The 115,343-nt window shown below is 55.8% G+C and carries 96 protein-coding genes, 2 tRNA genes, 3 other RNA genes and 1 pseudogene (2 of these 102 running past the window's edge); 63 read left to right on the top strand and 39 right to left on the bottom strand.

From position 1 onward, the window contains the following. From tssG to MT962_RS08685, 21 genes are all read left to right on the top strand, one after another. Positions 1-879, top strand: partial view of a type VI secretion system baseplate subunit TssG gene (gene tssG / locus MT962_RS08785; RefSeq protein WP_024561756.1) — the 3' portion only. Its footprint begins 165 nt before the window's first position; only the last 879 of its 1,044 coding nucleotides appear in the window; its start codon lies off the left edge, out of view; its stop codon occupies positions 877-879. An 85-nt stretch (positions 880-964) separates the two neighbouring features. After that, positions 965-3,580 (top strand): type VI secretion system ATPase TssH, encoded by a 2,616-nt coding sequence (gene tssH / locus MT962_RS08780; protein ID WP_247365412.1) that lies wholly within the window; start codon positions 965-967, stop codon positions 3,578-3,580. A 26-nt stretch (positions 3,581-3,606) separates the two neighbouring features. Beyond that, a complete protein-coding gene (locus MT962_RS08775) occupies positions 3,607-5,037 on the top strand; it encodes a serine/threonine-protein kinase (RefSeq protein WP_048888613.1) in 1,431 nt (476 codons plus the stop codon). A gap of 34 nt (positions 5,038-5,071) precedes the next feature. After that, positions 5,072-6,511: a hypothetical protein gene (locus tag MT962_RS08770; RefSeq protein ID WP_024557997.1), complete on the top strand. Its 1,440-nt coding sequence runs from the start codon at positions 5,072-5,074 to the stop codon at positions 6,509-6,511. Then, the gene (locus MT962_RS08765) at positions 6,508-7,269 is read left to right on the top strand and encodes an ankyrin repeat domain-containing protein (RefSeq protein ID WP_247365411.1); all 762 of its coding nucleotides are present in this window, start codon (positions 6,508-6,510) and stop codon (positions 7,267-7,269) included. The genes MT962_RS08770 and MT962_RS08765 overlap by 4 nt, the downstream gene beginning before the upstream one ends. Further along, positions 7,245-7,721 carry a hypothetical protein gene (locus tag MT962_RS08760; protein WP_024557999.1) on the top strand — a complete coding sequence of 159 codons (477 nt, stop codon included), beginning with the start codon at positions 7,245-7,247 and terminating at the stop codon, positions 7,719-7,721. The genes MT962_RS08765 and MT962_RS08760 overlap by 25 nt, the downstream gene beginning before the upstream one ends. 166 nt (positions 7,722-7,887) lie before the next feature. After that, positions 7,888-9,849, top strand: coding sequence for a type VI secretion system tip protein TssI/VgrG (gene tssI, locus MT962_RS08755; protein WP_247365409.1), 1,962 nt, complete (start codon positions 7,888-7,890; stop codon positions 9,847-9,849). 23 nt (positions 9,850-9,872) lie between these two features. Then, positions 9,873-10,925 carry a PAAR domain-containing protein gene (locus MT962_RS08750; RefSeq protein ID WP_024559473.1) on the top strand — a complete coding sequence of 351 codons (1,053 nt, stop codon included), beginning with the start codon at positions 9,873-9,875 and terminating at the stop codon, positions 10,923-10,925. A 24-nt stretch (positions 10,926-10,949) separates the two neighbouring features. Next, positions 10,950-11,384: a hypothetical protein gene (locus MT962_RS08745; protein WP_247365407.1), complete on the top strand. Its 435-nt coding sequence runs from the start codon at positions 10,950-10,952 to the stop codon at positions 11,382-11,384. A 57-nt stretch (positions 11,385-11,441) separates the two neighbouring features. After that, complete coding sequence (locus MT962_RS08740; RefSeq protein ID WP_247365405.1) at positions 11,442-12,479, top strand: hypothetical protein; 1,038 nt, start codon at positions 11,442-11,444, stop codon at positions 12,477-12,479. A 115-nt stretch (positions 12,480-12,594) separates the two neighbouring features. Then, entirely contained in the window at positions 12,595-15,150 is a 2,556-nt protein-coding gene (gene tssI, locus MT962_RS08735) for a type VI secretion system tip protein TssI/VgrG (RefSeq protein ID WP_247365403.1), read from the top strand. Further along, positions 15,147-15,845, top strand: coding sequence for a hypothetical protein (locus MT962_RS08730; protein ID WP_247365401.1), 699 nt, complete (start codon positions 15,147-15,149; stop codon positions 15,843-15,845). Before tssI (MT962_RS08735) ends, MT962_RS08730 begins: the two co-directional genes overlap by 4 nt. A 93-nt stretch (positions 15,846-15,938) precedes the next feature. Beyond that, entirely contained in the window at positions 15,939-16,853 is a 915-nt protein-coding gene (locus MT962_RS08725; RefSeq protein WP_247365399.1) for a hypothetical protein, read from the top strand. A gap of 234 nt (positions 16,854-17,087) precedes the next feature. Next, positions 17,088-17,513 (top strand): DcrB-related protein, encoded by a 426-nt coding sequence (locus MT962_RS08720; RefSeq protein ID WP_024560588.1) that lies wholly within the window; start codon positions 17,088-17,090, stop codon positions 17,511-17,513. A 13-nt stretch (positions 17,514-17,526) separates the two neighbouring features. Next, on the top strand, positions 17,527-21,954 hold the full coding sequence (locus MT962_RS08715; RefSeq protein WP_247365397.1) for an RHS repeat-associated core domain-containing protein: 4,428 nt from the start codon (positions 17,527-17,529) through the stop codon (positions 21,952-21,954). Next, on the top strand, positions 21,947-22,333 hold the full coding sequence (locus MT962_RS08710) for a hypothetical protein (RefSeq protein WP_024560586.1): 387 nt from the start codon (positions 21,947-21,949) through the stop codon (positions 22,331-22,333). Before MT962_RS08715 ends, MT962_RS08710 begins: the two co-directional genes overlap by 8 nt. 220 nt (positions 22,334-22,553) lie before the next feature. Continuing rightward, positions 22,554-22,913, top strand: coding sequence for a hypothetical protein (locus tag MT962_RS08705; protein WP_024560585.1), 360 nt, complete (start codon positions 22,554-22,556; stop codon positions 22,911-22,913). Positions 22,914-23,002: 89 nt separating this feature from the next. Then, positions 23,003-23,197, top strand: coding sequence for a hypothetical protein (locus tag MT962_RS08700; RefSeq protein WP_152526319.1), 195 nt, complete (start codon positions 23,003-23,005; stop codon positions 23,195-23,197). A 521-nt stretch (positions 23,198-23,718) separates the two neighbouring features. Further along, positions 23,719-24,231, top strand: coding sequence for a hypothetical protein (locus MT962_RS08695; RefSeq protein ID WP_247365395.1), 513 nt, complete (start codon positions 23,719-23,721; stop codon positions 24,229-24,231). A gap of 432 nt (positions 24,232-24,663) precedes the next feature. Then, positions 24,664-25,092, top strand: coding sequence for a hypothetical protein (locus MT962_RS08690; RefSeq protein ID WP_247365394.1), 429 nt, complete (start codon positions 24,664-24,666; stop codon positions 25,090-25,092). A gap of 286 nt (positions 25,093-25,378) precedes the next feature. After that, a complete protein-coding gene (locus MT962_RS08685) occupies positions 25,379-26,125 on the top strand; it encodes a 3-oxoacyl-ACP reductase family protein (RefSeq protein ID WP_200863335.1) in 747 nt (248 codons plus the stop codon). Positions 26,126-26,196: 71 nt separating this feature from the next. Here MT962_RS08685 and proP read toward each other — a convergent pair whose 3' ends face one another. Continuing rightward, positions 26,197-27,675, bottom strand: a complete 1,479-nt coding sequence (gene proP, locus MT962_RS08680) for a glycine betaine/L-proline transporter ProP (RefSeq protein WP_247365393.1) — start codon at positions 27,673-27,675, stop codon at positions 26,197-26,199. Between the two features lie 681 nt (positions 27,676-28,356). Between proP and MT962_RS08675 the strand changes: the two genes are divergently transcribed. Both MT962_RS08675 and MT962_RS08670 read left to right on the top strand, forming a co-directional pair. Then, positions 28,357-29,103 (top strand): phage antirepressor KilAC domain-containing protein, encoded by a 747-nt coding sequence (locus MT962_RS08675; protein ID WP_024558574.1) that lies wholly within the window; start codon positions 28,357-28,359, stop codon positions 29,101-29,103. A gap of 86 nt (positions 29,104-29,189) precedes the next feature. Beyond that, positions 29,190-29,987, top strand: a complete 798-nt coding sequence (locus MT962_RS08670; protein ID WP_024560578.1) for a DUF3750 domain-containing protein — start codon at positions 29,190-29,192, stop codon at positions 29,985-29,987. Positions 29,988-30,194: 207 nt separating this feature from the next. On the opposite strand, the gene MT962_RS08665 is transcribed toward MT962_RS08670, so the two are convergent. From MT962_RS08665 to pth, 3 genes are all read right to left on the bottom strand, one after another. Continuing rightward, complete coding sequence (locus MT962_RS08665; RefSeq protein ID WP_024558576.1) at positions 30,195-31,271, bottom strand: mechanosensitive ion channel family protein; 1,077 nt, start codon at positions 31,269-31,271, stop codon at positions 30,195-30,197. 617 nt (positions 31,272-31,888) lie between these two features. Beyond that, on the bottom strand, positions 31,889-32,980 hold the full coding sequence (ychF, locus tag MT962_RS08660; RefSeq protein WP_024558577.1) for a redox-regulated ATPase YchF: 1,092 nt from the start codon (positions 32,978-32,980) through the stop codon (positions 31,889-31,891). A gap of 139 nt (positions 32,981-33,119) precedes the next feature. Then, a complete protein-coding gene (gene pth / locus MT962_RS08655; protein ID WP_024560577.1) occupies positions 33,120-33,704 on the bottom strand; it encodes an aminoacyl-tRNA hydrolase in 585 nt (194 codons plus the stop codon). A gap of 273 nt (positions 33,705-33,977) precedes the next feature. Between pth and ychH the strand changes: the two genes are divergently transcribed. Together ychH and MT962_RS08645 are read left to right on the top strand one after the other, a co-directional pair. Next, entirely contained in the window at positions 33,978-34,247 is a 270-nt protein-coding gene (ychH, locus tag MT962_RS08650; protein WP_024558579.1) for a stress-induced protein YchH, read from the top strand. Between the two features lie 133 nt (positions 34,248-34,380). Further along, on the top strand, positions 34,381-35,421 hold the full coding sequence (locus MT962_RS08645; RefSeq protein WP_028019894.1) for a MerR family transcriptional regulator: 1,041 nt from the start codon (positions 34,381-34,383) through the stop codon (positions 35,419-35,421). A gap of 10 nt (positions 35,422-35,431) precedes the next feature. On the opposite strand, the gene dauA is transcribed toward MT962_RS08645, so the two are convergent. From dauA to lolB, 4 genes are all read right to left on the bottom strand, one after another. Beyond that, the gene (dauA, locus tag MT962_RS08640) at positions 35,432-37,111 is read right to left on the bottom strand and encodes a C4-dicarboxylic acid transporter DauA (protein WP_247365392.1); all 1,680 of its coding nucleotides are present in this window, start codon (positions 37,109-37,111) and stop codon (positions 35,432-35,434) included. Positions 37,112-37,231: 120 nt separating this feature from the next. Further along, the gene (prs, locus tag MT962_RS08635; protein WP_024553864.1) at positions 37,232-38,179 is read right to left on the bottom strand and encodes a ribose-phosphate diphosphokinase; all 948 of its coding nucleotides are present in this window, start codon (positions 38,177-38,179) and stop codon (positions 37,232-37,234) included. A gap of 115 nt (positions 38,180-38,294) precedes the next feature. Continuing rightward, complete coding sequence (gene ispE / locus MT962_RS08630) at positions 38,295-39,161, bottom strand: 4-(cytidine 5'-diphospho)-2-C-methyl-D-erythritol kinase (protein ID WP_247365490.1); 867 nt, start codon at positions 39,159-39,161, stop codon at positions 38,295-38,297. After that, a complete protein-coding gene (lolB, locus tag MT962_RS08625; RefSeq protein WP_024561734.1) occupies positions 39,161-39,784 on the bottom strand; it encodes a lipoprotein insertase outer membrane protein LolB in 624 nt (207 codons plus the stop codon). Before lolB ends, ispE begins: the two co-directional genes overlap by 1 nt. Positions 39,785-39,985: 201 nt before the next feature. On the opposite strand from lolB, the gene hemA reads away from it, so the two are divergent. Genes hemA through kdsA form a run of 6 tightly spaced genes read left to right on the top strand, consistent with a single transcriptional unit; the run spans position 39,986 to position 45,313 of the window. Next, positions 39,986-41,242 (top strand): glutamyl-tRNA reductase, encoded by a 1,257-nt coding sequence (gene hemA / locus MT962_RS08620; RefSeq protein ID WP_028019895.1) that lies wholly within the window; start codon positions 39,986-39,988, stop codon positions 41,240-41,242. A 39-nt stretch (positions 41,243-41,281) separates the two neighbouring features. Further along, a complete protein-coding gene (gene prfA, locus MT962_RS08615) occupies positions 41,282-42,364 on the top strand; it encodes a peptide chain release factor 1 (protein WP_247365391.1) in 1,083 nt (360 codons plus the stop codon). Continuing rightward, positions 42,364-43,206 (top strand): peptide chain release factor N(5)-glutamine methyltransferase, encoded by an 843-nt coding sequence (gene prmC, locus MT962_RS08610; protein ID WP_247365390.1) that lies wholly within the window; start codon positions 42,364-42,366, stop codon positions 43,204-43,206. The genes prfA and prmC overlap by 1 nt, the downstream gene beginning before the upstream one ends. 7 nt (positions 43,207-43,213) lie before the next feature. Beyond that, positions 43,214-43,609 carry a SirB2 family protein gene (locus tag MT962_RS08605; protein WP_024558587.1) on the top strand — a complete coding sequence of 132 codons (396 nt, stop codon included), beginning with the start codon at positions 43,214-43,216 and terminating at the stop codon, positions 43,607-43,609. After that, positions 43,606-44,415: an invasion regulator SirB1 gene (gene sirB1 / locus MT962_RS08600; protein WP_024558588.1), complete on the top strand. Its 810-nt coding sequence runs from the start codon at positions 43,606-43,608 to the stop codon at positions 44,413-44,415. The genes MT962_RS08605 and sirB1 overlap by 4 nt, the downstream gene beginning before the upstream one ends. 43 nt (positions 44,416-44,458) lie before the next feature. Continuing rightward, positions 44,459-45,313 carry a 3-deoxy-8-phosphooctulonate synthase gene (gene kdsA, locus MT962_RS08595; protein ID WP_024558589.1) on the top strand — a complete coding sequence of 285 codons (855 nt, stop codon included), beginning with the start codon at positions 44,459-44,461 and terminating at the stop codon, positions 45,311-45,313. Positions 45,314-45,425: 112 nt separating this feature from the next. On the opposite strand, the gene chaA is transcribed toward kdsA, so the two are convergent. Further along, complete coding sequence (chaA, locus tag MT962_RS08590; RefSeq protein WP_024561861.1) at positions 45,426-46,529, bottom strand: sodium-potassium/proton antiporter ChaA; 1,104 nt, start codon at positions 46,527-46,529, stop codon at positions 45,426-45,428. A 271-nt stretch (positions 46,530-46,800) separates the two neighbouring features. On the opposite strand from chaA, the gene chaB reads away from it, so the two are divergent. Then, entirely contained in the window at positions 46,801-47,031 is a 231-nt protein-coding gene (chaB, locus tag MT962_RS08585; RefSeq protein WP_024558598.1) for a putative cation transport regulator ChaB, read from the top strand. A 229-nt stretch (positions 47,032-47,260) separates the two neighbouring features. Then, the gene (locus tag MT962_RS08580) at positions 47,261-47,956 is read left to right on the top strand and encodes a gamma-glutamylcyclotransferase (protein ID WP_247365389.1); all 696 of its coding nucleotides are present in this window, start codon (positions 47,261-47,263) and stop codon (positions 47,954-47,956) included. Between the two features lie 29 nt (positions 47,957-47,985). Here MT962_RS08580 and MT962_RS08575 read toward each other — a convergent pair whose 3' ends face one another. The 3 genes from MT962_RS08575 to MT962_RS08565 all read right to left on the bottom strand — a co-directional run bounded on the left by MT962_RS08575 (position 47,986) and on the right by MT962_RS08565 (position 50,697). Next, positions 47,986-48,228 carry a DUF1883 domain-containing protein gene (locus MT962_RS08575; RefSeq protein WP_024558600.1) on the bottom strand — a complete coding sequence of 81 codons (243 nt, stop codon included), beginning with the start codon at positions 48,226-48,228 and terminating at the stop codon, positions 47,986-47,988. Between the two features lie 221 nt (positions 48,229-48,449). Continuing rightward, the gene (locus MT962_RS08570) at positions 48,450-50,237 is read right to left on the bottom strand and encodes a methyl-accepting chemotaxis protein (RefSeq protein ID WP_247365388.1); all 1,788 of its coding nucleotides are present in this window, start codon (positions 50,235-50,237) and stop codon (positions 48,450-48,452) included. Between the two features lie 106 nt (positions 50,238-50,343). Continuing rightward, positions 50,344-50,697 (bottom strand): DsrE/DsrF/TusD sulfur relay family protein, encoded by a 354-nt coding sequence (locus tag MT962_RS08565; protein ID WP_024558602.1) that lies wholly within the window; start codon positions 50,695-50,697, stop codon positions 50,344-50,346. Between the two features lie 75 nt (positions 50,698-50,772). Here MT962_RS08565 and MT962_RS08560 point away from each other — a divergent pair, with 75 nt between their 5' ends. The 6 genes from MT962_RS08560 (at position 50,773) to MT962_RS08535 (ending at position 63,103) form a co-directional block, all read left to right on the top strand. Further along, positions 50,773-51,987 carry a nitrate regulatory protein gene (locus tag MT962_RS08560; protein WP_247365387.1) on the top strand — a complete coding sequence of 405 codons (1,215 nt, stop codon included), beginning with the start codon at positions 50,773-50,775 and terminating at the stop codon, positions 51,985-51,987. Positions 51,988-53,448: 1,461 nt separating this feature from the next. After that, positions 53,449-54,705: a CmpA/NrtA family ABC transporter substrate-binding protein gene (locus MT962_RS08555; protein WP_024561850.1), complete on the top strand. Its 1,257-nt coding sequence runs from the start codon at positions 53,449-53,451 to the stop codon at positions 54,703-54,705. Positions 54,706-54,710: 5 nt separating this feature from the next. Then, entirely contained in the window at positions 54,711-55,595 is an 885-nt protein-coding gene (gene ntrB, locus MT962_RS08550; protein ID WP_028019900.1) for a nitrate ABC transporter permease, read from the top strand. Positions 55,596-55,604: 9 nt separating this feature from the next. Beyond that, a complete protein-coding gene (locus tag MT962_RS08545; RefSeq protein WP_247365385.1) occupies positions 55,605-56,393 on the top strand; it encodes an ABC transporter ATP-binding protein in 789 nt (262 codons plus the stop codon). A gap of 9 nt (positions 56,394-56,402) precedes the next feature. Beyond that, the gene (gene nirB / locus MT962_RS08540; RefSeq protein ID WP_247365382.1) at positions 56,403-60,467 is read left to right on the top strand and encodes a nitrite reductase large subunit NirB; all 4,065 of its coding nucleotides are present in this window, start codon (positions 56,403-56,405) and stop codon (positions 60,465-60,467) included. Next, on the top strand, positions 60,464-63,103 hold the full coding sequence (locus MT962_RS08535; RefSeq protein ID WP_247365379.1) for a nitrate reductase: 2,640 nt from the start codon (positions 60,464-60,466) through the stop codon (positions 63,101-63,103). Before nirB ends, MT962_RS08535 begins: the two co-directional genes overlap by 4 nt. On the opposite strand, the gene MT962_RS08530 is transcribed toward MT962_RS08535, so the two are convergent. After that, positions 63,041-63,592, bottom strand: coding sequence for a YbhB/YbcL family Raf kinase inhibitor-like protein (locus MT962_RS08530; protein ID WP_024556070.1), 552 nt, complete (start codon positions 63,590-63,592; stop codon positions 63,041-63,043). The genes MT962_RS08535 and MT962_RS08530 overlap by 63 nt on opposite strands. Positions 63,593-63,833: 241 nt before the next feature. On the opposite strand from MT962_RS08530, the gene MT962_RS08525 reads away from it, so the two are divergent. Further along, entirely contained in the window at positions 63,834-65,213 is a 1,380-nt protein-coding gene (locus MT962_RS08525) for a YchO/YchP family invasin (RefSeq protein ID WP_051390632.1), read from the top strand. Here MT962_RS08525 and narL read toward each other — a convergent pair. Both narL and narX read right to left on the bottom strand, forming a co-directional pair. Next, the gene (narL, locus tag MT962_RS08520; RefSeq protein ID WP_024559770.1) at positions 65,210-65,860 is read right to left on the bottom strand and encodes a two-component system response regulator NarL; all 651 of its coding nucleotides are present in this window, start codon (positions 65,858-65,860) and stop codon (positions 65,210-65,212) included. The two genes, MT962_RS08525 and narL, sit on opposite strands and share 4 nt — an antisense overlap. Next, the gene (gene narX / locus MT962_RS08515; RefSeq protein WP_048888834.1) at positions 65,853-67,646 is read right to left on the bottom strand and encodes a nitrate/nitrite two-component system sensor histidine kinase NarX; all 1,794 of its coding nucleotides are present in this window, start codon (positions 67,644-67,646) and stop codon (positions 65,853-65,855) included. The genes narL and narX overlap by 8 nt, the downstream gene beginning before the upstream one ends. A gap of 307 nt (positions 67,647-67,953) precedes the next feature. Here narX and MT962_RS08510 point away from each other — a divergent pair, with 307 nt between their 5' ends. Further along, positions 67,954-69,345, top strand: coding sequence for a NarK family nitrate/nitrite MFS transporter (locus tag MT962_RS08510; protein WP_247365377.1), 1,392 nt, complete (start codon positions 67,954-67,956; stop codon positions 69,343-69,345). 54 nt (positions 69,346-69,399) lie between these two features. Here the strand turns inward: MT962_RS08510 and MT962_RS08505 are convergent, their stop codons facing one another. Beyond that, positions 69,400-71,703 (bottom strand): patatin-like phospholipase family protein, encoded by a 2,304-nt coding sequence (locus MT962_RS08505; protein ID WP_247365375.1) that lies wholly within the window; start codon positions 71,701-71,703, stop codon positions 69,400-69,402. 363 nt (positions 71,704-72,066) lie between these two features. Between MT962_RS08505 and MT962_RS08500 the strand changes: the two genes are divergently transcribed. Genes MT962_RS08500 through narI form a run of 4 tightly spaced genes read left to right on the top strand, consistent with a single transcriptional unit; the run spans position 72,067 to position 78,726 of the window. Then, complete coding sequence (locus MT962_RS08500) at positions 72,067-75,813, top strand: nitrate reductase subunit alpha (RefSeq protein ID WP_024559773.1); 3,747 nt, start codon at positions 72,067-72,069, stop codon at positions 75,811-75,813. Continuing rightward, complete coding sequence (gene narH / locus MT962_RS08495) at positions 75,810-77,342, top strand: nitrate reductase subunit beta (protein WP_024559774.1); 1,533 nt, start codon at positions 75,810-75,812, stop codon at positions 77,340-77,342. The genes MT962_RS08500 and narH overlap by 4 nt, the downstream gene beginning before the upstream one ends. Further along, the gene (gene narJ, locus MT962_RS08490; RefSeq protein WP_188723627.1) at positions 77,339-78,049 is read left to right on the top strand and encodes a nitrate reductase molybdenum cofactor assembly chaperone; all 711 of its coding nucleotides are present in this window, start codon (positions 77,339-77,341) and stop codon (positions 78,047-78,049) included. The genes narH and narJ overlap by 4 nt, the downstream gene beginning before the upstream one ends. Continuing rightward, positions 78,049-78,726 carry a respiratory nitrate reductase subunit gamma gene (gene narI, locus MT962_RS08485; RefSeq protein WP_024556079.1) on the top strand — a complete coding sequence of 226 codons (678 nt, stop codon included), beginning with the start codon at positions 78,049-78,051 and terminating at the stop codon, positions 78,724-78,726. Before narJ ends, narI begins: the two co-directional genes overlap by 1 nt. A gap of 134 nt (positions 78,727-78,860) precedes the next feature. Here narI and MT962_RS08480 read toward each other — a convergent pair whose 3' ends face one another. After that, entirely contained in the window at positions 78,861-79,754 is an 894-nt protein-coding gene (locus tag MT962_RS08480) for a DMT family transporter (RefSeq protein ID WP_247365374.1), read from the bottom strand. Positions 79,755-79,857: 103 nt separating this feature from the next. Between MT962_RS08480 and MT962_RS08475 the strand changes: the two genes are divergently transcribed. Further along, positions 79,858-80,304: an Lrp/AsnC family transcriptional regulator gene (locus MT962_RS08475; RefSeq protein ID WP_024556081.1), complete on the top strand. Its 447-nt coding sequence runs from the start codon at positions 79,858-79,860 to the stop codon at positions 80,302-80,304. Between the two features lie 20 nt (positions 80,305-80,324). Here MT962_RS08475 and MT962_RS08470 read toward each other — a convergent pair. The 7 genes from MT962_RS08470 to MT962_RS08440 all read right to left on the bottom strand — a co-directional run bounded on the left by MT962_RS08470 (position 80,325) and on the right by MT962_RS08440 (position 82,598). After that, positions 80,325-80,445: non-coding RNA, RtT sRNA (locus MT962_RS08470), on the bottom strand. Positions 80,446-80,492: 47 nt separating this feature from the next. Next, positions 80,493-80,623: non-coding RNA, RtT sRNA (locus MT962_RS08465), on the bottom strand. Positions 80,624-80,669: 46 nt separating this feature from the next. Next, positions 80,670-80,800, bottom strand: a non-coding RNA gene (locus MT962_RS08460) — RtT sRNA. 47 nt (positions 80,801-80,847) lie between these two features. After that, positions 80,848-80,932: transfer RNA gene (locus MT962_RS08455), tRNA-Tyr, on the bottom strand. Between the two features lie 70 nt (positions 80,933-81,002). Further along, a tRNA-Tyr gene (locus MT962_RS08450) sits at positions 81,003-81,087 on the bottom strand. A 157-nt stretch (positions 81,088-81,244) separates the two neighbouring features. Beyond that, positions 81,245-82,087: a formyltetrahydrofolate deformylase gene (gene purU / locus MT962_RS08445; protein ID WP_024560937.1), complete on the bottom strand. Its 843-nt coding sequence runs from the start codon at positions 82,085-82,087 to the stop codon at positions 81,245-81,247. A gap of 52 nt (positions 82,088-82,139) precedes the next feature. Next, a complete protein-coding gene (locus MT962_RS08440) occupies positions 82,140-82,598 on the bottom strand; it encodes a YchJ family protein (RefSeq protein WP_188723625.1) in 459 nt (152 codons plus the stop codon). Between the two features lie 114 nt (positions 82,599-82,712). Here MT962_RS08440 and MT962_RS08435 point away from each other — a divergent pair, with 114 nt between their 5' ends. From MT962_RS08435 to MT962_RS08415, 5 genes are all read left to right on the top strand, one after another. Beyond that, on the top strand, positions 82,713-83,069 hold the full coding sequence (locus MT962_RS08435) for a hypothetical protein (protein WP_024556084.1): 357 nt from the start codon (positions 82,713-82,715) through the stop codon (positions 83,067-83,069). Next, positions 83,066-84,079 (top strand): two-component system response regulator RssB, encoded by a 1,014-nt coding sequence (gene rssB / locus MT962_RS08430; protein WP_024556085.1) that lies wholly within the window; start codon positions 83,066-83,068, stop codon positions 84,077-84,079. The genes MT962_RS08435 and rssB overlap by 4 nt, the downstream gene beginning before the upstream one ends. Positions 84,080-84,281: 202 nt before the next feature. Continuing rightward, a complete protein-coding gene (galU, locus tag MT962_RS08425) occupies positions 84,282-85,190 on the top strand; it encodes a UTP--glucose-1-phosphate uridylyltransferase GalU (RefSeq protein ID WP_024556086.1) in 909 nt (302 codons plus the stop codon). Positions 85,191-85,212: 22 nt separating this feature from the next. Then, positions 85,213-86,553, top strand: a complete 1,341-nt coding sequence (locus MT962_RS08420; RefSeq protein ID WP_048887441.1) for a UDP-glucose/GDP-mannose dehydrogenase family protein — start codon at positions 85,213-85,215, stop codon at positions 86,551-86,553. 14 nt (positions 86,554-86,567) lie between these two features. Beyond that, positions 86,568-87,581 carry an NAD-dependent epimerase gene (locus tag MT962_RS08415; RefSeq protein WP_024556088.1) on the top strand — a complete coding sequence of 338 codons (1,014 nt, stop codon included), beginning with the start codon at positions 86,568-86,570 and terminating at the stop codon, positions 87,579-87,581. Between the two features lie 61 nt (positions 87,582-87,642). Here MT962_RS08415 and hns read toward each other — a convergent pair whose 3' ends face one another. Further along, positions 87,643-88,053: a histone-like nucleoid-structuring protein H-NS gene (hns, locus tag MT962_RS08410; RefSeq protein ID WP_024553058.1), complete on the bottom strand. Its 411-nt coding sequence runs from the start codon at positions 88,051-88,053 to the stop codon at positions 87,643-87,645. Positions 88,054-88,608: 555 nt separating this feature from the next. On the opposite strand from hns, the gene tdk reads away from it, so the two are divergent. Then, positions 88,609-89,229 carry a thymidine kinase gene (gene tdk / locus MT962_RS08405; RefSeq protein WP_024560940.1) on the top strand — a complete coding sequence of 207 codons (621 nt, stop codon included), beginning with the start codon at positions 88,609-88,611 and terminating at the stop codon, positions 89,227-89,229. Positions 89,230-89,361: 132 nt separating this feature from the next. On the opposite strand, the gene adhE is transcribed toward tdk, so the two are convergent. Continuing rightward, positions 89,362-92,040 (bottom strand): bifunctional acetaldehyde-CoA/alcohol dehydrogenase, encoded by a 2,679-nt coding sequence (gene adhE, locus MT962_RS08400; protein WP_024560941.1) that lies wholly within the window; start codon positions 92,038-92,040, stop codon positions 89,362-89,364. A 470-nt stretch (positions 92,041-92,510) separates the two neighbouring features. Between adhE and MT962_RS08395 the strand changes: the two genes are divergently transcribed. From MT962_RS08395 to MT962_RS08365, 7 genes are all read left to right on the top strand, one after another. Continuing rightward, positions 92,511-93,158 carry a YchE family NAAT transporter gene (locus tag MT962_RS08395; protein ID WP_167541509.1) on the top strand — a complete coding sequence of 216 codons (648 nt, stop codon included), beginning with the start codon at positions 92,511-92,513 and terminating at the stop codon, positions 93,156-93,158. Positions 93,159-93,956: 798 nt separating this feature from the next. Further along, entirely contained in the window at positions 93,957-95,585 is a 1,629-nt protein-coding gene (gene oppA / locus MT962_RS08390; RefSeq protein ID WP_024556092.1) for an oligopeptide ABC transporter substrate-binding protein OppA, read from the top strand. A 196-nt stretch (positions 95,586-95,781) separates the two neighbouring features. After that, a complete protein-coding gene (oppB, locus tag MT962_RS08385; protein ID WP_247365373.1) occupies positions 95,782-96,702 on the top strand; it encodes an oligopeptide ABC transporter permease OppB in 921 nt (306 codons plus the stop codon). A gap of 13 nt (positions 96,703-96,715) precedes the next feature. Next, entirely contained in the window at positions 96,716-97,624 is a 909-nt protein-coding gene (oppC, locus tag MT962_RS08380; protein ID WP_024556094.1) for an oligopeptide ABC transporter permease OppC, read from the top strand. 11 nt (positions 97,625-97,635) lie between these two features. Then, on the top strand, positions 97,636-98,649 hold the full coding sequence (locus tag MT962_RS08375) for an ABC transporter ATP-binding protein (protein ID WP_024556095.1): 1,014 nt from the start codon (positions 97,636-97,638) through the stop codon (positions 98,647-98,649). Next, complete coding sequence (gene oppF / locus MT962_RS08370) at positions 98,646-99,650, top strand: murein tripeptide/oligopeptide ABC transporter ATP binding protein OppF (protein ID WP_024556096.1); 1,005 nt, start codon at positions 98,646-98,648, stop codon at positions 99,648-99,650. The genes MT962_RS08375 and oppF overlap by 4 nt, the downstream gene beginning before the upstream one ends. Before the next feature lie 49 nt (positions 99,651-99,699). Further along, positions 99,700-100,548 (top strand): ion transporter, encoded by an 849-nt coding sequence (locus MT962_RS08365; RefSeq protein ID WP_247365372.1) that lies wholly within the window; start codon positions 99,700-99,702, stop codon positions 100,546-100,548. A 19-nt stretch (positions 100,549-100,567) separates the two neighbouring features. Here MT962_RS08365 and MT962_RS08360 read toward each other — a convergent pair whose 3' ends face one another. Further along, positions 100,568-100,897, bottom strand: a complete 330-nt coding sequence (locus MT962_RS08360; RefSeq protein WP_024553069.1) for an HI1450 family dsDNA-mimic protein — start codon at positions 100,895-100,897, stop codon at positions 100,568-100,570. A 33-nt stretch (positions 100,898-100,930) separates the two neighbouring features. Beyond that, positions 100,931-102,391 carry a cardiolipin synthase gene (gene cls, locus MT962_RS08355; protein ID WP_024556098.1) on the bottom strand — a complete coding sequence of 487 codons (1,461 nt, stop codon included), beginning with the start codon at positions 102,389-102,391 and terminating at the stop codon, positions 100,931-100,933. A gap of 134 nt (positions 102,392-102,525) precedes the next feature. Here cls and MT962_RS08350 point away from each other — a divergent pair, with 134 nt between their 5' ends. Further along, a complete protein-coding gene (locus MT962_RS08350; RefSeq protein WP_125454196.1) occupies positions 102,526-102,699 on the top strand; it encodes a YciY family protein in 174 nt (57 codons plus the stop codon). Between the two features lie 688 nt (positions 102,700-103,387). On the opposite strand, the pseudogene MT962_RS08345 reads toward MT962_RS08350, so the two are convergent. The 4 genes and pseudogenes from MT962_RS08345 to MT962_RS08330 all read right to left on the bottom strand — a co-directional run. Further along, positions 103,388-104,022, bottom strand: a pseudogene (locus MT962_RS08345) (transposase); the annotation flags it as partial. A gap of 244 nt (positions 104,023-104,266) precedes the next feature. Further along, positions 104,267-105,739, bottom strand: coding sequence for a glucosyltransferase domain-containing protein (locus MT962_RS08340; RefSeq protein WP_247365371.1), 1,473 nt, complete (start codon positions 105,737-105,739; stop codon positions 104,267-104,269). Beyond that, positions 105,729-106,655 (bottom strand): glycosyltransferase family 2 protein, encoded by a 927-nt coding sequence (locus MT962_RS08335; RefSeq protein WP_247365370.1) that lies wholly within the window; start codon positions 106,653-106,655, stop codon positions 105,729-105,731. The genes MT962_RS08340 and MT962_RS08335 overlap by 11 nt, the downstream gene beginning before the upstream one ends. Beyond that, positions 106,652-107,014: a GtrA family protein gene (locus MT962_RS08330; protein ID WP_024560946.1), complete on the bottom strand. Its 363-nt coding sequence runs from the start codon at positions 107,012-107,014 to the stop codon at positions 106,652-106,654. Before MT962_RS08330 ends, MT962_RS08335 begins: the two co-directional genes overlap by 4 nt. Before the next feature lie 546 nt (positions 107,015-107,560). On the opposite strand from MT962_RS08330, the gene MT962_RS08325 reads away from it, so the two are divergent. Continuing rightward, a complete protein-coding gene (locus tag MT962_RS08325) occupies positions 107,561-108,673 on the top strand; it encodes an acyltransferase (RefSeq protein WP_048887445.1) in 1,113 nt (370 codons plus the stop codon). A gap of 182 nt (positions 108,674-108,855) precedes the next feature. Here the strand turns inward: MT962_RS08325 and MT962_RS08320 are convergent, their stop codons facing one another. Beyond that, positions 108,856-109,152 carry a YciI family protein gene (locus MT962_RS08320; protein WP_024556099.1) on the bottom strand — a complete coding sequence of 99 codons (297 nt, stop codon included), beginning with the start codon at positions 109,150-109,152 and terminating at the stop codon, positions 108,856-108,858. Between the two features lie 224 nt (positions 109,153-109,376). Between MT962_RS08320 and tonB the strand changes: the two genes are divergently transcribed. Next, positions 109,377-110,105: a TonB system transport protein TonB gene (gene tonB / locus MT962_RS08315; RefSeq protein ID WP_024560949.1), complete on the top strand. Its 729-nt coding sequence runs from the start codon at positions 109,377-109,379 to the stop codon at positions 110,103-110,105. Between the two features lie 32 nt (positions 110,106-110,137). On the opposite strand, the gene yciA is transcribed toward tonB, so the two are convergent. From yciA to MT962_RS08295, 4 genes are all read right to left on the bottom strand, one after another. Further along, the gene (gene yciA / locus MT962_RS08310; RefSeq protein WP_024556101.1) at positions 110,138-110,539 is read right to left on the bottom strand and encodes an acyl-CoA thioester hydrolase YciA; all 402 of its coding nucleotides are present in this window, start codon (positions 110,537-110,539) and stop codon (positions 110,138-110,140) included. Between the two features lie 613 nt (positions 110,540-111,152). Continuing rightward, positions 111,153-111,689, bottom strand: coding sequence for a septation protein A (locus MT962_RS08305; RefSeq protein WP_247365369.1), 537 nt, complete (start codon positions 111,687-111,689; stop codon positions 111,153-111,155). A gap of 60 nt (positions 111,690-111,749) precedes the next feature. Beyond that, positions 111,750-112,493 (bottom strand): YciC family protein, encoded by a 744-nt coding sequence (locus MT962_RS08300; RefSeq protein WP_029591523.1) that lies wholly within the window; start codon positions 112,491-112,493, stop codon positions 111,750-111,752. A gap of 25 nt (positions 112,494-112,518) precedes the next feature. Then, positions 112,519-112,926, bottom strand: coding sequence for a YkgJ family cysteine cluster protein (locus MT962_RS08295; protein WP_071788795.1), 408 nt, complete (start codon positions 112,924-112,926; stop codon positions 112,519-112,521). 281 nt (positions 112,927-113,207) lie between these two features. On the opposite strand from MT962_RS08295, the gene ompW reads away from it, so the two are divergent. Continuing rightward, entirely contained in the window at positions 113,208-113,840 is a 633-nt protein-coding gene (gene ompW / locus MT962_RS08290) for an outer membrane protein OmpW (RefSeq protein ID WP_247365368.1), read from the top strand. Between the two features lie 64 nt (positions 113,841-113,904). Here the strand turns inward: ompW and trpA are convergent, their stop codons facing one another. Further along, the gene (gene trpA, locus MT962_RS08285; protein ID WP_247365367.1) at positions 113,905-114,714 is read right to left on the bottom strand and encodes a tryptophan synthase subunit alpha; all 810 of its coding nucleotides are present in this window, start codon (positions 114,712-114,714) and stop codon (positions 113,905-113,907) included. Further along, positions 114,714-115,343 carry the 3' portion of a tryptophan synthase subunit beta gene (trpB, locus tag MT962_RS08280; RefSeq protein WP_247365366.1) on the bottom strand. 564 nt of this gene lie beyond the right edge of the window, so only the last 630 of its 1,194 coding nucleotides appear in the window; its start codon lies beyond the right edge, outside the window — the gene reads right to left on this strand; its stop codon occupies positions 114,714-114,716. The genes trpA and trpB overlap by 1 nt, the downstream gene beginning before the upstream one ends.

Here is a 115,343-nt window from a genome sequence, read left to right as displayed (position 1 = left end):
CTGCCGAAGTTCGAGCCCCTGCGCCTTGGCCAGCAGCCGTCGATGAGCTTTGCGCCGTCCACGGTGGCGGCGGTGAGCAAGCGCGAGCAGAGTGGCCTGCATGAAGTTTCTATTCTGAGCTTCGGCATGTTCGGCCCCAACGGCCCGCTGCCGGTGCACATGACGGAATATGCCCGCGAGCGTATTCATCATCATCAGGATCACAGCCTGACCGCGTTTGCCGACCTGTTTCATCACCGCCTGACGCTGCTTTTCTACCGCGCCTGGGCGGACGCGCAGCCCGCCGTTTCGCTCGACCGCGCCGACAACAAGCGCTTTAACGGCTATCTGGCCTCGCTTATCGGCATGGGGCAGCCGGCGCAGATGAGCAACGGCAGCCTCAGCCCGCACGCGCGCTTTACTCACAGCGGCCACCTGACGCGCCACAGTCGCGACCCGGAGGGGCTTGAGAAAATCCTGCGCAACTACTTCAAGGCGCCCGTGAAACTTGTCATGAACGTGCCGCAGTGGATGCCGCTCAGCGCCCGCGAGCAGGCGCAACTGGGCGCGGGAAGACGCCTGCCGCGCCTGGGGCAGTCCGCTTTTCTCGGCGTGGCGGTGCGCGACGTGCAGCATAAATTTCGCATCGAAATAGGCCCGCTCAGCGCAGAAGCGTATAGACGCTTTCTGCCGGGCGAGCCTTGGGTAACGGAGCTTCGCGACTGGGTGCGCCAGTACGCAGGGCTTGAATTTGAATGGGAAACGCGGGTTATCCTGCGCGCCGACGCCGTCCAGGGCGCAACGCTCGGTAGCGGCGGTCGGCTGGGTTACAACACCTGGCTGGGCCTTCAGCCTCAGCCAGTCCCACGTGGCGATCTGGTGTATCGCGCAGAGCGATAATTTTCCGTATACCGACTCCTTCAGGCTGCATTGAGGCGGCCTGAAGGATGAAGTGTATGCAACATTGTTATCAACGGAACCGAACATGTCTGAAATTAGCCGTGCCGTCCTTTTCGGCAAACTGGATACGCTGTTATTTACCTCGCTGGAAAGCGCCACCGCCTTTTGTAAGCTGCGCGGCAACCCCTATGTCGAGCTGGTGCACTGGCTGCACCAGCTGATGCAGCAGCAGGATGGCGACCTCCAGCAGGTCATCCGTCATTTCTCTCTCGACGAGCCGCAGCTGGCCCGGGATATTGTCGCCGCGCTGGATGCGCTGCCGCGTGGGGCGAGCTCGGTTTCCGATCTCTCTGAGCATATCGACAGCGCCGTCGAGCGCGCCTGGGTTTACGGCTCGCTGAAATTTGGCGTCAGCCGCATTCGCGGCGGCCACCTGTTAATCGGCCTGCTGAAAACCTGGAACCTGGCGAACGTGCTGAAGGGCATTTCCGCCCAGTTTGGCCGCATTAACGTTGAGGCGCTGCTGGAGCAGTTCGACGCCATCTGCGCCCAGAGCAAAGAGACGCAGCAGGCCGCGGCGGCGACGGATGCTTCCGCTGGCGCGGCGCCAGTCGTCCAGGGCACGCTTTCGCAGTATGGCCAGGATCTCACCGCGCGGGCGCGCGAAGGCAAAATCGACCCGGTAGTGGGACGCGATGAAGAGATCCGCCAGATGGTGGATATCCTGATGCGCCGGCGCCAGAACAACCCCTTGCTCACCGGCGAGGCGGGCGTGGGCAAAACGGCGGTCGTGGAGGGGCTGGCGCTGCGTATCGCCGAAGGCGACGTGCCGGAGCCGTTGCAGAACATTCAGCTGTGGCTGCTTGATATCGGCATGCTGCAGGCGGGCGCGGGCATGAAAGGCGAGTTCGAAGCGCGCCTTCAGGCGCTTATCAACGAGGTGCAGTCCAGCGCGACCCCCATCATCCTGTTTATTGATGAGATCCACACCCTGATTGGCGCAGGCGGCCAGCAGGGCACCGGCGACGCCGCCAACCTGCTGAAACCGGCGCTGGCGCGCGGCCAGCTGCGCACCATTGGCGCCACCACCTGGGCGGAATACAAAAAATACATTGAGAAAGATCCGGCGCTGACTCGCCGCTTCCAGACGGTGCAGGTGCATGAGCCAGACGAGGCCAAAGCCGTGCTGATGCTGCGCAGCACCGTTTCGCCGCTGGAAAAACATCACCAGGTGCTGCTGCTTGATGAGGCGGTGAGCGCGGCGGTGAAGCTTTCGCACCGCTATATTCCGGCACGCCAGCTGCCCGATAAAGCCGTGGCGCTGCTCGACACCGCCTGCGCTCGCGTGGCGGTCAGCCAGAGCGCGCCGCCGCCGCAGCTGGAAGACTGCCTGCGCCGCCTCGCCGCGCTGGAAGTGGAGATGGAGATTGCCGAACGCGAAGCGCGCGTGGGCGCGGGCGAGCGCGAGCGCGTTGTTGGGCTCAAAGCGGAGCGCGCAGAGGTTGAAGCGCAGCGCGACGCGCTGATGCAACGCTGGGAAGAAGAGCGCGGCCTGGTGCGCGAGATTATCCGCCTGCGCGCTGAGCTGTTTGCCGCCGGGGAAGAAGACCAGACTGACCTGCGCCGCCAGCTTGCCGAAAAACAGCAGGCGCTGACCGCGCTGCAGGGCGACGCGCCGCTGCTTTTCGCCGCCGTGGATGAAAACGTGGTGGCGGCGGTGGTTTCCGACTGGACCGGCATCCCGCTTGGCCGGATGGTGAAAAACGAAATCGACGCGGTGCTGAAGCTCGCCGACACGCTGAACCAGCGCGTTATCGGCCAGCGTCACGGCCTTGAGCTGATTGCCCGCCGCGTACAGACCTCGCGTGCGAAGCTCGACGACCCGAACAAACCCATCGGCGTCTTTATGCTCTGCGGCCCTTCCGGCGTTGGTAAAACCGAAACTGCGCTGGCATTGGCCGAGTCGCTTTATGGCGGCGAGCAGAACGTTATCACCATCAACATGAGCGAGTTCCAGGAAGCGCACACCGTTTCCACCCTCAAAGGCGCCCCCCCGGGCTACGTGGGCTATGGCGAGGGCGGCGTGCTGACCGAAGCGGTGCGCCGTCGTCCTTACAGCGTGGTGCTGCTGGATGAGATAGAGAAAGCGCACCCGGACGTGCATGAAATTTTCTTCCAGGTGTTCGATAAGGGCTGGATGGAGGATGGCGAAGGGCGGCATATCGATTTTCGCAACACCATTATCATCCTCACCTCTAACGTCGGCACCGATCTCATCAGCGCTATGTGCGCCGACCCTGAACTGATGCCGGAGCCAGAGGCGCTCGGCGGCGCGCTGCGCCAGCCGCTGCTGCAGGTCTTTCCGCCCGCGCTGCTGGGCCGTCTGCTGGTGGTGCCGTACTACCCGCTCAGCGATGAGATGCTGGGTGAAATTGTGCGCCTGCAGCTCAGGCGCATTCAGCGTCGCCTTGAAGAGAACCACAGCATCATTTCAGAGTTCGACGACAGCGTGGTGGAGCAGATTGTTCAGCGCTGCACTGAGGTGGAGTCGGGCGGGCGCATGGTGGACGCCATTCTCACCAATACGCTGCTTCCGCAGATGAGCCAGATTTTACTTACCGCCAGCCGCAGCGACGAGCAGTACCGACGCCTTCGCGTCACCTGCGAGCAGGGCGAGTTTCACTGTCAGTTTGCCGCGTAACGCAATCATCAAGAGAACTGTTTAACATGACGGATAATGATAACAATCGGACTGTCCCAAACGCGCTGCCGGTGGGGTACCGTTTCAACGAGTTTGAAATCAAAGAGGTGATTGGCGGCGGTGGATTCGGCATCGTTTATCGCGCCTGGGACCACCAGCTTGAGCGCACCATCGCCATCAAAGAGTTCATGCCGGGTTCCCTTGCCGTGCGCGGCGAAGACATGACGCTGGTGCTCAGAAGCGAGCGCTTCGGCAAGGCGTTTTCCGCCGGGCTGAACAGCTTTATCCAGGAGGCGCGTCTGCTGGCGCGCTTTAACCATCCGAACCTGCTGCACGTGCTGCGCTTCTGGGTGCAGAACGACACCGCCTATATGGGCACGCTGTTTTACAGCGGCACCACGCTGACGCGCCTGCGCGAGCAGAAGCCGGAGCTGATTGACGAAACCTGGATCCGCCGCGTGTTGCCGATGCTGTTTGGCGCTATCAAAACCATTCACGATGAAGGCTACCTGCACCGCGATATCTCGCTGGATAACATCCAGATTCAGGATAACGGCCTGCCGGTGCTGCTGGATTTCGGCTCGGCGCGCCGCACCATCGGCAACCTTTCCGATGAAACGGAAACCATGCTGCGCCCGGGCTACGCGCCTATCGAGCAGTACACCGACGACAACGAAAGCGAGCAGGGGCCGTGGACCGATATCTACGCCCTTGGCGCAGTGCTGCACACGTTAATCGTCGGCTCGCCGCCGCCGGTAAGCGTGGTGCGCTCCATTCAGGACACCTATAAACCCCTCACAGAGCTGCAGCCGGCGGGCTACTCGCTCTCCCTGCTGCAGGCGGTGGACCGGGCGCTGGCGCTGCGGATTGAAGATCGTCCGCAGTCGATTGATGCGTTTGCCGCGCTTATCGACATGCCAGTGGCTGGCATCAACGACGTGCTGAGCGTGAAAAAGCCGGGCACCATGCTGGTGCCGGTGGAAGAGCGCGAAGAACCTGCCGCCGCGCTGGACTGGAAGCGCTATAAAGCGCCGGCAATTGGCGCGGCGGGCATCCTTGTGGGGGTTATCGCGGGCGCGCTGCTCTTTAGCGGCGGCAGCGATGACGCGCCTGAGCAAACCGCCAGCACGAACACCGAGCAAGCGCGCCCGGCTGAAGAGCCTGCGCAAACGCCATCCACCGCGCCGGCGACGACAGAAACGGCGCAGGCGCCTGCCGCCGCGAGCGCCCAAGCGCCCGTCGCGGAAGAGCCCATCGTGCTGGTTTACGTTCGCATGCGCGAAGGCGAAACGCTGGAGGTCAACGGCGAGCCGAAATCGCTGCGTCCCGCTGCTAACGGCTACGCCTCCTTTAAGCTGGCCGCAGGCCGTTACAAGGTTTTACTGCAGGGTAATGGTGAAACGCGCACCCAGACGCTGGAGATTGCCAAACCCGGCACCTGGCTTGTGAACCCGTAAGCGGGTAGGGAAGCATCGTTACTGGATAGCGCGTATGTACAATATTAAAATTGTCTCCCTTTTTTATGAAAACCTGAACCCCGAGCTCTTCTCCATGATCATCCGCCCGGTTGTCGCCGGGACGATGGTTATGTCGGTGCCGGAGAGTACAGTGCGCTCGATGTTCACGCGTTACGATCTGCTGCATGCGGAAACCGGCGCCAACCCTTATCAGACCGGCCGTAATATACGCGATCTCATCACGCTTGCGCTGGATTACGGCAAGCTGGTGGCCATTGATAATAGCCATCGCAGCTGGTCGCCCGCGACCCACCTGTTTTATATCAATAATCAGGGCCAACTGAAGGGCGGTAAAGGCGCGGGCACTTTTTATCCGTTCAACAGCGTTATTGACAGATACGAAACGATGGTGCGGGTTTATGGCGCACGGCCCCCCGCTACGGTCATGCCGGTACAGGTGGTGAAAGCTAAAGCCGCGCAGGTTGCCGGGCAACCTACGCCCGGTAAAGACACGCAGCTGCTGGCCTCCGCCGCGCAGCTTAAAGAGATGGTCATGACCAAGGCGGAACGCTGGCAGGCGCGAAAAGACCTTATCAGCAAGGGCGGCAGCAGTGTTTTTCCGGATGCGCAACTCGCCGCGAAGCGCCTTGCGGCGAATAACATTGCGGTGGAGAAGGCAAAGCTTGCGGAAAATATCTACAAAACCACTAACCCCTTGCAGGCGACGCCGGATGTGCCCGAAGGCTGGTCGGATATTAGTAATGATGATGGGTTACTGAAAAAGTTTGGCCTGGAAAAGGAACTTTTATTTGATCGTAAAGACTCCCCTGATTTTCTGGCGCGTGTTTATCAACCTGATCCCAACGTGTTTGGGAGTGAAATGAACCCAACGTTAGTTTTCAGAGGATCGAGACCGCCTGAATTTGTTTCATTATCCGAACCGGTGAAGAATATAGCTGACTGGTCTAATAATGGTGCGCAAGGTTTAGGAATGGAGTCAGATTATTATAAAAGAGCCGTGCGTATGGGAGAACGCTTGTATAAATCGGGGCAAAAAATAGACATTGCTGGTCACTCTCTTGGTGGAGGGTTAGCTTCTGCGACATCTATGGCTAGCGGCAAGGCGGGATGGACGTTTAATGCTGCCGGGTTACATTCAAGCACTGTTGAGAAGTATGGAGGTAGTTTGCTGGGAAGCACGGATAATATTCAAGCTTATCGTGTTGAAGGCGAACTGCTGACAAAGATTCAGGAGGTTAATCTTTGGGAAGACTACAAAATGATGAAAGGACACGTGCCGGCACTGATTGCTAAAGAAGAATTATCTGCAATCATGCCTGACGCTGCCGGGATACCCCACAATCTTCCCGGTGGAACAGGAGGCGCATTTGATCGACATGGAATTGGACAAGCGATAAGTTGTATAGAGCAACAAAAGGATGAGGACATTTCCATTATCAGGAGCCGCCTGTGAAATCGCTTTTAATTGGCTGGATAGCGCTGGGTTTACTGTTCATGGTTCGGGGGTGTAAGCAAGATATGGATTTAAAGGCAGAGGATTACTTCAGCGGTCAGCAACTCACCCTGGCTCGTGCAATTGAACAGGGTAAAATGGATGAAGTCCTTAAATTAGCGTCAGAAACCGATTTAAAAACACCTGGCAAAGAAGACATGACGCTATTGTTCTGGGCCGTCATGAATGCCATAAATGATAAAAAAACACCGGAGCATTTAAAGGTTATTACCGTTCTGGTTAAGGCTGGCGCCGATCCCCTACAGCCGAGGCCGCAAGGTAAAAGTAGCCCAGCTGAATTTGTGTTATTGGCGGAGAGTGGGGCCTGGATAAAGGCAATGCTGGATGGTGGGTTATCGCCAGACGCGAAAGATAAAACGTTTGGAAAACCTATTATATTCCAGACGCTTGAGGCCAAAAATACCGGGACGTTGCAAACCATGCTGGATGCAGGCGCCAACATCAACATCACTGATTCATTGGGTAACACCTTGCTGATTGATGCCCTGGACTTCCATTCTTACGATCATGTTTTGCTGCTGCTTCAGCGTGGCGCTGACCCTGAGATCCGGGCTGACAACGGCTGGACGATGGGTAACCAGCTGGAGCGTTTCCTGAACAGAGCAAAAGCAGGCAGCGACGATTATAAAAAGCTTAACGAAATTAAAGACACGCTTATTCAGCACGGCGGTAAATGGCCGCCTGGGCCGGTGAAATAAGCGAATACGCTCTTATGATTGCTAAAGAAAAGGTTTTCTATTTTTGGGGCGCAATGGATCTTATCGGGATCGTATTTTATTCCATTGACGCCCTGCGATTACTGGTAAAGCTTTGGGAGTCCAGCGCGGGCAACCCGGCAGTTATTATTTTTATGATGATAGCTAACGGGATAAACGGCATTTTGACGGGCGTCTTTTATTTTGTTTATATCCTCACTCCGCTAACGTTGTTTGTTTCTGCTTGGCTGTTTTTCAAAAAAAGTCGCTATGCCGTCCGTTTTGCGATGGCTCAGGAAGTATTTCGTGTTCTCACCTTACAATGCTCGGTTACGCTTTTCCCTGTGGTAGTGGGAGCCTCAGGGATGACAGGGGCAACAGTTAATATTTCCAAGCTCTTACTTTCTGAAATACTCAAAGTCGGCTCACTTATTTATGTGCGTAAAAAGCAGTGAGCGACGTTTCATACACCTGAAAAAGCCTGTTCAGGGTGGCGGACTTTCGTTCATTACGCCTGGACTGAATTACCTGTCTGCCTGCAAAAATAAGTTCTTTCATGCATGCGCGGCTGATTAACGGCTGCGATCGCTTGCATTGCATAAACCATATGGATTAACGATTATGCTCAACCGCATCACCGTCCAGCTCCCCGTGGAGGGGCTGCTTTTCTGGAAACTCTCCGGCCGCGAGGCGATGTCGGAGTCGTTCGCCCTCACGCTGACGCTGCTCTCCACCGACGCCCGTATCGACCGCAGCGCCCTGCTGGGCCAGCCGGTGACCGTCACGCTGCCCACGCAGAGCCTGCTGAGCCCGCGCTTCATCAACGGCAAAATCACCCGCGCCGGGGTGAGTGCGGTGGAGCTCAGCGGCACGCGCTACGCGGTCTACACGCTGACGGTGGAGCCGGACCTGTGGCCGATGAAGCGGGACCGCAACCTGCGCATCTTCCAGGGGCAGACGGCGCCGCAGATAGTGAAGACGCTGCTTGGCGAGTACAAAGTGAACGTCGAGGACCGGCTCACCGGCAGTTACCGGGTGTGGGACTACTGCGTGCAGTACCAGGAGTCGAGCCTGGACTTCATCAGCCGGCTGATGGAGCTGGAGGGTATCGCCTACCACTTCCGCCACGAGGCGGACAAACACACGCTGGTGCTCACCGACGCGGCGACGCAGCACCAGCCGTTCAGCGGCTATGAGGTGATACCGTACCACCAGACGCCGTCGGGGGGCAGCACCAGCGGGGAGGGGGTGAGCCAGTGGGCGCTGGAGGACAGCGTGACGCCGGGTATCTACAGCCTCGACGACTACGACTTCCGCAAGCCCAACGCGTGGCTGTTCCAGGCGCAGCAGAACCCGGCGTCGCCGCAGCCGGGGAGCATCGACGTCTATGACTGGCCGGGCCGCTTTGTGGAGCACGGGCACGGGGAGTTCTACGCCCGCATCCGCCAGGAGCGCTGGCAGGTGGAGCACCGGCAGATACAGGCGACCGCCACGGCGCTGGGCATCGCGCCGGGGCACACCTTCATGCTGGCGAACGCGCCGTTCTTCAGCGACAACGGGGAGTACCTGGTGACGGCGGCCGCCTATCAGTACGAGGAGAACCGCTACGCCAGCGGGTCGGACGGGGCGACCATCCACCGCACGGACTTCACGGTTATCCCGTCGTCGGTGGTGTTCCGCCCGGCGCAGACAACGCCGTGGCCGCGGACCTACGGCCCGCAGACGGCGCGGGTGGTGGGGCCGCAGGGGGAGAGTATCTGGACGGATAAATACGGGCGGGTGAAGGTGAAGTTTCACTGGGACCGCCTGGCGAAGGGCGACGACACCAGTTCGTGCTGGGTGCGGGTGTCGAGCGCGTGGGCGGGCCAGGGTTACGGCGGGGTGCAGATACCGCGGGTGGGTGACGAGGTGGTGGTGGACTTCATCAACGGCGACCCGGACCGGCCGATAATCACCGGCCGGGTGTACAACGAGGCGAGCATGCCGCCGTGGGCGCTGCCGGCGGCGGCGACGCAGATGGGGTTCTACAGCCGCAGTAAGGACGGGCATAAAGATAACGCCAATATTCTTCGTTTCGAAGACAGAGCCGGTCATGAGCAAATCTGGATCCATGCCGAGAAAAACATGGATACAGAGGTTGAGCATTGTGAAACGCACGACGTGGGCGTTGATCGTAAAAAGAGCATCGGCCGCGATGAAAACATTACCATCAAGCGGAATTTAAAAGTCGATGTCGGCGTGAATGCCACCAATAATACGGGCGATAAGCACATTATTAATGTTGGCAAAAACCAGACCGTTTTAACCATGGATAAAGAGGGCAACGCCCTGCTTGAGGCCGCAACCAGTATTAAGCTCAAGGTCAATGACAACTTTATTTTAATTACCCCGACCTCCATTGAGATAAAAGTGTCTGAAGGCAACCTGAGCGCTGAAGCCGTAAAAGAGGCCTCCTTTAAAGGTGATGAGCTGACCCGCCTCGGCGACGGCATTAATACTGAAATGAAGGCCAACGATACCGTAAGCATAACCGGAACGAACCTTACGGATATTAAAGGCGCTATTGTGAAAATTAACAGCTAACCACACATTCAGGGATCGTTATTATGGGACAACCTGCTGCCAGAGCCAGAGTGGATACCAGCGCGCATACTGGCCCCATTCAGAGTGGAAGCCCGGATGTGATTATTGGCGGCTTTCCTGCCGCCAGAAAAAATGACCCGCTTTCCTGTTCTCAACACGGTCAGGGCGCCATCGTCGGCGGCTCGGCCACCGTCTTCGTTAATGGGCTGCCGCTGGCGCGCATGGGCGATAAAACGCTCTGTAATACGTCCGGCACGCCCGCCGCGCCGCAGGCAAAAGCGGCTCCGCCGCAATACTGGAGCTCAACGCTTGCAAAAAAAGCGGGCGAAGATGGCGCAATGCATGGCGATAATTACGATGCGCGGGTATTGGGCGCTTACGCAAGCATTGAGGATAAGGATGGAACAGGAAAACCGGAATCCGTGTCCGCAGGGTTTGCGCTTGAAGACATTACTGTCGGCAACATGAAAAGTCAGGACATGGTTAAAGGCGAATTGCGCACCAAAATTGCCGTCGCCAATGCCGGCGTTTCCATGATCGTTGAGAACCCTGACTATGCGACGATGAATGCCAGTGCGACGGCGACAGGCATGCAATATGGCGCCTCCGCCGAAGCCGGGAAAGAAGGGATGCTTTACGGCGGCGTCGGCGGCGATTTTACCGTGGGTACCGCCGAAGCCAAAGTGGTGAGCGAAGTCTATAAAGGCAACAAAGGGCGTTACGGATTTTCTGGCGAGGTAGGGGCGGAAGCCGCTGGCATCAAAGGGGAAGTCTCGGGTAAAAGCAACATCCTTGGCATTATCACCAGCGAAGGCAAAGTCAGCGGTACGGTTGGCGGGGTGGGCGCATCAACCGGCGGCGCGCTCATTGTCGATAAAACCGATTATTCTTTAACCGTAAAAGCCTCCGGGAAATTAGCTTTTGTGCTTGGCATTGGCGCGGATGTCAATATTAAAGTGGCGCTAAAACCTATACTTGACCTGCCTTTTAAATTATTTAAAAAAGCCATGCCAGCGCCTTCTTCAGGCGATGGCACTATTAAGACCGGGTGTGTTACAGTCCTGATTGGCGGTTAATGGCTTTGTATGGAGAATTATTTGATGAGTTGGCTCGGCTTTTTTCTTTTTGTTGTTCTTGCGCTGATCCTTATCTGGAACGGGAAAGATCGTTACGCTAAAAAGGACTGGCTGCGCTGTGGCGTAATGCTGGTTTGCGTCTTAGTCGGCACCCTAATCATAGGGTTTATTTTTAGATGGTTGTCGGAATCATGGTCGTTATTTTCTATTGAGAGAGCGCAACAGCTCGCCGCCGTCTGGTCCATGTCTTTCCTCTGTTTGTGGGGGGTCAAATTAGTTCTTACGCTGCTTGTCGCTATCTTTGGCAATATCATGAAATTCCATAAGACGCATAATGCTGAGAATTATCCTAAAATTGCTTCAACCACTGACAGGTTCGGTCCGCCACTTTTAGTCATAGCAAAAGTCTTTGTTTCGCTGGTGAGCGTGTTACTGTTTTATGGACTCTGGTTAGATTAAATCGCCACGCTGAGGTTTAAAATGAATTTAGATCCTGAATTTTCATTCCCCCTGGAGATGACTTATAAAAGTGAGGAGATCCGGGAAAAATTCTGGAAATGTCTCTATACCTCTACCGGGCAAGAAATGTTTCATTACTGGGTACTGCTTCCACAAGCGGTTAAGCCCGCAGAGGTTAAGCCTGTTCACTTTCCTGACGTGGGGCTGACGAACATCGGTCGCTACATTACCGAAGATACCTCGCCTTATATGGAAGTGTGGGCCGCGTACGAGCGCTGTCAGTGGGAGATGAACCCATCAGACTGGTTAGAGAACAAGCTTTCGCTGATGGGTGAAAAAATCCTTCATCAGCGTCTTATCAATCATCCCTCCGGCAGCGGGAAATTTGCCGATGTATTAACCATCAAGACGCTGGCATCGGGTGATGAGGTAGTATCGCGCTATACCGTTCAGAAAGATTATAATCCGGTCGACGGCGGCGGTAATTACTTTCTGATAAAAGCCTCCTGTGCTGCTGCTATCTATAATTCACTGGCGAATGATATCCACTTTATTGCCATTAACTGGGATTTGCAGCATCGCAGTAATATGATGCTTGCCGAGTTGTTGAAAACCGTTAGCCTGAGCAGTAAAAACAGCAGCGGGTTTAAAGTACCGGACTCCTGGCAGGTGAACGTCATTGCGGATAATCGTCTCGTTATCGAGCATACTTTTGACGGCGTTAATTACGGCGTTATTAATTTATGCTTCTACTCTCAGGAAAAGTATAAAACAGCCGAAGAGGTGTTTCAGCTTTCAACGTCCCGGTTCCATGAGCATGACAATGCTGTCTCGCTTACCGCATCCGCCATGGAAACCGTTCCGAATGATATCAACAGTGCTTTTACCGGCGATGTTTATACCTGCACCGGGGAAATAGTCAGCGCGGCTGATAAAGTCAGGGCGTTTTATCAGATGTATATCGTCAATGTAGAAGGTCTCTGGTGTTATGCGGAGTCGGTGGGTAAACATCGCAATCATCAGGATTACTACCATGAGGCCAACAAACGTTGCCTTGAGATAATTCTTTCAACGCTGCATATTGAAAATGCCTGAGTTAATTTTTCCCCGATAATATCCAGCCGCTTTTACTTCTTTCCCCAACCCGTCGCCTACAGTGACGGGTTTTTGTTTCCAGTCTTACTGCATAAACTATTACGGAATAAAGATTATGCTTAACCGCATCACTGTCCAGCTCCCCGTGGAGGGGCTGCTTTTCTGGAAACTCTCCGGCCGCGAGGCGATGTCGGAGTCGTTCGCCCTCACGCTGACGCTGCTCTCCACCGACGCCCGTATCGACCGCAGCGCCCTGCTGGGCCAGCCGGTGACCGTCACGCTGCCCACGCAGAGCCTGCTGAGCCCGCGCTTCATCAATGGCAAAATCACCCGCGCCGGGGTGAGTGCGGTGGAGCTCAGCGGCACGCGCTACGCGGTCTACACGCTGACGGTGGAGCCGGACCTGTGGCCGATGAAGCGCGACCGCAACCTGCGCATCTTCCAGGGGCAGACGGCGCCGCAGATAGTGAAGACGCTGCTTGGCGAGTACAAAGTGAACGTCGAGGACCGGCTCACCGGCAGTTACCGGGTGTGGGACTACTGCGTGCAGTACCAGGAGTCGAGCCTGGACTTCATCAGCCGGCTGATGGAGCTGGAGGGTATCGCCTACCACTTCCGCCACGAGGCGGACAAACACACGCTGGTGCTCACCGACGCGGCGACGCAGCACCAGCCGTTCAGCGGCTATGAGGTGATACCGTACCACCAGACGCCGTCGGGGGGCAGCACCAGCGGGGAGGGGGTGAGCCAGTGGGCGCTGGAGGACAGCGTGACGCCGGGTATCTACAGCCTCGACGACTACGACTTCCGCAAGCCCAACGCGTGGCTGTTCCAGGCGCAGCAGAACCCGGCGTCGCCGCAGCCGGGGAGCATCGACGTCTATGACTGGCCGGGCCGCTTTGTGGAGCACGGCCACGGGGAGTTCTACGCCCGCATCCGCCAGGAGCGCTGGCAGGTGGAGCACCGGCAGATACAGGCGACCGCCACGGCGCTGGGCATCGCGCCGGGGCACACCTTCATGCTGGCGAACGCGCCGTTCTTCAGCGACAACGGGGAGTACCTGACCACGGCGGCGGAGTACCGGTTCGAGGAGAACCGCTACGCCAGCGGGGCGGACGGGGCGACGGTGCACCGCACGGACTTCACGGTTATCCCGTCGTCGGTGGTGTTCCGCCCGGCGCAGGCGACGCCGTGGCCGCGGACCTACGGCCCGCAGACGGCGCGGGTGGTGGGGCCGCAGGGGGAGAGTATCTGGACGGATAAATACGGGCGGGTGAAGGTGAAGTTCCACTGGGACCGCCTGGCGAAGGGCGACGACACCAGTTCATGCTGGGTGCGGGTATCGAGCGCGTGGGCGGGCCAGGGATACGGCGGGGTGCAGATACCGCGGGTGGGTGACGAGGTGGTGGTGGACTTCATCAACGGCGACCCGGACCGGCCGATAATCACCGGCCGGGTGTATAACGAGGCGAGCATGCCGCCGTGGGCGCTGCCGGCGGCGGCGACGCAGATGGGGTTTTTAAGCCGGTCAAAGGATGGCTCGGTGGACAACGCCAACGCCCTGCGCTTTGAGGACAAGGCGGGGGAAGAGCAGGTGTGGATCCAGGCGGAGCGCAATCTGGATACGCATGTTAAGAATGATGAATCACATACCGTAAACGGCGCGCGCAGCCATTACGTGCGTAAAAACGAACTGCATCGCGTGGAAACGAACCAGATCCAGGCGGTTAAAGGCGGCACAGAGATCCTGACGGGTAAGGGCAAGCTCGATGCCGTGGTGGAACAATACATTCTCGCTTCCGGCACGAAGTTGCGCCTGGTATCGGGTGAAAGCGCCATTGAGCTCAATGCCAACGGCAAGATAAACCTGATTGGCAAAGAATTTAACTTCTTTGTCGAAGGCGATGGCTATATCACCACAGGCGGCAAGCTGCACCTTAATACAGCAGGTACAAAACCAGGCACCACCGCGCCGGGAAGTAACCATAAAAAAGATATTGATGCGGCCGTGCAGGCGAAGTTTTCACCGCAACAAAAAGGCAAAGGCGTGCCAGCACCCGCTGCGCGTAAAAAATCGGCGCCTGCGGCGCCAGCAACACCAGCCGCTCCTGCAAAGCCGAATCAGGATCAGGATAAATTTTCAAAAATTTCACCGGTTATTTTTAAAAACGAAGGCGGCTTTGTTAATGATCCTAACGATTCAGGCGGCGCGACCAACAAAGGCATCGCATGGAATACGTGGCAGAAATACGCAAAAGAAGATCTCGGCGTTGAACCGACGCTGGATAACCTGAAAAACATTACGACGGAACAAGCGGAAACCATCTATCGCAAGCGATACTGGGACCCTTCTGGTTTTAACAATCTCAGGGATCCGAAACTGGCCTTGATGTCCTATGACTGGACAATTACTTCAGGCGGGGCGGGTAAACAAATACAGAAATTACTTAATAACGAGTTTGGCCAGCAGTTAGTAACGGATGGAAAAATAGGACCGAAAACGATCGAGGCGATGAACAGCGTCAGCGACTCTGCTAAATTGACGTCCAGAATAGCAGATATACGCAAAGCATATTATGAAGATCTGGTAGTCAGTAACCCTAAAAACGCTAAGTTCTTAACAGGGTGGTTAAATCGGGTGGATAGATGTTCACAGGTGGTTTTAGAATGAAAACGAAAATAGCGGCATTTTTACTCGGCGCCGGCCCTGGTCTGTTTAGCTTACAGGCCATGGCTGCCGGTGAATTTACTGGCCAGTGGACTGGTGAGGAAAAAGACCAGTCAACGCTGACTCTGCAACTCAAACAGACTGACAATACGATAACAGGAAGCTATTGCTATATTACGCAAAACGGCAACCGTATCGATTGTCCGGCCGAGGGCGAGAATAACCTTAAAGGCACGGTGAATAACCACCGGGCGAGGGTTGAATTTACCTCTTCTTTCGGTGGAGCAGGATATGCAAACCTGGATGTCGACGGTGAAAACATGGTCTGGAATAAAGCACCCTCTTCCGGGCAAGGAAAATACTACGCTCCGCAACATTATACGCTCACAAAGAAACCACAGGCGACAGCCTCTGAGCGTCGTAAATTCGAAACGGATAAGTTTACCGTAACGCTTGCTAATAAATGTGGTGAGTTCAAAACTCCCTGCAACAATATGTTTTATCTTGGCGTGCGCAAAAGCGATAACAGCGTAATTACCTTGCAAGGAAAAACTGTGCTCAACGCTTCGGGTGACGTTGTTGGTTCAGAATATAAGAATGGCGATGTGACCTATAGAGTTGACTATGAACCGGTAAAATTAACGGTCAGCCAAAAAGAGAATGTGCTGATCGAACAGCCCGGCCAGTGGCTTAAATAATCGTTGCGGGACCCGCGCACAGGCCACCTTCCATGCCCGCGGTCCCTTCCTGCTGCGTTGGAACGTAGCGAACCCTCAGGGACGTACAGATTCATGTTTAAACGCCATTTCACCTCATCGCTGTTTTGCGCTGCGTTATCACTTTCAACCCTGGCTTCCGGTTCCGTGAATATTGCGCAATATCGCCAGCCAGGCCAGGTTTCCACCATTCTGAACGATCGTGAGGTTACTGCCGGGCTTCAGGCATTGCTGGGTGATGATTACGACGCATTTATCGGTAATTTCGATCTCTTTGGAGAACCACATCAAACAGCGGACGGTGGGCTTTTCGTTGAAGGGTGGTTAAAAGATTTATACCTTGAGAACGCCTCCGCTTTTGTTATTTACCCGGACGGTAAATTCTACGCCGCATGGGTAATGCCTGATGAGCAGTTTATTCATTACCAGCCTGACGCTAAAAACGGCGCAGAGATCCCCCCTGATATCAAAACCTGGGCTTCACGGTTCGAAAACGCCTCTTTTCCCACAATAAGCGCGGCGCCGGTTTCGCCCTTAGCCCGTGAGGATTTCTCCACGCAAATAAGTAATACGGTGCTTTCGTTAGGACAAAATTGGAACCCGCAGGTCAGTTCAGGCCTAGGCAAATCACTGCAGGATGACTTTGCAGGCGACGTACCTTTTGACGGCGCCAACTATAAGTTCTATCGCCATACCTACAACGGCTTTGATATTTACAGCGCCAATCTCTGGTGGGACAAAGCCGAAAGAGATGTTGATGACTACATTATTGCGCAAATAACCCTCCATACCCCGCAATACAAAACCCGGCGTGGTGTTAGCGTTGGTGCAACAGCCGATGAAATTGCGCGTCTTTATGGTCCCGGAAAACGCGTGGATGAAGACGGCGAACAATGGCTCTCTTACGCCATGGGGAAAAAGGTTATCTCGTTTGAGATAGACAAAGGGAAAGTCGTCTCCATTACTCTGAGCTACGATAACGGCGAATAAATAACCCTCAGTTGAAGCGATATTCAGCCGCGAAAGCGCCAGAGACTACCCCATTAAATAACGGATATAGAGGCGAGTGCGTACCGTAAGCGGCTTGCTTTTTATCTCTGATAAGCGCCTCAACTGGAATGAACCGCGCTTTCAGCGTTGCGGAAATAAAGCGCGTCTCAGTCAGAATGAACCCTTATTTCTTATCGCATTCTAGCTATTTATTCTTTCAACATGAGTTCACACATGAAATACACCCTTCAGGAAGGTTCGTTTTCCCTTTTCCCCGCCGCCTGGCAGGACACCAGCATGACGATGTTACGCGACGATGAGAGCGGGTTATCGTTAATTGTCAGCCGCGGCGCAATTCCGGATGACAGCGATTTCGAAAAAGAATTCCAACGCCAGTGGGAGGTGCTGCGCGCACAAATGGGTGAAATCCAACAGAGCGAATTCGCACGTATCCTGGTCGGGCAGCCTTCACACCGCGCCGTTGAAGTCGAAACGGCGTTTGTGCGGCAGGGGCAGCAGATCTGGCAGAAGCAGTTTGCTGTACAGGCGCCGGATGCTCCACGCCTTTTAATCTTCACCCTTTCCGCGCTGCGCCCCTTCACTGATGAAGATGCGGAACGCTGGAATACCATCAAACAAAGCCTGACGCTGCATAAATAATGGAATACATGGCATGAGCGACAAACATGCAGCCCGCCAGGGCGATAAGATTATTCACTCCAGTGTCTTTGCAGATATCACAAGCCTTGTAGCTGAAGGCATCGCGTATGCAGCCATTGGCTCAGCGGTGGCCTTTGCCGCAACGGCCGCCGCACCGCTTGTGGGTGCGGGCGCGGCGGCGGCTACCCTGACGGCGATAGGTTCCAGCTGTGCACTGAGCGGAATTATCGGTGGTATCCTGGCGAATGCCGCAGGCATCACGGATGACATCAGTAATATGGCGACGGGGATCGGCAATGCGATTTTCCCGCCATCACCGGCTGGTTTCATCGCCACCGGCTCAGCGAACGTGTTGACCAACAAGCTTCCAGCCGCCCGCGCGGCAGGCGAACTCACGTCGGGCGATACGCCGCCGCCTGAGCCGCAAAAGCCCGGCAGCTTCGCCGATTACGGCGGCATGTTGCTCTCCGCTGCGGCGCAGTTTGGCAGCGAGATGTGGCAGCCTACCGTCGCCACTGCCGCACCCGGTACGTCGTCGCTGGAACTGGATAAAGTCCTTTGCGATAAACATTCCGGCCCGCAATACCTGGCCGAAGGTTCAAAAAGTGTTTTTATCAACGGCCAGCCTGCGGTTCGCGCCAAAGACCGCACCACCTGCGAAGCCACTATTTCTGAAAATGTTTCGCCCAACGTCATCATCGGCGGGGAAACGCTGACCGTACGGGATATCAAAAGCGGGAAAACGCCAGGACTTGCCGTGGCGATGATTGCGCTTTCGCTTATTCGCGGCCGACCCGGTAAGGTCCTCAAAAACATGCCCTGCGCGCTGGTCTCGGCCGGTGCAGGCATGCTCGCAGATATGGCAATAAATGCCGTTTTCTCATCATCGCACCCGGTGCATGCCGCCACGGGTGTGAAAGTCCTGAACGACAATAATGAACTGGATTTTTCGCTGCCAGGCCGTTTTCCTTTGCGCTGGCAGCGCAGCTATAACAGCTTAACCACCCGCGAAGGATTATTTGGCCTTGGCTGGGCCACTGCGTTTGACAGCTACCTGACGCTGGATGACGGCGAGGCCACCTGGTTTGACGAGACCGGACGTGAGCTGCGCTTTACGCTGCCGCCGCTGAATCAGGCGCTTTACAGTATCAGCGAAGGGCTTATCGTTCGCTGCAATGAGAACGGCGATGTGGCGATCGCCGACGACGATGGCGCCGTCTGGCGTCTGTTCAAACCCACCCGCGCCAACCCTGCGGTGCTGCGTCTGGCGTCGCTGAGCGACGAATATGGCAATGCGCTGGAAACCGGCTGGGATGAACATGGCCGCCTGGTGCGCATCCATGACGCTCCCTGCGCCATAGATGTCACGCTGCACTATGAGGATGCGCGTTTTCCACAGCGTGTGACTTCAGCTGCACATTTTGACGGCGACAAAACGTGGCCGCTGGTGACTTATCGCTATGACGTACGCGGGCAACTGGCCGCAGTAACTGATGCAACCGGCATCACGACACGTGAATATCGCTATAACGATGCGGGTCTGATGATCTGGCACCGGTTACCCGGCGGCCTGGAAAGTGAATATCGCTGGGAGAAATTCGATCACTGGCGCGTGGTAGAGAACCGTACCAGTACCGGCGACGGTTGCCGTATCGCTTACGATCTGGCTGCGGGGCTGACCGCGGTTACGCAATACGATGGTCAGACGCGCCAGCATTACTGGAACGCGCAGGGGCTTATCACACGTTTTGTCGATGAGCGCGGCGAAACCTGGTGCTACGAGTGGAATGAACACGATCTGCTGACCCGCCGTGTCGATCCTTTAGGCAACGCGACGACATTCGTTTATGACGAGATGGGCAACCGTGTCCAGGAGGTGGATGCCGAGGGGAATACCCGCGCCACGCAGTGGCTGGAACATCGCGCATTGCCTGCGGCTATCACTGAGGCGGACGGCACCGCCACGCGCTTTTACTACGATGAACACCACGGGCTGGCGCGCATCGTCGATGCGCTCGGGCAAACCACACTATTGCGCCGCGACGAGTTTGGTCAGATTGTCGAGGAGACAGATGCCGCTGGTAACAGCCGCCGCCAGGAATACAACGACGCGGGGCAGGTTATTCGCGCGACAGACTGTTCCGGGCGCGTTACTCGTTACCGCTATCATCCGCTCGGTTGGTTAAGTACTGCTATTACGGCGGATGGCGAAGAGACCCGCTACCGCTACGACGCCGCAGGCCGTCCTATCCAGTTGGAGCGCCCGGAAGGCTGGGAAGAACGCCTGTTATGGAATACGCGCGGTCTGCCTGAAGCGCATGAAGGGGCCGATGGCAAGCGCAGCGAGTTTACTTATGATGCGGCGGGCCGTCTTATTGCGACGTCAAACCCGCAGGGTGAAGCAGTACGCCGCCGATGGGACAGCCGCGGCCGCCTGATTGCGCTCGAAAACGAAAAAGGCGAGGCATACCAGTTCCGCTGGGGCGAAAACTCTCTGCTGCTTGAGGAAGAAGGTTTAGACGGCGTGATTACCCGTTACGGGTATGACGCCTGTGGACGCACTATCGCACGCACTTTCGCTGCCGGGCATCCGCAGGCGATTACCCATACCTTTGCCTGGAGTGCGGCAGGGCAGCTTCTTGCGCGCACTACGCCGGAAGGCCAGACCCGCTACGACTACACGCCAGCGGGATTAATAAGCCGTATCGCACTGCACGCTGCGCTTGCGGAAAACGTCTGGAGCCGTGAGGCGGAACAGGAACTGCGCTTTGAGTATGACGCGCTGGGCCGCGTTACCGGCGAACAGGGTGAGAACGGCGCGCTGGGCTGGACCTATGATGCGCTCGGCAACCGTACGTCCGTGCAACTGCCTGACGGACGGACGCTCAAACATCATTTCTACGGCAGCGGGCATTTGCTCTCCATCGCACTGGATAACCTGCCGGTGACCGATTTTACGCGTGATGAACTGCACCGTGAGATAAGCCGTACACAGGGGCTGCTCACGACCCGCAGCGATTATGACCGGCTGGGCCGCCTGACGCGCCGCGATGTTTTCACCGGCGATGCGCAGCGCCCGGCGCCGCGCCGCTGGTCCCGCCGCTGGGATTACGACTACCGCAACAACCTCATCCGCGAGGAGCGCGACGACAATCCATTTAACTGGTATCGCTGGAAATATGACAGCGCAGGACGTCTGCTGACCCAGGACGGCACGCTGCCGGGCCAGGAGCAGTGGCAGTGGGACGCGGCGGGCAACCCGCTCGATAACAGTGCGACGCAGACGGTGCGCTTTAACCGCGTGACGCAGCTTAACGGTATTCAGTGGCGTTATGACATTCATGGACGCACGATAGAGAAAGATAACGGGCAGACCCGCTGGCGCTACCGCTACGATGCTGAGCACCGCCTGACGGACGTTATCAGCCAGCCACGCGACCGCAACAAACCACAGGTGGAAGTCAGCTTCCGCTACGATCCGCTGGGGCGGCGCATCAGCAAGACCCGCCGTCAGCACCTTGCCGGCCAGCCGCTCGGCAAAACCGTCACCACACGCTTTGTCTGGGAAGGGTTCCGGCTGCTGCAGGAGATTCATGATGATGTGCCGCTGACCTACGTTTACAGCGACCAGCACAGCTACGACCCGCTGGCGCGTATTGACGGCACGCAGTCACCGGACATTTACTGGTTCCACAACCAGCCGAACGGCACGCCGGAGCGTCTGACCGATGTGGAAGGCCAGGTGCGCTGGGAAGGACGAAACAGCGCGTGGGGCAAGCTGGCGCATGAATCGACGCCGTTGCCGACAGGCTATAACCAGAACCTGCGAATGCAGGGCCAGTACCTGGACCGCGAGACCGGGCTCCACTACAATTTATTCCGCTACTACGACCCGGACTGCGGCAGGTTCACGCAGCACGACCCGATAGGGCTGGCGGGGGGTATCAATCTCTACCAGTTTGCGCCGAATGCGCTGGGGTGGGTGGATCCGTGGGGGTTGAATAAGACAACATTTTATCATGCTGGAGATATACAAGGGGATATCGATCCATCAAAAGGGCGTGTTGGATTAGATTTTAATCCTGCTAATCAAGGAGGTTTTTATGTTACAACTGACAAGGCTCAGGCGACCGAGTGGGCGAATATGCGAAATCATCCATCCATAACAGAATTTGAAATCCCAAATTCAGAGTTGGAAAAATTAAACATAAAAACCTTTGATACGGCAAACAGCGAATGGGCTGAGTTTGTAACGAAGGGGCGAGAAAATACGTTAAAACATAATTATGATGCTGTTAGTGGGCCTATGCTCGCTAATCCAGGCGCAGTGCGAAAAGGGGCTTCTCCGCGGCCCATAGGCCAACAATTAGCTGTATTTACTAATAAAGCAGCGAAACTATTTAATAAATACAAAAGTAAGGGTTGTAAAAAAAATGATTGAAAAGAAACACATTGTCGATGGAATTGTTTTCGAAGAGAATGGTTCGTCAACCAACAAATTAGTTTTCAATTTCCGCTCGTGGGTGGCTGTTATTATCGGCTTGGTTGTTAAATGCACTGATAAAAGTAAGCAAGAGGCTGAGGATTTAGTATTTCACTCGCCTATAATATGTGGAGCATTAAATAATTATATGAGTGTAGCTTTGCGAAGCCATGAAACAGAATATCATTGGGCAATGACTATAGCATATGGGGACAGGTATTGGGATAAAGATATTAGTACAGAGGAACCGGATGATTATTTCGAATGGGAAAGCGAGTATAGAGAAAAAAATGGTCTTGCAAAAGAATCTTTCGAGTTTATTGATGGCTTTGAGTAAGCCTGGTTGTTATTTGGTAAATTTACAGCTTGGGATTCTGAAACTTTAGTTTAGTTTTTCTAATTTCTCAAAATAAGGTTTGGAATATTAAGATATGAGGCGTTTCAAATATTTCAAATCTCTGTTTGTCTTGAGAGGGTTCAAAGAGCTAAGCCGATGTTTTTATCATGATTAATCGAATTTCTCAGAAATCCAAGTCAGAGCGGCAGTTTGCATAAATATGATTGAAAATTTTAGTGTGGATAAGACTAATCTTTACTGGACTGTTGATGCGAAGGAAGTGAGTTTACACATAGAGGGCCTTGATCAGGCTATGCTTGATGATCATCGCCAGAAAGTTATTATGTTATGTAATGCCCAACCTCTTCCTGATAAGTTATTGGTCCTGGATGAAGATGGCAGCGAAGCTTTTTCTTTTTCTCCTCCGGATGGGGCTGCATTTTATTATTTAACGAAGAATGAAATCCATGAAGTTTTGGTGGTATGTGTTTTTCATGAAAAACTTGAAAGGTGGCATGATTGGTATTTTTCTATAGATATAAAAAATAAAAAGCTTATCAAAAATTCACCTGCTTATTAAACGGCATATATTTAGATATTAAAGGCTCGCCTCAGGCATGCGATATAGAATTGTCAGGCGACGAGAAACATTAATTAAAAAAAGCTACAATGAGTGGAGGCAAAGTCCATAAAGCTGTATTTGATATGTCCGATGCGTCAGCCGAAAAAGCCATTGAGTTCCAGAAATCGCAATTAGGAAAAAATCTTGGACCTTACGATATTCGCACCCGCAGTTGCCTTACGCATGTTATGAAAGTCCTTGCGGCGGGCGATGCAGATGTTCCTGATAGTGCGATGCGTTAGTATGGGTTTATTCAAAAGAAACTGGGCCTCGGTAAATGTCAGCAAAGGGGGGATTAATGCAAGGATTATGCCCAATACATAATGAACCTGAATACACTAACGTATCGAGAAAGGTCAGAGAGATACTTCATGAAAACAAGCCGTTATCACAGTATTCTTTTTGCCGACTCACAGTGCATAAATGGGAGGACGGGGTTGAGACCGGTGCCCATCATTACTTTCTTGAAAAAGAGGACGTGCTTACATTAAGGCTTCCGTTTGACACGGTTATCCATCTGAACGACAGAGATATAGAGAGGAAATCGTTAAACGACCGCTTTGTCATTCAAAAAATGCGGCTGTTTTTATCGACCGTTTGCCCGCAGTGTATTGCACCGTTAAAAGCTTCAAATTTGTGGGATCATTAATATAAGCCGTTGAAGTGCGCTGCGTTATTTTTTATATCAGCTCGCCACTCATGCTTAATATTCCTAAGCACATAAGGATATTCAGCGGCGCGCCACCCGGGAGAATACAAGGTAATGATAGCAATAAAGAACACTACCGCTGTCGTCGCCTGCATGATGGCGTTAGGCTCTGCTAATGCCGTGGCTGACATGCGCCCAAATTCATTGTGGGATTTTATTACCACCATGCGCTCATCCTTAGCGGATATCAATGTCGCCACGCTTAATCGCGCGCCTTTAAATTTTCAGTTGGATTTTCAGAACGAATACATCAACTTTTATCGGGCGGATGATGTCGCGTTTTCTGCGGCGGGAAAAGTGACCGACATTGAATTACGGCTGAGCAGAGATCCGCAGGAGAAAACGTTGTTGTGGGTATCGCACTGGCAGGGGGCGTGCCTGACGCTTAACGACATTAAACAGCATTACCCCGTATTGACGATAACCGATACCCCACGCGGCCATTCGGAAAATGAAGTGACCAGCTACACCACGCCTGCCGGGGCGTCAGGCGAGGCCGTGACGTTTAGTTTTACTGCCAAAGCGCCTGATTGCCTGAGTGACCTCATTATTAGCCGGGAGTGGTAACGGCGGGGTTTCTTATCTGCCGCATCGCGGGTGGTGCAGCAAGCTATTTCGGATTATGCGCAGTCACAAAGAGAATGCCACGCAGTCGGGTCTTAATATCATCGGTATAGATGAGCTATTGTTGCCCTTAATGCATTTTCTGAAGAAAAGATATCCATTACTACTATAAAAAATAAAGGTTACTTTCTGTCGTTTTATGCGAATAGCGAGGCTAATCAGTTTTTAGGCCTGTTGGTAATCAAGCTACGCAAGCAAACAAGCGATGAAATTCGGTTTTACAGAGACGTTTTAGGTATCAAAAATATACCGCCAGAGGCGCAAGAAGAGGCTCTGTAAATTGCAAACCGCTTACCGGAGTATGGTTAACGCGCTAAGCGCTTCACCTGCAACCGACAAACCGCAGCAACACATCACAGGCAAGGAGCAAGGCTGATGAGCGCAAAACGAAAACTATTCTGTTTCTGGGGCTGCATGGACGCGCTCGCGCTTGTTGTGTACGTCATTCATAGCCTGAGGCACGGGCGAGTGCCGTTTGTTACCGATGTTCAGGCTTTTTTTCTGGCGGGTGATGACAGGTTCTTCGGCATTGCGCCAGGCCTGCTGTTTCTGCTGGATGCCACGCTGCTCCTCTCTTTATTCGTCTCCGCCTGGCTTTTCCTTAACGGCAGCCGCTATGCGCTCCACTTCGCGCTGGGGCAGGAGCTGCTGCGCTTCATCGCTTTCCGCTCCTCCGTTACGCTTCTTCCGCTGTTCATCGGCGTTACAGGGCTGACTAACCAATGGGTAAACCTGCCGCTGTTTCTGCTTGGCGAGGCGGTAAAAATCGGCTCGCTTATTCGGGTTAGCAAAAAGACGCGGTAAGCATTTCGCTCATATCGCCTGCACGCACCCCCATTTCACACTCCCTTTCTTTATCTCCCGCTTCGTGACGTTAAACGAGCTCGCGCCGGGACATCGCTACCCTGATTTTCTGCATGAGGTCGCTCCGCTGGCGGCACAAGGTCGTATTAAATACGCCAAAGCGCTTATCGACGAGTTTGAAAATATCCCGAACGCTTTTGTACAGCTGTCAAAGGCCGCAACCGCGGCCAGCCGATCGTCATAGTGGGCAGGGCGCTAAGCGCTCTTCATACAAAACGAGGTAAAGCTGATGAACGAACTGAAAGGCAAACGCGCGCTGGTGACAGGCGCATCACGCGGCATTGGCGCGGCCATCGCGCTGACGCTTGCGCAAAAAGGGGCTGACGTGGTGATTACGTATGAACGTTCAGCCGAAAAGGCGCTTGAGGTAGTGCGCGCAATTGAACAAACCGGCCAGCGCGGCTTCGCCATTCAGGCGAACAGCGCAGATGCGCAGGCAGTGCAGCGTTCGGTGGAGGAAGCGGCAGAGCGGCTTGGCGGGCTGGATATCCTCGTCAACAATGTCGGGATAGCCCGCGTGGGGTCGCTGGTGGAGATGAGCCTTGAGGATATCGACGCGCACCTTAACATTAATATTCGCTCCGCCGTGCTGGCGTCCCGGGCGGCGATTCCCCACCTGGGGCAGGGCGGGCGCATTATCACTATTGGCTCCAACGTGGCTAATCGCGTGCCGCAGCCAGGGCTTACGCTCTATGCGTTGACCAAATCGGCGCTTATCTCCTTTACCAAAGGGCTGGCGCGAGATTTAGGCCCGCAGGCGATTACCGTAAACCTGGTCCAGCCGGGGCCGGTGGATACCGACTTGAACCCGGCGGACTCCGGCGACTTTGCTGACCAGAATCGCCAGTTTACCGCGCTGGGCAGATACGGCGAGCCGGCGGAGATAGGCGCGGCGGTCGCGTTTCTGGCAAGCCCTTCGGCGGCATTTATCACCGGCTCAGCGCTGACGGTGGATGGCGGGTTTAACGCCTAATCGTCCCCCTGCGGCGGCCGAAAACAAAAAAGGCCGGAATCTTCCGGCCTTGTTACTTTCTGCGCTTAACCTCAAACGGTCTGCGGCGTGTTCTGCTGTTGCTTACGCCCATGCTGGCGACGAAGCTTGTCGATAAGACGGTGCGCTTCTGCACGCGACGCGACGGCCGGAGACGAGCCGCTCAGCGGTTTGCGGGCTGTTTCACGCAGCGTCAGCACGGTGAGAAGGCCAATCACGCCCGCGCCCATCATGTAGTAAGCGGGCATCATCACGTTATGCGTGGTATCCACCAGCCAGGCGGTAACCAACGGCGTGGTGCCGCCGAACAGTGAAACGGACAGGTTAAAGCCAATCGCCAGCGCGCTGTAGCGGATATCCGTCACGAACAGCGCGGGCAGGGTGGCCGGCATCGTGCCGCTAAAGCAGGTGTGCAGGAAGCCGAGCACCACCAGGCCTGCAAATACCGCCCACATGTTGCCGGAGCCAATCAGCATAAAGCACGGCACCGCCAGCACTATCAGGCCCACCGCGCCCAGGCCTATCACCGGGCGACGGCCGATGCGGTCGGTCCAGTGGCCCCACATCAGCGTCAGCGGCATCATGACGAACATCACCACCATCACCAGCAGCAGCCCGGTAAGCTCGCTCAGGCCCAGTACGCCGGTCAGGTAGCTTGGCATATAAGAGGTGAGCATGTAGTTCGAGACGTTGAAGATCAGCACCAGGCCAATGCACTTCAGCATCTGTTTTTTGTATTTCACCAGCATCTGCCACATGTTCAGACGCGGCTTGCTGTGCTCAAGCGCTTCCTGCTTATCCATGTGTTCTTTAAACGCTGGCGTCTCTTCAAGCTTCAGGCGGATATAAAGCCCGAACAGTCCCAGAGGCGCGGCCAGGAAGAACGGCACGCGCCAGCCCCAGTCCAGCATGGCTTGCGAGGGGATGGTCGCCATCATCACCGTGACAAGCGTAGCGCCGAGCAGGTAGCCGCCCAGCGTGCCGAACTCAAGGAAGCTGCCCATAAACCCGCGGCGTTTGTCCGTGGAGTATTCCGCGATAAAGGTCGCCGCGCCGCCATATTCGCCACCGGTTGAAAAGCCCTGAACCAGACGGGCGATAAGCAGCAGTACGGGCGCCATAATCCCGATACTGCTGTAATCCGGAATAAGGCCGATGCAAAAGGTGCCTACCGACATCATTATCATCGTCAGCGCGAGGATTTTCTGGCGGCCGAAGCGGTCGCCCAGCGGGCCGAAGACCATTCCGCCAATCGGACGCACCAGGAACGCGGCGGCAAAGGTGCCGAAAGAGGCGATAAGCTGTGCCGTGGCGCTGGCGTCCGGGAAAAAGACTTTACCGATTATCACGGCCAGATAGCTGTAAACGCCGAAGTCGAACCACTCCATCGCGTTGCCAAGCGCAGCGGCCCCGACGGCGCGTTTGAGCAGTTTGCTGTCGATAACGGTAATATCGTCTACGGTTAATTCAGTTGGTTTTACAGAGGTTGCTGGCGTGGTTGATTGATTAGTCGAGATCGTTCTGGTGCTCATAAACTCCCCATGAATACGAATGAAGCGATCTTATAGCTTTCGCAGCCGTAACGTTCGTATCAAAAAGGAAAAGAAAGCTATAAGAGGCTGAAGATTGTGACCGGTCGCACAAATGCGCCGGGCAATACCATAAATAAAATGCCATCCCGCTGCAACTTTGTAGCGTTAAAAACTACCTCGCAGGCGTTTTTGTTCATAAAAAACTATCCTGATGGCAAGGATGGCTGCCAAATATCTTCCTGAAGAACACGCCCCTCACCGAATAATTGTCAATTATTTGTCAATAAGCGCCAAAAAAAAGGCAAATCGACTGTTGCACCGGCAGATAACCCTGGCGCTTTTACGGGTGAGTTTTTTTGTACGAAAGTGTTACCTGCAGCCGTTACCGGCTTCAGAAAGCGCGTTGCCCGACAGGAGATTTGCTGCGATTGCTTTTCAAAATCGCCGGCGACAGCCGGTTTCAGGAAATTTTTAACCGCCTCGCTTTTCTGGCACTTTGCCGGGCCGCGCAAAATTAATGCAGCAATTTCAGCCTGATAGTGGAAAGCTCAACAAACGACCTATTCGCGCAATAAATAGATTACATGTGTTTAAAAAATATACTGGATATTTAAACAGGGATTGTTTACTATTTCCTCAGTTTAACTGGTAGTAGTGTCAGTGAAGTGAGTGGTGAAACCTATGGTTATTGCTTTAGAGAATCTCAATCCTCAGGACCGGTCGGCCACCATGAGCAGCCGCGAAATCGCTAAGCTGATGGGGGTGACCCATGGCGAAGTGAAGCGTATGGTCAAAAGCCTTGAAACGGCGCAGCGCCTGTCGCAGCCCGTTACGGTCAACCTTTACGAGCGCGAAGGGGAGACGCTGCAAGAGTTTTTGCTGAACAAACGGGACTCGCTGCTGACTGTCGCGCGCATATCGCCAGGCTATACCGCTGAAATGCTGGATCGCTGGCAGGAGCGTGAAAAGCAGATAATCCTGCCAGACTTCACTAACCCGGCGGCGGCGGCCCGCGCCTGGGCTGAAGAGTACGAAAAACGTAAACAGGCGGAGGAACAGCTTGCGCTTACCGCCCCAAAGGCGGAGTTTTTTGACGCCTACATCCAGGTGGATGAATCGTTAGGCTTCCGTCAGCTCTGCAAAATGCTGAAGGCGAAGGAGCCGGAGTTCCGCCAGTTCCTGCTAGAGCGCAATATCATGCAGCGCGCCAACGGCGCGTTGATGCCGGCTCAGCATCACGTTCAGGCGGGTTACTTCACGGTGCATGGCGGCATGGGCGAAAATCGTCATACTTACTCCCAGGCGCGCTTTACGGCGCGGGGCGTGAAGTGGATTGCCGGCCTGTGGGCGGCGCATCTCTCCTCACAACCGGCGGAGCCGCGCGTGCCGGAGCGTAAAGAACTGGCGCAGGGGCCCGGCTGGTTTTAACAGACCCGCTAACGCCTTTGCGACATCGCAAAAACAGAAAATCCACGCCATGGCGTGGATTTTTCATCTTCTGATGACGGACGGTCATGTTCTCAATAAAAATTGCTTGTCTGAGCTTCCTTTGCATCATTCTGCTTTCTCTCGCCGCCAGCCTCGCCCAGGCGATGCATCAACGGCAAGCGTCAGAGCAGGGCGGCTGGTGGTCTGCCCGGCGTGATTCGGCGGGACTGGCGCCGGATGCCCGGCAACATCCCGGGCTTGCCGTGGTGCAGGTCTACGCTGCGCCCACCTGGGGCTGGAAAGGGGCGGTGGCGGTACATCCGTGGATCATTTTTAAACGCGCCGGCGAAACGGAATATAACCGCTACGAAGTGATCAGCTGGGGGGCGGGCGAGAAAGTTCGTCGTAACCGCAACGCGCCGGATGGCTACTGGTATGGCGCAAAACCTCGCCTGCTGGCAGATCATCGGGGGCCGCAGGCGCAAGCGATGATCCCGCAAATAGAAGCGGCCATCGCCTCCTATCCGTGGCCCGATAGCTACCGCGCCTGGCCTGGCCCTAACAGCAACACCTTTATTGCCCACATCGGGCGCGAAGTGCCGGCGCTGAAACTGGATATGCCTGCCAATGCGGTGGGGAAAGATTATCGGGCGTTGCGAAACCCTGTTGGCTTGCCGCCATCGGGGCGCGGCGTGCAGGTTTCGCTGCTCGGCGTGGCCGGTGTGACGCTCGGCGTGCAGGAGGGCGTTGAACTCAACGTGCTGGGGCTGAATGTGGGCGTCGACTTCACGCCGCTGCGTTTACGCTTGCCATTTATCGGCGGGATTGGCCGCGACAACCTGCAAAAGAACAACGCGGCGAATGCCAGCGACGGCTTTCAGTAAGCGACGATTAATAAAAATCCACGCATTAGCGTGGATTTTTTTGCCGTTCTGGTTAGCGCTACCCTCGGTTGATAAACGCAGCGTGATGGCTCACTACCTGAGTATTAACATAGCCTGATACACGCAACGTCTGCTCTGAGCGTGCATGCAACGCTCCTGAGCCTGGCGCCTGCTTGCAGTCCATCTTGTAAAAATGGGAGCGCTGAATTACTCACTCCCGGAGTCAGCGGAACCGGTCAGTGTCGCCCTCACATGAGGAAGACACTGCGGATAATTTTGCTGAATAAACTCAATCATTTTTTCCCGCACGTGACAGCGTAAATCCCAGGCCGTAGGAGAATTCTGCGCTGTCATCAACATTCTGATCGTCATGGTTTTTTCAGTGGTATCGGTAACCTGAAGCACCTGAGTTTCTTGATCCCAGAGCTTTGTTTCACTTAGCACTTTTTCAAAGTGCTTACGCAGGGGCTCTAAGGGCATGGAATAATCAAGGTAAAGAAAAACAGAGCCTAAAATTTGCGCATTGTTACGCGTCCAGTTTTGGAAAGGATTTTCCGTAAAGTAAGTAATTGGCAAGACCAGGCGACGCAGGTCCCAGAGACGCACTACAACATACGTCAGGTTTATCTCTTCAATCCAGCCCCACTCTTTTTCGACCACGACAGCATCATCGATTTTTATCGGTTGCGTAAAAGCTATCTGAATACCGGCAAACAAGTTAACAAGCGATTTCTGCAGAGCAAAGCCAATTATTATTCCGGCAACCCCGGCGCCGGCCAGAATGGTGGTGCCGAATTTTCGCACGCCAGGGAAACTGAGCAAAATAAGGGAAAGGCAGAGCGTCACGAGTATGACAATAGCGACTTTCTTAACATACATTATCTGAGTGCGAATTTTGCGGGCGCGGAGATTGTTCGAAATATTAATGTCATAGCGAATGAAAAGCATATCCTGAGCAACGTTTATCAATCGAATCAGGACTGAGCAAAATGACAATATAATAAATACATTAATTGTTGTTGTAATAAAGCCAAGCGTTCCCGGCTGGATGTGGACATAACGTACCCCTAAATTTATTAACAGTAGGGGAATGAAAAGAAACATTGATCCACGAAGGTGCTTTTCAAGTGATTTGAATAGCTTTCTGTCACGACTCTGCCAGTAACGAATGAACTGCAGGAGTATAAATCGCGTCAGAAAACCCACTATTAACGAGAGTGTGACGAGCAATACCGCAGGCACCCATACCGGCGCGCCAGATAACTCACCAAATAACCAAGGCATTATTTCCCCTTCTATTCAGCCAACAACCCTGGGTTGTCAGATTGGTTAAGCAACACATATCCTTTCTCTTCCAGACCCTCTGCAGATTGCCTGATTCACGCGCATTATTATATGAAAAGTATGAAGAACCGGCCTCGCCAGCAGATAAAAAGATCGGGCAATTTCTGCCAGCGCTTCCTGCGTGTCATGACGTTACGCACTCTTTTGTCCATCGCAGGCGCTTTTTTCTGCTGCTGTCACAGGGGCTGCTGCAGCCTGATAAACTTCAACAGGCTGTTAACTTGCTCTCCCGAGCCATCTCACACGTATTAGCGTCAAGCTAAAGTCTAAGCCGGATCCGCCAGACAGGAGAGACAGCTGAAGTCCTTTTTTGGCCGGTGCAGACGCACATCCTCGGTGGAGTGGGAGATGAGAGTGCGATTGTCTCCAGGGCGAACGAAGCGGAGGTTCTCTGACAGAAATAACCTTGTGCCGTTATTGCATTCATTAATGTTTAGCGGCGCCGTTACGAGATTAAGCGAGGCGTGATGAAAAAAAATCCACGCCATTGCGTGGATTTTATAAGGCTGTGCTCTTCACGAGATTTGCTGAAAACCTCGTGAGACAACACATTTTATTTAGACGTTGAACAGGAAGTTCATCACATCGCCGTCTTTAACGATGTAGTCTTTCCCTTCCGCACGCATTTTGCCGGCTTCTTTGGCGCCCTGTTCGCCTTTATAAGCGATGAAATCTTCATAGGCGATGGTCTGGGCGCGGATAAAACCTTTTTCAAAGTCGGTATGGATTTTACCTGCTGCCTGCGGCGCGGTGGCGCCGACCGGGATGGTCCATGCACGCACTTCTTTCACGCCAGCGGTGAAGTAGGTTTGCAGGTTCAGCAGCGCGTAGCCTGCGCGAATCACACGGTTCAGGCCCGGCTCTTCCAGACCCAGCTCCTGCATAAACTCGTCGCGCTCTTCATCGTCCAGCTCGGCGATGTCCGCTTCAACCGCGGCGCAGACCGGCACCACGACGGAGCCTTCCGCTTCGGCAATTTCACGCACTTTGTCCAGGTACGGGTTGTTTTCAAAACCGTCTTCGTTAACGTTGGCGATGTACATGGTCGGCTTGAGGGTCAGGAAGCTCAGGTAACGCACCAGCTCCTTCTCTTCTTTGCTCAGGTTAAGCGCGCGCAGCATGCCGGCGTTTTCCAGCTGCGGCAAACATTTTTCCAGCACTGCCAGCTCGGCTTTGGCGTCTTTGTCGCCGCCTTTCGCCTTTTTAGAAATACGGTGAATCGCGCGCTCGCAGGTATCGAGGTCCGCCAGCGCCAGTTCGGTGTTGATGGTGTCGATATCTTCAGCCGGATCCACTTTGCCGGAAACGTGAATGATATTGTCATTCTCAAAGCAGCGCACCACGTGGCCGATAGCTTCGGTTTCACGGATGTTCGTCAGGAACTGGTTGCCGAGGCCTTCGCCTTTGGAGGCGCCCTTCACCAGACCGGCGATATCGACAAACTCCATCGTGGTCGGCAGGATGCGCTGGGGCTTCACGATTTCCGCGAGCTTGTCCAGACGCGGATCGGGCATAGGAACGACGCCGGTGTTCGGCTCAATGGTACAGAACGGGAAGTTGGCTGCCTCGATTCCCGCTTTGGTCAGCGCATTGAACAGGGTGGATTTACCGACGTTCGGCAAGCCGACGATACCGCATTTGAATCCCATGGTTTAAATCACCTTAATTTCTTGATAATCAGGGGGTTAGAAATAACCCGATGATGGAAAAAAACAAACTTTGCCTATTATACACGTAACAGAGCTCCAACGGGCGGAGAAATCACCCCGCGGCGTGGTAAAACCCCTTTTATTGCGCTTTAAAGGTGTGAAGGCGGTTAGTGGCTTTAATTAACCCATCCTGCAGCCAGATTTCAGTGCAGCGCGCCGCTTCGTCAACGGCGTCATCTATCAGCTTCTGTTCGCTTACGGGCGGTTTGCCCAGCACAAAACCGACAACCTTGTTTTTATCGCCAGGATGGCCGATTCCAATCCGTAAGCGGTGAAAGTTAGGGTTATTGCCCAGTTTGCTGATGATGTCTTTCAGGCCGTTGTGGCCGCCATGACCGCCACCGAGCTTGAACTTTGCCACGCCTGGCGGCAAATCCAGTTCGTCATGCGCGACCAGAATTTCATCCGGCGCGATGCGGTAGAACGTCGCCATCGCCGCCACCGCTTTGCCGCTCAGGTTCATAAAAGTGGTCGGCACCAGCAGACGAACATCGTTGCCCGCAAGCGTCAGGCGCGAGGTATAGCCGAAAAATTTGGCTTCCTCTTTTAGCGGCGCGCGGTGGCGTTCCGCCAGTAAGTCTACATACCATGCCCCGGCGTTATGGCGCGTTGCCGCATACTCGGCGCCCGGGTTCGCCAGGCCGACAATCAGTTTAATGGTCACGTTATTGTTCCTGAAAAGCGCTAAATTCGCGGCGTAGTTTACTGTGACGCCTGGCAAATCACAAAGCGCAACAGGGCATGCGAATGAATTTGAATAGTCGCAACGCGTAATAATTAGAATTTCAATTTGATCAGGGGTTTATTTGTAAAGTTTTGTGAGAGATATATCCAGAATTGTGACCTGACCCTCATCGGCTACCTATAAGCGTTACCTATACTTTACACACAAGGAGAGGGGGCATTCCCCATCAACCCATTTACCTGGAGGTGACCTGTGAGACGCAAAAACGCTTCATTACTTGGTAATTTTCTGATGGGGTTGGGGCTCGTTGTTATGGTTGTCGGCGTCGGCTATTCCATCCTCAACCAGCTTCCGCAGCTGCAACTGCCGCAATTCTTCGCCCACGGCGCGGTACTGAGCATCTTTGTCGGCGCGGTGTTATGGCTGGCTGGCGCGCGCGTAGGCGGCCATGAGCAGGTATGCGACCGCTACTGGTGGGTGCGACATTTCGATAAGCGCTGCCAGCGCAATCAACACCGGTAACGTTAACGCCCCCACGGCGAGAAAAAACGGCTTCTGCAAAGAGGCCGTTTTTTTTATGCTTTTCGGCTTGACCCTCACGTTACGTAAGACATCACACTTCACCGTGAAGCAGCAAAACAGGAGCTACGACAAGATGTTAATACAGGTAGGCGAACTGGCCCGGCGCGCCGGGATTACGGTTCGCGCATTACACCACTACGAGTCGCAGGGCCTGCTGTTGCCTTCGGCCCGCACCGAGGCAGGTTACCGGCTTTATAACGCCCGTGATGTAGAACGTTTGCATACTATCCAGGCATTAAGCCATATGGGACTGACGCTTGCCGAAGTGCGCGCCTGTCTGGAGAACCATTCGGTTGCCCTGACCGATATTATCGATCAGCAAATCGCCATGCTCGACAGCCAGATTTCACGCATCACTACGCTTCGCGAAAGACTGGAGGCATTGCAGAGCGACCTGAAAGCGGGGCAGGAGCCGAATCTCTCTGAATGGCTAATCACACTGGAGTTGATGAAAATGTACGACCGTTGGTTCAGTAAAGCAGAACTGGAAGCGCTGCCCTTTGCGAAAAAAGATCCGGCGCGGGAGAACGAATGGCTGCAGCTTGTGCAGCAGGTGAAGCAGCTGATAGCCCAGAACACGCCGCCGGAAGCGCCGCAGGCGCAGCGCCTCGCCACTCGCTGGATGGAGATGCTGGAGCGCGACACCGCCGGCAAACCCGATTTCCTGACGCGCCTGAACGAAATGCACGCCAAAGAGCCGCAGATGCAGGAGCAAACCGGCATTACGCCGGAGGTGATGGAGTATGTCACGCGGGCGTTTGCGGAATCAAAGCTGGCGATTTATCAGCGCTACCTTAACCCGCAAGAGTATGCTTATACTCGCGCCCACTACTTTGACCGCATGATGGAGTGGCCGCCGCTGGTGGCGAAGCTGCATGCGGCGCAGGCGAAAGGGATTGCGCCGGGAAGCGAAGAGGGCAAGGGGCTGGCGGCGAACTGGCTTGAACTCTTTACCTCGTTTGCCGGCAACAATCCCCAGACTCACCAAAAATTCCGCGAGGCGATGAGCAAAGAGCCTGCGCTTTCCGTCGGCACATGGATGACACCGGAGGTGCTGGGCTGGTTGCAACAGGCGGTGGGCGCGCTGATGCAAGGCGATGCAACAGCGCGCTAAGCGAAGTGAATCAGAGGTCGGCTAACGCGCTGGCCTGATCCGGGAAGAAGGCAAGACGCCCAGGGATGGGCTGTACGCCTGCGCGCGCCAGCGTGCGCAGCGGTTGAAATTCAAGCTGGCAGATACGCAGCTCGCAACCCTGCGGCAGGCGTTCAATAAAGCGCTGCAGCGCATCCAGCCCGCCGGCGTCCAGCACCGGCACGGCGTCCCATTGCATTACCACAACACGTTTGCCTTCGGCCTGTTGCAAAAGCGGGCTGAATACGCCTTCCGCCGCCGCAAAAAAGAGTGGCCCGGTGACCCGCACCGCCAGTACGTCATCCGCTAACGCGACATTCAACGGCACGGTTCGCGTCATGCGCGCTACGCGGCGCATAAACAACAACGATGCCAGCACAATGCCCACGCTTATTGCGATGACCATATCGAACAGCACGGTCAGGGACATACAGATCAGCATAACGATAATATCGTCGCGCGGCGCACGCCTTAGCAGGTTTACCACCTTGTGCGCTTCGCTCATGTTCCAGGCCACCATCAGCAGCAGCGCCGCCATGGCGGAGAGCGGCAGCCAGGAGAGCAGCGGCGCCAGTGCCAGCAGCGCGAGGAGCACCAGCAATGCGTGGATCACCGCAGAGACGGGCGAGGTGGCCCCGGCGCGCACGTTGGCGGCGGAGCGGGCGATCGCCGCCGTGGCGGTAATGCCGCCAAAGAAAGGCGCGACAAGGTTGCCAAAACCCTGGCCTATCAACTCGCTGTTGGCGTTGTGTTTAGTACCGGTCATGCCGTCCAGCACCACGGCGCAGAGCAAGGATTCAATCGCCCCGAGCATCGCCATGGAAAAGGCGGCAGGCAGCAGCGCCTGCAGCGAATCCCAGCTTAGCGTAAAGGTCGAACCTGGCAGGTTCCAGGGCAGTACAAGCTGCGGCAGTAACGGGGGTATCCCGTTGCCCTGGGCGCCGTCGGCCAAAACATAATGGAAGCGTGAGCCGATGGTCGCCACTTCCCCGCCAAGCAGGTTCACCACGCCCATGACCGCGCACCCGGCGAGCAGAGCAGGGAGATGACCCGGCAGGCGAATGCCGAGGCGGGGCCATAAAATAAGCACTGCAAGCGTCACGATACCGATAGCCGCATCGCCGGTATTCACCGTTGGCAGCGCCATCACCAGCGCGCCCACTTTTTGCAGGTAGTGCTCCGGCACATGCGCCATCTCCAGGCCGAGAAAATCTTTAATCTGCATGGTGGCGATGGTAATGCCGATCCCGGAAGTAAATCCCAGCGTGACGGAAAGGGGGATGTACTCAATCAGCCTGCCGAACCGCGCCAGGCCGAAGAGCACCAGAAAAAGGCCGGAGAGTAACGTCGCCATTAACAGTCCGGCCAGGCCAAACTGCTGGGCGACCGGATAAAGAATGACAACAAACGCCGCCGTCGGCCCGGAAACGCTAAAGCGTGAGCCGCCGCTTAAGGCGATGACCATGCCGGCAATCGCTGACGTATAAAGGCCATACTGCGGCGGCACGCCGCTGCCGATGGCCAGCGCCATCGCGAGCGGAATGGCGATGATCCCGACGGTCACGCCCGCAATCACATCGCGTGAGAAACGCGAAAGTGTGTATTTTTCGCGCCAGCAGGCGTCTACCAGCGCGCGGAAGGGCATTATTTGAGCAGAGAAAAGGGTTTTCACGGTTTTCATCCCTGAGCATTTCATCTTTCAGGATTATGAAAGATGAGTGAGGTATAAGTCATACAAATAAATCACAAAAACAAAAAAACCCGCCTCGGCGGGTTTTTAAGCGTTGTCCGATTAATGCTCGAACATAGCAGAGATAGATTCTTCGTTACTGATACGACGAATCGCTTCGGCCAGCATGCCAGAGAGCGTCAGCGTACGTACGTTCGGCAGCGCTTTGATCTCTTCAGCCAGCGGAATGGTGTCGCAAACCACGACTTCGTCAATGACGGAGTTGCGCAGGTTGCTGACCGCGTTGCCGGAGAAAATCGGGTGCGTTGCATAGGCGAAAACGCGCTTCGCGCCGCGCTCTTTCAGCGCTTCCGCCGCTTTGCACAGGGTGCCGCCGGTGTCGATCATATCGTCAACCAGTACGCAATCGCGGCCTGCTACGTCGCCGATGATGTGCATTACCTGAGAAACGTTAGCGCGCGGGCGACGTTTATCGATGATAGCCATGTCGGTGTCGTTGAGCAGTTTAGCGATAGCGCGGGCGCGAACCACGCCGCCGATATCGGGAGAAACGACAATCGGGTTGTCCAGGTTCTGCTGCAGCATATCCTCCAGCAGGATAGGGCTGCCGAAGACGTTATCTACCGGCACATCAAAGAAACCCTGAATTTGTTCTGCGTGCAGGTCCACGGTGAGCACACGGTCAACCCCAACGCTCGACAGGAAATCGGCCACTACTTTCGCAGTGATCGGCACACGTGCGGAACGCACGCGACGGTCCTGACGGGCATAGCCAAAGTAGGGGATAACAGCGGTGATGCGGCCTGCGGAAGCACGGCGCAGCGCATCAACCATAACAACGAGTTCCATCAGGTTGTCGTTAGTAGGGGCACAGGTGGACTGGATGATGAAAATATCACCACCGCGTACATTTTCATTGATTTGTACGCTGACTTCACCGTCGCTAAAGCGACCGACAGCAGCGTCGCCGAGGGAAGTGTACAGGCGGTTGGCAATACGTTGTGCTAGTTCCGGGGTGGCGTTACCAGCAAAAAGCTTCATATCAGGCACGAGAAGAACCTCAGGCATGCGTCCAGTGGTGGATGGCGGTTACCGCGGCGATAACGACCATCCAGGCGGTGTATTTAAAGAGCGTGGCGCAACGTCTGGAACAAGGGTGACGTTGTCACCAGGGCTCAGCTTGCCCGGAAATGGCTTGCTGTAGCGGCGAAATATTTACGCCTTGCGCAACGAAACCGCGCAGCCATTCCGGGGCTTGCTCAAGCACCTTTCGGGCAGCGGACTCGGTGTCAAATTCAGCAAACACGCAAGCGCCAGTGCCAGTCAGGCGCGACGGCGCGTATTCTAACAGCCAGGAAAGCGCGGCATCAACCTCGCGAAAACGTTTTCTTGCGATCTGCTCGCAATCATTACTGAATTCACAATTCAGTAACGTTTCTATTGACCGGGCGGGCGTGTTACGCGGTAAATCAGGGTCTTTGAAGATAACCGGCGTCGCGATGCTCACGCCCGGATGCGCGACCAGATACCATTTTTCCGGCGGCGAAACGGGCGTTAAGCGTTCACCCACCCCTTCGGCGAAGGCGGCATGACCGCGCACGAAAACCGGCACATCTGCGCCAAGCTGTATGCCAAGCGCAGCAAGTTCCGCTTCGCTTAAGCCGGTTTGCCATAAATGGTTTAGCGCGACCAGAACAGTGGCGGCGTTAGAAGAGCCGCCGCCCAGCCCGCCGCCCATCGGCAACCGCTTTTCTACTCCCAGATCCGCGCCGGCCCCTGCTGGCAGACGGCCCGTCTCCCGGGCGCGGCGCATGAGCAGTCGCGCCGCGCGCAGGATAAGGTTTTCTTCATCGGGCACGCCCGCAATCGGCGTGGTTAGCCGCAGCTCGCCGTCATGACGCGGGGCGATAAGCACCGTGTCGCCGTAATTCACAAACTGAAACAGCGTCTGCAAAGTATGGTAGCCATCTTCACGACGGCCCGTGATATAGAGAAACAGGTTCAGCTTTGCCGGAGAGGGCCAACGCGTCATCATTTAACTATCCAGTTATCCATTTTCAGCTTGATGCGCTGGTCGCCTTCGGTCAGCTCCATATTCGAAGGCAGGGCAGGCTGGGTTTTACTGTCATAGCCGCTATAAACTACATGCCACGTTTTGCCGTTTTGCGTGTAGTTCACTTCGCTCAGGCGATACTGGTTGTCGAGTTTATAATCGGTCGCGTCGCCCGGCAGGCCAAGGATCCACTGACGCAGGCTGTTGATGGGGATCGGCATGCCGGTCAGCTTTGCAATCATCTCTTCGGCATCGGTGGCGGTGTAGCGCTGGCCTTTGTTATCCACCAGTTGCACCACGCCCGGCTGCGCATTCAGCTCCATTTCCGTGCTGCCAAGCGGGTTGGTCAGCAGCAGTCGGTAGCGGTCCTGACCGGTTTGTTGCCAGAAGAAGCGGGCATAGACTTTCTGTTCATCGGAAAGATAAGCGAAAGCGCCGCGAGTCTGGTACTGATTCAGGCTGCGCACCTGCTGTTGGTGCTGCTGCCACTGCGGGGAGTCGGGGCTTTTGCCCGGACCTTTCGGCGTATTAACGGCGCAGGCGGTCAGAACGAGGCTCGCCAGCGGCAAAAGACGCAAAAAGCGCAGAGATGAAATAGCCATATTGACGTCAAATCCTTGATGCGTGTTGGGGTTATAACCTTTCATGCTAGCGCTCGCGTGCAAGAGCGTCTACGTTCAAGTTGTCTTAAATCATGAAATTAACTATTACTCCAAAAGAGGCGGTTCTCTTTTATTGACCTTACGCATCCTGTATGATGCGCGAAGTCAAACCTTATCAACGCTGGTACTATTCCCGCTCACATGACCCTTTTAGCACTCGGCATCAACCACAAAACGGCTCCTGTTTCGCTGCGAGAACGCGTTACGTTTTCGCCGGATACGCTCGACCAGGCGCTGGAAAGCCTGCTTGCGCAGCCAATGGTGCAGGGCGGCGTAGTGCTCTCAACGTGCAATCGCACAGAGCTCTATCTGAGCGTGGAAGAGCAGGACAATCTGCACGACCGGCTGGTGCGCTGGCTTTGCGACTACCACAACCTCAATGAAGATGAGGTGCGCAACAGCCTTTACTGGCATCACGACAACGATGCGGTAAGCCACCTGATGCGCGTCGCCAGCGGGCTGGACTCCTTAGTGCTGGGCGAGCCACAAATCCTGGGCCAGGTGAAAAAAGCGTTCGCCGACTCCCAGCGCGGTCATGCGAAAGCGAGCGAGCTGGAACGCATGTTCCAGAAATCGTTCTCCGTCGCCAAGCGCGTGCGCACCGAAACCGACATCGGCGCCAGCGCCGTTTCCGTCGCTTTCGCCGCCTGCACGCTGGCGCGCCAGATTTTCGAATCCCTTTCCAGCGTCACGGTGCTGTTAGTCGGGGCGGGGGAAACCATCGAACTGGCCGCCCGTCATCTGCGCGAACACAACGTCAAGAAGATGATTATCGCTAACCGCACCCTGGAGCGCGCCCAGCGTCTGGCGGATGAGGTGGGCGCGGAAGTCATCAATCTTGCGGAGATAGACGAGCGTCTGAAAGAGGCCGACATTATTATCAGCTCCACCGCAAGCCCATTGCCGATTATCGGCAAAGGCATGGTGGAGCGCGCCCTGAAGGCTCGCCGCAATCAGCCGATGCTGCTGGTGGATATCGCCGTACCGCGCGACGTCGAGCCGGAAGTGGGCAAGCTCGCCAACGCTTACCTCTACAGCGTTGACGACCTGCAATCGATCATCCAGCACAACCTCGCGCAGCGCAAAGCGGCGGCGGTTGAAGCAGAATCGATTGTCGAGCAGGAAGCGCACGAATTTATGGCCTGGCTGCGCGCGCAAAGCGCCAGCGCAACCATTCGTGAATACCGCAGCCAGGCGGAGCAGGTGAGGGAAGAACTCACCGCCAAAGCCCTGGCCGCGCTGCAACAAGGCGGCGACGCCGAATCCATTTTGCAGGATCTGGCCCGGAAACTGACCAACCGCCTGATCCACGCGCCAACCAAATCTCTTCAGCAGGCCGCCCGTGACGGGGATGACGAACGCCTGCATATTCTGCGCAACAGCCTCGGGCTGGAGTAGCGCCACACATTCTTATTACAAAAAGGTGAACTACCGCCTATGAAGCCTTCTATCGTTGCCAAACTGGAAGCCTTGCAGGAGCGTCATGAAGAAGTTCAGGCGCTCCTCGGCGACGCGAGCACTATCGCCGACCAGGATCGCTTTCGCGCGCTTTCCCGTGAATACGCCCAGTTAAGCGATGTTTCTCGCTGTTTTTTACAGTGGCAACAGGTTCAGGACGATCTGCTAACCGCAGAAAGCCTGCTTGAAGATCCGGAAATGCGCGATATGGCGCAGGAAGAGCTGCGCGATGCGAAAAGCCGCAGCGAAGAGCTGGAACAGCAGCTACAGGTATTGCTGCTACCAAAAGATCCAGACGACGAGCGCAACGCGTTTGTTGAAGTGCGCGCCGGCACCGGCGGCGACGAGGCGGCGCTGTTCGCCGGCGACCTTTTCCGTATGTACAGCCGTTACGCGGAATCCCGCCGCTGGCGGGTGGAAATCATGAGCGCCAACGAAGGCGAGCATGGCGGTTATAAAGAAGTGATCGCCAAAATCAGCGGCGAAGGTGTGTACGGGCGTCTGAAGTTTGAATCGGGCGGGCATCGCGTGCAGCGCGTTCCGGCGACGGAATCCCAGGGCCGTATTCACACCTCCGCCTGCACCGTGGCGGTGATGCCGGAGCTGCCGGAGGCGGAGCTGCCGGACATCAACCCAGCCGATCTGCGCATCGATACCTTCCGCTCTTCTGGCGCGGGCGGCCAGCACGTTAACACCACCGACTCCGCCATTCGCATCACCCACCTGCCGACGGGCATTGTGGTGGAGTGCCAGGATGAACGCTCGCAGCATAAAAACAAAGCCAAAGCGCTGGCGGTGCTTGGTGCGCGTATCCACGCCGCAGAAATGGCGAAACGGCAGCAGGCGGAAGCGTCCACGCGCCGCAACCTGCTTGGCAGCGGCGACCGGTCCGACCGAAACCGCACCTATAACTTCCCGCAAGGGCGCGTTACCGACCACCGCATTAACCTGACGCTCTACCGTCTGGATGAAGTAATGGAAGGGAAGCTGGATGCGCTTATTGAGCCTATCATTCAGGAACACCAGGCGGACCAGCTGGCCGCGCTGGCTGAGCAGGACTAATGGACTATCAGCACTGGCTTAAGCAGGCTATTGCGCGCTTAACGCAAAGCGAATCTCCGCGCCGGGACGCGGAGATTTTGCTTGGTCTTGTAACGGGTAAAACCCGCACGTTTATTCTCGCTTTCGGCGAAACCCTGCTTAGCGAAGATGAAGCGCAGGCGCTTGAAAACTTGCTTGAGCGCCGGGCGCAGGGCGAGCCAGTGGCGCATCTGACGGGTTTACGTGAGTTCTGGTCGTTGCCGCTGTTTGTCTCTCCCGCCACGCTTATTCCCCGTCCGGATACGGAATGTCTGGTGGAGCAGGCGCTGGCGCGTCTGCCCGCAGAACCCTGTCAAATTCTGGATTTGGGCACGGGCACGGGCGCTATTGCGCTGGCTCTCGCCAGCGAGCGGCCGGACTGCCATGTCACCGCCCTTGATGTAGTGCCGCAGGCTGTCGAGCTGGCGCGCCGCAATGCGCAACACCTCGCTATTCCTAATATTACGCTTCTGCAAAGCGACTGGTTCAGCGCGTTAGACGAAGCGTATTTCACGCTTATCGTCAGTAATCCGCCTTATATCGACGATGCCGATCCGCATCTTACTCAGGGCGACGTGCGCTTCGAGCCGCGCAGCGCACTGGTGGCGGACGAGAATGGCCTTGCGGATCTCAGAACATTAATTTTCGAGGCGCGCCGCTTTCTTGTTAACCAGGGCTGGCTATTGTTAGAGCACGGCTGGCGTCAGGGTGAAGCGGTACGGGAGCTTTTTAGCGAAGCGGGTTATCATGCGGTGGATACCTGCCGGGATTACGGCGGCAATGAGCGTCTGACGCTGGGTCAATTTGCAATAAAACAGGAGTAACAAGGCCATGGCGGCTTATTTTGCACTGAAGCATTTTCATATCCTGACGGTGATCATCTCCATCAGCCTGTTTGTTTTACGCTACGTCTGGCAATATCGTGGCTCGGCCATGTCGGCGAAGCGCTGGGTGCGTATCGTTCCGCATGTTAACGACACCCTTTTGCTGGCGAGCGGTGTTGCGCTAGTGCTCATAACGCACTTTTATCCCTTCACGCCGCAAGGCGCATGGCTGACGGAGAAGCTCTTTGGCGTTATCATTTATATCGCTTTAGGGTTTATCGCGCTGGGTCGACGCCCGCGAAGCCAGCAAACACGCTGGATCGCGTTTTTGCTGGGGCTGGTGGTGCTTTACATCATCATTAGACTTGCCACCACGAAGATACCGTTATTGGGGTTGATATGAAGTCGTTGGCCGATTTCGAATTTAACAAAGCACCGCTCTGCGACGGCATGGTGCTGGTTTCACAATTAATCCGCGATGATTTTCCCGATCAGGAGGTCTATCAGCAGCTTGACGCGCTGGTTAGCCTCGCCCGGGAAGAAATTTGCGAGGGGCTCCATCAGGATATGCAGCTTGAGCGCCTGCTTGAGCTGTTTTATGGCGAATGGGGTTTTTCCGACGCGCGCGGCGTATACCGCCTTTCCGATGCGCTCTGGCTGGATAAGGTATTAAAAAATCGCCAGGGCAGCGCCGTATCGCTGGGCGCGATACTGCTGTGGATAGCCGACAGGCTGGAGATCCCGCTGACGCCGGTGATTTTCCCGACGCAGCTGATTCTGCGCGCTGACTGGATGGATGGCGAAATGTGGTTGATTAATCCGTTCAATGGCGAAACGCTGGATGAGCATACGCTTGAGGTGTGGCTCAAGGGCAACGTTAACCCGGTGGCGGAACTCTATGTCGACGACCTTGAAGAATCGGAAAACGCCGAGGTTATTCGCAAGCTGCTGGATACCCTGAAATCCGCGTTGATGGAGGAGAGCCAGATGGAGCTTGCTCTGCGCACCAGTGAAGCGCTGCTGCAGTTCAACCCGGAAGATCCGTATGAGATCCGCGACCGTGGGCTTATCTATGCGCAGCTGGATTGCGAACATGTCGCGCTGAACGACCTGAGCTATTTTGTCGAGCAGTGCCCGGAAGATCCGATTAGCGAAATGATCCGCGCGCAAATCAATTCGATTTCGCACAAGCAGATTACGCTGCACTGATTAGCAAACCGTATACCGATTTACCGCTGACAAGGGCGAACTTATGAAGCAAAAAGTGGTTAGTATTGGCAATATCAACGTGGCGAACGATCTGCCGTTCGTTCTCTTTGGCGGCATGAATGTGCTTGAGTCGCGCGATCTCGCGATGCAAATCTGCGAGCACTACGTCAACGTGACCGACAAACTCGGCATTCCTTACGTTTTTAAAGCCTCCTTTGATAAAGCCAACCGCTCCTCCATTCACTCCTATCGCGGACCGGGTCTGGAAGAAGGGATGAAAATCTTCCAGGAGCTGAAGCAGGCCTTCGGCGTTAAAATTATCACTGACGTGCATACCGCCGAGCAGGCGCAGCCGGTTTCTGAAGTGGTGGACGTTATCCAGCTGCCGGCCTTCCTGGCGCGTCAAACCGATCTGGTGGAAGCGATGGCGAAAACCGGCGCGGTTATCAACATCAAAAAGCCGCAGTTCATCAGCCCGGGGCAGGTTGGCAACATCGTGGATAAATTCCACGAGGGCGGCAACGACAAAGTGATTTTGTGCGACCGCGGCACTAACTTCGGTTATGACAACCTGGTGGTTGATATGCTGGGCTTCAGCGTGATGAAGAAAGTGTCTGGCAACGCGCCGGTGATTTTCGACGTGACGCACGCGCTGCAGTGCCGCGACCCGTTCGGCGCCGCCTCCAGCGGTCGTCGCGCGCAGGTGGCTGAGCTGGCCCGCGCCGGCATGGCGACCGGCATCGCCGGCCTGTTTATCGAAGCGCATCCGGACCCGGAACATGCTAAATGCGACGGCCCGTCCGCACTGCCGCTGGCGAAGCTTGAGCCGTTCCTGAAGCAGATCAAAGCCATCGACGATCTCGTTAAAGGCTTCGAAGAGCTCGATACCAGCAACTAAGGTTCTGGCTAACAAAAAACCCCGCTTCGGCGGGTTTTTTTTATGGGCTGAAACTAAGCCAGCCTGTAAGGACGAAGCAAAGCGCTACTCTGCGTATTATATCGAGAGCCGATTAAGCAAAAATCGTCATCAGATAGGCGGCGAAAAGCGCCAGATGCGCCGCGCCGTTAAGCACGTTCGTCCGCCCTGTGGAGAAAGAGATCTGACAGAGCACCAGCGAGGCCAGCATAACCACCATCTCCGGCGCGCCCAGACCAAACACCAGGTCGTTGCCGGTCAGGATCGCTATCAGCGTGACCGTGGGAACCGTTAATGAGATTGTCGCCAGCACGGAACCAAAGAAGAGGTTCATGGCGCGCTGCACCTGGTTATTGAGCACCGCTTTTAAGGCCCCCAGGCCTTCCGGCGAGAGGATCAGCAGCGCCACCAGAAAACCGGTGAAGGAGACCGGGGCGTTCAGGTGCGTCAGCAAGGCTTCCAGTGGGTTTGCGTTCATTTTGGTCACGGCGATAACCGCAATCAGATGAACGATCAGCCAGATGGCATGCCACAGGCTGCTGTGCGCCGAAGGTTTGCCGTGGTGCGGGTCGTCACCGTCGCCTTCATCTTCATGCTCGTAAACAAACAGGCTCTGGTGCGTTTTGGTCTGAATCAGCAAGAACACGCCGTACATGGCGGCGGAAATCAGCGCCACCAGCAGCGACTGGGCGGTGGTGAAGTTGCCACCGGGCAGGGCCATCGGGAAGACCAGCACAATCACCGCCAGCGGAAAGAGCGCTATCAGGTACTGCTTAATGCCGAACAGGTTCACATATTGCGTGGCGAACTTGCGCCCGCCCAGCAGCAAGGCGAAACCCACCAGCCCGCCGGTGACAATCATGATGATGGAGTAAAGCGTATCGCGCATCAGGGTTGGCGCGGCGTCGCCGGTCGCCATCAGGGCGGAAATCAGGCTGACTTCGAGGATAACGACCGAGAGGCTCAGGATAAGCGACCCATAAGGCTCGCCCAGGCGGTGCGCCAGCACATCGGCGTGTCGCACCACGCTAAACGCGCTGTAGAGAATGGCTATCAGGGAAAGGATGTTAATACCGACTACCGCTGGCAGCGACTGGCTCCCGCCCCACAGGGCCAGTACCGCCAGCGCCAGCACCGGAAAAATGAGCGTGGTCTCCTTGTGGCGGGTTTTCACCGCCTCATGCGTTGTTTTGGTCATTAATTTTCTCCAGAGTGGCGATTCTTTATCATTATAGTGAGCGAACGAGCTGCGCATAAAATAGCAAACACGCGCTTTTATCGCGGGATATTTACGAATTTTTACGGCTTAAGATAATTTTTACGCTGAAAGCGTCATAATTGACGGCTTTGTTTATATTACGTTTATCCGCCAGCGGGTTGAACCTGATTACAAACCACAATTCACCCCGGCTGGCGAAGGCGCGCATCCTGTTCCACACTTACTTTTTCTGTGTAAAAGGAGATAGCCGATGCCATACGATTCCCGCAGCGATTTACCCGACAACGTGAAAAACGTGCTGCCTGCCCACGCGCAGGATATCTATAAAGAGGCCTTCAACAGCGCTTGGGACCAATATAAAGACAAAGATGACCGACGCGGCGACGATACCCGGGAAGAGACGGCGCATAAGGTGGCCTGGGCCGCAGTAAAAAATGAGTATGAAAAAGGCGATGATGACAAATGGCATAAGAAAAAATAAGGGTGCTTTAATGCCTTGATTACCCGATACCTTTACAGCCCGATCGCTTATTCTGGCAGGAAAAGATGACGGTTATGTGTTTTTGTGATGGCCGTCACCCTTGCCAGCGCCACGCTAATTGCATATCGTCAGCACTGTTGCTTTCTAAATAAACAGCAATAATGCCCGGAAAGCGCTTAAAAATGGCAGGGAAGAGAGCAGTAGCAGTAAGCAGTGGCGGAGGTAGAACGTGTTAACTCGTGATTTCTTAATGAAAGCGGACTGTAAAACGGCGTTTGGCGCAATTGAGGAATCCTTACTCTGGTCGCCGGAGCAGCGCGCGGCGTCGCTGGCGGCTACGCTTGCCTGTCGGCCGGACGACGGCCCGGTATGGATTTTCGGCTACGGCTCGCTGATGTGGAACCCGGCGCTGGAGTTCGAAGAGTGCGCGCCGGGCACACTGGTGGGCTGGCACCGCGCTTTCTGCCTGCGTTTAACCGCCGGACGCGGCACCGCCTGCCAGCCAGGACGCATGCTGGCGCTTAAAGAGGGCGGCCGCACGACCGGCGTTGCTTACCGTATTCCCGAGTCGCAGCTTGAAGCGGAGCTGACGCTGCTGTGGAAGCGGGAAATGATTACCGGCTGCTACCTGCCAAGCTGGTGCAAACTTGAGCTTGATGACGGTCGCACCATCAATGCGCTGGTCTTTATTATGGATCCGCGCCATCCCCTCTATGAACCCGACACCCGCGCAAGGGTTATCGCTCCGCTTATCGCCGCCGCCAGCGGGCCGCTTGGCACCAACGCGCAGTATCTCTTTTCGCTTGAGCAGGAGTTGAAAAAGCTGGGGATGCGGGACGATTGTCTGGATGAGCTGGTGAGCGAAGTGCGCGCCTGGCAACAGCGCGGTGAGCAGGGCGGGGAGCTCCAGCCCGGGTTTGCATAAAACCCTCCGCTTGCGCGGAGGGGAAACGGTCAGGCTGGTACGTAACTAATGGAGTGCTCCAGCGACTGACTGCGGCTATCGATCAGGACATTCCATAAACCGCTGTAGGGCACCGTCAGATACGCGCTGCTGCGATCCTCGACGCTCAGAATATCCGCCGCCTCTTCAGCACGCGCTTTCGCGCTCATCAAGTGGATATGACATTTATCCGAACAGCGCACCACCACGGTGTCGCCGCCAAAAAGTTTTAACGTCGTTTTAACCAAAGCCATTTTTTACCCCTGCTATCAATGTGAAAATGTCTGCTTTCATCTCGTCAGGCGATAAAAGCAGTGAACTCGTTCACAAAACCCTTGCTGCATAACACCAAAGGGGAGGGCGGTTAATGCTGACTTTGATCAAAAAAAACGATAACCCATAAACTTTTGTGACATTTCTCCTGAAACCATTCAGCGGGCGCATTTTTATTGCCTGAAAACGCGCCCGCGCAGGGTTAAATGCGGAAATGGCCCGCCGTTTCCGCCAGCTCGCCCGCCTGGCTTTGCAGCGCGCCTGCGGCGGCGGCGGATTGCACGACCAGCTCGGCGTTCTGCTGCACCATACGGTCGAGATGCACGACGGCGTGGTTAATCTCCTGAATCCCTTTCATCTGCTCGCTGGTGGCGATGGTGATTTCCTGCATGATGCCGGAAACATTGCCGATGCTGCTGACAATGTCCTGCATCGACTCGCCCGCTTCACGCACATAGCGCGAGCCTGTCGCCACGCTGCTGGTGGTGGAGTCGATAAGCGACTTAATCTCTTTCGCCGCCTGCGCGCTGCGGCTGGCGAGGCTGCGCACTTCGCCCGCCACCACGGCGAAGCCGCGGCCCTGTTCGCCGGCACGCGCCGCTTCTACGGCGGCGTTCAGCGCCAGAATATTGGTCTGAAACGCGATGCCGTCGATAACGCTGGTAATATCGCCAATCTTCGACGAGGCGGTTTCGATAATCTGCATCGTGTCGATGGCGCGGGACACCACTTCGCCACCGCGGCTTGCCACTTCAGAGGCGGTCTGCGCCTGGCCGCTCGCCTGGGCGGCGGCTTCGGTAGACTGCGCGACGGAGGCGGTAATCTGCTCCACGGCGCTGGCGGTTTCGCGCAGGCTGGAGGCTGCCTGCTCGGTGCGCCCGGAGAGATCCTGGTTGCCCGCCGCAATCTCATTGGCCGCGACTTTCACCGAGGCGCTGGCGTCGCGCAGATGGCCCATCACCACCGAAAGCTTGTCGCTGAAGGCGTTAAACGCATGGGCAATTTGCGCCACTTCGTCACTGCCGTTTTCAGGCAGGCGTTGAGAAAGATCATTCGTGCCGTTGCTGATGGCGTGCATGGCGTCGCGAATGGTCAGCAGACGCTGAAGCAGTCTGGCCACCAGCAGATGCACCAGCGCGCCGGCCACCAGCACCAGAACGATAAGCGAGAGGGCGGATGCTTTGAGTTGCGCCTTCATACCAGACGTGGCGTCGCTTTCATCCAGCGCCACCACCAGATACCACTGCGTACCCGCCACCCGCGTCGCCAGCAGCTGTTTTGCCGCGCCCGCCTGTTCGCCTTTTTCGCCTTCCTGCGCCTGAATTAGCTGGCTGAACTCGACGCCGGAAACCGCCTCGCTGAAGGGTTTGAGCGTCAGCGCCGCGTCGCCTGCGGCAATCACCGAACCATCGACGTTAACCAGCATGCCGCTGCTGTGTTCGGTAGGCTGAATGCTGCGCACGTTGGCGACCACGCTCTCCATCGACAGGTCGCCCGCCACCACAGCGGCAAGTTCGCCGTTGCGCTTCACCGGCACAGCGAATGTGACCACCAGCTTACCGGTGCCGGCGTCGACGTAGGGCGCGGTGACGACCGGCGCATCGGCCTTCAGCACCTGCTGATACCAGGGGCGGATGGTCGGATCGTAGTCGGCGGGCACGCCAGTGGGATCGGAGAATTTCGCGGTTTTACTGGGGTAGCCCACATAGACGTTGGTAAACCCGCCCGCGGCGGCAATCTGGCGAAACACCGGCACCGGGTCTTCGCTCACGGCGACGGCATCCAGCGACTGGATAACCGTCATTTTGTTTTTTACCCAGTCTGCAATCGCAAGCGTATGGCTTTTGCTGGTGCTGCGCAGCGTTTCGAGGCGGGTCTGTTGATTATCGTGTTGTGAAACCAGGTAGTTAATCACCGTATTAAGCAAAAGCGCGACAACCAGACAGCCGGCGGTGGCGGCGATTATCCGTGTGCGAATAGAAGTAAACATAGTAAGTACCCTGCTGTGTTGTTATTAAAGGGCTATCGGCAACCCCAGCAGGGACTTGATGCGCAAAGTCGCAATATAAGAAAACAGTATTACCCAGGCGTGATTATTAGAAAGTCAACACCTTGTCCGCCGCCAGCGTCCACTGCGCCAGCTCCACCAGCGTGCCGATGGCGATGCCGTCCGCCAGCGGCAGGTCAGTAATGCCGCGCCCGTCGGTGCAGGTCTTACAGAGCTTTACCGGCACGCCCTGGGCGGTGAGGATCTCAAGCATTTGCTGGATGTTATACCCCTCGGCGGGGCGCTGGCCGCGCAGTCCGGCGGTGACCGCGTCGGACATCAAGAACAGCTTCAGCGTCACGCTTTCGTCCTGCTCGCGCAGCGCAATGGCAAGCCGCAGGCTGTTGAACAACGACTCGCTGCCGTAAGCGGCGCCGCTTGCGATAATCACGATATTTTGCATGTTGGCTCCTTTGCCCTGAAGGCACAGTTATTGCTTTAAAGGAAATAAGGTAAACCTCGTTACAGGAGATGCAGGATGCGCAATGTGGCCGACCATCCGACAGATGCGCTGGGCTGGTTTCGCTTCGCCCGTCAGCAGCGGCGACGCCAGCTCGAAGCGGGGCTGCAGGTAGGGGAATGGGCCAGCCAGATAAGCCATCTGGTGCATATGCTACAGCGTGAGCGGGGCGCCTCCAACATCTGGCTCTGTTCCGGCGGCCAGCTTTTTGTTCGCGAAGTGCCGTTTTGCATCGCGCAGTCAGATGAACAAATTGCCGCGCTGCGCCAGCGGCTGGTGTTGCCCGACCCGATTATCAACGCCGCCATTGCCGGGCGGCTGGCCTGCGCGCTCTGGTATCTCGACGCGCTACCTGCGCTGCGTAGCCGTATTCAGGCGCGCAGTATTGAGCCGGAAGCGGCGATGGCGCAGTTCAGCCAGAGCATTGGCCATTTGTTGAGCATCGTGCCGGAGGCGAACGACACGCTGGATGATGCAAACCTCGCCCGGGCGCTGACGGCGCTCTACAGTTTTATGCAGGGTAAAGAACTGGCGGGGCAGGAGCGGGCGATCGGCGCGATGGGCTTTACCCGAGGAGACTTCAGCGATCCGCTGCGCCAGATGCTGGTGGACCGCATCGACGGACAGCAGCGCTGCTTCGGCACGTTCATCGCCCTTGCCGCGCCAGAACTTGCCGCAGAGTTTCGGGAGCAGGGGGAGGCGTCGCGAGAAATGGAGCAACTGCGGCGCCTTGCCTGTACCCGTCTGCCCCCGGATGAAGAGACTGCCGGGCTGGCGGTGCGCTGGTTCGCCCTGCAAACCCAGCGTCTCGACAAACTGCGCGAAACCGAAGAGAGATTAATCGCCGTATTGCAGCAGGCGGCGCAAGCGCAACTTCATCAAGAAACTGAGATCAATGAGCCGGACGAAGCGGCCTTCTCCCGCTGGGTGCAGGATCATGCCTGCCAGGAAGAACCCGCCGCGCTGGACCGTCATCTGCTGCCGCTGGTTCGCCAGCAGGCCAGACAGCTTGAAACCCTGACGCGCCAGCTCGCCTCGCTGCAGGAGACGCTGGAAGAGCGCAAGGTGATCGATAAGGCCAAAAGCCTGTTGATTCGCCATCAGCAACTCAGCGAGGAGCAAGCGTGGCAGCAGCTGCGCAAGCTGGCGATGGACCAGAATAAACGCATGGTGGAGATTGCCCGTGCGATGCTCTCCGTGGCTGATTTATGGCCGATAACCCCAAAGGAGTAGCTGCACAGCGAGAGGGCATTTTGTGCATGGTGATGGTGCGAGGAAGGGGGCTCAGGCGCTGAGCTTTATTCTCTCAGGAGATATGCGCGGGCGGTGAAGGGTTACGTTCGCCGAAGTGTTGTTTTCATTTGTCTCTTCCCCTCACGCGAGCGTGTTAAGGGGCTCGCTGCCTGTGGGTTTCTCCCTCGCCCCTGTGGGGATAGGGCTGGGTTAAGGGGCGCAGGCGGCTCAGGTGTTGGGTTTCCCGGGACGGGGTGGCGTTTTATGACGTGCATATGGGTGGGCGGTGAAGGGTTCCGTTCGCCAGGATGTTGTTTTCATATGTCACTTTTCCTCCCGCGAACGTGCCAGGGGGCTCAAAGCCAGCCCCCTGGCAACCCCGGCTCCCGGCACGCAAAATCGACCCCTTCGGGGCAGACCTTCCGGTCTGTCATCTGGCGTCGGGTCGGCAGGACGGCAGTTACTCGGCCCATCCATGGGCCTCGGCCCTTCGGGGCCAACGCTTTGCGTTGTTCAAAAACGCTCCCGGCGTTTTTGTCCGTGTGCCGACCCGCCTCTGGCCGTTCCCGACGGCCAGCCCCGGCCATCTGCCCGCCCGGAAGGCGATTTTGAGGCCGGATAAACGTCACCGCTGACAGGCTGACGAAAAAAGTCATAGTGTTGTCGCTATAAGGCAGGATGCGTTTTGGTGGTGTGGAAGGTAAGCAAGCGCAGCGCCACTCGCGGGGTTTTTCCCTCAGGGGCGAGGGCCGGGGTGAGGGGAAATGACGGCGCAGCCGTATCCTGTGACAGGGCAAGTGGCACTTTACTGACCCGCCTTGCAAAATGCCCTATATAGCCGTTAAAGCGAAGCATCTCCTGTAACAAAAATAAAAATGCCGAAGCGGAGGGTTTGAATCCGGCCTCAAAATCGCCTCAGCTTTTTCACGGTGGCCGGGGCGCACCGGTCGGACCCGGTGCGAGGGCATGTCAGTGCATGGATGCACTGTCATGCCCGACCCGAAGACAGCGGGGAAAAGATGAGGTTTCCCGCTTCAGCGGGCGATTTTGCGTGCCGGGAGCCGGGATTGTTAAGGGGGCGGCGGGGAGCCCCCTTAACACGTTCGCGTGGAGGAAGGGTGCATATGAAAACAACGCTCTGGCGAACGTAACCTTCGCCGCTCGTACATACTCAACTCCGGCGAACGTAACCTTCGCCGCTCGCACATACTCAACTCTGGCCAACGTAACCTTCGCCGCTCGCACAGACTCAACTCCGGCGAACGTAACCCTCGCTCCGGCGAACGCAACCCGCCTCCTCCTCGCTCCATAAACCTGGCACACCCTTTGCTTACTATCTCCTGACTGACATTTCCCGGCAGCCTGCCAACGACGGCAGGCCAACCGGAAAGGATAAAGGCGTCCTGCAATGTGTTCGCACATTGCCGGGCGCTTTTTTTTGCATTTTTCCCAGGAGCCGACATGAGCGATTCGTCTTACACCTTCTCCCGCCGCCGCTTTTTACAGGCAGGCGCCGCGCTGGGCGGCGCGATGCTGCTGCCGGAACTGATGAGCAGCGCCTGGGCCGCCGGGTCGGACGCGCCGGAGCTGCCGGTCGTGAAAGTCGGGTTTATCCCGCTGACCGACTGCGCGCCAGTGGTGATGGCCGCACTCAAAGGATTCGACAAAAAACATGGCATCACCCTCGTGCCGAGCAAAGAGGCGAGCTGGGCGGCGGTGCGCGATAAGCTCGTCTCCGGCGAACTGGATGCCGCCCATGTGCTCTACGGCCTGCTTTATGGGCTTGAGCTGGGCATCGCTGGTAAAAAGCAGGCAATGGCTAACCTGATGACCCTTAACCGCAACGGCCAGGCGATCACGCTCTCCGCCGATCTGCAGGAAAAGGGCATTACCGACGCCGAAGGGCTGAAAACGCTCATCGCCAGCGCCGAGCCGGGCGCTTACACCTTCGCCCATACCTTTCCCACCGGTACGCACGCCATGTGGCTCTACTACTGGCTGGCGTCAGCGGGCATCCATCCCTTTAACGATGTGCGCACCGTCGTGGTGCCGCCGCCGCAAATGGTGATGAACATGCGCATCGGCAATATGGTCGGCTTCTGCGTCGGCGAGCCGTGGAACGCCCGGGCCATTAACGATCGCATCGGCTTTACCGCCGCCACGTCGCAGTCGATCTTCCCCGATCACCCGGAAAAAGTGCTCGGCACGCGACGCTTATGGGTGGAGCAAAACCCCAATACCGCCCGGGCGTTAACGGCGGCGGTGCTGGAGGCGGCGCGCTGGATTGACGCCTCTGACGATAACCGGCGCGAGACCGCCCGCGTACTGGCAAAGCGCGCTTACCTCAATACCAAAGAGCAATACCTCACGCCGCGCATGCTGGGCGAGTACGACAACGGCATCGGCAAACGCTGGCGCGACGCGCATGGCATGCGCTTTTTCGCCGATGGCGACGTGAACTATCCGTGGCTTTCGGACGGCATGTGGTTTCTCACCCAGTTCCGGCGCTGGGGGCTGCTTAAAACCGACCCGGATTACCGCGCTGTCGCGCAAGGCATCAATCGCACCGACATCTACGCGCAGGCCGCCGCCGCCGCGGGCAACGTGGCGCTGCCCGCTTCACCGCTACGCACAAGCCAGCTGATGGATGGCTCCCGCTGGGATGGCGCTAACCCGGCTGCTTATGCCGCCAGCTTCTCTCTCAATCGTCAGGGGTAAACAAGATGAAACAGGCACAACAGAGTGACATTACGCCGCAGCCGCAACCCGTCCGCGCAGAAGTGATAACCATGCCGAAACCGGCGGTGCGCAAGCGTCGCGCGCCGTGGCAAACCCACGTGAACGCCGTGCTTCAGCGCGTTATTCCGGCGCTGCTGGGAATGGGGCTGCTGCTGCTGGCCTGGCAGATAGCCGCCCTGAACAGCAAAGGCTTTCCCACGCCGCTCAGCACGCTCGACTCGGCGCTGACGCTCTTCGCCGACCCCTTTTATAACGAAGGGCCGAACGACCAGGGCATCGGCTGGAACGTGCTCGCCTCGCTGATGCGCGTGGCGGTGGGCTTTGGGCTGGCGGCGCTGGTCGGCATTCCGCTCGGCTTTTTGATAGGCCGCTTTACCTTTTTCTCGCGCATGTTTACGCCGCTTATCGCGCTGCTGCGTCCGGTCAGCCCGCTCGCCTGGCTGCCTATCGGCCTGCTGCTGTTTCAAAAAGCGGAACCCGCCTCCAGCTGGACGATTTTTATCTGCTCTATCTGGCCGATGGTGATTAACACCGCCGATGGGGTGAAGCGCATTCCCGAGGATTACCTGAACGTCGCCCGCGTGCTGCAACTCTCCGAATGGACAGTGATGCGCCGCATTCTTTTTCCGGCGGTATTGCCCGCCGTGCTCACCGGTGTGCGGCTGTCCATCGGCATCGCCTGGCTGGTGATTGTGGCCGCCGAAATGCTGACCGGCGGCCTCGGCATCGGCTTCTGGATCTGGAACGAGTGGAACAACCTCAACGTGGAAAACATTCTCATCGCCATCGTCATCATCGGCGTGGTCGGGTTGCTGCTGGAGCAGGGGCTAATGCTTATCGCCCGCCGCTTTAGCTGGCAGGAAAAATAAGGAGCGCACATGAAACCGATTATTCAGGTCCAGAACGTCAGCCAGCGTTTCTCCACCGCCAGCGGCGAATTTCTGGCGTTGCAGAACGTCAGCTTCGATATCCGCGAAGGGGAAACCGTAAGCCTTATCGGCCACTCCGGCTGCGGCAAATCGACGCTGCTCAACCTTATCGCCGGGATCGCCTTGCCGAGCGAAGGCGGGCTGCTGTGCGACAACCGCGAAATCGCAGGCCCGGGGCCAGAGCGCGCTGTGGTCTTCCAGAACCATTCGCTGCTCCCCTGGCTTACCTGTTTTGACAACGTGGCGCTGGCGGTCGACCAGGTCTTTAAGAAAAGCATGAGTAAAAGCGAGCGCCGGGAGTGGATCGTCCACAACCTCGAACGCGTGCAGATGGGGCATGCCCTGAACAAGCGTCCCGGCGAGATCTCCGGCGGCATGAAGCAGCGCGTCGGCATCGCCCGGGCGCTGGCGATGAAGCCGAAGGTGCTGCTGATGGATGAACCCTTCGGCGCGCTGGATGCGCTCACCCGCGCCCATCTTCAGGACGCCGTTATGCACATCCAGCACGAGTTGAACACCACCATCGTGCTGATTACCCACGATGTGGACGAAGCGGTGCTGCTCTCCGACCGCGTGCTGATTATGACCAACGGCCCGGCGGCCACGGTGGGCGACGTGCTGGAGGTCGATCTGCCGCGCCCGCGCAACCGCGTACAGCTGGCCGAAGAGAGCCGTTATCACCACCTGCGCCAGCAGATCCTGCATTTCCTGTACGAAAAACAGCCGAAGGCGGCGTAAGGAGGCGACATGGCGCAGCGACTGGCGATTATCGGCAACGGCATGGCGGCGGTGCGGCTGGTGGAGCAGCTTACCGACCGTGCGCCCGGGCGCTTTGCCATCACCCTGATTGGCGAAGAGCCGACGCTTGCCTACAACCGCATCCTGCTCTCCCCGGTGCTGAGCGGCGAAAAACCTGCCCGCGCCACGCAGCTGCACGACGCGGCCTGGTATGCCGCGCGCGGCGTTGAGCTGCTGACGGGCGAAAAGGTGGAAGCGGTGGACGTGGCTTCGCGCTGGCTGCGCACCACGGCGCGGATGCTCAGCTGGGACGAGCTGGTTTTCGCCACCGGCTCCACGCCGTTCATTCCGCCTGTTGCAGGCCACCAGTTGCCGCACGTGCGCGGGTTTCGCACGCTGGCGGATGTGGAGGCGATACTTGCCGCCCCCGGCCCGGCGGTGGTGCTCGGCGGCGGGCTGCTCGGCGTGGAGGCCGCCGCCGCGCTTAACCGTCAGGGCGCTGACGTCACGCTGGTGCATCGCCATCCGTGGCTGATGGAGCAGCAACTCGACGAGCAGGCCGGGGCGATGCTGGCGGAACATCTACGCGAGCGCGGCATCGACTGCCGCCTGGCAAACAGCATTGCGGGTATCGACGCGCAGCACGTCACGCTTGATGACGGCGAGCGGTTGCCCGCCAGCCGGGTAGTGATGGCGACCGGGGTCCGGCCGAACATCGCCCTTGCGCAAGGCGCCGGGCTGCATTGCCAGCGCGCCATTGTGGTGGACGGCCAGCTTCGCGCTTCGCATCCGGGCGTGAGCGCGCTTGGCGAATGCTGTGAACACAACGGCGAGCTGTGGGGGCTGGTGGCGCCCTGTCTGCAACAGGCGGACGTGCTTGCGGCACGGCTCGCGGGCGAGCCCGCAGCCGATTTCCGCTACCAGCAGAGCGGCACGCGCCTGAAGGTGACGGGCATCGAGCTCTTCAGCCTCGGCGACATCTCGCCAACGCCGGAAAGCCGCACGCTGACCGCCTTCGACCCGCTTTCCCGTCACTATCGCCGCCTGTTTATCCGCAACGGCAGGCTGACGGGCGCGCTGCTGTTTGGCGACACCTCCGACGCCGCGCAGCTTGCCGCCCAACTGCAACAGCCGGTGGATGAACACGCCGGGCTCCTCTTTAACCACGATTCGCAGCCGCAGGCTGCTGGAAGCGATGCAATGACAAAATCAACTCTGGTGGTCGTCGGCCACGGTATGGTAGGGCACCACTTTCTTGAGCAATGCGTGAACGCGAAGCTGCATGAGCGCTACCACATCGTCGTTTTTGGCGAAGAGCGGCACCCGGCGTATGACCGGGTGCACCTGTCGGAGTATTTCAACGGCCGCAGCGCGCAGTCGCTCTCCATGGTGCAGGCGCATTTTTTCGAAACGCACGGCATTGAACTGCGCAGCGGGTGCAAGATCAACCGGATAGACCGCAGCCGACAGGTGGTCATCGACAGCGAAGGCCACGAAACCCGCTGGGACAAACTGATGCTGGCGACCGGCTCCTTTCCTTTTGTGCCTCCCGTGCCGGGCAACAACCTGCCGGGCTGCTTTGTCTACCGCACGCTGGATGACCTTGACGCCATTCGCGCCCATGCGCAAAACGCCACGCGCGGCGTGGTGATAGGCGGCGGCCTGCTTGGGCTTGAGGCGGCGAACGCCTTAACGCAACTGGGGCTGCAAACGCATGTGGTGGAATTCGCCCCCGGCCTGATGGCGGTACAGCTGGATGCGCCCGGTGCAGCGATGCTGCGCGGGAAGATCGAGGCGCTTGGCGTTAGCGTGCATACCAGCAAAGCGACAACGGAAATCGCCGCTGCGGGGAGCGGCCTGCGCATGCAGTTCGCCGATGGCGAAAGCCTGGAGACCGATCTGATTGTCTTTTCCGCCGGCATTCGTCCGCAGGATGCGCTGGCGAAAGCCGCAGGGCTTGCGACAGGCGAGCGCGGGGGCATTGTGATTAATGACCAGTGCCAGACCAGCGATGAGAATATTTTCGCCATTGGTGAATGTGCGCTCTGGCAGAGCAAAATTTTTGGTCTGGTGGCGCCGGGCTACCAGATGGCGCGCGTGGCGGCGGCGCAGCTGTCGGGCGAGGCGGCGGCGTTTCAGGGCGCCGACATGAGCACAAAACTCAAGCTGCTGGGCGTGGAAGTGGCGTCATTCGGCGACGCGCACGGCACAACGCCGGGCTGCCAGAGCTACCAGTGGACCAACGGCCCGCAGCAGATTTATAAAAAAATCGTCGTTTCGCCAGACAACAAAACGCTGCTTGGCGGCGTGCTGGTGGGCGACAGCAGCGAATACGCCACGCTGTTGCAGATGATGCTTAACGGCATGGCGCTGCCCGCCCAGCCGGAGACGCTGATCCTGCCCGCAAGCAGCGGCGCGCCCGCGAAGGGGCTCGGCGTGGCGGCGCTGCCGGAAAGCGCGCAGATCTGCTCGTGCCACAACGTCAGCAAGGCGGATATCTGCGCGGCGGTGGCGAACGGCGCCGTTGAGATGGGGGCGGTTAAAAGCTGCACCAAAGCGGCCACCGGCTGCGGCGGCTGCAGCGCGCTGGTGAAGCAGGTGATGGAATACCAGCTTGAGCAGCAGGGCGTGGCGGTGAAAAAAGATATCTGCGAACACTTCCCGTACTCGCGCCAGGAGATTTATCACCTGGTGCGCGTTAACCACATCCGCACTTTTGAACAGCTTATCAGCCGCTACGGTCAGGGCCACGGCTGTGAAATCTGCAAGCCGCTGGTGGGTTCCGTGCTCGCCTCCTGCTGGAATGAATACCTGCTTAAGCCTGCGCACCTGCCGCTGCAGGACACCAACGACCGCTACTTCGCCAATATCCAGAAAGACGGCACCTATTCCATTGTGCCGCGCATGGCGGCAGGCGAGGTGACGCCGGACGGGCTTATCGCCATCGGCCAGATAGCCAAACGCTATAACCTCTACAGCAAGATAACCGGCGGTCAGCGTATCGATCTTTTTGGCGCTCGTCTGGAAGAATTGCCCGCCATCTGGGCGGAACTGGTGGCGGCAGGTTTTGAAACCGGGCACGCCTACGGGAAATCGCTGCGCACGGTGAAATCCTGCGTCGGCTCTACCTGGTGTCGCTATGGCGTGCAGGACTCCACCGGACTCGCGGTGGAACTGGAACACCGCTACAAGGGGCTACGCGCGCCGCACAAAATTAAGATGGCGGTTTCCGGCTGCACCCGCGAGTGCGCCGAAGCGCAGGGCAAAGATGTGGGCGTTATCGCCACCGAGAAGGGCTGGAACCTTTACCTTTGCGGCAACGGCGGCATGAAACCGCGCCACGCGGATCTCTTCGCAAGCGATCTCGACCACGACACGCTTATCCGCACCATCGACCGCTTTTTGATGTTTTACATCCGCACTGCCGACCGCCTGCAGCGCACCAGCGTCTGGATGGATAACCTGGAGGGCGGAGTGGCGTACCTGCGTGAGGTCATTCTCGAGGATTCGCTCGGCATCGGCGAAGAGCTTGAGCGCGAAATGGCGCAGGTTGTCGACAGCTACCAGTGTGAGTGGCAAACCACGCTGGCAAGCCCCGACCGGCTGGCGCTGTTTCGCTCTTTCGTTAACAGCGACAAGCCTGACGAAGCGGTGCAGCGCCGCACGCTGCGCGGCCAGCCGCAGCCTGTTGAGGTGGTGGAGCCGGTAAGCCTGGAGGCGAGCGAGCGTCCGTGGCAGGCCGTCTGCGACGTGACCGATATTCCGCCGCAGGCGGGGATCGGCGCGCGCCTTGGCGAGAGGCAGATCGCGCTGTTTCGCATCGGCGAGCAGGTTTACGCGCTGGATAACCTTGAGCCTGGCAGCGAGGCGAATGTGCTTTCGCGCGGCCTGCTCGGCGATGCGGCGGGGGAGCCCATCGTTATCAGCCCGCTCTATAAACAGCGCATCCGCCTGCGCGACGGCCGCGGCGTGGAGAATGACGCCGTCTGCGTGCGCGCCTGGCCGGTAAAAGTGGAAGCGGGCAAAGTGCTGGTCGGCAGCCAGGCGCTGATCGCGCGCGCGGAGGCGTCATGAACGCGGCGCGCACCACCTGCCCGTACTGCGGCGTGGGCTGCGGTGTGGTTGCGCAGCGCGACGAGCGCGGCGCGGTGACGGTGCGTGGCGATGAGCGGCACCCGGCGAACTTTGGACGGCTGTGCGTAAAAGGCGCGGCGCTTGGCGAAACCACCGGCCTTGCCGGGCGGCTGCTTTACCCCGAAGTGGGGGGGGAGCGGGTAAGCTGGGCGCGCGCGCTGGATGAAGCGGGCGGGCGCCTGCGCGCCATTATCGACCAGCACGGCCCGCAGGCCGTCGCCTTTTACGCCTCCGGCCAGCTGCTGACGGAAGATTATTACGCTGCCAACAAGCTGATGAAAGGGTTTATCGGCGCGGCGAATATCGATACCAACTCCCGGCTTTGCATGTCTTCCGCTGTGGTGGGCTACAAACGCGCGTTTGGCGCGGACGCGGTGCCGTGCAGCTATGAGGATGTGGAGCAAACGGACCTGCTCATCCTGGTCGGCGCGAACGCCGCCTGGGCGCATCCGGTGCTTTATCAGCGCATTGCGGCGGCGAAACAGGCGCGCCCGGAGATGAAAATCGTGGTGATCGACCCGCGGCGCACCGCCACCTGCGATATTGCCGACAAACATCTGGCGATAAAACCGGGTAGCGACGCCGGGCTGTTTGTCGGCCTGCTGGCGCTGATAGACGAGCAGGCTTGCGATTTTGACGGCGCAAGCGACGCCTTTGCCGTTGCGCGAGAGTGGTCCCTTGAGCGGGTGGCGGACTTTTGCGGCGTAACGCCGGATGACGTCGCGCGCTTTTATGATGACTTCCTCTCTGCTCCGCGCGTTATGACGCTCTATACGATGGGCATTAACCAGTCTTCCAGCGGCAGCGACAAGTGCAACGCCATCATTAACCTGCATCTGGCGAGCGGAAAAATCGGCCGCCCCGGCTGCGGCCCCTTTTCGCTGACCGGACAGCCAAACGCCATGGGCGGTCGCGAGGTGGGCGGGCTTGCCAACCAGCTTGCCTGCCACATGAACTTCGAACCGGCGGATATCGCCCGGCTCGGCCGTTTCTGGGGAAGCGAGCGCATTGCTCACACGCCAGGGCTGATGGCGGTGGAGCTGTTTGACGCCATCGGGCGCGGCGAGGTGAAAGCGGTGTGGGTGATGGGCACCAACCCGGCGGTTTCGCTGCCGGATAGCGACCGGGTGCGGACGGCGCTCGCGGCCTGCCCGCTGGTCATTGTCTCTGAGGTGGCGGCGCAAACGGACACCGGCTGCTTTGCGCATATCCGCTTTCCGGCGCTGGCCTGGGGCGAGAAAAACGGCACCGTGACCAATTCCGAACGGCGTATCTCGCGCCAGCGGCCCTTCCTGGACGCGCCCGGCGACGCGCGGGCCGACTGGTGGATTGTGGCGCAAATGGCGCAGCGGCTCGGCTTTAGCGAGGCGTTTGGCTGGGCGCATCCGCATGAGGTTTTTTGCGAGCATGCGGCGCTCTCCGGTTTTGAAAACGACGGCGCGCGGGCGTTTGATATCAGCGGGCTTGCCGGGTTGTCGCGCGCAGAGTACGACGCGCTTGAACCCGTGCAGTGGCCGATAAACGCCGCCAACCCGCAGGGCGCGGCGCGGCTGCTGACGCAGCGGCGCGGATGGCGAAAAGAGGGGAAACTGCAGATGGTCGCCGTCACGCCGCAACTGCCGCAGGCGCAGGTGAACGCGCAGTACCCTTTGCTGCTGAATACCGGGCGCATTCGCGACCAGTGGCACACCATGACGCGCACCGGCGAGGTGCCGCGTCTGATGCAGCACATCCCGCAGCCGCAGCTGGATGTGCATCCGGACGATGCCGCGCGCTACGGGCTTTTCCCGCAGGCGCTGGCGCGGGTGAGTTCGCCTCTGGGCTGGATGGTAGCGAAAGTCAACGTTACGGCTGCGCAGAGGCCGGGCGCGCTTTTCGCGCCGATGCACTGGAACGACCGCTTCGCCCGGCAGGGGCGGGTTAACGCGCTGGTGGCGCCGGTGGTTGACCCGCACTCCGGACAGCCGGAAAGCAAGCAGACCGCGGTGCGTGTGGAGGCGTGGCGCGCCGCGTGGCAGGGGGAAATCTTCAGCCGCGAGGCGGTCGCGCTGTCGCCGGAGACTATCTGGTGGCGACAGGCGGCGGGGGCGTTTCACCATGTTCTTTTTGCCACTGACGGCCCGGCGCAGACATGGGTTGCGCAGCTTTGCCGCGCTCAGGGCTGGCAACTTCAGTACGCACAAGGAGAGGGGTTTTATCATTTGCTGGCGTGGCGCGAAGGCGAACTGCAACTGGCCTTTTTTGGCGCAAACAGCGCGCCAAACGTTCAGCGCGAGGCGGTGCTGGCCGCCTTCACGCAGCCGCCCACCACGGCGCTGGAGCGTCACGCGCTGCTTGGCGGCAAAGCGCCCGGCGAGCAGGAGGAGGCGGGGCGGACAATCTGTAGCTGCTTTGGCGTGGGGGAAAATCGCATTCGGGCCGCTATTCTGGAGGGCTGCGCCAGCGCCGCAGCGCTGGGCGAAAAGCTGCGCTGCGGCACCAACTGCGGCTCCTGCGTGCCGGAGCTCAAAGCGTTACTGGCCGAAGCGGCCCACGAGACCCGTAGCGGCGAGCGCGTGCCCCTTAAGCTTCTGTAACAGCTCTTCACGGGTCAGCCCCGCCGGAAGGTTCGGCTCAAGGTCCGTGGCGATAAGGGTGAAATTATAGTGGTGCGCGCCGCTGCCGGTCGGCGGGCAGGGGCCATACCAGGCGTGAGTGCCGGGGGTGGTTTTCCCGCCGGTAAACCCTTTAGCGTCGCGCAGATCGTTGGCCGCGAAGCCGGTTGCGGTAGGGGGAATGTTGTAAGCCACCAGATGCGTAACGCCAAGCCCTTTGGCGCCTTCCGGATCGAAAACAATCAGCGCATAGCTTTTCGTGCCTTGCGGCTCGTTGCTCCAGACCAGCGGCGGCGACTGGTTCTCGCCCGTGCAGTTGGGGTTATCGTTGGCGTTGCCGGCGTATTTTTTCTCCATCATGGCGTTATCGGCAATCGCCGGGGACTGCAACATAAAAATGCCTTCCGCCTGAACGGCGGTCGCAAACAGCGCGGCGGCGCAGGTAAACGCAGAAAACAGCGGCCTTTTCATCATCGGGTTCTCGCGCGGGGTGGGTGAGTTAAGCGTAGCGCAGAGGGGTAAAAGCGCCTGAGGATAATCCTGAAATCGCGTGTTGGCGGCCCGCTTTCTGGTGCAAACGGGTGAGGGCGCTTAGCGTGAGGGAGGGGTATGTTATACTGAGCCGATGTTTTGTTGTCCCGGTTAACCGGTCTGAGAGCTGTCGCCGCCTGTCGTTATGCTGTTGTTACGTAAACCTGCTGTTTCATCGTTAATGCTGCTTGCGCTCCTCACCGGGGGCGGGGCTGCCGGTGCCCCGGCGACCTTTATGCAAAAGGCGCAAAACCCCTTCGATAATGATAACGATAACCTGCCCGACCTCGGCATGGCTCCGGAAAGCGACGCCACGGCGCGCCATATCGCGACCGTCGCCAAAGCTTTTGGCGAGGCGAGCCAGACGGAAAGCGACCTGGCGCCCGGTCAGCAGGCGCGGCAGTTTGCCTTTACGCATTTGCGCGACGCCTTAAGCAAAGAGGTGACCAGCGAGGCTGAATCGCTGCTTTCGCCGCTCGGCACCGCCAGTATCGATCTGCTGGTGGACGAACATGGCAATTTCAACGGCAGCAGCGGTTCGCTCTTTACCCCCTGGCAGGATAACAACCGCTACCTGACCTGGACGCAGCTTGGCGTCAGCGAGCGCAGCGACGGGTTAGTGGGCAATGCGGGCGTCGGCCAGCGCTGGGTGGCGGGCGACTGGCTGCTTGGCTACAACACCTTTTACGACAGCCTGCTGGAAGAAAACCTTCAGCGCGCGGGCTTCGGCGCGGAAGCCTGGGGCGAGTATCTGCGGCTTTCCGCCAACTACTATCAGCCGCTCAGTGGCTGGCGCACCGGCGAGACCGAACTTCAGGAGCAGCGGCTGGCGAGAGGCTATGACGTCACGGCGCAGGCCTGGCTGCCCTTTTACCGGCACGTTAACACCAGCCTGAGCCTTGAGCAGTACTTTGGTGACAGGGTCGATCTCTTCGACAGCGGCACCGGCTACCATAATCCGATGGCCGTGAAAGTGGGGCTGAGCTACACGCCGGTGCCGCTGGTGACGCTGAGCGCGCAGCATAAGCAGGGGGAGAGCGGCGAGAGCCAGAATAACCTCGGCCTGCGGGTTAACTATCGCTTCGGCGTGCCGCTTGGCAAACAGCTCTCCGCAGCGGAAGTGGAGAACGCCCGTTCGCTGCGCGGCAGTCGCTATGACCGCGTGGAACGCAGCGGCGCGCCGGTGATGGAATTTCGCCAGCGCAAAACCCTGTCGGTGTTTCTCGCCACGCCGCCCTGGGATCTGGCGCCTGGAGAGACGGTGGCGTTGAAGCTGCAGGTGCGCAGTGTGCACGGCATTCGCCAGCTCTCCTGGCAGGGCGACACCCAGGCGCTGAGCCTGACGCCGCCGCTTAACGGTCGCAGCGCCGACGGCTGGAGCATCATTATGCCCGCCTGGGACAGCGCGGCGGGGGCGAACAACAGCTGGCGGCTTTCTGTCACGGTGGAAGATGAACGCGGCCAGCGTGTGACTTCAAACTGGATAACCCTGCGCCTGACCGAACCGGTGCAGACGCTGCCGCAGGACGACCCGCGCTATAACCTGTTGCCGGCGGATTAAAAGACGCGCTCCTGATGCACCCAGACCGCCGCTTCCACGCGGGATTTTAGCTTCATCTTTTTCAGCAAGTGCTTCACGTGCACTTTGACGGTGCTTTCGGTGATATCGAGCTTGCGGGCGATCATTTTGTTCGGCAGCCCCTGGGCGATGAGCTTTAAGATGTCGCGCTCGCGCGGGGTAAGCTGCGACACGTCGCGCTCGGAGGTGGCGCGGCTGGCGCGAAGGCTCGCCGCCAGCACCGGCGTCAGCGCTTCGCTCAGCACCATTTCGCCTGCCGCCGCCTGCTGCAACGCCCGCAGCAGCTCTTCCGGCTCCATGTCTTTAAGCAGATAGCCGTCCGCGCCGCGCTTGAGCGCCGTCACCACATCTTCTTCATGGTTAGAAACGCTAAAGACCACCACGCGGCCGGACAGGGCCTTCTCGCGCAGCTTATCCAGGGTTTCCAGCCCGTTCATGCCCGGCATGTTCAGGTCGAGCAGGACCAGGTCCGGATCTAACGCCTCGGCCATTTCGATACCCTGTTCGCCATTGCCCGCCTCGCCGACAACCGTAATGCCAGGCGCCATGCTGATGAGCTGCTTCACGCCGGTGCGCAGCATAGGATGGTCATCAATCAACAGGATAGTGGCCGGTTCCGGGTTACTCATGGGATTCTCCTTGTACAGATAAAAGGGGCGCATCGGGGATAAAGGTCACCACCACTTCGGTGCCGCCTGCTTCCCGTCGCCGGATCTGACAGTCACCGCGCAAACTCTGGGCGCGGTCACGCATAATAATCAGGCCGTAATGGTTGCTGCGCTCGGCGTTGTCCGGCAGACCGCAGCCGTTATCTTCCACCGTCAGCCGCACCTGCTTGCCCTGAAGCGTTACGCAAACGCGCAGGGCGCTGGCGCCGGCATGCTTGAACGCGTTGTTGAGCGCTTCACGCGCTATCTGCACCAGATGTATCGCCTGGTGCGAAGGCACAAGGCGCGGCGGCAGCTGATAATCAAGCGTAACCGGAAAGCCCAGCCGCGCGCCGAACTCCTGGCAGCTTGCCTCAAGCGCAGCTTTCAGCCCCGGCTCTGTAAGCTTAAGACGAAACGTGGTGAGCAGCTCGCGAAGCTGCCGCCAGGAGGTGTTAAGTTCGTTGCGGATCTGCCCGAGCAGGTCGCGGCTCGCCTGCGGCAGCGCGTCGCCCTGCATTTGCAGGCAACTGACTTGCATTTTCATACAGGAGAGCGACTGGGCGATGGAATCATGCAGCTCGCGGGCGATGGCCGCGCGCTCTTCCAGCAAGATAAGCTGCTGCTTGCGCTCCTGCTGACGCTCAAGCGCGAGCGTGGCGGTGAGCTGCTCGGTAAGGGTATCGATCATCTGCTGCTGATCGTGGCTTAAATGACAGCCCGGCGGCAGCTTCGCCAGCAGCAGGCCGTACTGGGTATGGCTGTCCGCCAGCCGCCATTTCAGCGTGGTCTGCGTCTCGCCCGCAGGCTCGCGGCGCGGGCAGAGCGTGCAGCCTTTTTCCGCGCAGCGCTCGTCCGGCTGCCAGAGAAACTCCTGATAGTGCTCTTCGTCGTCCACTTCATAAACCCGCAGCGCGAGGTCGTGCAGCAGCGTCAGCTGTTGCAAATCGTTCAACACCGGCGCCAGCCTTTCGCACAGCGGCGCGCTGGAGTGCAGACGGCGGTTCGCCTGCCAGAGAAAGGCGAGGATCTGGTTCTTGTGCTCAAGGCCCGCGGTTTTCTCCTTCACCCGCGCTTCCAGCACCGCGTAGCTTTGCGCAAGTTCCGCCGACATGCTGTTAAGCGCCTGGCCGAGCGTCGCCATTTCATCGCGCCCGGCTATCTGCACGCGCTGGCTGAAGTCGCGCTGTCCCGCCGCCTGCGCCATGGCCAACAGCGCCCGCCAGGGGCGCAGCAGCCGCTTGCGCAGCCAGACCAGCGTGAAGATAAGCAAAAGCCCTGTCAGCAGCGCCATGGCGCGCTGGAGCCAGACCACGCGCTGAATGCGCAGCTCCGTGGTGTGATCGAAGGCGGTGACCAGGCTGTCTATCTGGCTGACGAACTGCCCAACCGCGGCGTTCACCTCCTGTGGGGAGGAGGCGGCGCGCAAGGCGGGTGACAGAAAGCGCCGCCAGTATGTCTGAATCGCCCGTAACTGCGGCTGCTGGCCGTCGCGAGCCGCGGCATGCTCAAGCTCCGGGCTCCAGGCGGTGCGCGCCATTTCGTTCAGCAGGGGCGCGTCGCGCGCATCCAGCGGCACGCTGGCGAGCAGACGATAGCTTTGCATACGCAGGGAGCCTGCCTTATTGATGGCGTGCGCATTGCCCTGAATGCCCTGCGCCAGCCAGCCCGCGACGCCCATGCCCGTTACGCCAAGCCCGGCGAGCAGAAAGACAATCAAGGCCAGCTGGTTAACCAGCGTCAACGGGGAAAAGAGGCGTTTTAGCATGCGCGGCGCGTCCTGAAAGGCAAGAAAAACCACAGGGAAACTATTGTCTGGTATCCCCTGGAGTATACCCATACCTCTAAGGGATTACTCCTTTATTGCCGCGGGGGGGAGGGAAGGGAGCAGGTTGGTCAGGAAGAAGCGCAGCGGAGTGAAAAACCACACTTTTTTTGTTTTCTTCGGCTACTCACTAAGGGGCATGGTTAAATTTCTACCGATTCAGGGCGTGAATATCCATTGATTTACATCAACTTACGTGACGCCCTAACGCCTAAGGTGGCGGGGTAAATCCCCAACATTTGAGGTGTCTATGAGTCACTCTTCCGTCCCAGAGCGTGCCTCCGGCGCGTTGATTACCGACTGGCGGCCCGAGGACAGCGCGTTCTGGCAACGCCAGGGGCATCGCACGGCGCGGCGCAATCTCTGGATTTCGGTGCCTTGCCTGCTGCTCGCTTTCTGCGTCTGGATGCTGTTCAGCGCGGTAGCGGTGAACCTGAACAAGGTCGGCTTTCAGTTTACAACCGACCAGCTCTTTATGCTGACGGCCCTGCCTTCGGTTTCCGGGGCGCTGCTACGCGTGCCATATGCGTTTATGGTGCCCGTGTTCGGCGGCCGCCGCTGGACCGCGTTCAGCACCGGTATTTTGATAATCCCCTGCGCCTGGCTTGGCGTGGTGGTGCAGGACCCGACCACGCCTTTCAGCACGTTTATTATCATCGCGCTGCTGTGCGGTTTCGCCGGCGCTAACTTCGCCTCCAGCATGGCGAACATCAGCTTTTTCTTCCCGAAGCAAAAGCAGGGCGGGGCGCTTGGCATTAACGGCGGCCTGGGCAACCTCGGCGTAAGCGTTATGCAACTGGTGGCACCGCTGGCCATTTCGATCTCCATGTTCGCGGTCTTTGGCGGCACGGGCGTTGAGCAGGATAACGGCACGATGCTCTATCTTGAAAACGCGGCGTGGGTCTGGGTGCTGCCGCTGGCGATATTCACCGTGGCGGCCTGGTTCGGCATGAACGATCTCGCCACGTCGAAAGCGTCCTTGCGCGAGCAGTTGCCTGTGCTTAAGCGCGGCCATTTGTGGATTATGAGTCTGCTTTATCTGGCGACGTTTGGCTCGTTTATCGGTTTCTCCGCCGGTTTCGCCATGCTCTCCAAAACGCAGTTTCCCCAGGTGGATATTCTGCATTTCGCCTTCTTCGGGCCGCTGGTGGGCGCGCTTGCCCGTTCGGCGGGCGGCGCTATCTCCGATTGCCTCGGCGGCACGCGGGTGACGCTGGTGAACTTTATTCTGATGGCGATATTCAGCGCGCTGCTTTTCCTCACGCTGCCTTCCGGCGGCGAGGGCGGCAACTTTGTCGCTTTCTTCGGCGTCTTCCTGCTGCTGTTCTTGACGGCGGGGCTGGGCAGCGGTTCCACCTTCCAGATGATTTCAGTTATCTTCCGCAAGCTGACCATGGACCGCGTGAAGGCGCAGGGCGGCAGCGAAGAGCAGGCGCTGCGCGAAGCGGCCACCGACACGGCGGCGGCGCTCGGGTTTATCTCCGCCATCGGCGCGATTGGCGGCTTCTTTATCCCGAAAGCATTCGGCACCTCGCTTGCCTTAACTGGCTCGCCGGCGGGCGCGATGAAACTCTTCTTTGTCTTCTATGTCGTTTGCGTTGTGGTGACCTGGGCCATTTACGGCCGCAAGTCGGCACGCTGACAGTTAACCTTTTGGTTATCCTTTGCGCGGCTTCGGTCGCGCTTTTTTTTCTTCTCACCGGCCGCGAACGTATTTCAGCGCCGCCTCAAGCAACGCCTCATCGACTAACTCACCCGCCGCTAAACCGCACTGGTGATAAGCTTCCCACTGCTCCTCATCGAATAAAGGGTACGTTGTGCTCTGAAAAGGAAAGCCGCGGTCGCGCTCGCTCCAGGCAACGGTATCTGGCGTGGCGTTTTTCAGACGACGAGGTTTGACCACGATAAGCGCGCCCGTTTCGCCCTGCGGATAGCGCAGGCGCGTCAGCAGCAGCGGCGAACCCGGCTCCCGGGAGAAATGCGCAGGCGTAACGAAGGGCGCGGGCGGATCGTCGTCAAACGTTATCTCCGTGTGAAGTTCGATTCGCGCCTTACGCACCAGGTTTTCCAGATCGTCCCACAAAAAGTCCGGGTCCGCGCCGCATTCCGCCAGCACAATCAGGGGCAAACGGCGCTTTAAGAGCGGATAGACGCCTGTATTTTCCACATGACCGCCGTCTGAGAGAAAAACGTAGCGCTTATCAGGACCCGGAAAGCGCGCCAGCATCTCGCCCGCCAGATAGCCAGGCGGCGCGGTGAGCGTGCGAAACACCCGACAGAGCGCGTTTTCGCGGCTCTTGCGATGTGCAGACGCGTTACGTTGCCAGTAGCCAAGCCTGGCGCCGAAGAGAAAAATCAAGAACGCCGCGCCTGGCGCGGTGCGTGAACCTGTCCCGGCGCTGACCGCCGCGCCGGATACCGCGAGCCAGTGCGAAAGCGCACCCGGTGGCACATTCCCTTCAGGCGCTGCGCCGCCGCGCTCCAGACCGAGGCTGCTGACCGTCAGCACCCTGCCTTTACGATCTGCCACATAGCCGCCGGTCTGGTCGTCGATTGTCTGGTTCAGACAGCAGTTGATAAGATGGATGGGGCCGCCGTGGCGGTGCGGCTGATAGTCCTGAAGCGCGATATCGTCTCCCTCAAGCGCGCGGGTAACTTTCTTCACCTTCAGCGCTTTTTCCGCAGCGTAGCTATCCAGCGGGTCGCTTTCGAAACGCTGCCGGTTGCCAGGCGAAAGCCAGGCCCGCTCAAGCCGCGCGCGATAAAAATGGTGCAACGAGGCGAGGTTAAGCAGTTCCGGCATGGCGCGCAGGCAGCACAGGGTGAGCAAGGCGCAGCACCAGACTAAAAGCATCCAGGCTTCGTTGGCAAGCGACCCGAGAACGGGCGGCAGCGCACGGAGCGCTGGGGTGAGAAGCTCGCTTTCCCCCAGCGCCAGCAGCCAGTTGGCGACCAGCGTCAGCAGCGTCGCCAGTATGAAAACGCCTGCGAGATTAAGCCAGGAGCGCCGGTTGACGCTAAGGCGAATCAACAGCCCTTTTTTTACCGGCAGCTTCGCGAGCAGCCCGGCCAACAGAAGAAGCTTGCCGCCTGCGAGCAGCGCTAACAGCCAGACCGTGCTCTGCCAGAGCGTTGGCAGATAGCCATGCGCCTCGCGAGCGATGGCGCCGAGCGCCCAGAGTAGCGCCAGCAACAGCGCGCACATCAGCCAGAACCGCAAATGTAAGGTCAGTCCCAGCCGCCAGCGGGAGGGCGAACCGCGACAACGTCCGGCGTAAGCCATCAGCAGCAGGCTGTAAAGCATCATCGCCGCAAGCAGCCCCATGCCCGGCGACGACGTGATAGTGGCCGGAAAACCGGGATGGTATAACCCGTATCCGCCAGCCATCAGCAGCGCCGCGCCTGCTAAAAAATAGCCGCGCAGGCTTACCGACATCCAGTAATGGAGCGACGCGACGCCTGCGGCGCTCAGGCAGATGTAGATAACATCATGAAAAAGCGTCGTACCGCCGCCTTTTTGCGTCACCATCAGCGCGGGCAGGGCGACCAGCAGCGCAAGCCAGATGACCAGCAGCGCGTTAAGCACAAACGCGCGCAGCATACTCGCGCCCGCGATTTGCAGCTCCCGCGAACCGACGGGTATCAGGTAACGCCCGTGGTTACGAAGCCACCACAACAGGATGGAGTCCTCCGCCGCCAGCCTCTCTTCAACCCTTTTCGCGTTATTTTCGTTGTAAAGCCGTCCCAGCATGCCGCCGACATAGCCGCCGCCCGAGACGGTGGAGAGATAATCAACGCGAGTCAGGAGACGGTGTTTGGCCAGGGCGCGAATCAGCCCCAGCGAGAAAGTGGCGCTGCGCAGGCCTCCGCCCGACAGGGCGAGCCCGCAGCGCGGAGCGGTAGGTTCAACACCCGCTAACGCCCGTCGCGCCGCAACCCTTTGCGCCTCATAAGAAATAGCCGAATCGGGCTTGTCAGGCCCGGGTACGTTGCGGGGCATTACGGCCCTCCTTCGGGCGACGTCAACGGCGAGATAGTATTACTGTAGAAAACCTGTCGCTTGCCGTCGTTCCTCATTTCAGCAGACAGGCTCGCTTATCTGCTATCTACCCCTTAATACCCGCCCCGGCGGAAAAAGGCGGTCAATTCCTGTCCTGTTGGAATAATTTTATTTAAAAACAATAGATTAAATGAAATTCGTGCCTCCTACTTTGGGGGTAGTTCGATTTTTGCGCGTCTTCTCTGCGCCGGGTCGGCTTGATCGTCGTCAATTCTGCTTATCTGACGCGGCGTTACCGTGCCGCCATTCCAGCAATGTCGATTTACCAGAAGAGCCTTAAGGCTCCCTACAGGAGAAACGCTGATGAGCAAATTTTTGGACCGGTTTCGCTACTTCAAACAGAAGGGCGACACCTTTGCCAATGGGCACGGCCAGCTTCTTGAAACAAACCGCGACTGGGAAGAGAGTTACCGGAGCCGCTGGCAGCACGACAAAATCGTGCGTTCGACTCATGGCGTAAACTGCACTGGCTCCTGTAGCTGGAAAATCTACGTGAAAAACGGTCTGGTGACCTGGGAAACCCAGCAGACCGACTACCCGCGCACCCGCCCGGACATGCCGAACCACGAGCCCCGCGGCTGCCCGCGCGGCGCGAGCTACTCCTGGTATCTCTACAGCGCCAACCGCCTGAAATATCCGCTGATGCGCAAGCGCCTGATCAAACTCTGGCGTGAGGCAAAAGCGCGTCACAGCGACCCGGTAAACGCCTGGGCCTCCATTATTGAAGACAGCGAAAAAGCGAAAAGCTATAAGCAGGCGCGCGGGCGCGGCGGCTTCGTCCGCTCCTCCTGGCAGGAGGTGAACGAACTTATCGCGGCGGCGAACGTCTATACCGCCAAAACTTTTGGCCCGGACCGTATCGCCGGTTTTTCGCCTATTCCGGCGATGTCGATGGTCTCTTACGCCTCCGGTGCGCGCTATCTCTCGCTGATTGGCGGCACCTGCCTGAGCTTCTATGACTGGTATTGCGACCTGCCGCCCGCCTCGCCGATGACCTGGGGCGAGCAGACCGACGTGCCGGAATCCGCCGACTGGTACAACTCCAGCTACATCATCGCCTGGGGCTCCAACGTGCCGCAGACCCGCACGCCGGACGCCCACTTCTTTACCGAGGTGCGTTACAAAGGCACGAAAACGGTCGCCGTCACCCCCGACTACGCGGAAATCGCCAAGCTGTGCGACCTGTGGCTGGCGCCGAAACAGGGCACCGACAGCGCGATGGCGCTGGCGATGGGCCATGTGATGCTCAAAGAGTTCCACCTCGATAAGCCGAGCCAGTATTTCACCGACTATGTGCGCCGCTACACCGACATGCCGATGCTGGTGATGCTCGAAGCGCGCGACGGTTTCTATGCCGCAGGCCGTATGCTGCGCGCCTCCGATTTGGTCGATAATCTGGGCCAGGAAAATAACCCGGAGTGGAAAACCGTCGCGTTCGATAACCGCAATGGCGAACTGACAGCGCCGAATGGCTCCATCGGCTTCCGCTGGGGCGAAAAGGGCAAGTGGAACCTTGAACAGCGCGACGGCGCCTCCGGTGAAGAGACCGAACTGCGCCTGTCGCTGCTGGGCCATCAGGATGAGGTTGCCGACGTGGGCTTCCCGTACTTTGGCGGTGACAGCAGCGAACACTTCAACAAGGTGAAGCTGGAAAACATCCTGCTGCATAAGCTGCCGGTGAAACGCCTGACCCTGGCCGACGGCAGCCAGGCGCTGGTGGCCACGGTGTATGACCTGACCCTTGCCAACTATGGCCTCGATCGCGGCCTGGACGACGCCAACTGCGCTGCCAGCTACGACGACGTGAAAGCGTACTCCCCGGCCTGGGCGGAGCAGATTACTGGCGTGCCGCGCGCGCAGATTATTCGCACCGCCCGCGAGTTTGCCGACAACGCCGATAAAACGCATGGTCGTTCCATGATAATCGTCGGCGCCGGTCTGAACCACTGGTACCACATGGATATGAACTACCGTGGGCTTATCAATATGCTGGTGTTCTGCGGCTGCGTCGGCCAGAGCGGCGGCGGCTGGGCGCACTATGTCGGCCAGGAGAAACTGCGCCCGCAAACCGGCTGGACGCCGCTGGCCTTCGCGCTGGACTGGAACCGTCCGCCGCGCCACATGAACAGCACCTCTTTCTTCTATAACCACTCCAGCCAGTGGCGTTATGAATCCCTGACGACGGAAGACCTGCTGTCGCCGCTGGCGGATAAATCGCGCTACAGCGGCCATCTTATCGACTTCAACGTGCGCGCCGAGCGCATGGGCTGGCTGCCTTCTGCGCCGCAGCTTGGCACCAACCCGCTGCGCATCAAGGCTGCGGCGGATAAAGCGGGCATGAGCCCGGTAGATTACACCGTGAAGGCGCTGAAATCGGGCGAGATCCGCTTCGCCGCCGAAGAGCCGGAGAACGGTAAAAACCATCCGCGCAACCTGTTTGTCTGGCGCTCCAACCTGCTGGGCTCCTCCGGTAAGGGGCATGAGTACATGCTCAAATACCTGCTCGGCACCGAGAACGGCATTCAGGGCAAAGATCTCGGCCAGCAGGGCGGCGTGAAGCCTGAAGAAATTGAATGGCAGGATAACGGCCTTGACGGCAAGCTGGACCTGGTGGTTACCCTCGACTTCCGTCTCTCCAGCACCTGTCTTTACTCCGACATTGTACTGCCGACCGCCACCTGGTATGAAAAAGACGACATGAATACCTCGGATATGCATCCGTTTATTCATCCGCTTTCCGCCGCCGTCGACCCGGCCTGGGAGTCGAAAAGCGACTGGGAAATCTACAAAGGCATCGCGAAGAAATTCTCTGAAGTTTGCGTGGGCCACCTCGGCGTGGAAACCGATGTGGTGACGCTGCCGATTCAGCATGACTCCGCCGCCGAGCTGGCGCAGCCGCTGGAGGTGAAAGAGTGGAAAAAAGGCGAATGCGAGCTGATCCCCGGCAAAACCGCGCCGCACATTATTGCCGTTGAGCGTGACTACCCGGCGACGTATGAGCGCTTCACCTCCATCGGCCCGCTGATGGAGAAAATCGGCAACGGCGGCAAGGGCATCGCCTGGAACACCCAGAGTGAAATGGATCTGCTGCGCAAGCTTAATTATACCAAGCAGGACGGTCCGGCGAAAGGCCAGCCGATGCTCAACACCGCCATTGACGCCGCCGAGATGATCTTAACGCTTGCGCCGGAAACCAACGGCCAGGTGGCGGTGAAAGCCTGGGCGGCGCTCAGCGAGTTTACCGGCCGCGACCATACGCATCTGGCGCTGAATAAAGAAGAAGAGAAGATTCGCTTTCGCGATATCCAGGCGCAGCCGCGCAAAATTATCTCCAGCCCCACCTGGTCCGGGCTGGAGGATGAGCATGTCTCTTACAACGCCGGTTACACCAACGTGCATGAGCTTATCCCGTGGCGCACGCTCTCCGGCCGCCAGCAGCTGTATCAGGATCACCCGTGGATGCGCGACTTCGGCGAGAGCCTGCTGGTCTATCGTCCGCCCATCGACACCCGTTCGGTGAAAGCGGTGATGGGCAAGAAATCTAACGGCAACCCGGAGAAGGCGCTGAACTTCCTGACGCCGCACCAGAAATGGGGCATTCACTCTACCTACAGCGACAACCTGCTGATGCTGACGCTTTCCCGCGGCGGCCCGATTGTCTGGATGAGCGAAGACGACGCCCGCGACCTCGGCATTGCGGATAACGACTGGATAGAGGTGTTTAACGCCAACGGCGCGCTGACCGCCCGAGCGGTGGTGAGCCAGCGCGTACCGGCAGGCATGACCATGATGTACCACGCCCAGGAGCGCATCGTGAATATTCCGGGGTCGGAAATCACCGGCCAGCGCGGCGGCATTCACAACTCGGTCACCCGCATCAGCCCGAAACCGACCCATATGATCGGCGGCTATGCGCAGCTGGCCTACGGCTTTAACTACTACGGCACCGTAGGCTCTAACCGCGATGAGTTTGTGGTGGTGCGTAAGATGAAGAACATTGACTGGTTGGACGGCGAAGGCAACGACCAAAAACAGGAGAGCGTAAAATGAAAATTCGTTCACAAGTCGGCATGGTGCTGAACCTTGATAAATGCATCGGCTGCCACACCTGTTCGGTGACCTGTAAAAACGTCTGGACCAGCCGCGAAGGCATGGAGTACGCCTGGTTTAACAACGTGGAAAGTAAGCCGGGCGTCGGCTTCCCGAACGACTGGGAGAACCAGGAGAAGTGGAAGGGCGGCTGGGTGCGCAAAATCAACGGCAAGCTGCAGCCCCGTATGGGCGGGCGCGGCATGCTGCTGGGTAAAATTTTCGCTAACCCGCATCTGCCGGGCATTGATGATTACTACGAACCGTTCGACTTCGACTATCAGCACCTGCACAACGCGCCGGAAGGCAAGCATCAGCCGATAGCGCGCCCGCGCTCGAAAATCACCGGCCAGCGGATGAATAAAGTCGAAGCGGGCCCGAACTGGGAAGAGATCCTGGGCGGCGAGTTTGAAAAGCGCTCGCAGGATAAAAATTTCGACAATATGCAGAAGGCGATGTACGGCCAGTTCGAAAACACCTTCATGATGTATCTGCCGCGCCTGTGCGAGCACTGCCTGAACCCGGCGTGCGTGGCCACCTGCCCGAGCGGCGCGATTTACAAGCGTGAAGAAGACGGCATCGTGCTGATTGACCAGGATAAATGCCGCGGCTGGCGCATGTGCGTGACCGGCTGTCCGTACAAAAAAATCTACTTCAACTGGAAGAGCGGCAAATCTGAGAAGTGCATCTTCTGCTATCCGCGTATTGAAGCGGGGATGCCGACTGTCTGCTCAGAAACCTGCGTGGGCCGTATCCGCTATCTCGGCGTGCTGCTGTATGACGCGGACGCCATTGAGCAGGCGGCGAGCACCGAGCATGAGACCGATCTCTATCAGCGTCAGCTGGATGTCTTCCTCGACCCGAACGACCCGAAAGTGATTGAGCAGGCGTTGAAAGATGGCGTGCCGCAGAGCGTGATTGACGCCGCGCAGCAGTCGCCGGTGTGGAAGCTGGCGATGGACTGGAAGCTGGCGCTGCCGCTGCACCCGGAATACCGCACGCTGCCGATGGTCTGGTACGTGCCGCCGCTTTCGCCGATTCAATCCGCCGCCGATGCGGGCGAGCTTGGCCGCAACGGCATTCTGCCGGATGTGGAAAGCCTGCGCATTCCGGTGCAGTACCTGGCGAACCTGCTCACCGCAGGCGACACCGCCCCGGTATTGCTGGCCCTGAAACGCATGCTGGCGATGCGCCACTACAAACGCGCGGAAACCGTTGACGGCGTGAATGATGTTCGCGCGCTGGAAGAAGTGGGGCTGAGTGAAGCGCAGGCGCAGGAGATGTACCGCTATCTGGCTATCGCGAACTACGAAGACCGCTTCGTTATTCCTTCCAGCCACCGTGAACTGGCGCGCGACGCGTTCCCGGAGCGCAACGGCTGCGGCTTTAGCTTCGGCGACGGTTGCCACGGCTCTGACAGCAAATTCAACCTGTTCAACAGCCGCCGCATCGACGCCGTCGATGTGACCGTGAAAGGGGAGCATCTGTGATGGAACTGCTTATTCTCTCGCGCCTGCTGGAGTACCCCGACGCCGCGCTCTGGCAGCATCAGCAGGAGCTGTTCGACGCGTTGGCTGAAACTGAGCATCTCTCGTTAAAGGATGCCCACCGGCTGGGCGTCTTTATCCGCGACTTGCTAAGCGAGGATTTACTGGACGCGCAGGCAAGCTACAGCGAACTGTTTGATCGCGGGCGCGCCACCTCGCTGCTGCTTTTCGAACATGTGCATGGCGAATCCCGCGACCGGGGGCAGGCGATGGTCGACCTGCTTGCCCAGTATGAGCGCGCCGGGCTTGAACTCAGCAGCCGCGAGTTGCCGGATCATTTGCCGCTTTATCTGGAATACCTTGCGCAACTGCCGCATGACGACGCGGTGAACGGGCTTAAAGACATCGCGCCGATACTGGCGCTGCTCGGCGCTCGCCTTAAGCAGCGCGAAAGCCGCTACGCCCTGATTTTCGAGCTGCTGCTGGCGCTCGCTGAAAGTCGGGTTGATGAACAAAAAGTGCAGGCGCAACTGGCTGGCGAAGCCCGTGACGATACGCCGCAGGCGCTGGACGCCGTCTGGGAAGAAGAACAGGTGAAGTTTTTCGCCGAAAAGGGGTGCGGCGAGGACGCCATCAGCGCTCATCAGCGTCGCTTTGCCGGGGCGGTGGCCCCGCAGTATCTGACTATCTCTACCGGAGGACAGCACTAATGCACTTCCTGAATATGTTCTTCTTTAGTATCTACCCGTACATCGCCGGTACGGTCTTTCTGGTCGGTAGCTGGCTGCGTTATGACTACGGCCAGTATACCTGGCGCGCCGCCTCCAGCCAGATGCTTGACCGCAAGGGGATGAACCTGGCCTCTAACCTGTTCCATATCGGCATTCTCGGGATTTTCTTCGGCCACCTGTTCGGCATGTTAACGCCGCACTGGATGTACGAGTGGTTCCTGCCGGTGGCCGTTAAGCAACAGCTGGCGATGGTCGCTGGCGGCATCTGCGGCGTGCTGACGCTGGTGGGTGGGCTGCTACTGCTTAAGCGTCGTCTGTTTAACCCACGTGTGCGCGCGACATCGACCGGCGCTGATATCCTGATCCTGGCGCTGCTGATGGCGCAGTGTACGCTGGGACTGTTGACTATTCCGTTCTCTGCGCAGCATATGGACGGCAGTGAGATGATGAAGCTGGTGGGGTGGGCGCAACACATCGTGACCTTCCGCAGCGGCGCGGCGGAGCAGCTTGACGGCGTGGCGTTTATCTTCCGCGTTCACCTTGTGCTTGGCATGACGCTGTTCCTGCTTTTCCCGTTCACCCGCCTGGTGCATGTGTGGAGCGCGCCGGTGGAATACCTGACGCGCAGATACCAGGTGGTGCGCGCACGCCGCTGAATAGCAAGCGATATGACAAACCCGGCTGACGCCGGGTTTTTTATTGGCGAAATGGTGGAGAATTTTTCTCCCTCGGGGAGCGTACGGATTTCGTTTTTGCTGACTATCGCAGGGAGGCCGTTGGGGAAAGGGCGTTAACGACTCGCCGCTTGCGCAGGCGCTTTTGCCTTTTCTCCCCAGCCCAGATTATTCCCCGCCGCGGCAAGGAGGATCAGCGCGCCGCCTGCCAGCTGGTGCAGGCTCAGACTATGCCCGAAGACCCACTGATCCGCGGCAATCGCCACCAGCGGATAAATAAATGAAAGGGATCCGGTGACCGGCGTCGGCAGCTTTTGTATTGCGCCGTAAAGCAGTTGATACATGACCCCGGTGTGTAACACGCCAAGCAGAACCAAAATACTCCACTGAAACGGCGTTGGTGAGAGGCTGAAATGCGAGACAGGCAGCAGCATCAGCACGCCCACGCTCACTTGCACCAGCGCGATTTGCTGAGGCGGCACCCCTTTTAGCCGACGGGTGATGAGGGCGGTAAGGGCGTAAAAGAACGCAGCGCCAAGCGCCATGGCGATACCCAACAGCCAGCCGTCATGATGCGACCCCGTTAACTGGCCCTCCAGCACCAGCGCCATTCCGCCAAACGCGGCCAGCAGCCAATACCATTTCGCCCGCGTGACTTTCTCGCCCAGGAAAAGCATGCTCATCAGCACCAGCATCAGCGGCTGCGTGTTATAAACCAGCGTGGCGAGGCCAATGGAAAGACGGGAGTAGGCGGCAAACAGCAGCAGCCAGTTAAGCACCAACGCCACGCCGCCCAGCGCGGCGACAACGATGACCTTCAAAGTAAGATGGCTGCGCCAGTCGCCGCTAAGGCTCGTCAGGATAAAGAGGGTGAGGGCGCCGACCAGGCAGCGCCAGAACACCACATCCGTCACGGGTTGCCCGCTCAGCAGCACAAAAACGCCGATTGAGCCTGAAATCAGCATGGCGGCCGTCATTTGCCAGACGCCGGTTTTGTAGTCGTTGCTCATGTTGCCCTCCTTTTGTGTTGGTCTATTTTCGACGTTTCCTGCCAGATGCGGTATAGAATTAATCAGGAGCGATGTGTCTTTTGCCTTTTTTTATGAGGTTTATATGGAAAATTACTTTCTGGATAACACTGACCGGCAGATTCTGGCTTATCTGACAGAAGACGCCAGGTTGTCGCTGAAAGTGCTGAGCGGCAAAATCGGGCTTTCTTCGCCCAGCACGGCGGAGCGTATCCGACGGCTGGAGGAGCGCGGCATCATTGAAGGTTATGGCGCGCGGGTAAACCTTCCGGCGGTGGGTTACGGGATGCAGGCGCTGGTGCGCGTTAAGCCGCTGCCGGGCATGTTGCATAAAGTCGAAAAGATGATTCAGGCGATGCCGGAATGTATTGAGTGCGACAAGGTCACGGGTGAGGATTGTTTTGTGATGCGGCTGGCGTTTCACTCCATCGGCCAACTTGACGACCTGCTCGATGGCCTGGCGGATTACGCGCAGTCGAACACCTCTATTGTGAAGAGTTCCCCGGTAAAGAGAAGATTGCCGCCGCTTTGAGGAGGTAAATACGGGTTAACTTAAACAGCGGGCAGCGCTTCGCGCCTCGCCCTGCGGGCCGTTGCCTGCGGCAACGTTGTCTCGCTTCGCTCGACCCGAACCTTAGTCGAAGGTTCTCATCCTTCCCCGCGTAAATGGCGCATGGAAAGTGAAAGGTGATGGTAGAGGGAAGCTTGATATAAAAGAGATGGTGGTGGGGGAAGGATTACTCGGCGCTTCGCGCCTCGCCCTGCGGGCCGTTGCCTGCGGCAACGTTGTCTCGCTTCACTCGACCCGAACCTTAGTCGAAGGTTTTCATCCTTCCCCGCGCAGAAGCGATATGGGAGGCAGTCGATTTGGTTAAAGGTGATTTATATCTGAAGAGATGGTGGTGGGGGAAGGATTACTCGGCGCTTCGCGCCTCGCCCTGCGGGCCGTTGCCTGCGGCAACGTTGTCTCGCTCCGCTCGACCCGAACCTTAGTCGAAGGTTCTCATCCTTCCCCGCGTAAATGGCGCATGGAAAGTGAAGGGTGATGGTAGAGGGAAGCTTGATATAAGAGAGATGGTGGTGGGGGAAGGATTCGAACCTTCGAAGTCTGTGACGGCAGATTTACAGTCTGCTCCCTTTGGCCGCTCGGGAACCCCACCAGGGGTATTCATATTGTCTGAATGATAAGCCAGCGGCCTATCAGGTTAACCACATCGCTGTGGTTGAAGATGGTGGTGGGGGAAGGATTCGAACCTTCGAAGTCTGTGACGGCAGATTTACAGTCTGCTCCCTTTGGCCGCTCGGGAACCCCACCACGGGGTAATGCTTTAACTGGCCTGCTTCCGTCTCGGGAAGCGGGGCGCATCATATCAAATGAAGCGCCCCTGTAAAGCCTTACGTTATGAGAAATGTATCGTTTGCGTACTTTTTACACGTAACGCTTTAAAGCTAAGCAATTCATTTTACCCGTATTACAGGATAATCGTCCGGTTGCCATAAACGAACACGCGCTGGGCAAGAACCTGATAAAGCGCGCGGCTGAGGACATTTTTCTCAACATCGCGCCCGGCGCGCATCATATCTTCAGCGGTGTAGTTATGATCAACGTGAATCACATCCTGCATGATGATCGGGCCTTCATCCAGATTGTCGTTCACGTAATGCGCAGTCGCACCGATAATCTTTACGCCGCGCTCATAAGCCTGATGGTAAGGACGCGCGCCAATAAAGGCTGGCAGGAACGAGTGGTGAATATTAATAATTTTGTTCGGAAAACGGGCAACGAAATCAGGCGTCAGCACGCGCATATATTTTGCCAGCACAACGTAATCCGGTTCGTAATGCTCAATGGCCTGCGCCATCAGTTGATCGTGCTCTTCGCGCGTTAAACCTTCATGGCTTACCAACTGGAATGGAATATCAAAGCGCTCGACAAGCGAACGCAGCGTTTCGTGGTTGCCGATAACCGCAGCGATCTCGACATCCAGCCCGCCATAGTTGGCTTTCATCAGCAGGTCGCCCAGGCAGTGCGCTTCTTTGGTGACGAGAATGACGATACGGCGGCGTCCAGCTGGGTTGAGTTCGCGTACGGAACCTTCCGGCAGCGCGCTATCAAGATCGGCAAGCAACGTCGCATCGTTGAAGATACCTTCCAGTTCGGTACGCATAAAAAAGCGGCCGGTGCGGTGATCGACAAACTCATTGTTCTGGACGATATTCAGTTCGTGCTTGTAGCAAATATTGGTAATACGTGCGATCAGGCCTTTCTGATCGGGACAAATAGTGCGAAGTACTTTGCGTTGTAATGCTTGCATTGCAGGGAAGATCCTGTTGAGTGTTTGTCATTCAGCGTTGTCAAAAGGCGGTTTATTGCCCGCAACACTTTTTAAATTTTTTACCGGAACCACAGGGGCAGGGGTCATTACGACCAATTACCGGACGAACGCCGTCAATATAATACCAGCGTCCGTGCTCTTTTAAGAACCGGGAACGTTCAATGATAGCGCCAGGTTTGCCCTGCTCGCTATAGCGCGCGACAAAACTCACGAAGCCTTCTTCTTCATTTTGCCCCGGCGCCTCTTCAAAAATAGTCAGCCCCAGCCATTCAGTATGGGCAAAGCCTGCCTCGATATCAGCCCGAAAGGCGTTGGCCTGACACGCTGGATGCCACGTATCGACAAGATAATTCGCGTCTTTCATCACAAAAGCGCAATAGCGAGACCGCATGAGATGTGACGGAACGGGCGCGGCCTTGTCGCCAGACAGATAAGGCTGGCAACATAGGCTATACTCCTGTGCGCTGCCACAAGGACAAAGTTGCGACAAAGTTGCTCCTTGAATAAACAGTAACGGCGTTTCGACGCCACGGCGGCATTATGTTAACCGAGCAGTGGCGATGACGCCACGGGATGTCATACCGGGGACTTCAACCGAGGCGTAATGAAAGAGCAAACAGAAGGGCTGATTCGGGAAGAAAAATCCACCATTATTAACGCCCTGCTGGACATCGTCACAATTTTAGGTTTTTTTAGAATGCTATCCATGGCCGGGGTCTTTTTGATCGTAACGGCGTTACACACAGCCAGGCACTATCGCAAAGAATATATTGATAATGTGGTTTTTATTTTGTGCAAATTATGTCCCGCTTACTGGACTTTTATCATTTATCACGCTTTTTACCGGGCGCAATGTAAACAGAGTTCCCCCAGAGCGAGCATTCTTCAGGCGATTCTGACAGGCAGCCGTCGCTTGAACATGCCACTATTAAGTTGTCATTTGTCAGGGGGAAGAAGATGACGCAACCTTTAGCCGGAAAACAGATCCTTATCGTCGAAGACGAACCCGTTTTCCGCTCAATGCTGGATGCCTGGCTCACGGGAATGGGCGCGGAAACCGCCGTTGCGTGGGATGGGATAGAAGCGCTGGAAAAAATGGCCCAACAGACACCGGATTTGCTGATTTGCGATCTGGAAATGCCCCGTATGAATGGGTTGCAACTGGTGGAGCATATCCGCAACGAAGGGGTTCAAACGCCGATTCTTGTTATTTCCGCTACGGAAAACATGGCGGATATCGCTAAGGCGCTGCGTCTTGGCGTACAGGATGTCTTGCTAAAGCCAGTTAAAGATTTAAACCGCCTGCGTGAAACCGTGTTCGCCTGCCTTTACCCGAACATGTTTAACTCGCGCGTAGAGGAAGAAGAGCGCTTGTTCCAGGACTGGGACGCGCTGGTGAACAACCCGCAGGCGGCGGCAAAGCTGCTGCAGGAGCTGCAACCCCCGGTTCAGCAGGTCATATCTCACTGTCGCATTAATTATCGCCAGCTGGTCTCTGCCGATGAGCCGGGCCTGGTGTTGGATATTGCCCCCCTTTCTGAGCAAGATCTCGCCTTTTACTGTCTCGACGTCACCCGTGCTGGCGATAACGGCGTATTGGCGGCGTTGCTTTTACGCGCGCTTTTTAACGGGTTATTACAGGAGCAGCTTTCGCAGCAGCGACAGCGCCTGCCCGAGCTGGGGAATTTACTTAAACAAGTTAACCAATTGTTACGCCAGGCAAATCTGGTAGGACAATTTCCGCTTATGGTTGGGTATTACCACAGCGGTTTAAAAAATCTTATTCTGGTTTCCGCTGGTCTTAACGCGACGTTAAATACTGGCGACCATCAAATTCAGGTAAGTAGTGGTGTGCCTTTAGGTACGCTGGGTAATACTTACTTAAATCAAATTAGTCAGCGTTGCGAATCCTGGCAGTGTCAGATTTGGGGCGCTGGCGGCCGTTTAAGGCTGATGTTGTCTGCAGAATGAGCGTTCGGCGGGGATAAAGCAAGATAGCTTTATCCGCACGCTCTTTGCTGGTGCTAATATCACGTTGGTTTTCTTCGTATTAGTCCTAAAGTGCCGGGGCACCGCGTATTCAGCCGCTTAATACAAATCTATGCTGATATACTCGAACGCGTTTTTAATTGACGAACAAGTGTCAAACTTGAACAGTCCAGGAGAATATTCAATGGCTGCCATTAATTCGAAAGTAAGAAAAGCAGTAATCCCGGTTGCGGGATTAGGGACCAGGATGTTGCCGGCCACTAAGGCGATTCCAAAAGAGATGCTGCCGCTGGTTGATAAGCCGTTAATTCAGTATGTCGTTAACGAATGTATCGCCGCTGGCATTACTGAGATTGTTCTGGTCACTCACTCCTCCAAAAACTCTATCGAAAACCATTTCGACACCAGTTTTGAACTTGAAGCCATGCTGGAAAAACGCGTCAAGCGCCAGCTGCTGGAAGAAGTGCAATCTATCTGCCCGCCGCATGTCACCATCATGCAGGTTCGTCAGGGCCTGGCGAAAGGCCTCGGCCACGCTGTGATGTGCGCGCACCCGGTTGTTGGTGACGAGCCGGTCGCCGTTATTCTGCCGGACGTCATTCTGGATGAGTTTGAATCTGATCTCTCCCAGGAAAACCTGGCTGAGATGATTAAGCGCTTCGATGAAACCGGCAACAGCCAGATCATGGTTGAGCCTGTAGAAGATGTTACCGCGTATGGCGTGGTCGATTGTAAAGGCGTTGCGCTGCAGCCTGGCGACAGCGTGCCGATGGTCGGCATCGTTGAAAAACCGAAGGCGAACGTCGCGCCGTCCAACCTGGCTGTGGTAGGCCGCTATGTGCTCAGCGCCGATATTTGGCCGCTGCTGGCCAAAACGCCTCCGGGAGCGGGTGATGAAATCCAGCTCACCGACTCCATCGCTATGCTGATGGATAAAGAGACAGTGGAAGCCTACCACATGAAAGGCAAGAGCCACGACTGCGGCAACAAACTCGGTTACATGCAGGCGTTCGTAGAATATGGGATTCGCCACAACACGCTCGGTGAGGAATTTAAAGCCTGGCTGAACGAAACCGTGGGCGATAAGAAGTAACCTATTCAGGCAGGACAAGGCAATGAAAGTAACCGTTTTTGGTATTGGCTACGTCGGTCTGGTTCAGGCCGCGGTGCTGGCGGAAGTCGGCCACGATGTCATGTGTATCGACGTTGATGAAAATAAAGTCGAGAACCTGAAAAAAGGCGTCATCCCGATTTATGAACCGGGTCTGACCCCGCTTGTGAAGAAAAATTATGAAGAGGGGCGGCTGCACTTCAGCACGAACGCGCAGGAAGGCGTTGAGCATGGCGTAATGCAGTTTATCGCAGTCGGCACCCCGCCGGATGAAGACGGCTCTGCGGATCTGAAATATGTCACCGCTGTGGCGCGGACTATCGCTCAGCATATGACCAGCCACAAAGTGGTGCTGGATAAATCAACCGTGCCGGTGGGCACGGCGGACAAAGTCCGTAAAGTGATGAGCGAAACGCTGCAGGCGCGCGGCGTGGATATCCCCTTTGATGTGGTTTCCAACCCGGAATTCCTGAAAGAAGGGGCGGCGGTATCGGATTGTATGCGTCCTGAGCGCATCGTGGTGGGGACGGATAACGACGATGTCGTTGAGCTGCTGCGTGAGCTCTATGAGCCGTTTAACCGCAATCATGACCGCATGATCCTGATGGATATCCGCAGCGCGGAGCTAACCAAGTATGCCGCCAACTGCATGTTGGCCACGAAGATAAGCTTTATGAACGAGATTTCGAACCTGGCGGAGCGTCTGGGCGCGGATATCGAAAAAGTGCGTCAGGGCATCGGTTCAGACTCGCGTATCGGCTATCACTTTATCTACCCTGGCTGTGGTTACGGCGGTTCCTGCTTCCCGAAAGATGTACAGGCGTTAATCCGTACCTCCGAACAGATTGGCTATGTGCCGCGTCTGCTTAAAGCCGTAGAAGACGTTAACCACGATCAAAAGCAGAAGCTGCCAGAGTTCATTCGTCGTCATTTCGGCGAAGATCTAAGCGGTAAAACGTTCGCGCTGTGGGGGCTTTCCTTTAAACCCAACACTGACGATATGCGTGAAGCGTCAAGCCGTGTACTGATGGAGGAACTCTGGAAGCGTGGAGCGACGGTTCAGGCCTACGATCCGGAAGCGATGGATGAAACGCAGCGCATTTATGGCCACCGTGACGACCTGCGTTTGATGGGCACCAAAGAGGCCGCGTTGCATGGGGCAGATGCGCTAGTTATCTGTACCGAGTGGCAGGCTTTCCGCGCGCCGGACTTTGACATCATTAAAAATTCCCTTAAACAGCCGGTTATCTTTGATGGTCGTAACCTGTATGATCCAGGCAGGCTCAGCAAACGCGGCTTTGTTTATTATGCAATCGGCCGCGGAGCATCCATTAACATTGCATAATAAATGAGGGTTGTATGAAATTTCTGGTAACCGGCGCAGCAGGCTTTATTGGTTTTCACGTCAGCGAGCGTCTGCTGGCAGCCGGTCACCAGGTTATCGGTATCGATAACCTGAATGACTATTATGATGTCAACCTCAAATACGCTCGCCTTAACCTTATAGAAAATCACCCCAATTTCCGTTTTCAAAAGCTTGACCTTGCCGACCGTCAGGGAATGGCGGATTTATTTGCTTCAGAAAAACCTCAACGCGTTATTCATCTTGCCGCCCAGGCTGGCGTTCGTTATTCCCTGGAAAACCCGCATGCTTATGCGGACGCAAATCTGGTAGGGCATTTGAATGTGCTTGAGGGGTGCCGTCATCATCAGGTTGAGCATTTATTATACGCGTCTTCCAGTTCCGTTTATGGCCTGAACCGTAAAATGCCGTTTTCAACCGATGACAGTGTCGACCATCCCGTTTCTTTATACGCGGCGACGAAAAAAGCCAATGAATTGATGTCGCATACCTACTCCCATCTTTATGGTTTGCCGACCACCGGGTTACGCTTTTTTACAGTTTATGGTCCTTGGGGCCGCCCGGATATGGCGTTATTTAAATTTACGAAAGCGATCGTGGAAGATAAGCGAATCGATGTTTATAACCATGGCAAAATGCGTCGTGATTTTACTTATATCGATGATATTGCCGAGGCGATTGTCCGTTTGCAGGACGTTATTCCACAGGCGGACCCGAAGTGGACAGTGGAAACCGGATCGCCGGCCACCAGTTCCGCTCCGTATCGTGTATATAATATTGGCAACAGCTCTCCTGTCGAGCTGATGGATTATATTTCTGCGCTTGAAAAAGCGCTGGGTAAAGAAGCGCAGAAAAACATGATGCCGATACAGCCGGGCGATGTACTTGAAACCAGCGCGGACACAACGGCCCTGTATGACGCGATTGGCTTTAAGCCGCATACCTCAGTAGAAGAGGGCGTTAAGCGCTTTGTAGAGTGGTATAAGGCGTTTTATCAGGTCGCTGGTTGATTATGTTTCATCCCCTTTAAAACAAAAAACCCGCCGAAGCGGGTTTTTTTATTAAAGCGCATTAGTCTTTAATCAGGAAATCGTCCAGCTGTTTGCCTTCATCAATAGCTTTTTTGATAACTGCCGGCGTACGACCCTGGCCAGTCCAGGTTTTGCTTTCGCCGTTTTCATCAATGTAGCTATATTTTGCCGGGCGAGCAGCGCGTTTGGCTTTAGTGCCAGTTTTAGCAGCAGACATGCTGTTCAGCAATTCGTTCGGGTCGATACCATCCGCGATCAACATTTCACGATACTGCTGTAATTTACGAGTACGCTCTTCGATTTCAGCTGCTGCAGCGCTTTCTTCTTCGCGGCGCTCATTCACAACAACTTCTAATTTTTCCAGCATTTCTTCAAGCGTTTCAAGGGTGCATTCTCTTGCCTGCGCACGAAGAGTACGGATGTTGTTCAGAATTTTAAGTGCTTCGCTCATTGTAGTAATCTCAAACTTATATTGGGGGTGGTTTGTTGACCTAATAATAGAGCCTTAATTTCACTTCTGCAATAGGTGAGAATGTAAGGAATTCAAAATATCGGCTTATTTTGGACGTTATTAAAAAAAGCAAAGTTAAATCTACCTTTAAGAACCGTACAAAAAAAGCGGGCTTATTGCGGGCGCGACAACGATTTTATAGAGGAAAAGAGAAGAAACATAAGCAACGTTTTATAACGCGGTTAGGGCCGGCTGTATAAATATCATTCTTTCGCATGAACTCCGATACTGCCTGTGTGAGGGCCATTATTCTTTTATTTTTCAGTAATTTTATCAGTCTGGATAAGGGGTTAGTTAACCAGGGTTAATAATGGCAGCCGCTATTTACTGGTTCGCTTATATGGTCGTAAATGCATTATTACCGTGCGGGTAAATATAAAGCACTCTGACGCTAAATGCGCTTCGGGGATTAACGCAGCGCCAGCAGGCATGCGGTACTGGCAGGTTATGGTACAATCACGCCTATTCCGTTTCATACCATGGGGCTTGCCGCCAATGGCGCAACTTTATTTTTACTATTCTGCAATGAACGCGGGTAAATCTACCGCTTTGCTTCAGTCTTCCTATAACTACCAGGAAAGAGGGATGCGAACGGTCGTCTATACGGCGGAAATCGACGATCGCTTCGGCGCCGGGAAAGTGAGTTCACGCATCGGTCTCTCATCGCCTGCAAAACTTTTTAATCAGAGCACATCGTTATTTACGGACATTCGCGAAGAACATGAGCGTAAGCCAGTACATTGCGTGCTGGTGGACGAAAGCCAGTTCCTGACGCGTCAGCAGGTTTATGAACTTGCCGGCGTAGTGGACGAGTTAGATATTCCGGTGCTTTGTTACGGGTTGCGTACGGATTTTCGCGGCGAGCTATTTATCGGCAGCCAATATTTACTGGCCTGGTCCGATAAGCTGGTCGAACTGAAAACTATCTGTTTCTGCGGACGCAAAGCGAGCATGGTGCTGCGGCTGGATCAAAACGGACAGCCTTATAATGAAGGGGAGCAGGTCGTTATCGGCGGTAACGAACGCTATGTCTCCGTTTGCCGGAAACATTATAAAGAAGCGCTTGCAAAAGGCTCTTTACAGGCCGTACAGCAGCGAAAAGAGGGCTCGTCATAGGGGAGCTAGGAGACGTAGAGAAAACGCTGCTATGGCCTTTAAAATGCGCCCATGCCAGTTCTACAGTTACCCTGAATTTCATAATAAAAAAACCCGCCATCAGGCGGGTTTTTTATCAGCTATTAGTACCTGTCAGGCAGGTTTTTTCGCTTTCTTGTCAGCTTTTACTACCTGAGCGACTTCTTTAGCAGCTGCTGCACCGCCTTCGGTGTATTCGCGGCCATAGAAGCTATCCAGCAGAATTTGTTTCAGCTCGGAAATCAGCGGATAGCGCGGGTTAGCACCGGTACACTGATCGTCAAAGGCGTCTTCAGACAGCTTATCAACATGCGCCAGGAAGTCCGCTTCCTGCACGCCCGCTTCACGGATAGACTTAGGAATGCCCAGTTCAGCTTTAATGCTGTCCAGCCATACCAGCAGCTTTTCAATTTTCGCTGCGGTGCGGTCGCCCGGCGCAGAAAGACCGAGGTGGTCAGCAATCTCCGCATAACGGCGGCGCGCCTGCGGACGGTCGTACTGGCTGAATGCAGTCTGCTTCGTCGGGTTATCGTTCGCGTTATAGCGGATAACGTTGGAAATCAGCAGGGCGTTGGCCAGACCGTGCGGGATATGGAACTGCGAACCCAGTTTGTGCGCCATAGAGTGGCACACGCCGAGGAAGGCGTTCGCAAAGGCGATACCCGCAATAGTCGCGGCGCTGTGAACACGCTCACGTGCAACCGGGTTTTTAGCGCCTTCATGGTAAGAAGCCGGCAGGTTTTCTTTCAGCAGTTTCAGCGCCTGCAGAGCCTGACCATCGGAAAACTCGCTTGCCAGAACAGAGACATAAGCTTCCAGGGCGTGAGTTACCGCATCCAGACCACCGAACGCGCAGAGTGACTTCGGCATATCCATGACCAGGTTTGCGTCGACGATCGCCATGTCTGGGGTCAGCGCGTAGTCTGCCAGCGGATATTTCTGACCAGTTGCGTCATCAGTAACCACGGCGAACGGAGTCACTTCAGAACCGGTACCGGAAGTGGTGGTGACGGCGATCATTTTCGCTTTCACGCCCATTTTCGGGAATTTGTAGATACGTTTACGGATATCCATAAAGCGCAGCGCCAGTTCTTCGAAATGGGTTTCCGGATGCTCATACATGACCCACATGATCTTCGCGGCGTCCATCGGAGAACCGCCACCCAGTGCGATGATAACGTCCGGCTTGAAGGAATTAGCCAGTTCAGCGCCTTTACGAACAACGCTCAGGGTCGGATCCGCTTCAACTTCAAAGAATACTTCGGTTTCGACGCCTGCTGCTTTCAGCACGGAGGTTATCTGATCAGCGTAACCATTGTTGAACAGGAAGCGGTCAGTCACGATCATGGCGCGTTTGTGACCATCAGTAATCACTTCATCCAGCGCGATAGGCAGAGAGCCGCGGCGGAAGTAGATAGATTTCGGAAGTTTATGCCACAACATGTTCTCAGCTCGCTTGGCAACGGTTTTCTTGTTGATCAGGTGCTTCGGACCCACGTTTTCAGAGATGGAGTTACCGCCCCAGGAACCGCAACCCAGCGTCAAAGAAGGCGCCAGTTTGAAGTTATAAAGGTCACCGATACCGCCCTGCGACGCCGGGGTATTAATGAGGATGCGCGCGGTTTTCATCATTTGACCAAAATGCGCGACACGTTGCGGCTGGTTATCCTGGTCGGTGTACAGGCAGGAGGTATGACCGATACCGCCCATTGCAACCAGTTTTTCCGCTTTCACTACCGCGTCTTCGAAGTCTCTTGCGCGGTACATGGCGAGAGTCGGGGAAAGTTTCTCGTGTGCGAACGGTTCGCTTTCATCCACGAGAGTTACTTCGCCGATCAGAATCTTGGTGCCAGCCGGTACGCTGATGCCTGCCATTTCAGCGATTTTGGTCGCAGGCTGGCCTACGATAGCCGCGTTCAGGCCGCCATTTTTCAGGATGATATCCTGAACGGCTTTCAGTTCTTTGCCCTGAAGCAGATAGCCGCCATGGGTGGCGAAACGTTCGCGCACAGCGTCATACACAGAATCAACAACGACAACGGATTGTTCAGATGCGCAGATAACGCCGTTATCGAAGGTTTTGGACATCAGGATGGACGCCACGGCACGTTTGATATCGGCGGTTTCGTCGATAACGACTGGCGTGTTGCCTGCGCCTACGCCAATTGCCGGTTTACCTGAGCTGTATGCGGCTTTCACCATACCCGGACCGCCAGTGGCGAGGATAAGGTTGATATCCGGGTGATGCATCAGCTGATTAGAAAGCTCAACTGAAGGTTCGTCGATCCAACCGATAATGTCTTTTGGCGCACCAGCAGCAATTGCGGCCTGAAGCACGATATCAGCTGCTTTATTGGTGGCGTTTTTCGCACGCGGGTGCGGAGAGAAAATGATAGCGTTGCGTGTTTTAAGGCTAATGAGCGCTTTAAAAATTGCGGTGGATGTCGGGTTAGTCGTCGGAACGATACCGCAGATGATGCCAGTGGGTTCGGCGATAGTGATAGTGCCGAAGGTATCGTCTTCTTCCAGGATGCCGCAGGTTTTCTCGTCTTTGTAGGCGTTGTAGATATATTCAGAAGCGAAGTGGTTTTTAATCACTTTATCTTCGACGATACCCATACCAGATTCGGCAACGGCCATTTTAGCGAGGGGGATGCGAGCATCTGCGGCGGCCAGAGCGGCTGCGCGGAAGATTTTATCGACCTGTTCTTGAGTAAAGTTGGCGTATTCACGCTGGGCTTTTTTTACGCGCTCGACGAGGGCGTTAAGTTCAGCGACATTAGTAACGGCCATAATGCTCTCCTGATAATGTTAAACTCTTTTAGTAAACCAGCTGTTTGAATCACTTATAAAGCTAGACCAAACAGCACGCGTAACAGACAGGATGTGACAACGCAATAGCTAATGACACCACGCTGATTTACTAAAAGAGCCTTACCCTCACAGCCCTGAAGCTCGCTGTTATTCCCTGGCGGCGTAATCAGGTTACTCACTTCTGAGTAGGCAAAACGTGATCAGGATCAATTTATATCCATGCTGACTCCTTTCAGCAGGCCATATTTCAGTATTACAGCATTGTGTAATAGCTTAGCTACAGCGTATATAAATTACGTTACCATAATTACAACAAATAAATAACAAGAGCGGTTCGTTTTCCTGAAAAAGGAATAAGAAGAATATTGCCCTGCGGATCAGCGTAGCGTACGTGGGCCTTTTCCTTTACATTACGCGAGTCTTTTGCATGGCTCATTTCTGGAGTTCTTGTGGCCCACTCTTTCTTAGATATGCCAACCTACTTTAAGTTCTTTATCGGGCTCTTTGCGCTGGTTAACCCGGTTGGGATTATCCCCGTCTTTATTAGCATGACCAGTTACCAAACCGCGGTGGCCCGTAATAAGACGAACCTTACTGCCAACCTCTCTGTCGCCATCATTCTGTGGACGTCGCTTTTTCTGGGCGATGCCATCCTGCAATTGTTCGGTATTTCTATAGATTCCTTCCGTATCGCGGGCGGCATACTGGTTGTCACTATCGCTATGTCGATGATTAGCGGCAAGCTGGGTGAGGATAAGCAAAACAAACAAGAGAAATCAGAAACCGCAATTCGTGAAAGCGTGGGCGTAGTGCCGCTGGCGCTTCCTTTGATGGCGGGACCGGGCGCGATAAGTTCAACCATCGTCTGGGGAACGCGTTACCACAGCCTGGGTTATATGGTGGGATTTTCACTGGCTATCGCTGTTTTTGCCCTCTGCTGTTGGGGCGTTTTCCGTCTTGCTCCGTGGCTTGTGCGCTTACTGGGTCAGACCGGCATTAACGTGATAACGCGTATTATGGGGCTATTGCTAATGGCCCTTGGCATCGAGTTTATTGTGACGGGTCTGAAAGCTATCTTTCCAGGTTTGCTTAATTAAATCGCTTTCATTTGAAAAAGCGGAGCTCCGGCTCCGCTTTTTTTTGCGACTTCATTAGCATTTCGTCTTGTATGCGACCAAATGCAACATTGTCATAGCAAAAAAGAATGCATCAGCTTACTTATTTAAAATCAATATGTTGCTAACAGCTGTTGTTAGCCGGCGTGCAGAAAGAGAGCAAAAGGTTTGTTATTTTTCTCACACGATACTCTTGTTCTTGCTGACGGATAACTGAAATGTTATTAGTAATTTCATTCGCAAAGCAGATGAATGTGCTAAAAAATAGACAAATGTTAATTTTATGTGATTTTGCGTGACGGAGTTCAAAATGCGTAATCGCAAACCCGTTTTATAAGCGTAATGCATTGATTATTAATGTTTTTAGCGAGATTTAACTTCTCCTGGAGTAGCGCTGAATATCGTTTTTGGCCTCTCTAAAAGAGAAATGCTTAACAAATTCGTAAATTCTATTGGCGCAGGATTGTCGCTTTTGATACCTTCCGGCCAAAACATTCGGCTGCAAATTATTAGTTAATGAGAATGCTTTTTGTCTGAAAGCGTTTTCGGGCGGCAGGTTCGCCATCCTCTCGCTTCTCTTCAGACAGGGGAAGAGAAGCCAGGAATCGACGTAAAGACCGCCGTACGAGTGGTCGTTATAAATAAAGTCGGTGATAGCAAGCAGTAAAAAAAAGAAAAACCTGACAGCGGCAAATCGCTCCTGCGCTGTACAGGCGCCCAAAAGGGCAGCAAGAGGCTGGCTTCAGGGCCAGTAATTATAATGATTGGAGTATTATCACAATGACCATCATCACAAAAAAAAGTCTGGTAGCGGCGGGAATTCTTTCTGCGCTAATCGCGGGTAACGCAATGGCTGCGAATGTGCCTGCAGGTGTGCAACTGGCGGAAAAACAGACGCTGGTGCGCAACAATGGTTCTGAAGTGCAATCCCTCGATCCGCACAAAATTGAAGGCGTGCCGGAATCCAATATCAACCGCGACCTGTTTGAAGGCCTGCTGGTGACTGATGTGGACGGGCACCCGAGCGCGGGCGTGGCGGAAAAGTGGGAAAATAAAGATTTCAAAGTCTGGACGTTCCATCTGCGTAAAGATGCGAAATGGTCCAACGGCGAACCGGTAACGGCGCACGATTTCGTGTACAGCTGGCAGCGTCTGGCCGATCCGAACACGGCTTCGCCTTATGAAAGCTACCTGCAATATGGTCATATCGCGAATATCGACGACATCATCGCCGGTAAAAAGAAGCCGACTGAACTTGGCGTTAAAGCGATCGATGATAATACTCTCGAAGTCACTCTGACCGAACCGGTTCCTTACTTCTATAAGCTGCTGGTGCACTCCTCAATGTCGCCGGTACCTAAAGCCGTTGTAGAGAAATTTGGCGAAAAATGGACGCAGCCTGCCAATATCGTTTCGAACGGCGCTTATAAGCTCAAAGATTGGGTAGTGAACGAGCGCATCGTGCTCGAGCGCAACACCAATTACTGGGATAACGCGAAAACAGTTATCAATCAGGTTACTTACCTGCCTATCTCTTCTGAAGTGACAGACGTAAACCGCTACCGCAGCGGCGAAATCGACATGACTTATAACAACATGCCGATCGAACTCTTCCAGAAGCTGAAAAAAGAGATCCCTAAAGAGGTGCACGTTGACCCGTACCTGTGCACCTACTACTACGAAATCAACAACCAGAAGCCGCCATTTAACGATCCGCGCGTTCGCGCCGCGCTGAAACTGGGCCTGGATCGCGATATCATTGTTAACAAAGTGAAAAACCAGGGCGACCTGCCAGCCTATAGCTACACCCCGCCTTATACCGACGGCGCGAAGCTGACCGAACCCGCCTGGTTCAAAATGACCCAGGAACAGCGTAACGCGGAAGCGAAAAAGCTGTTGGCGGAAGCAGGCTACACGGCGGATAAGCCGCTGACGTTCGACCTGCTGTACAACACGTCCGATCTGCACAAGAAACTGGCTATCGCCGTCTCTTCCATCTGGAAGAAAAACCTCGGCGTGAACGTGAAGCTGGAAAACCAGGAGTGGAAAACCTTCCTGGATACCCGTCATCAGGGCAACTTCGACGTAGCGCGTGCGGGCTGGTGTGCGGATTACAACGAACCGACTTCCTTCCTGAACACTATGCTTTCTGACAGCTCAAACAATACCGCGCACTATAAGAGCGAAGCGTTCGATAAGATTATCGGCGATACGCTGAAGGTGACGGATGAAGGGCAGCGCACCGCGCTTTATCAGAAAGCGGAAGAACAGCTTGATAAAGACTCCGCGATCGTGCCGGTTTATTACTACGTGAATGCCCGTCTGGTGAAACCGTGGGTGGGTGGTTATACCGGTAAAGACCCGATGGATAATATCTACGTTAAGAACCTTTATATTATCAAGCACTAATGGCAATGCGTGGGGCGAAACAATTTCTCTTCTCGCTGCGGTAACCTTTTCCGCCGCATAACCTGCGGCGGAAATAAACGCCGTCGCGTGAATAAGAAAGTTGCACTCGCGCCACTGTGCCCTGGAGCCGTAAAGCCGTCTGGCGCAGGCTCCTTTTTCATCTTTACTCAAAGGCACATGCCAGAAGGTACGGGCAATGTTGAAATTTATACTACGTCGCTGTCTGGAAGCGATTCCGACACTCTTTATTCTTATCACTATTTCCTTCTTTATGATGCGTCTGGCGCCGGGCAGCCCCTTTACCGGCGAGCGTGCGCTGCCGCCAGAAGTCATGGCGAATATCGAGGCGAAATACCATTTAAACGATCCGATTCTGACTCAGTATTTCAGTTACCTGAAACAGCTGGCTCACGGAGATTTCGGGCCGTCATTCAAATATAAAGATTATTCCGTTAACGATCTCGTGGCCTCTTCGTTTCCGGTTTCCGCGAAACTCGGCGCCGCGGCCTTTTTGCTGGCGGTCATTCTGGGCGTAACGGCGGGCGTGATTGCAGCGCTTAAACAAAATACCAAATGGGATTACACGGTAATGGGCATTGCGATGACCGGGGTAGTGATACCGAGTTTCGTCGTAGCCCCGCTACTGGTCATGATATTCGCCATCACGCTGCAGTGGCTTCCCGGCGGCGGCTGGAATGGCGGGGCGTTTAAATTTATGATCCTGCCGATGGTGGCGCTCTCCCTTGCCTATATCGCCAGTATCGCGCGTATTACGCGCGGTTCGATGATTGAAGTGCTGCACTCTAACTTCATCCGCACCGCGCGGGCGAAAGGGCTGCCGATGCGTCGGATTATCCTGCGTCATGCGCTGAAACCGGCGCTGCTGCCGGTGCTCTCGTATATGGGCCCGGCGTTTGTCGGCATTATCACCGGCTCGATGGTTATCGAAACTATCTATGGTCTGCCGGGTATCGGCCAGCTTTTCGTTAACGGAGCGCTGAACCGCGACTATTCGCTGGTGCTGAGCCTGACTATCCTGGTCGGCGCGCTGACCATCCTTTTTAACGCCATTGTCGATGTGCTTTATGCCGTCATCGACCCGAAAATCCGTTACTGACGCTGGAGTCGCCATGATGTTGAGTAAGAAAAACAGCGAGGCGCTGGAAAACTTCAGTGAAAAACTGGAAGTAGAAGGGCGCAGCCTCTGGCAGGACGCGCGTCGTCGCTTTGTGCATAACCGCGCAGCGGTCGCGAGCCTGGTCGTACTGGCGTTGATTGCGTTGTTCGTCACGCTCGCGCCGATGCTTTCACAATTCAGCTACTTCGATACTGACTGGGGAATGATGTCGAGCCCGCCGGATACCGAATCCGGCCACTGGTTCGGTACCGATTCTTCCGGCCGCGATCTGCTGGTGCGTGTGGCGATAGGCGGGCGCATTTCGCTGATGGTGGGCGTGGCGGCGGCGCTGGTGGCGGTCATCGTCGGCACGCTTTACGGTTCGCTTTCCGGTTACCTCGGCGGCAAAGTGGATTCCGTCATGATGCGCCTGCTGGAGATTCTGAACTCCTTCCCGTTCATGTTCTTCGTTATCCTGCTGGTCACCTTTTTTGGTCAGAACATCCTGCTCATCTTTGTGGCCATCGGCATGGTATCCTGGCTGGATATGGCGCGCATCGTGCGCGGCCAGACGCTCAGCCTTAAGCGCAAAGAGTTTATCGAAGCAGCCCAGGTAGGCGGGGTTTCTACCGCCAGCATTGTGGTTCGGCATATCGTGCCAAACGTGCTGGGCGTGGTGGTGGTTTACGCTTCGCTGCTGGTGCCAAGCATGATCCTGTTTGAGTCCTTCCTGAGCTTCCTGGGCCTCGGCACGCAGGAGCCGCTGAGTTCCTGGGGGGCGCTGCTGAGTGACGGCGCCAACTCCATGGAAGTGTCACCCTGGCTGCTGCTCTTTCCGGCAGGATTCCTCGTGGTCACCCTGTTTTGTTTTAACTTTATCGGCGATGGCCTGCGTGATGCCCTCGACCCGAAAGATCGTTAAGGAGTGCCGCCATGAGCACGATTGAAATTACCGATATCACCCGCGCCGGCACGCAAACGCCATCACTGCTGGAAGTGAAAGATTTGCGGGTGACGTTTGCCACGCCTGATGGCGATGTCACGGCGGTTAACGACCTGAACTTTAGCCTGCGCGCCGGTGAAACGCTGGGCATCGTGGGGGAATCCGGCTCCGGCAAATCCCAGACGGCGTTCGCGTTAATGGGGCTGCTTGCCGCCAACGGCCGCATCGGTGGTTCGGCGACGTTTGATGGCAGACAGATCCTTAATTTGCCGGAGAAAGCACTGAACCAGCTGCGCGCTGAACAGATTTCCATGATTTTCCAGGATCCGATGACCTCGTTGAACCCCTACATGCGCGTAGGCGAGCAACTTATGGAAGTGCTTATGCTGCATAAAAGCATGAGCAAAGCGGAAGCGTTTGAAGAATCCGTTCGCATGCTGGATGCAGTAAAAATGCCGGAGGCGCGTAAGCGCATGCGCATGTATCCGCATGAGTTTTCCGGCGGTATGCGCCAGCGCGTGATGATTGCGATGGCGCTGCTGTGCCGCCCGAAACTGCTGATTGCCGACGAACCGACCACCGCGCTCGACGTTACCGTTCAGGCGCAGATCATGACGCTGCTTAACGAACTCAAGCGCGAGTTCAATACCGCGATTATCATGATTACCCATGACTTAGGCGTTGTGGCGGGTATCTGCGATAAAGTGCTGGTGATGTATGCCGGACGCACGATGGAATATGGCCGCGCGCGCGATGTTTTCTATCATCCGGCGCATCCTTACTCCATTGGCCTGCTGAACGCGGTGCCGCGCCTGGATGCGGAAGGGGAATCGCTGCTTACCATTCCTGGCAACCCGCCAAACCTGTTGAAGCTGCCGAAGGGGTGTCCGTTCCAGCCTCGCTGCCCGCATGCGATGGAAATCTGTAATAGCGCGCCGCCGTTAATGGAGTTCGCGCCAGGGCGTTTACGCGCCTGCTATAAGCCGGTGGAGGAGTTAGCATGAGCGCCGTTGCTGAAGAGAAAAAAGTGTTGCTCGAAATTGCCGATCTGAAAGTGCACTTTGATATCAAAGACGGCAAACAGTGGTTCTGGCAGCCGCCAAAAACCCTGAAAGCGGTAGATGGCGTTACGCTGCGTCTTTATGAAGGCGAAACGCTGGGCGTGGTGGGGGAGTCTGGTTGCGGGAAATCTACCTTCGCGCGCGCCATCATTGGCCTGGTGAAAGCCACCAGCGGCCGGGTGGCATGGCTTGGCAAGGATTTGCTCGGCATGAAGCCGCAGGAGTGGCGCGATGTTCGCAGCGATATTCAGATGATTTTCCAGGACCCGCTGGCCTCCCTGAACCCGCGAATGACGATTGGCGAAATCATTGCCGAGCCGCTTCGCACCTATTATCCGACAATGCCGCGTCAGGATGTTCGCGACCGCGTGAAGGCGATGATGATGAAGGTGGGGCTGCTGCCGAACCTCGTCAACCGTTATCCGCACGAGTTTTCCGGCGGACAATGCCAGCGTATCGGCATTGCCCGCGCGCTGATCCTGGAGCCGAAGCTGATTATCTGTGACGAACCGGTGTCCGCGCTGGATGTTTCTATTCAGGCTCAGGTGGTCAATCTGCTGCAAAAACTGCAGCGCGAAATGGGGCTGTCGCTTATTTTTATCGCCCACGACCTGGCGGTAGTAAAACATATCTCCGATCGCGTTCTGGTGATGTATCTGGGACATGCGGTGGAGCTTGGCACCTATGATGAGGTATATAATAACCCGCTGCACCCGTATACGCGGGCGCTGATGTCAGCGGTGCCGATCCCGGACCCGGATCTGGAGAAGAATAAGACTATCCAGCTGCTGGAAGGCGAGCTTCCGTCGCCGATTAACCCCCCTTCGGGCTGCGTGTTCCGCACCCGTTGCCCGATGGCCGGGCCGGAGTGCGCGAAAACGCGTCCGGTACTCGAAGGGAGTTTCCGGCATGCGGTCTCCTGTCTGAAGGTGGACCCGCTTTAAGCGCAAGGGCTGACATCATGTCAGCCCTTTTTTCTTCCGGAGGCCACAGATGACAAGGACGCATTTATCATTTCGCCGCGCGCTCTGGCGCGTTTTGTTTGATCAGCACACTCGCAGCGGGCGTTATGTCGAAGCGCTTTGCGGGTTGCTCGCTTTGCTGAGCGTAGTAGTGGTGTTTATCGAATCGGGCATCGGCACCCAGTATCATCTGAACTACAGCCAGTGGCGGCTGTTTGTGTTGCTCGAAACGGCGTTTACCCTGGCGTTCACTCTGGAATATTTACTGCGGGTTTTTACCTGGCCGCAGCCTGCGCGCTATGTTTTCAGCTTCTGGGGGATTATCGATCTCGCTACGCTGTTGCCGCTTTACATTATGTGGCTGTGGCCTGAGTTCACCTCCAGTTACTTTTTCGCCTGGCGCGCCCTGCGGGCTATTCGCGTCCTGCGTATTCTGAAGCTGCTACGCTTTATGCCTGCGCTCGACAGCATCTGGCGCGCCATCATAAATGCCCGCCATCAGTTGATTCTCTTTTACGCGTTTATTGGCATCGTCATGGTCGTGGCGGGCGCGCTGATGTATGGCATTGAGGGCGCCGACAGTGGCTTTACGACCCTTGGCACCTCAGTTTATTGGGCGGTCGTCACGGTGACGACGGTAGGCTACGGCGATATTACGCCGCATACCGCGTCGGGACGGCTTATCGCTTCGGCGCTGATTTTGATCGGCTATTCGGTCATCGCCATCCCTACGGGAATATTAACGTCGCAGATGACGGCTGATTTACAAAACAAACGCCACAAAAGACGATGCCCGGGCTGTAACGCAACCGGGCATGAAGATACAGCGAAGTATTGTAAAGCATGCGGCGAGCGGTTGCCGCCGGTTGGGGAGAGGTAGCGCGGCCAGGCCGCGCCGCTTATTCACGCCAGAGGATATGGCAAATTTTGTGATCTTTTTCGCGGCACAGCAGCACACGGGCGAAAATATCGTTGATTTCGCCGCCGTCGGTATCAGCAAGGCCAATCACCACTTCCGAGAAGAAGTCCGGGTTTAAGTCAAAATCGACGTGCTCGCTCCAGTCCTCTGCAGGATCAAACAACTCTGCGCCGCCGCGCTCTTCAAATTGCAGGTTAAACAGGATGATATCCGCCGGGTCGAGGTTATCTCCCGCCAGCTCCAGAAAAATATCGTAGGCCTGCTCAAGCGTTTCGTCTTCGGTCAGACGGTTGTTCAGATCCATTTCCATTGTGATACCCCACTCAATAACGTTGCGCACGTTTTACAGCAATGGACTGAAGAAGTAAAACAGTCGCTCCACGACACGCTGCCACAGCGGCCTTTTGTTCCAGCGCGCCACATCAAGCAGCCGCGAGCGGGAGATGTAATCATCCTGCACGGCCGCCAGATCGCCGCCAAAACCAGCGTCGTCTATTACCAGTGTAATCTCGAAATTGAGCCACAGGCTGCGCATATCCAGATTCACAGTGCCCACCAGGCTTAATTCGCCATCCACCAGCACGCTCTTGGTATGCAGCAAACCGCCTTCAAACTGGTAAATCTTCACGCCCGCCGCAAGGAGCTCGGTAAAAAAGGCGCGGCTCGCCCAGCCTACCAGCAGCGAATCATTCTTGCGGGGTAAAATGATGCTGACATCGACGCCGCGCTGCGCGGCGGTACAAATAGCGTGTAGTAAATCATCGCTGGGCACGAAATAGGGCGTGGTCATGATGAGATATTCACGTGCAGCATAAACCGCCGTCAGCAACGCCTGGTGAATCAAATCTTCCGGGAAGCCAGGCCCGGAAGCGATAGTGTGAATGGTATGTCCGCTTGCCTGCTCGAAGGGCATGATATTCGTATCCGGCGGCGGCGGCAGAATGCGCTTGCCGGTTTCAATTTCCCAGTCGCACGAGTAAACCACGCCCATGGCCGTGGCCACCGGACCTTCCATGCGCGCCATTAAGTCTACCCACTGGCCAACGCCCGCGTCCTGTTTGAAAAAGCGCGGATCGACCAGGTTCATGCTGCCCGTGTAAGCGATGTAATTATCGATCATGACCATTTTGCGGTGCTGGCGTAAATCCATACGGCGCAGAAAAACACGCATCAGGTTAACTTTAAGCGCCTCGACCACTTCCACGCCCGCGTTGCGCATCATGCCCGCCCAGGGGCTGCGAAAGAAGGTAACACTGCCTGCGGAATCAAGCATCAGGCGGCAGTGTATGCCGCGCCGCGCCGCAGCCATTAGCGACTCCGCTACCTGATCCGCCAGACCGCCTGGCTGCCAGATATAGAAAACCATCTCAATATTGTGCCGGGCGAGCTGGATATCGCGGATAAGCGCCTGCATGACATCATCGGAGTCGGTCAGCAGCTGTAGCTGGTTGCCTTTGACGCCCGCAATGCCCTGGCGGCGCTCACACAGCTGGAACAGCGAGGCGGCGACGGGGCTGTTCTCTTCAGCAAAAATATGCTTGCAGGCTTTTAGGTCGTTAAGCCATTTGGCGGTGGAAGGCCACATCGCTTGCGCGCGCTCGGCCCGGCGCTTGCCCAGATGCAATTCGCCGAAAGAAAGATAGGCGATGATCCCGACCAACGGCAGAATGTAGATGACCAACAACCACGCCATAGCGGAAGGAACCGCACGGCGCTTCATCAGGATGCGCAACGTCACGCCTGCAATCAGTAACCAGTAGCCTATAACGACCAGCCAACTCACCACGGTGTAGAAGGTTGTCATAGTTAATTAATCCTTTAAAATCCGCATTGTAGTGAGTGTACGCAGAACCGGGCCGTCCTCAAACAGAAAAGCGCTGGTCTGGCGATGCGAAGGGGCTATAATGGCCGCTCTGTTATAAGTCAAGAGTAGTTGAAATGAGGCGTAGTAGAACGGAAGTTGGACGCTGGCGTATGCTGCGGCAGTCTCAACGGCGAAAGGCGCGCTGGTTGGAAGCGCAATCGCGACGCAACATGCGTATTCACGCTATCCGCAAATGCACTATCAATCGCCAGCGTAATGCTTTGCTGTTTGCCATTCATGACAGATAAGCCAAAGAGAAGGGCACCGTTCTGCGGTGCCCGGAAATGTTCTTCGCTCACTTTCCCAACGCCAACAACCCTTTGCATATCTGCGACGCACCTTCAGCCTGAATGCGGAAAAAACGTATGGGTTTAGCAGAAGATCATCTCTCTAAACACGCCTTTATTCTCCGCTTGCCGAATTCATAAAATGCAGCGCGATCCAGGCGCGGGCATATAAAGAATGACCAAATTGAGCCGATAAATAAATCCTGTACCCAAACGGCGATACCGGGTGCGCCATTAATAATGAATGCCGTCTCCTTTTATGGCAAGACGAGAAGCGATACCCGGATTTAAGGATATCTTCAGGAGAGTACGTTTTGACGCTGGAAAACAGTTATCAGATTGGTTGGCTTGTTCTGCTGGCCATAATTTTCATCCGTGACTGGCTAACTTCTCGCAAGAAAATGAGCGATAAGCCTGACCGTAAATAAGTGTGGTTCCTGCGCCGCGTCAAAACGCCGCGCGCAGAGTCACATCGGCCGAGCCAGGTGATGGGTGCGAAAGCAAGTATCAAGGAAGGGCACAGTCAGCTTTTTACTTTACTGTGCCCGGTCAGTTCATCAGAAATCAAAAAACTTTTTTACTGTCATCCGGTTTTTAGGATGCGTTCCATATCAAAAAGAACTGCTACGCTAAAACCATGACGACTATAGATCAGGGCATCATGCATATAATTGACAGACCCGCTCTGATTCTGCGCTTCCTTAGTGCCAGCGACGAGGGATTACGCAACGGGAGCAATTATTTGCCCTTAAGGCGATAATTTAGCTTCAGCAGACAGTAAATACGGTAGAGCCTTTTGTGGATCCACAGGTATCTCTGCCGCCGCGGAACATGAAAAAGTATCGGAAAATTTCCTGTTCTGCCGCCGTGTGCAATGCGGTGATAACAGGGACGTTACATATGATATCCGCACGGTAATGGTAAACCGTTCTGCTCAGGTTGAGACTGCGGCAGGCCTGACGGATACTGAGTCCGAAGGTGGTTATCAGATGTGACCAGTTCATGTTTAAAGTCTCGTTTTAAGGTTTTTTTCGATAACGACTTTAGCACCCGATTATCAAGGCTCAGGTCGGCAAACATCTTTTTGAGACGTTAGTTCCCTTCATCAAAATCCATGATCTTTTTAACATCAGAAGCTTTCATGCCGCCTTATTTGGACTTGCTGTTGGAGTAAATAGCTTCAGAGGCACCGGTCTCCCGGCAGACATCTTTAACAGTTCGTTCGGCTTCAACCGACTTAATTACGGGTACGTGTTTATGCTCTGTAAAATGAGCTTTAGGCATACCGCTCTTCTTCATTAGCAGATTGCTTATGTCGGATGGTCGCTAAATGTGAATGACAGGATTTTGCGGGATACTTAAACAGTCATCAAATAGGTTCACACTGTGTTTTGAAAAGCGTCCGGTACTGGATAGAAGCCAAGCTCTGTGGTAAGTGGGGCTTTCTATAATGTTCTTTAAGATAAGAGGCGGGAAACCGCCTCATTTCTTTTTGAATCTGTACGCTAAAGCTCGTAATGGATTTCTCTTACTTACATTCTCTGAACGCAAAGGAAACAACCAAATCTCCGTTGCTAAAGTATGTCTTGTACAGGCCAGCATCAGTGATTAACTGCATCTCACATATTCCAGCAATTATTTCATTTTGCCGTGCAGGCGCTGGTTGTTCTTTTCCCGAGTAAATCTCAGTCATCTTAACTATGCCCCATGCCAACGGGCCATCAAAATAAGAAGGAATGATTTGCTTCATTAGAGGGGATTTTTGTATGGCCTTATCGGCGATAGGCGAGTAAAGCGATTTCCCGTCTATAGTAATCGTTTTGATGTTATTGTAGCCAATTTTTACGATATCATTCGTCACCCCATAAACGATCCTATCCGCCAATTTGTCCTGAGATTTCATGGCGTTCGTGAATGTGGCCATGTATGAGAATGAAACAACTGCGAGAAGGCAATAAATAACATTGAGCTTGCATTGATGTCTCGTTGAAATGAAAGAGATTAACGCCAGTAAAGTTGAAATGAAGAAACCAAAACCAACAAAAACTCTCGGACCTATAGGCATCGACTTAAGGGCTAACCCCGGGCCTGGAATACATACCAAAATTACTGCCAGGCTTGCAATAATAAGCAGTAAGCTGACCGCTTTTCTCCCATTTGATAGCGTTGATTTAGATGTAATTATCAATAACTTTATGAGTCCAAGAGTGGCCAACAAACCAATAACGATGAATACAATCGCTATTGTGCCAGTAAAAAATGAACTCAATACGTTTATCGTCACCGATATATTGTTATACAACTCTGCGACCCTGCTAATTATTTGATTATAGCCATTAGCATAATCACTGGTTACAAAGAAGGGTACTATTAGTTGAGAGTATATTATGTATCCAGTAACCATCCCTAAAGCTGCTATGGAAGCCTCAACCAATAGACTGTAAGGGTCTGAGCCTTTTTTAATAGAGAAAAGAGTGTACAAGCAAACTGCTGCCATAAATACGCTGAGCGAGGCCTGATACAACGACAAAGATGTAAAGGCACAGAGGGCGGAAACCGCGAATAGTTTTGCCTTTGTTTTACGCATAAAGAAAAGTGGTAAGGCTGCTATCGCCACTGACAAAGACATAGTCAGCGAGTCAAATCTGAATGCAAGATTTTGAATAAAAAACGGGCTCAGGAAAATTGGCGTGAATACCAACCATCCTAGACTATGATCCGGGTTAAGATATCTATGAATAAAATAACACAGGGTGGTCATTATAAGTATGGCTAAAATCTGCGGGAATGGCGCAATGTCCGTTGCTGGCGAACCGAGGTCTATAGTTTCAAAGATTATATCAGAAAAAGGCCTGCCATCTATTCCCCATGAGAAATAGCCATAAACTGACCTACCAATGTCATCATAATAAGGGCTATTTGTAATCAGTAACGGCAGTATATATATAAAGCCTATTATCCATAAATGATAAATTGGTTTAAGATCAACTTTATTTGGCATTTTTTCTTTCCTTGAGTAGATATTTTGGCCTTTGCTTTGTTTCCACATAAATCCTGCCTATATATTCACCCAGTACACCTATTCCTATAAGCTGCACGCCACCAAGAAAAAGAATTGAAACTAACAGAGATGGATATCCTCGCACAGGATTACCGAATGCCAGGGTATCTATGATCATCCATGCACCGTATAGAAAAGACAAGCTTGCAACAAACAGTCCGATATAAGTCCACATCCGAAGTGGGAAAGTTGAAAAGCTAGTTATTCCTTCGAGTGCCAGGTTCCACAGTTTCCACCCATTAAATTTAGTGTTGCCAGCAACCCGTTCTGCACGTATGTACTCGACAACATCAGTCTTGCCACCAACCCATGAAAGTACGCCTTTCATGAATAAGTTACGCTCAGGCAACTGCTTGATATTTTCTACCACCTCGCGACTCATGAGCCGAAAATCACCAACATTTTCTTCAATTTTGGGATTGCTTATTTTGTTGTGTAGTTTGTAGAACCATTCAGCAGTTTTACGCTTCAGGCGCCCATCAGTTGACCGGTCAGCGCGTTTACCAAGGATCACATCCGCACCCTCCCGCCATTTATTAATCATTGGTGGGATCGCTTCAATTGGGTCCTGTAAGTCTACATCAATTGGGATTATTGCGTCTCCGGACGCATGGTCCAGACCCGCAAAAAGAGCGGGCTCTTTGCCAAAGTTTCTTGTGAAGGAAAGGGGGACAACAAGTGGGTCTGAAACAGCAAGAGCGTTTATAATAGACTCCGTCGCATCTTTGCTTCCGTCGTTTATAAAGACTATTTCTACATCATATTCCTGAAAAGCTTCATATTCACGAACAGCTGTATAAAAAATAGGTATCGCGTCCTCTTCATTGAAGACAGGAACAACCAAAGAGATTTTCATTTTTCTTCCCTAAACACGATGAACTTAGAGTAAATGAACCCGCACACCAGGCTGATTGCGGAAAACACGATTAACGTGATGATAGGGGCCATACCTGATTTGTCTGCACACCAACCGACAATGGCGCTAAGAGTTCCCATGAAGCCTGCATAGAGCATGTATCGCATGGTTGTAGTCGATGATTTGAATGTGAACCTGGCATTGGCGAAGAAGCTGAATGATACAGCCACAACGAACCCGGCGAAGTTACCGAGAGCCTGTCCTGTGTGGAATACATAGATGCAAACAGCGAATACCACCCAGTGAATGAGCGTGTTAATGACACCTATCGACGTGTACTTGGCGAATAACTTTAACATTATAAAAATCAGCGAATTCGGAAAGGACAGCAGTGTAGCATTACAACGGATATTGATCGACAGAACCAAAAGTAAGATGCACGCTCCGGCGGATTTTTTGCGCGCAATACCTCGCAAGCCTCCCTCTCGGTGATTGATATGTGATCGCTTTTTGATAAGTTCGCGCAATCAGCTATGGAAAGAGAATAGAGATGGGCATGATGCTGTTTGGCCTCACGGTGAAGGACGGAATGAAGGGCTTTCTCCACGAACGTGAAAGTGTTTCGCACATCTCCATTCCCCGCTGGCTGCTCACTGAGTCTTCTCCACGTACGTGGAGGTGTTTCTGTCGAGACTGGAGTATAAACCCTGCAGCGCCAAACCTTACTGCTCCCAAAGCAAGCGGCAGTGCACTTAAAGTAAAACTGATAGGTGTTAAGGGATCGCCGACACCTAAGTGGAGTATTTCAGCAAGCGCAGACGTGCAAGAATTTTAACTAATGTGGCGTTGACATAACCTTCCTATGAAACTAATCTGCCAGAAATATTTTATGCTCTGGCAGTGTCATGTCAAAAAATAACAATGTAATTCATAGTCTTACATCCCTTAGGATGTTCGCCGCGCTTGGTGTTTTTTTGAGCCACTTAGGGATTCTTTCGCAATCTTCCATTCCGCAATTTAACGAGACATCTAAGTACTTCTTTAATGGGTATGTAGGCGTAACTTTCTTCTATATCCTCTCCGGATTTATTATCAATTACAGTTTTAGCAGGCATTTATCCGAGGGGGGATTTAGCAACAAAGACTTTATTGTTTATCGTCTGGCTAGACTATTCCCTGTCCATATTGTCTCGCTGGTATGTGTTCTGCTTTTATTCGGTTACACAAACAATTGGGAAGCGACAAACAAAGAAGCTTTACTCTATAATACGTTCCTGCTTCAATCTTTCATACCTGATGCGGGCTATTACTTTTCGTTTAATCCTGTATCATGGAGCATTTCATGCGAGATGTTCTTCTATCTTTGCTTTTGTCTGCTTGTTAAATGCAAAACAAAACACCTGTTCTTCACCTTATCCGCCGTTCAGGCAATCAACATTTATTTCCTGGTGTATCCACCTTCCGGAGTTTCACTCCACTGGTTGTTCTATATAAACCCCATTTTTAGGATTACTGACTTCATGCTTGGAATTATCATATGTAGAGCATTTCTTGCAAAGCCAGTTACTCCAAAAATCGTGGTTTGTAGCGCAATGGAGATTGGGTCGCTTTTGTTTTTGGCTTTAACAATTTATGTAGCAACAAACCACGTGGCTAATATGAATGTTAAATATGACCTTTTGTATATCCCTTGCATGGCTTCTATCGTTATCGCGTTTGCGTTTAATGGCGGGATTATCTCTCGCATCCTTGCAAACAGATATTTAATACTCCTTGGTGAAGCGTCATTCTCTTTCTACATGTTCCACTGGATGATTGTTTCCAAACTGATTGAAATAATGCACCCAGGTAAGGATAACCCTATTGAAGTGCTCATATACATCCTTTCGTGCCTGGTACTGGCGATAGTGGTTTCAGTCTTGTCGTTTAAGCTAGTTGAGATGCCAGCTAACAGGCTTCTCAGGAGTGCCTGGGCAGCATTTAAAACTCGGGGCAAGGCAAAAGAGCATACAGCCTGAATCAGATAGTCACTAGGCCGCTCCGTCTTGATCTCCACGCGCGTGGAGGCGTTTCTCTGCCAGCCATCAGTTTCAGGAAAGGGCACAATTAATATTTTGTGTACTCAAATGTGCCCTTAACCTAATTTCCGTTACGCTTTACATGTAGCAAGGCAACGTACATAAAGGGTATTTGTTTAACACTAGAAAACCTTTTTATACGGCTTAACCGCGACGGTCTTATAAACGCCTGCGGCGATATAAGGATCTGCTTGCGCCCAGGCCTGCGCCGCTTCCAGCGACTCAAACTCGGCAATGACCGTTGAGCCGGTAAAGCCCGCCTTTCCCGGATCGTTGCTGTCTACTGCGGGCATGGGGCCTGCGGTAAGCAGACGGCCTTCATCATGCAGCAGTTGCAGGCGCGCCAGGTGCGCCGGGCGAACCGATAATCTCTTTTCCAGCGAATCCGCGACATCTTCAGCGTAAATAACATAAAGCACGGGCATAACTCCTAAGCAGAAATCCAGAAGAAAATTACGTTATGTGAAACCGGGGCTTACTGCAACGCAAAGTTAATAATGCCTGAAAGGCCGTAACAACATTGCGGATAAAACAGGCGGTTAAACGTTCCTTGCCAACGAAGTCGGGATGCGTTGTTGAATATGATTGCTATTTGCATTTAAAATTGAGGCTTCATTCATTCACTGAAACGATTATGACTTCAATGGCCCTTGATTTACCTCGTCGCTTTCCATGGCCGACTCTGCTCTCTGTCGCTATTCATGGCGCCGTAGTGGCGGGGTTGCTGTATACCTCGGTACATCAGGTTATTGAATTGCCTGCTCCTTCGCAGCCTATCTCGGTCACGATGGTAACGCCTGCTGAACTGGAGCCTCCACAGCCGGAGGTCGTGCAGCCGCCGCCCCAGCCTGTTGCCGAACCTGAACCCGAGCCGCAGCCGGTACCGGAGCCGCCAAAAGAGGCGCCGGTGGTCATCCATAAGCCAGAACCGAAACCCAAGCCGAAGCCAAAACCGAAGCCGGTGAAAAAGGTGCAGGAGCAACCTAAGCGTGAAGTGAAGCCCGCCGAGCCGCGCCCGGCGTCGCCATTTGAAAATAACGCGCCGAGCCGTCCGGTTACGGCTTCGAGACCTGCTCAGACCGCGCCAGCTAAAGCCGCGCCGAGCGGTCCGCGCGCCGTGAGCCGGAATCAGCCGCAGTATCCGGCCCGCGCCTATGCATTACGTATGGAAGGTCAGGTCCGCGTGAAATTCGACGTCGCGGCGGACGGCAGCGTGGAAAATATTCAGGTCCTCTCTGCGAAACCTGCCAACATGTTTGAGCGCGAAGTGAAGACCGCCATGCGCAGGTGGCGCTACGAACCGGGTAAACCGGGGCAGGGATTGATAGTGAATATTGTCTTTCGCATGAATGGCGGGGCGACGATGCAGTAAAAAACCTCCCTTCGGGGAGGTTTTTTATTGGCTCAACTGGCTTGCGGGAGAGGGCGAGGTTTGCCCTCCTGATCCACTGCGACATAAATGAACAGCGCTTCTGTTGCGCGATAACGCTGGCCGATAGGCTCAGATGACACCTTCTTGACCCACACTTCAACATTAATCGTTACTGACGTATTGCCCCGTTTTACACAGCGGGCGTAACAGCAAACGACATCGCCCACCGCGACGGGGCGCAGAAAGGTCATGCCGTCAACCCGTACCGTCACCACGCGCCCCTGGGCTATCTCTTTCGCGAGGATTGCGCCGCCCATATCCATCTGCGACATCAGCCAGCCGCCAAAAATATCGCCGTTGGCATTGGTGTCGGCAGGCATAGCCAGCGTTCTTAAAACCAGTTCACCCTGCGGCGCTTCGGATTGTGTCGTCATTGCTCTTCTTCCGTTCGATAGCTTATCAGTTTTTATTTTCAGAAGGGGCGGCGGGACCATGCCGGTAACCGTCCTTGCGCCATCATAACATTGCGCGACGAAAAGAGGATAAAGGAGGAAGAAACAAAGAGGCGACCCGCTCTCCCTGAAAATAATCAGAAGAAGAGGGTAACCCCCGCGTAACAGGCACGGCCCGATTAACGGCTAAAAAGGCTTTAAGCGAAATACATTTTTTGCAAAGCGCACTACCCGCACCGATATCACGCACCACGCGCTATTTTCGTGGGCAGGCATAATAGAAGTGATAACGATAACGCCACAGAACCTCTGCATCGACTACAAAGGTATGCCAGTAAATATCGTCGCCCTGACGCGCTTCCCGCAATGTTGCGAACCGAGCTGCCTGGTGGTGAACGGATTAGTTTGCGAGATGCGGCGCCGGTATTAGAAGTGCGTGCTAACAGATGAAGGGAATGCAGTTCAGATTCGACGGCAAGCAATCCGTAAAAGGGGGTAAAAAAAGCACGCTTCGTTTTTAATTAAGTGGAAGCGTGCTTTAAGCAGTTTTTTATGCGTTTATCTTCTTGAAGGAAAAGAGGATAAGCAGCAAGAATTATTTTTCTTCGGCAGGCATATGGCGATACATGTATACGCCGCTTAACAGAGTAAAAATCAGCGTCAGGACGGTAAGTCCGAAGACTTTAAAATTCATCCATACGTTCTCCGGTAGCCAGAATGCGACATAAATATTGAGCAGGCCGCAGGCGATAAAAAAGGCTGCCCAGGCGAGGTTCAGGCGCGCCCAGACGCTTTCGGGCAAGGTTATCTCTTTACCAAGCATGCTCTGGATCAGCGGCTTCTTCATGACCCACTGGCCTATCAACAGCGCACCGGCAAACAGCGCATAAATGATGGTTACTTTCCACTTAATGAACTCAGAATTGTGGAAATAAATAGTTAAACCGCCGAACACCGCAACCAGCACAAAGGTCACCAGCGTCATTTTTTCGAGTTTGCGGAATTTATACCAGCTGTAAACCAGCGCAATAGCGGTCGCCACAATCAACGCGCCGGAGGCCACGAAAATATCGTAGAGCTTGTAAAAAACGAAAAAAACAATCAGGGGTAAAAAATCGAGTAACTGCTTCATACTTCGGTTCCGTAAAAGGCGACCTCCCGACTATAACGCGCAAGCCGGGAGGGCGGAAGTTTATTGACGAATAAGCATATATAAACGGAAGAGGTAGATGAGCAACAGGGCGGAGATAAGGTTGCTCAGCGTATTGGCGACAATCGCGCCGATGTTAGGCGTCAGCGCGGCGAAAGCCGGCGCGATAAACAGCAGAAACGTTTTCGCCATCAACCAGCCGATAACCGCGGGCGCCACCAGACGCATATTCCGCCAGGCCAGGCTCATGCTGCTGCGCATGGCGGCAAAAACGCCCATTTTATCCTGCACCAGCATGACCGGCGCAAAAGCCAGCACAATCGCCAGCAGTACGCCAGGCACAACCACCAGCATAATCCCCATTTGCACAAGGAAAGTCGTCAGGAAGATAAGGATAAACAGGCGCGGCAGCACCGGCGCGGCGGCGCCAATCGCCCGCAGCGCGCTGACGCGCTGGCCTGCGGAAACTAGCTGGATAGCCAGCAGCACGCCGCCTGCGAGTATCGCGTTGCCAAACAGCCCGGCGAACGTCGATGCCGCCGAAGTTTTCAACAGCACCTGCTGTTGCTCCGGCGTCATATTGCGCACCAGTTCAAACAGGCTGGCGCTGCCCGCCAGATTATCCCCTTCGCTCAGCACAGAGAGTTCTTCTTCGCTGGGCGTAAAAACGTGCCCGATAATCAGGGTGATAAAGGCACAGAGCAGAGCAATCAGCAGCAAAGTAACAAACTGATTACGAAAAAAATTCCCCGTGTCACGGTAAACGGACTTTGCCGTGATAGACATGCACTCTCCTTGAGTTTTGCGGATGTTAATCTGCGGGCAATTGTACCCTGGATGACTCCGCAGTGGCAGCATTGAGAGGTAAGCCGGAAAGGGGGGGCGTTTCGCCAAGCGGCGGCAGACCCCATGCGGCGCGTGCGCGGTTACAGGCATCGTTAACCACGCCATTTTCGCCAGACATGGCGAATTCACGACAGGGAGTTGGCCGGTTTTCATAAATCGTACACCTGACCGATTCGCCAGGCGTGCCTTCCAGCGCCACGCAACGACAGGGTTTGTGCAAGGTGCCGCTCATACAGCGTAAAAAAGGAGTAACCTGCTCGGTCAAATGGGAAGGCACGATGCCGCCGGCATCGTCGCCTTCGGCCCAATAGAAAGAAACTCTAAACCAGGCGCAGCAAGCGCCACACGTCATGCACGGATTCAACTCGCTCATTTCTCACCCGCAAACACATCACGCAAATAGCCATATGGAGGAAGCAGCTAAATTAGCCAGCGCCATCAACGGCAGCAAGTGAGCACTGTCACAATTTTTTGTTAATTTTTGTTTGCCGATTACTCGCAAATCAAAAATTCGTTATCAGCGGATAACCTGGAAATTAATGCAGATCAATGAATGTTAAATTACCGCTTCGAATGTGATCTGCGGCAGATCACTTTATAACTCAATCTGGGTATATTCACCGCGCCAATAAAACCACAACAAGGGAGCGGGATATGAAAAAGTTTGCAGTGGCATTGCTTGCATTAAGCTGTTTGTCGGGCGTGGCGTCGGCGCATGAGGCGGGGGAGTTTTTTGTGCGTGCCGGTAGCGCGACCGTTCGTCCTACAGAAGGGTCTGATAATGTGCTGGGTATGGGCGGCTTTAATGTTAATAACAATACCCAGCTCGGCGTGACCTTAACCTATATGGCTACGGATAACGTAGGTGTGGAACTGCTTGCCGCCACGCCGTTTCGCCATCGCGTTGGGTTAGGGGCGACGGGTGATATCGCGACTGTGCACCATCTGCCGCCGACGTTAATGGCGCAGTGGTACTTCTGTGACGCTCAGAGCAAAGTGCGCCCTTACATCGGCGCAGGCATTAACTACACCACTTTCTTTAATGAAGATTTTAACGATACGGGCAAGGCGGCGGGTCTGAGCGATTTAAGCCTGAAAGATTCCTGGGGCGCGGCAGGCCAGGTCGGTCTTGATTATCTTATCAACCGCGACTGGCTGTTGAACATGTCCGTCTGGTATATGGATATTGATACGGAAGTGAAATTCAAGGCGGGCGGCGAACAGCAAAATATCAATACCCGTCTCGATCCGTGGGTATTCATGTTCTCGGCCGGTTATCGCTTCTAAGCATCGGCACTACCGACAAAAAGAAAAAAGGCGCGAACGTCGCGCCTTTTGCTTGTATGAAGGTTTAAGCAGGGCGGCTGGCCGCTTTCATCTGCTGCACAAACGCTTTCAGTTCATCCAGCATTGCGTTGTGGTTGTTGATGTTCCGCTCAATGATTTTCACCGTGGCGGAGCCGGAAATCGCGCCGGCGGCGCCCGCCTCGACAGCGGCTTTCACCTGCGCCGGTTCGGAAATGCCGAAGCCCTGCAGCGGCGGTGCGGCGTGGTACTCGGTCAGTTTCTCAATCAGGTGATGCAGCGGCAGCGCGGCGCGGTTCTCCGCGCCTGTCACCCCGGCGCGGGAGAGCAGGTAAGTGTAGCCGCGGCCATAAGAAGCAATCTGGCGCAACAGGTCATCATCGGCGTTCGGCGGGCAGATAAAAATCGGCGCTACGTTGTGGCGCATCGCCGCCTGACGAAACGGCGCCGATTCTTCCACCGGGACGTCCGCCACCAGCACCGAATCCACGCCCACTTTTTCACACTCAGCATAAAACGCATCGATACCGCGGCTGAAAACCAGGTTGGCATACATCAGCAGACCAATCGGGATGGTCGGGTGCTTCTGGCGAATGGCGGCCAGCATCTCAAAACACTGCCCTGGCGTAACGCCTGCGGCAAAAGCGCGCAGCGTGGCGTCCTGAATCGTTGGGCCGTCCGCCAGCGGGTCAGAGAAGGGAATGCCCAGCTCCAGCGCGTCTGCGCCCGCTTCAATCAGCGCGTCAATGATTTTCAACGACTGTTCCGGCGACGGATCGCCAAGCGTGACGAAGGGGACAAAAGCGCCTTCCTTGCGGGCCTTAAGGCGTGCGAAAAGCTGATCGTAGCGTTCCATTACATTTCCCCTCGTGCTTTGAAAATATCGTGAACGGTAAAGATATCTTTATCTCCGCGACCGGACAGATTCACTACCAGCAACTGCTCTTTCTCCGGGTTCTCACGCATCATTTTTAACGCATGGGCCAGCGCGTGAGAGGACTCCAGCGCCGGGATAATCCCTTCGCTGCGGCAAAGGGCTTTAAACGCGTCCAGCGCTTCGTCATCGGTAATAGAGACATAGTTGGCGCGTCCGGTGCTGTTGAGAAAAGCGTGCTGCGGTCCGACGGATGGGAAATCGAGCCCGGCGGAAATGGAATAGGACTCTTCAATCTGCCCCTCGTCGGTCTGCATCATCGGCGCTTTCATACCGAAATAGATGCCGACGCGGCCATGCTTAAGCGGCGCGCCGTGCTCGCCGGTCTCGATGCCGTGGCCCGCAGGCTCCACGCCAATCAGTCCCACATTAGTTTCATCGATAAAATCGGCAAACATGCCGATAGCGTTTGAGCCGCCGCCCACGCAGGCGATAACCGCGTCGGGCAGGCGTCCCTCTTTTTCCAGAATTTGCGCTTTGGTCTCTTCGCCGATCATGCGCTGGAATTCGCGAACAATCGTTGGGAAGGGGTGCGGACCGGCGGCGGTGCC

This window comes from Franconibacter sp. IITDAS19 (assembly GCF_023079515.1).
GTDB lineage: Bacteria > Pseudomonadota > Gammaproteobacteria > Enterobacterales > Enterobacteriaceae > Franconibacter > Franconibacter pulveris.
The sequence above is the reverse complement of the archived record's forward strand: the minus strand, read 5'-3'. Positions and strand labels throughout refer to the sequence as shown.

Coding starts and splice junctions, on each gene's coding strand:
- cls (WP_024556098.1), bottom strand. CDS start 102,391: ATGACAACCTTCTACACCGTGGTGAGTTGGCTGGTCGTTATAGGCTAC.
- narH (WP_024559774.1), top strand. CDS start 75,810: ATGAAAATTCGTTCACAAGTCGGCATGGTGCTGAACCTTGATAAATGC.
- MT962_RS08300 (WP_029591523.1), bottom strand. CDS start 112,493: ATGTCTATCACGGCAAAGTCCGTTTACCGTGACACGGGGAATTTTTTT.
- MT962_RS08665 (WP_024558576.1), bottom strand. CDS start 31,271: ATGCCTTGGTTATTTGGTGAGTTATCTGGCGCGCCGGTATGGGTGCCT.
- MT962_RS08525 (WP_051390632.1), top strand. CDS start 63,834: ATGCTGCTTGCGCTCCTCACCGGGGGCGGGGCTGCCGGTGCCCCGGCG.
- MT962_RS08715 (WP_247365397.1), top strand. CDS start 17,527: ATGAGCGACAAACATGCAGCCCGCCAGGGCGATAAGATTATTCACTCC.
- MT962_RS08750 (WP_024559473.1), top strand. CDS start 9,873: ATGGGACAACCTGCTGCCAGAGCCAGAGTGGATACCAGCGCGCATACT.
- MT962_RS08770 (WP_024557997.1), top strand. CDS start 5,072: ATGTACAATATTAAAATTGTCTCCCTTTTTTATGAAAACCTGAACCCC.
- prfA (WP_247365391.1), top strand. CDS start 41,282: ATGAAGCCTTCTATCGTTGCCAAACTGGAAGCCTTGCAGGAGCGTCAT.
- MT962_RS08510 (WP_247365377.1), top strand. CDS start 67,954: ATGAGTCACTCTTCCGTCCCAGAGCGTGCCTCCGGCGCGTTGATTACC.
- oppC (WP_024556094.1), top strand. CDS start 96,716: ATGATGTTGAGTAAGAAAAACAGCGAGGCGCTGGAAAACTTCAGTGAA.
- MT962_RS08605 (WP_024558587.1), top strand. CDS start 43,214: ATGGCGGCTTATTTTGCACTGAAGCATTTTCATATCCTGACGGTGATC.
- sirB1 (WP_024558588.1), top strand. CDS start 43,606: ATGAAGTCGTTGGCCGATTTCGAATTTAACAAAGCACCGCTCTGCGAC.
- narX (WP_048888834.1), bottom strand. CDS start 67,646: ATGCTAAAACGCCTCTTTTCCCCGTTGACGCTGGTTAACCAGCTGGCC.
- MT962_RS08505 (WP_247365375.1), bottom strand. CDS start 71,703: ATGCCCCGCAACGTACCCGGGCCTGACAAGCCCGATTCGGCTATTTCT.
- MT962_RS08365 (WP_247365372.1), top strand. CDS start 99,700: ATGACAAGGACGCATTTATCATTTCGCCGCGCGCTCTGGCGCGTTTTG.
- MT962_RS08435 (WP_024556084.1), top strand. CDS start 82,713: ATGAAAGAGCAAACAGAAGGGCTGATTCGGGAAGAAAAATCCACCATT.
- narI (WP_024556079.1), top strand. CDS start 78,049: ATGCACTTCCTGAATATGTTCTTCTTTAGTATCTACCCGTACATCGCC.
- adhE (WP_024560941.1), bottom strand. CDS start 92,040: ATGGCCGTTACTAATGTCGCTGAACTTAACGCCCTCGTCGAGCGCGTA.
- MT962_RS08695 (WP_247365395.1), top strand. CDS start 23,719: ATGATAGCAATAAAGAACACTACCGCTGTCGTCGCCTGCATGATGGCG.
- MT962_RS08350 (WP_125454196.1), top strand. CDS start 102,526: ATGAGGCGTAGTAGAACGGAAGTTGGACGCTGGCGTATGCTGCGGCAG.
- yciA (WP_024556101.1), bottom strand. CDS start 110,539: ATGACGACACAATCCGAAGCGCCGCAGGGTGAACTGGTTTTAAGAACG.
- MT962_RS08305 (WP_247365369.1), bottom strand. CDS start 111,689: ATGAAGCAGTTACTCGATTTTTTACCCCTGATTGTTTTTTTCGTTTTT.
- MT962_RS08375 (WP_024556095.1), top strand. CDS start 97,636: ATGAGCACGATTGAAATTACCGATATCACCCGCGCCGGCACGCAAACG.
- MT962_RS08745 (WP_247365407.1), top strand. CDS start 10,950: ATGAGTTGGCTCGGCTTTTTTCTTTTTGTTGTTCTTGCGCTGATCCTT.
- ompW (WP_247365368.1), top strand. CDS start 113,208: ATGAAAAAGTTTGCAGTGGCATTGCTTGCATTAAGCTGTTTGTCGGGC.
- oppF (WP_024556096.1), top strand. CDS start 98,646: ATGAGCGCCGTTGCTGAAGAGAAAAAAGTGTTGCTCGAAATTGCCGAT.
- MT962_RS08690 (WP_247365394.1), top strand. CDS start 24,664: ATGAGCGCAAAACGAAAACTATTCTGTTTCTGGGGCTGCATGGACGCG.
- MT962_RS08555 (WP_024561850.1), top strand. CDS start 53,449: ATGAGCGATTCGTCTTACACCTTCTCCCGCCGCCGCTTTTTACAGGCA.
- MT962_RS08535 (WP_247365379.1), top strand. CDS start 60,464: ATGAACGCGGCGCGCACCACCTGCCCGTACTGCGGCGTGGGCTGCGGT.
- MT962_RS08710 (WP_024560586.1), top strand. CDS start 21,947: ATGATTGAAAAGAAACACATTGTCGATGGAATTGTTTTCGAAGAGAAT.
- MT962_RS08705 (WP_024560585.1), top strand. CDS start 22,554: ATGATTGAAAATTTTAGTGTGGATAAGACTAATCTTTACTGGACTGTT.
- MT962_RS08340 (WP_247365371.1), bottom strand. CDS start 105,739: ATGCCAAATAAAGTTGATCTTAAACCAATTTATCATTTATGGATAATA.
- MT962_RS08570 (WP_247365388.1), bottom strand. CDS start 50,237: ATGTTTACTTCTATTCGCACACGGATAATCGCCGCCACCGCCGGCTGT.
- MT962_RS08295 (WP_071788795.1), bottom strand. CDS start 112,926: ATGAGCGAGTTGAATCCGTGCATGACGTGTGGCGCTTGCTGCGCCTGG.
- MT962_RS08415 (WP_024556088.1), top strand. CDS start 86,568: ATGAAATTTCTGGTAACCGGCGCAGCAGGCTTTATTGGTTTTCACGTC.
- tssI (WP_247365403.1), top strand. CDS start 12,595: ATGCTTAACCGCATCACTGTCCAGCTCCCCGTGGAGGGGCTGCTTTTC.
- purU (WP_024560937.1), bottom strand. CDS start 82,087: ATGCAAGCATTACAACGCAAAGTACTTCGCACTATTTGTCCCGATCAG.
- tssI (WP_247365409.1), top strand. CDS start 7,888: ATGCTCAACCGCATCACCGTCCAGCTCCCCGTGGAGGGGCTGCTTTTC.
- chaB (WP_024558598.1), top strand. CDS start 46,801: ATGCCATACGATTCCCGCAGCGATTTACCCGACAACGTGAAAAACGTG.
- hemA (WP_028019895.1), top strand. CDS start 39,986: ATGACCCTTTTAGCACTCGGCATCAACCACAAAACGGCTCCTGTTTCG.
- MT962_RS08720 (WP_024560588.1), top strand. CDS start 17,088: ATGAAATACACCCTTCAGGAAGGTTCGTTTTCCCTTTTCCCCGCCGCC.
- MT962_RS08700 (WP_152526319.1), top strand. CDS start 23,003: ATGAGTGGAGGCAAAGTCCATAAAGCTGTATTTGATATGTCCGATGCG.
- oppB (WP_247365373.1), top strand. CDS start 95,782: ATGTTGAAATTTATACTACGTCGCTGTCTGGAAGCGATTCCGACACTC.
- MT962_RS08760 (WP_024557999.1), top strand. CDS start 7,245: ATGGCCGCCTGGGCCGGTGAAATAAGCGAATACGCTCTTATGATTGCT.
- chaA (WP_024561861.1), bottom strand. CDS start 46,529: ATGACCAAAACAACGCATGAGGCGGTGAAAACCCGCCACAAGGAGACC.
- rssB (WP_024556085.1), top strand. CDS start 83,066: ATGACGCAACCTTTAGCCGGAAAACAGATCCTTATCGTCGAAGACGAA.
- MT962_RS08335 (WP_247365370.1), bottom strand. CDS start 106,655: ATGAAAATCTCTTTGGTTGTTCCTGTCTTCAATGAAGAGGACGCGATA.
- galU (WP_024556086.1), top strand. CDS start 84,282: ATGGCTGCCATTAATTCGAAAGTAAGAAAAGCAGTAATCCCGGTTGCG.
- ispE (WP_247365490.1), bottom strand. CDS start 39,161: ATGACGCGTTGGCCCTCTCCGGCAAAGCTGAACCTGTTTCTCTATATC.
- MT962_RS08775 (WP_048888613.1), top strand. CDS start 3,607: ATGACGGATAATGATAACAATCGGACTGTCCCAAACGCGCTGCCGGTG.
- oppA (WP_024556092.1), top strand. CDS start 93,957: ATGACCATCATCACAAAAAAAAGTCTGGTAGCGGCGGGAATTCTTTCT.
- MT962_RS08325 (WP_048887445.1), top strand. CDS start 107,561: ATGTCAAAAAATAACAATGTAATTCATAGTCTTACATCCCTTAGGATG.
- trpA (WP_247365367.1), bottom strand. CDS start 114,714: ATGGAACGCTACGATCAGCTTTTCGCACGCCTTAAGGCCCGCAAGGAA.
- MT962_RS08545 (WP_247365385.1), top strand. CDS start 55,605: ATGAAACCGATTATTCAGGTCCAGAACGTCAGCCAGCGTTTCTCCACC.
- ychF (WP_024558577.1), bottom strand. CDS start 32,980: ATGGGATTCAAATGCGGTATCGTCGGCTTGCCGAACGTCGGTAAATCC.
- MT962_RS08360 (WP_024553069.1), bottom strand. CDS start 100,897: ATGGAAATGGATCTGAACAACCGTCTGACCGAAGACGAAACGCTTGAG.
- nirB (WP_247365382.1), top strand. CDS start 56,403: ATGGCGCAGCGACTGGCGATTATCGGCAACGGCATGGCGGCGGTGCGG.
- MT962_RS08730 (WP_247365401.1), top strand. CDS start 15,147: ATGAAAACGAAAATAGCGGCATTTTTACTCGGCGCCGGCCCTGGTCTG.
- MT962_RS08530 (WP_024556070.1), bottom strand. CDS start 63,592: ATGAAAAGGCCGCTGTTTTCTGCGTTTACCTGCGCCGCCGCGCTGTTT.
- tssH (WP_247365412.1), top strand. CDS start 965: ATGTCTGAAATTAGCCGTGCCGTCCTTTTCGGCAAACTGGATACGCTG.
- tonB (WP_024560949.1), top strand. CDS start 109,377: ATGGCCCTTGATTTACCTCGTCGCTTTCCATGGCCGACTCTGCTCTCT.
- tdk (WP_024560940.1), top strand. CDS start 88,609: ATGGCGCAACTTTATTTTTACTATTCTGCAATGAACGCGGGTAAATCT.
- MT962_RS08560 (WP_247365387.1), top strand. CDS start 50,773: ATGCGCAATGTGGCCGACCATCCGACAGATGCGCTGGGCTGGTTTCGC.
- MT962_RS08565 (WP_024558602.1), bottom strand. CDS start 50,697: ATGCAAAATATCGTGATTATCGCAAGCGGCGCCGCTTACGGCAGCGAG.
- MT962_RS08645 (WP_028019894.1), top strand. CDS start 34,381: ATGTTAATACAGGTAGGCGAACTGGCCCGGCGCGCCGGGATTACGGTT.
- MT962_RS08475 (WP_024556081.1), top strand. CDS start 79,858: ATGGAAAATTACTTTCTGGATAACACTGACCGGCAGATTCTGGCTTAT.
- hns (WP_024553058.1), bottom strand. CDS start 88,053: ATGAGCGAAGCACTTAAAATTCTGAACAACATCCGTACTCTTCGTGCG.
- MT962_RS08740 (WP_247365405.1), top strand. CDS start 11,442: ATGACTTATAAAAGTGAGGAGATCCGGGAAAAATTCTGGAAATGTCTC.
- narL (WP_024559770.1), bottom strand. CDS start 65,860: ATGAGTAACCCGGAACCGGCCACTATCCTGTTGATTGATGACCATCCT.
- proP (WP_247365393.1), bottom strand. CDS start 27,675: ATGAGCACCAGAACGATCTCGACTAATCAATCAACCACGCCAGCAACC.
- MT962_RS08480 (WP_247365374.1), bottom strand. CDS start 79,754: ATGAGCAACGACTACAAAACCGGCGTCTGGCAAATGACGGCCGCCATG.
- lolB (WP_024561734.1), bottom strand. CDS start 39,784: ATGGCTATTTCATCTCTGCGCTTTTTGCGTCTTTTGCCGCTGGCGAGC.
- kdsA (WP_024558589.1), top strand. CDS start 44,459: ATGAAGCAAAAAGTGGTTAGTATTGGCAATATCAACGTGGCGAACGAT.
- MT962_RS08575 (WP_024558600.1), bottom strand. CDS start 48,228: ATGGCTTTGGTTAAAACGACGTTAAAACTTTTTGGCGGCGACACCGTG.
- MT962_RS08675 (WP_024558574.1), top strand. CDS start 28,357: ATGGTTATTGCTTTAGAGAATCTCAATCCTCAGGACCGGTCGGCCACC.
- MT962_RS08330 (WP_024560946.1), bottom strand. CDS start 107,014: ATGTTAAAGTTATTCGCCAAGTACACGTCGATAGGTGTCATTAACACG.
- MT962_RS08670 (WP_024560578.1), top strand. CDS start 29,190: ATGTTCTCAATAAAAATTGCTTGTCTGAGCTTCCTTTGCATCATTCTG.
- ntrB (WP_028019900.1), top strand. CDS start 54,711: ATGAAACAGGCACAACAGAGTGACATTACGCCGCAGCCGCAACCCGTC.
- MT962_RS08725 (WP_247365399.1), top strand. CDS start 15,939: ATGTTTAAACGCCATTTCACCTCATCGCTGTTTTGCGCTGCGTTATCA.
- prmC (WP_247365390.1), top strand. CDS start 42,364: ATGGACTATCAGCACTGGCTTAAGCAGGCTATTGCGCGCTTAACGCAA.
- MT962_RS08420 (WP_048887441.1), top strand. CDS start 85,213: ATGAAAGTAACCGTTTTTGGTATTGGCTACGTCGGTCTGGTTCAGGCC.
- MT962_RS08500 (WP_024559773.1), top strand. CDS start 72,067: ATGAGCAAATTTTTGGACCGGTTTCGCTACTTCAAACAGAAGGGCGAC.